Genomic DNA, 115343 nt, shown 5'->3' with positions numbered 1-115343 from the left:
CCTGGCCACGATAACCAAATACACCGGCCTTGATCCCGAAGTGAATTTTTATGACAACGACAATACCAAGCAAGGTATTGATTACGGCAGCTACCCCGCCGTGCGCACATTTCTGCTGGGTTTAAATGTCACCTTTTAAAGCATCACCATGAAACAGAACATACCACATATCACATTAATTATTGCCGGCGCTGCATTGCTGTTTGCATCGTGCAATAAACTGACGGAAACCCCAAGTTCGGTGATCGTTGCCGATCAGTTTTATAAAACACAGTCGGACGCTGTATCTGCCGTAAATGCAGCCTACAGCAGTTTGAACAGCGATCCTGCAGGAGACTTTCCGCTGTATGGTCGTCAGTTAAATTTGTTGACAGAGAACGGCAGCGATAACCAGATCTACAGTCCCAGCAACACCAATCCTGATGTAAGGGCTTTAGGTACCGAAACCTATATATCAGCCAATAGCCGCGTACAAAAAGTATGGCAACAGCTTTATTACGGTATCAACCGTGCAAACATCGCTATAGATAAAATACCGGCCATACAGGCCGATACTGTAGTACTGAACAGGCTGGTGCGCGAGGCTAAATTCCTGCGCGGCTTGCTTTACTTTAACCTGGTAAGGCTGTATGGCGCGGTGCCGCTCATCCTGCATGATCCTACATCTATCCAACTGAAAGACCTGCAACAACCACGCACACCTGTAGATAGTGTTTACCTGCAAATAGTAGCCGACCTTAAAGATGCGACGTCTCTGCCAAAAACCTATAGCGGGTCTGACAAGGGCAGGGCAACATCGGGTGCGGCACATGCGCTACTTGCAAAAGTTTACGTAACCCGTCAGCAATGGCCGGCGGCATTAACCGAGCTTAATCAGGTGATAAACGGTGGTTATGGTTATTCGTTATTCACCAACTACCGCGATGTGTTTCAAAAGCCGACAAAGAATGGTGTGGAGCATATTTTCTCAGCACAGTTTGAGAGTAATCTTGGTGCCGCCAACAGTGTGCAGAACCTGAGCCAGAGTTTTAGTTCGTTTAACCCCGGTACGCTGCCGATAGATATTCCGGCAGATCAGAACCTGGTTAAGCTTTTCAGCACAAATGATACCCGCCGTGCAGTTACTTTCTACAGCGAGGTGTACAACGCTGCAACCGGCAAAACGGTGGTGTACAGCAACGCTTACACACCTTATTTTAACAAGTTTGTTGATTACAGTCTTACGCCGTTAACCACGCAAAGCCAAAGCGGTATCAACTATCCCATAATACGCTATGCCGATATTCTGCTGCTTTATGCCGAAGTACGCAATGAGATAGATGGAGCACCATTAACAGATGCTTACAATGCTATTGACCAGGTACGAAATCGTGCGCAGATTGGCGGTTTAACCAAAGGCCTAAGCCAATCGGCTTTCCGCGATTCGGTTTTTCTGGAGCGCCGCAAAGAGTTTATACAGGAAGGCCACCGCTGGTTTGATCTGGTGAGGCGCGGCGGTACCTACTTGGTTGATGCTTTGCACACACTCCCTGCAAAATCGGCAGCGAGCGATAAAAATAAACTGTATCCTATACCGCTGATAGAGCTGCAGCAAAATCCAAAGCTTACTCAAAACCCCGGATATTAATTCATCACCATAAAAACTAACGCTATGACATTATCAGATGTAAACATTTTAGTAAAGAAGATATTGGTGGGCATCATTGTTACCATAGTGCCCTTCGCCATTATTTTCACCGGATTGTGGTTTACGCCCAAACTCCTCAGCAGCCACAAACCCAAACAACCCGATACCATTATTAAACAGATACCAAAGCCATAAACTATGAAAATGGAGAAAGCCACCAAAGACCGCATTGTGCGCAATGTGTTCTTAAGCCTGTTTATTTTCCTGCTGCCCATCGCGGCAATGTTCACCACGTTTTATTTTACCGGCGAGCGCCCATGGGAAACAAAGAAACAGCAACACAAAACTGAAACTGACACCTCAATAAACACCAAAAACAATAAACAAGATGGAAGCAACGATTGAGTTTTTTAAAAAATTGATAGATAACCTGAATGGTTTCGGGTTTCCGTTCCTGGTATTTTTTATAGGCGTGGCGGAATTTTCTTTCGGCCTTTACCGCGGTAAATGGCCAAAGAACGAACGTTGGGTCGATATTGCCTGCTTTACTCTGCCACGACTGATCATCAGGCCGGCAGTAGCGTATTTTGGTCTGGAACTGTTACCAAAAGTATTGCCAGGATTGAAGAACGAATTTAGCTGGGTGCCATTTTGGTGGGGAGCCGCCATTATAGCAGTAGCGGACGACCTTACCCAATACTGGTATCACCGGTTGCACCACGAAGTGCCATGGTTGTGGCGTTTTCACCGCACGCACCACTCGGCATCGTACATGGGTATGGCTATGGCCAGCAGGCAAAATGCTATTTATACGCTGTTCTTTTCGCAAACCTATTTAACCACCGCACTGGTTTACATGGGTCTGGGCGTACCGGCGCTGGTGGTACGCGGCATCAAAGGCACTATCACCACGCTGGCCCACTCCAGCATCCCATGGGACAAGCCATTCTATAAATATAAAGTGCTGCATCCAATAGCTTGGGTGTTAGAAAGGGTGATATCAACCCCGGCCACGCACCATGCGCACCATGCTGCCACAACAGATGATGGCGTGGGTTACTACAAAGGCAACTTCGGTAATATGTTCTTTATCTGGGATATCATTTTCGGCACGGCACTTATTTCGCGCCAATATCCAAAAGCTTACGGTATCTCCCATTACGAGGGCGACCAATGGTATGCACAATTGCTTTGGCCTATATTTAAATCAAAAGTGGAAGGCAGTGAACTGGCTAAGGACGGTCCGGTGGTAAGATTGGATGATTTTGAAAGTACGCCTGCAGGCGATAAATCATTTCAAGACACTAAAACCGCTGATGAATATGATTCTGGTCCGGTACTGGCCGGGCGTTAGATTATCAAAATCCCCATGCGCAGGACGTATGGGGGTTAACTTGTTCAGTAGTTAGAAAATAATGAATTTACCAATATTATTCGATTGCGGGGTGTGACTAGGTTGTCTTGGGTAAAGATATCAGGCCCGACCGACACAGAGATCAATTCGATATGGGATAAAAATGGTTTATGCATTTCCGAAGTCAATAAAGGGCGAGAGCTCACGGCGATACAGGCCTACCAGAACTGAAGTGCCTGATCGCTTTGACCTGCTCAGACTAGTGCCGTCACACTCACAACGCGGGCATGATGACCTGTATTTTTCAGAGATTTATTATCTACTTGTTCTATATAATTAAAAATTGATCAGGTAGTAAAAACACTTAATTAATTACGTTTAGTGGTAAAAACAGGTCAGCGGAGACAATACCGGCCTTTCAGCGCTTTAAAAAGAGTCGTACTTCTTGTCGAAGAATATCGATAATTACCTATGATGTGTTCTTACGTTGTATTACCTTTATTAAAAAATATAGTCCATTTGGTAAGCAACGCATCTACTGGTATTTTAAGTTCGGAAATATTAAACATCTTAAGGCATTCGCAAGATGCAACGTTGGTATACACCAGCCGTGAATTGCATGTAGGTTACATTAACGCTGCCATGCTTCGCATTCTCAACAAACCAGAAAGCGTTGAAGGCCAACGTTTAGAAGATTTTGCTCCTGAACTGGAACCTTATTTTTCAATACTCAAAGCTTTATGGGATAAGGGAGAGAATCTTGTCCTTAAAGAATCGCCTGCAGATATTGACTTTAACGGCAATCTGGTAACTAATTACTTTGACATAGAATATCATCCGGTTAAGAACAAAAACAGCAGCACGATAGCTATCATTTGTACTGCCAGGAATGTAAACGATAGACTATTTGCAAAGCAAGTATTGACAGAGAAGGAAGTAAAAGAATTTGAGCTTATAAAAGACCTGGAAAAATCAAATGATGAATTGATTGATACACAGCACCGCCTTCAGTCGATCAACATTGAATTACGCAACAAGATAGAGCAACTTTCGCGCAATGAGCAATTTTTGAACAGGTTCATTATGGAGGCCCCGGCAGGTCTTGCGTTGATGCGTGGACCTGAATACATTTACACCATTCACAATGCAACTTATCAGGCAATCCTTCCAGGGAGAAAGCTGACAGGCAGGGGTTTTTTCGATGCGGTAGCTGCACTTAAAGGTACGCCGCTTGAACAGGTGCTGCACAATGTTTACCACAAAGGCATGCCTTATAGCTTCTCAGAATCTTTGGTCGCGCTTGCCGATTACGAAGGCGGACCGACAGTAGACCGTTACTTTACTTTTAATTATTTACCCTGGGTAGATGACAATGGCAAAGTGGATGGTATCTTGAATATGGCAGTTGAAGTTACAGAAGCTGTTAAGGCAAAGCAGCTTATTTCTAATTTAAATGATGCTTTGCGAAATGTTAACAGACAATTGGAAACTGCCACTACTGCAGCAAAAATAGGAACCTGGCAGATTGAACCTTCGTCTAAAGATCTGAAATATAACAATGTTCTTGCGAAGATATTTGGTTATGAGGGTTCAGAATCCATGACTTACGAGCAGGCGATAGGGCAGGTGCTTCCTGGTTTTAAGGACAAACTTCTGGAACAAATAAATATCGCAATTGAGAATGGAGGATATTATAACGCACTTTATCAACAAAAACGGTTTAATGATGGTAAGGTGATATGGCTGCGCTCTACCGGTCAAGTATCTAAAGACCGGCTTTCGGGCGAAATTTCGTTTTCCGGGGTCGTGCAGGATGTAACGCAACAGCAGGAAGAAGAGCAGCGTAAAAATAGCTTTATTGGTATGGTAAGTCATGAGCTCAAAACACCACTCACATCCTTAAATAGTATTGTTCAGGTGGCAGCGTTGAAACTTAAAAAGTCTGAAGATCCCTGGTTGGCGGGCGCCATGGATAAGGCAACATCACAAACGAAAAAAATGGCCAGGCTAATTAACGGATTTTTGAATATTTAAAGACTTGAGTCCGGTCAGCTGCAAATCGACAAGCAGCCGTTTATTTTCGGCGATCTGCTTCGAGAATCAATAGAAGAAGCCAGACTTACAGATTTGACCTACAACATCACATTAAACGCATGTGATAAAGTGGTTGTCCGTGCAGATAAAGATAAAATAGCCTCTGTGATTACAAACTTACTGGGAAATGCCATTAAATATTCCCCTAAGGGTACAGATATAAATGTAAACTGCATTTTGCAGCAAGACGACATACTGGTTACTATCGAAGATACCGGGATTGGAATTCGTTCCGAGGATGTAGAAAAACTATTTGACAGGTATTACCGGGTTCAGGATTCAGCTGTAAAAACAGTTTCTGGGTTTGGGATAGGGCTTTATCTAAGCGCAGAGATCATTAAACGCCATGGGGGTAAAATAGGGGTTGAAAGCATTCCAGGGCTTGGTAGTAAATTTTATTTTACTGTACCCATCAGTTAAAAACCTGAAAGTCTTCTATCAAAATCATTTCAACTTTTCGGGGTATTCCGTAACCATTTTGGTAAAGCATCAGTACATCGCTTTACTAAAGAAGTGATTGAAAAAGGGAAACATAGACAGCTTTAACGGACTTATAAATCAAGCGTTCATGAATCACCCGGTTCCGGTCGGTATGGGCAGCGGCCCGCAAGGCGTGATCTCGTTCTGTAACGATGTTTTTACGTCCGGCCATCCCGGAATCATCTTAACCATTCATGAACAGGTGTTAGAAGGCTATATGGTCACTACTGGTACGTAAAAGAATGATATTCACCTATAAAAGGCATAGCATCTGAATTACTAATGTTATAGTATCTTTACTGAAATTTTCTCTATGGGACATGATCAAACCTTATATGTTTCTCAGGAACATCTTGACATTGCATTGAACCACACTAAACTTGGCTTTTGGGAATTGGAACTGGAGAACCCGAGAATGATTTGCACTCCTCAGTGTAAGATCAATATAGGTGCAGGTGAAAAGCCAACAGTAAGTTACGAAGACTTGATCAATGCCATCATTCCTGAGGATAGGGAAAAAATGCAAGCTGATGTGGCACTTGCATTATTGCCGGGCGGAGGAACCTACAACTCTCAATATAGGGTCATACATCCTGACGGAAGCCTGCACTGGATCGAAGCAAATGGGAAGGTGCTTTACCAGAATGAAAAACCATACCGAATGGTTGGCACTACCCTCGACATTACAGCTAAAAAGGACATGGAAATGCTCAAGGATGAGTTGCTTAGTTTTACTACACATGAATTGAAGACCCCGGTGACGGTCATCAGAGGCTATCTTCAAATACTTTATACATTCATAGAAAAGACTGGTAACACCAGGTTCGCTGATATTTCAAAAAAAAGCTTGGATGCAACTGAAAGGATGACCAGGCTTTTAAAGGAGATTGCAGACCCAGAATACAGAAAGGAGATCAGATTATTTTGCAAAAACAGCAGTTTAACGTTTGTACGCTTTTAGCAGATACCATTGCCAGTATTAATATGGTCAGCCCTCAAACGCAATTTAGGCTGCATGCTTCAAGTTCTGCCTTAGTTATGGCAGATCGAGACCGGATCGGACAGGTTCTCATCAATCTATTAAATAATGCAATTAAGTTCGCACCAGATTCTTCGGAAATCGTCATGGTGGTCGATCAGCTTGAAGATCAGATAAAGATTAGCATACGTGACCGGGGAATCGGTTTATCAGAAAACGAGTATGCCAAAATATTTCAGAAATATTACCGGTCTGATCAAATAAAGAGTAAAGTGGAAGGCTCTGGCACAGGACTATATCTTTCCAGTGAGATCATTACCCGGCATGGAGGGCGGATCTGGGTGGAACAACCTGAAGACAAAATCGGCAGCAAATTTATATTTACCTTACCAAAAGTATAACTTGTTACAATAACGCTATTGGCGGTTGTTAGGTGTTTACAAGCGACTTTGCTGATATTATTAAAGGGGGATGTTCGATGGTTATTTATACGTGCGGAAGCTCGATAGTGAAAGTTGTACCTTGATGGAGTTGTGAATATACCGCTATGTCTCCCTGATGCAATTCGATGATCTTTTGAGTTAGCGAAAGGCCTATGCCATTACCTTCAGTAAATTTTTTGTTTTGCCCACGGTAAAACGCTGTGAAGATTTTACCCAGCTCCTCTTCACCTATGCCTATCCCATGATCCTGAAAACGAAGAATCGTTTTGTCGGGCAGATAACTGATCGCAACGGACAATTCATGTTTTTCAGAAAATTTACAACCGTTTTCGATCAAATTCATGAAAGCTACTCTAAGCAGGTATTCATTGCCTTTTACCGAAATAAAATCATCATCCTCTATTTCCTGTTCAAAAACGATATTGATCTTATAGCCCGGATGATTGTGCAGCACGTCATTACGTGCATCCAACAACACTTCATCCAATCTGATCTCTTTAAATGAGATTTCAGTATGGTCATAATTGGCCTTAGCAAGATCAAGTAAACTATTGGAAAGCCTAACCAGTTTCTGCGCATCCGTAATAGCATGGTTGATTGAATCTTTGTAGAATTGATTATCTCTTCCCTTTTCAACTGTTACCTGCAATTCGGTAAGCATTGCCGTAAGTGGCGTACGTAATTCGTGCGAGATATTGGAAACAAACTCCTTTTGTGCGTCAAAAGATCTTTCCAGCCGATTAAGCATGGCGTTGAACGTGATCGCAAGTTCGGCGATCTCGTCTTTACCATTTCCTTCGCCAACACGTAGGTCAAGATTAGTTGCCGTGATCTCTTCTACTTCTTTGACCAGGTCCGATACTGGTTGGAGCACCTTGCTGGCCAAAAACTCGCCCGCCATATAAACGAAACCAATAGCTGCAAAAAAAGCAAAAATGAGGGTTAATTTTAGATTGTTTAGTTTGCTGTAACCTGATGCATCATTTGCTGCGGCCGTGATCACATAATCTTTTTGTTTATGATGATATAAAAACCCGACCACTTGCAAACTGCCCTGGTAAAAGCGGATCTGTTTTTTGTTCACGATTTCATCGATCATTTCTTTCGTTTCCTTTACTTTATCTATATCAACCGCATCATGGTAAAGCAAATGGAAAGAAGTATCATAAATGGCAACTTCTTCCTGAAATAACGAATTCTCGGCATTTCTATAAATGAGCTGTAAAACATCGGGTTTTACTTTGGCATCTAATAGCAGGTTCGCTTTTGTAGTTGCAGTATGATGCAACAAGCTGTAGTATTCCTCTTCACGGTTTTGAGAAAAGGAAAAGTAAATGACCAGTGCAAACGCCAGAAGCAGCAGCGCTATGATAGAAGTGAATAAGAGCGAAAGGCGTTTACGGATGGTCATGATTCTGCTTTAAATATAAATCCCATACCCGGTTTAGTGTGAATAAGCTTGACCGCGTGATCCCGGTCTACCTTCTTGCGGAGATAGTTCATATAGACATCAATGAAGTTTGTGCCGGTGTCAAATATGGTTTCCCACACGTTTTCACTGATCTCAGACCTTGACAGTACACGCTCACTGTTTCGCATCAGGTATTCGAGCAGCTTAAATTCTTTGGGTGTCAGATTTATTTCTAAACCGTTACGGCGCACGGTTTTGGTTTTTGTATTCATTTCCAGATCGCCTGTTTGCAGGATAATGGCCGTTTCCGATCTCAAAGCGATGTTATTTCTTTTAGCTAACACGCGGACACGAACTTCCAGTTCCCGAAAATCAAAAGGTTTAACCAGGTAGTCATCTGCTCCTGCGTCAAAACCTTCTACTTTATCGTCGGTGGTGCCTAAGGCTGTCAACATGATCACCGGAACCTGCGGGCATTCTTTTTTGATCATCTTGCAAAGCTCCAGGCCGTTGATCTGAGGTAGAATTATATCCATGATGACCACATCATAATCTTCCTGAACAGCCAGTTTAAGCCCCATCTTACCATCATAGGCCACGCTTACATGATGGCCTGCTTCCAGAAGGCCACGGCGGATCACTGTGGCAACACGTTCATCGTCCTCTATGATCAATAACTTAAGCATCCCCAAAATTAGCCATGTTCTGGGAAAGATCATTCGCTCTAATGGATTTATAATAAAATTATAACGGAGCTCTAACAGTGATTGAAAACTGAGGCAAATACCTTTGCAGCGCAAATCAGAAAATTTGCAATTAACATCAATTAAATGGATACAGGTCCGAGTTATACAAAAATCAATACAAACACCTCCCGGTAAACCCGGACCGCTCTTTCGACGCAGTCCCGGTTTACCGGGACAAAACGAATGTTATGCGCAAAAATGAGAAAAGAACCAAAGCACTTCTTGTTAGGTTTAAATCAAAAAAGTCTAAAACCGCCAATTCTACTTTATTACCTGACCGCCGTTTTCCTCCCACCTTCTGCTTTCGGGATAGTGTCAGCTTTGCCCTGCAAATACCGGATCATCTCATCAGTGAAGTTTTTAAAGAAAGGTAATCAGCTTCGTTTTCCAATTTAATTTATTCATCCATTACCAACGTTCAACATCATGACCATTAAAAATATCACCCCTAAAATAAACGGCAGACCCGCCAGTGAGATGGATAAAATGGCTGTCAATAAATTACAGCATGTTTCGGCAAGTGAGGCCGATAATATCATGGCTATGCTGGATAGTAGGGAAAAAGGCCTTTCCGCAGCCAACATTACAGAAAAAAGAAAACAATTCGGGCTGAATGAGATCCAACATGAAAAAGCACCAGCCTGGTACGTGCAGCTCTTCCAGGCATTTCTAAATCCATTCATAGCCGTATTGATCATTTTGGCTATCGTTTCCTTCATTACCGATGTAATGATCGCTGCCCCGGCAGACAAAAGCTATAAAACCGTTATCGTCGTCGGCGTGATGATCAGCCTGAGTTCATTACTTCGCTTCTGGCAGGAATTTACCAGCAATAAGGCGGCGGAAGAACTTAAAAGTATGGTTAAAACCACTGCAACCGTGCTGCGTAATGAGGGGGAAATAAAAGAAATCGACATCAGGCAACTTGTTCCTGGAGATATTGTTCATTTAAGTGCCGGTGATATGATTCCGGCAGATTGTCGGGTTATCCAATCTAAGGACCTTTTTGTTAGCCAGGCGATGTTGACCGGCGAATCGTTACCACTTGAGAAACGTGAGCATCCTATAGGAGATGCAAATGATAGATCGCCTCTTGACCTGGAGAACATTTGTTTTATGGGTACTAATGTTGTGAGCGGCACGGCCAGCGCCATCGTTGTAAATACGAGCAACGCCACTTATTTTGGTAGTATCGGTAAAGCCATTACTGGGAAACGTACTGAAACCAGTTTTGATAAAGGCGTAAATAAAGTAAGCTGGTTGCTTATTCGTTTTATGCTGGTAATGGTTCCGTTGGTATTCTTGGTTAACGGATTCACCAAAGGTAACTGGTTTGAAGCCCTGTTATTCGGTATCTCAGTAACGGTTGGCCTTACGCCCGAAATGCTGCCAATGATTGTTACCGCTAACCTGGCTAAAGGGGCCAAAAATATGAGTAAGCGCAAAGTGATCGTGAAACGCCTTAACGCCATCCAGAATATAGGCGCGATGGATATTCTTTGCACTGATAAGACCGGGACAATCACCATGGACAAAATCGTGCTGGAAAGGCACCTGAATGTTTTTGGCGATGAGGATGATGAAGTGATGAAATGGGCGTACCTGAACAGTTTTCATCAAACCGGCTTGAAAAACTTGTTAGATGTTGCTGTGCTGGAACACGCCGAAATCCATAGTTGTGTAAATGCAGATGAACACTTCAAAAAGATAGATGAGATCCCTTTTGATTTTCAGCGCAGGCGAATGAGCGTCATCCTGGAAGAAAAAAATGGTAAGCATTTATTGATCTGCAAAGGCGCAGTTGAGGAAATGCTGGAACTGTGCTCGCACGCTTTTGATCCGGGTGAAGACAAACAGCTGCACATCGAAAACGATAAGATCGTGCTGATGGATGCAGCTATGCGGAAGATCATCTTAGATACCTCCCGCAAATTGAATGAAGAGGGTTTGCGTGTACTGCTTATCGCGATCAAAGAGGATGACAAACGTCCGTTAACCTATTCGGTTGCCGATGAAAGCAATATGGTATTGACCGGGTTCATCGGATTTTTAGACCCTGCTAAACCATCCGCCAAGCCAGCCATTGAAGGTTTGCATAAACTGGGTGTAGAAATTAAGGTGCTTACCGGGGATAACGAAATTGTCACCCGCAAGATCTGTAAAGATGTAGGTATCCCCGTACAAAGTATCCTTTTAGGTAAGGATATTGAATTCTTGAGTGATGGTGAACTCACTGAACAACTGGATAAGACGAGCATATTAGCCAAGCTGAGCCCGATCCAAAAATCACGAATAGTAAAACTGCTGCAGGCCAAAGGCCATACCGTAGGTTTTATGGGCGATGGTATTAATGATGCTGCTGCATTGCGTGATGCAGATGTAGGCATTTCGGTAGATACAGCGGTGGATATTGCTAAAGAAAGCGCTGACATTATCCTGCTGGAGAAAGACCTGATGGTTTTACGTAAGGGTGTGATCTACGGCCGCCGAACTTTTGGCAATATCATTAAATATATAAAGATGACTGCCAGCAGCAATTACGGCAACATGTTCAGCATGCTGGGCGCGAGCGCATTCTTACCTTTCTTGCCTATGCTGCCCATCCAGTTACTGGTACAGAACCTTTTATACGATCTGTCGCAGACATCAATTCCATGGGATAGTATGGATGAGGATTTTATTGAGAAGCCGCAAAAATGGGACGCCCGGGGTATCAGCAAATTCATGTTGTATATCGGCCCAATAAGCTCAATTTTTGATTATGCCACGTTCTTTGTAATGTTTTTCTTTTTCAAAGCCAATTCACCGTCGCATCAAAGTTTGTTTCAAAGCGGTTGGTTTATCGAAGGTTTATTGTCGCAAACATTGATCGTGCACATGATCCGGACACGCAAGATCCCCTTTGTTCAAAGCTGGGCCGCAGCCCCGGTAGTGGCTTTAACAAGCCTGATCATGATTATTGGAATTGCGCTGCCATTTTCACCTCTGGCGCCGGCTTTAAAATTACAGGCCTTGCCACTGAGTTATTTCCCTTGGCTCATCGGTATTTTACTAAGCTATTGTGTACTTACTCAAGTTATTAAAAACTGGTTTATTAGCAAATTTAACCAATGGCTGTAAAGAAAAAGTCGAAGTGGCGCTGGTGGTTGTTAGCCATGATCATCCTGGTGATCCTTAATGTTTTGGTAGACCATTTCTTTTTGCAGCGTCAGCATTAATTAACAGATCATTTAACCTGTAAAGCAAGTTCTTAAATAAGAATGATGGATCTGCTTTGCCCAAATTTTTAAAGAATGAAAAGATTATTATCACTTCTAACAATATTGTTTTTTTCAGTTACTGCAGTATCAGCTCAGCAGACAGATACCTTGAAAAAGCGCATCAATTTTCATTTCCAGCTGACGGCGATAAACCAAAGTCATCCTGCTTTTCACGCGCCATACAGCGGCCGAAACAGTTTGCAACCTGGTGCTGAGGAGGCATTATCGTTAACATCAACCATGTTTATCGGAGCAAGGTTGTGGAAGGGAGCATCGATATATTTCAACCCGGAAATTTCTGGTGGCAGGGGATTCAGCAGCGCGGTCGGGGTAGCGGGTTTTCCAAACGGAGAAACCTTTCGTATCGGCAGTTCAGCACCGGCACTTTATCTTGCGCGTCTTTTTTACAGGCAACATATTGCGTTGAGTAAAGAAGTGGATACTGCCTGCGATGATGCTAATCAGATAACAGAATTGGTTCCACTAAAGCGGATAACGGTCACCGCCGGAAAGTTCGCTATAGCAGATATGTTTGATAACAACAGTTTTAGCCATGATCCACGCACGCAGTTCATGAACTGGTCATTAATGAGTGCCGGTGCCTGGGATTATCCCGCAAACACCAGAGGTTATACCGATGGTATCGTGATCGAATACATTACGCCGGCTTGGGCGGTACGGATTGGCACTGTGTTAGTTCCCACCTATGCAAACGGGCCTGATCTTGATTACCATTATGGCAGGGCACATGGCCATGTGGTAGAGGTACAAAAGAATATGGTTTTTGGAAAAAGGAAAGGGAGTCTGCGTGTTTTAGCGTTCCGGAATGTTTCCAAAGCTGCTAATTATAAAGAAGTTATTGATGGTTACATCAACCATAGTGATTCACTTAATGTTATCAACGGTCAAAAATACGGCGGGGTTAAATATGGGTTTGCTATCAATTGCGATCAGGAACTGACTAATGACCTGGGATTTTTCTTTCGTGGTAGCTGGAATGATGGTCAAACTGCCACCTGGGCTTTTACGGAGATCGATCGAAGCGGCAGTTTAGGCATCAACTTGTCCGGCCGTTCCTGGCATCGTCCAAATGACACATTTGGCATTGCAGCTGTTGTTAATGGTATTTCTTCTTCGCACAGAGCATATTTGGCTGCGGGTGGTTACGGGTTCATAATAGGTGATGGGAAACTAACCGATTTCAAAACTGAAAACGTCCTGGAAACATATTACAGCGCCCTGATCAATACATCATTAAAGATATCCCTCGGTTATCAGTTCATTCAAAACCCTGCCTATAACGCTGATCGTGGCCCTGTGAACGTTTTCTCCGTCAGAGCGCATATTATAATTTAAATTAATAATTAAGTAAGGTCTGATTTAAGGACGCTATCAGGCAATTCAATGATGGCGAGAGATTCTCCCTGCGGTAGCCGAAATATTTGACTCCAGAGATCCATGGATGATATGAAAAAGATGAGTGTATGAATGCCCGCACTGGTATAGCCAAAGGTTGTGGATCACTAATTCGACAAATAGTAAGCAGGCTTTATTTTCGTATAACTAAGGTTAAATTCATGAATTTGATCAATCAGTCTGTCGCCGCTGGTAGATAACCCAGATTCACTTGAAGTAGCAGAAAGTGTTTTAAAATACAAAACTAAGATGTTAAAAATGCGGACAATTACACCCGGTTTCATGCAACTTGCAGAACAGTATTTACCTCATCTTATGATCCTGGATTATCGGTTAGGAGATGGCAACGGCGGAGAACTGTACAGAGAGATCAAGACAAATGCTCAACTTAATAATATACCGATCATGCTTTTTTCAGCAGATAGTAAAGCGCTGTTAGAACTTTAGATTACGACTGTGATGCGGTCATATCCAAACCGTTTGATCTTATTCACTTTTTGACAACGGTGAAGAGACTGACCGAGAATGCTTGAAATTAATCGAAAAGCGATAAATATAAAGTATTATAACTTGAAACGTATTTTTTAAGTTAGACCGAAACAACTTTTGTTATCAGAAAATGGTTGATTTAAATGGTATGCTTTTGAGATCGACATTGTTTGATATGGCTGAACAATGTGAGTCAATATACAAGCTTGATGTACTATTATCCTTCTATTATCAGGGGAAGTTTATTTTGATTAATCCATTTTCACCCCGAGTGTAAAATTCATGACTGCAAATATCACTTTAGGTTAGAAATCAACTGGAATGATAGTCGACCTTCAATCATAAAAAATTCCAATTAGCAAACTCTATACATTCCTTTAAGTTGTAATAGTAACGTCTTGAGTATTGGGTAATATACTGCTACATAACGCAGACCCCTCTCCGCATTCGGAATACCATTAACAGGTGGTTGATCAACGTTTAATTATGAATGAACACTTTTTTTTAAAAGGTCAGGGTGTGATCACGCCAGATGGCAAGGGTGAAGTTGTCGATGCGACAGGCGACTCGATCACGATAAAAATGGATGACGGGACAAGCCTTCTTTTCCCATCGACGGAGCTGACGGATGATAGCAATGCCGGCTGAAACGCTTAATTAAGGATAAAGAATATAACGATGACAACAACTTTGAATCGGGTCAAAATGATCCATACTGATTTCAAACAAAGTATCTGGCTGGACTTTATAGACGGGGCGATCATGCGTACAGGCAAGCTCAAAAACCTCATTGATGAAGATGGCATCCGGGGGGTCACGTCCAATCCTGCAATCTTTGAGCAGGCGATCAGTGCGAATTCTGATTACGATGAAGATATTGAAGAATTCGCAAAATCTGACGCTGATCCAGAGAATATTTTCTATCAACTAGCCATCAAAGACATACAAGCGGCGGCTGACCTTTTTCTGCCGGTGTACAACGAGGAAGTTGATGGAGCAGACGGATACGTCAGTCTTGAGGTATCACCATTGCTTGCGTTGGATGAAAAAAATACGATTGCCCAGGCCAGGGAATTATGGCAGGCTGTTGACCGCAAGAACGTGATGATCAAAATTCCTGGTACGCTGCCTTGTCTCCCTGCTATCAAAAAAGCAATTAGTGAGGGGATTAATATAAATGTCACTCTCATTTTTGGCCTGGAACGGTATGAAGAAATCGCCTTATGCTTATATCGAGGGATTGGAACTTGGACTTGCTGCCGGACAGAAGATCAACAGGATTGCTTCTGTGGCCAGCTTTTTCCTAAGCCGCATCGATCTTTTTGTCGACCCTTTGCTTGAAGAAAAAGGCTTGGTTGAATTCACAGGCAAAGCTGCTATAGCTTCGGCTAAAACAGCATATGGCCTTTATCGAACAATCTTCAGCGGCGAACGCTGGGAGAAACTAGCGGCAGCCGGAGCAAAACCGCAGCGGCTGCTTTGGGCAAGTACTGGCAACAAAAATCCAGAGACTAAAGACACAGTTTATGTCGAAGAACTAATTGGCCCAGACACCGTCAATACGGTCCCGTTGTCGACAATAGACGCCTTTAAGGATCATGGTCTGCCTGCAAACAGGCTTGAACAGCAACCTGAACATGCCCTGGCTATTTTGGAGAAGCGCAGGCTGGAATTGATATGGAAGAAGTGTCTTTGCAATTGGAAACGGAGGGGATAATAAAATTTGAAACCCCATACAAACAGCTTCTTTTATCCATCACTGAAAAAGTGAACAAAAGATGATTTGATATTGATGACAATTACACTTTGACGAATTGGACTCATCATATTACATAATCTATCACATAAGACAATATCGATAGCTACCTAAAGTGATTTATTTCTACCTCAAGAAATGGAAAATTTAGCGTTGTACAAGTGTAAGTAAGTAAAAAGGCCTTTTCATGACGAAAACTCGCAGTTACATTTCACAAATCATGACATAGCTTTTGTTATTTAAGCTATTTTCATAAGATATAATCAGGAAAAAAATAAATGTAATAAAAATTACTACGCAATGTACAGCCGTAAATTTGAATTTGCGCACCAATTATAGCTTCTATTAGATATTAGATGTGGTAAGCTTACTGCAGAAAAAATCAGGTTTATAGCATCCCGTTAAGAAAAAATTACCATTCCTTTGCTGTCGGCAGTGTAAATTGGTTGAAAATATAAATTATTGGTTAGTAGCTAATAATTAATTAATCGAGGTGCAGTACGTCGGTGATTAAATAATCTTAATGCACAAAACTGTTTGCATATACCTCATCGGCTCTCTCCGGTTATAAGAATAATAGACCGTCACGATCATTACCGCACGGCGTTTTCAAGCGCATTTACCGCACAGATGAAAGATGAATGGACAAAGGTCTGCGGGAAGTTACCGAGCATGATTTTGTTTTCGGTGTCATACTCCTCACTGAAATAACCGAGGTCATTTGCGCAGTTTTGTACCGCGGAAAGTATGGCATTCGCTTTATCAAGGTTGCCTGCCAGTACATAGTGGTGGGCCATCCAGCAGCTTGCTGCAAGAAATACACCTTCCTGACTTGAGTCAAACTCCTGTAAATGGCGGCGGTACAAATTGCCATCGCTGTAACGTTCTTCAATAGCGTCAATCGTTGCTTTTAAATATTTGTCGTCTGCTTTAGCAAAGCCAAAAGGAGCCAGTAAGGCACAAGCAATATCTACGTCCTCCGAACCTGCATGAACCGCAAGTGCGCCATAGCTCGTGAGGCAATTTTCGTTAATGAATTTTCTGATCAGACCTGCGTTGTATCGCCAACGTTCTGCGGTTTCCTGGTTATTTTGATAGGGAGCCATCACTTCAAGTGCCCGTGCTGCAAGCGCTTTGCTTGATGTATAATGCTGCACTTGTTCTTCTTCCCAAATCCCGTTGTCCTTGCGTTCCCAGTTTCTGCAAATGTAATCCGCAATAGATTCGACAATTTCCCATTCAGGCCTTTCATCCGTTTTTGCATAGATGGCTCCGCACGCGAGCAGGATACTCGCCTCCGCATCGAGCTGGAACTGATCTGCTGCCGTGTTGCCGGTCATTAAAGGTCGACTGTCCTGATAACCCGCCAAAGAAAGATATTTGAAGTTTTTTCGGACAGTTTGATCTATCCCATAAAAACAGGAAACATGCGATTGGCCATTTTTGCGCATTGCACCGGATACGAATGACATAAAGGACCTTTCAACCTTCCCATCTGTTTGCAATCCCACCAAGGATGAAGTGATCAGGGCTGCGTCTCTCATCCAGACAAAACGGTAATCATAATTTCTTCTACCACCAATTACTTCAGGGAGACCGGTGGTAGGGGCAGCGATGATACCACCTGTAGGTTCGTAAACCATTTGCTGCAGTGCCCGGAGCGAATTTTGTACCTCGCGCTCAAAAGGACCTTCGTAATTTATGTGTGCTTCAATATTTATCCACGCTTCACGCGTTAGCTGCAACGCTTCATCAATGTCTGGCTCGGTCAGTTGCTCGCAGTCCGTAAGCGCAGCCCATGAGCTTTCCCCCGCTGTAACGTGGTAATGAATGACATCATTTTCTAAAGTGATAGGGTGCGAGCTATGCAGCCAAAGATTTTTCGACGGAAAATGTATCACTTCCGCTTGGGTTTGTAACGCATCCGTAGCCTGTAAGCCATAGTCAGATCTCAGGGAAAGTTCTCCGGAAAACGCCACGGGTGATCTGGAAATCTTTCTGCAGATGCCTTTAAATGATGAATTCATCGGCATAAAGTCGATAAATTTAACTTGTTGGCTATTCACCTGAAGATAGGTGTACAAAATACTGCTTCTTTGCTCAAATGCCCTGTTGAGGAAGATACCATCAGAAAAGTTGATCTGCCAGTAACCCCCCTTGTCTTGATCGATAAGGCTTGAAAAAACAGCGTCGTGGTCAAACGCACCCGGGCAATACCAGCTGATCGTCCCTTCACGGTCAAGTAATGCACACGCGTTTCGATCACTGATCACTGCCAGTGAAGAGATAGGGGGTTGTTTCATACAATGTTATCGGCTAAAAGTACCGGGCCGGATTCCGGCCCGGTTAAATGCTGTCTATTTCTTGATTACGGATGGCCGTTACCACCTGCTGCTCCATAAACCTGGCCTGTGGCAAAGCTTGCTTCAGCGTCAGCCAGCTGAACAAAAATAGAAGCCAATTCGGCGGGCTGGCCGGGACGACCCAAAGGCGTAACTGCTCCAAACTTTTCTATAGCATCCTGAGGTTGGCCACCGCTAACTTGTAATGGTGTCCACACCGGACCAGGAGCTACCCCATTCACGCGGATACCCTTAGGGCCTAATTGCTTAGCCAGCGACTTAACATAGGCTACATTGGCAGCTTTTGTTTGTGCATAGTCGAAAAGGTTTTCTGATGGATCATATGCCTGAACAGAGGTGGTAACGATGATCGCCGATCCCTCTGGCAAGTGCGGTAAAGCTGCCTTAGTGATCCAGAACGGGGCATAAATATTGGTTTTTATGGTAGCATCAAACCCTTCTTCAGTAATGTCCAGAATAGAATCTTTTGCCTGTTGCCTGCCTGCATTGTTAACCAGTATGTCCAGCCCGCCTAATTCAGCAACCGCTGTGGATACCAATATTTTACAAAATTCAGGATCGGTTATATTTCCAGGAATCGCGACACCAATGCGCCCTGCCGCTTTGATCAGAGCAATCACCTCGTCGGCATCGCTTTGTTCTTCAGGCAAGTAGTTGATGGCTACGTCGGCACCTTCGCGGGCGTAAGCTATTGCTGCGGCACGGCCAATGCCTGAGTCGCCGCCGGTGATCAGCGCTTTGCGACCCTCAAGTCTGCCGGATCCTTTATAACTTTTTTCGCCATGATCCGGCAACGGTTTCATTTTAGAAGCGAGGCCAGGTACTTCCTGAGGTTGTCTATCAAACGGAGGGGCAGGATACTTGCCGGCCGGGTTTTCCAGTTTTTTCATTTTTGCTGCGATGAATTTCTAAATAGGTAAATTTTATTACCATAACGAAACGCTTTTAAATGTGGATTTGTTAGGAGAAATTTTGAGATTGTTTGTCAAATGCCAAGATTGGCCATTTCTCGAGGGTTTTGAAAAAATGCTATCCGTTACCGTATCGAGCTTGTAGTGGATGTTACTCAATTTTTAAAGTGTCAGATAGGGTGGATGACAGCTTTGAGTTTAATGTAAGTTATAGAATGGCATTAAATTAAAAATAGAGACACTTTCAATGGCAATACGCTTGGTGCACATTATCGGATATATATTTTGATACGCTTACCAAGAAGGCGCTGGAGTGGTAATGATATAGCAGGATGCACATTACAGTCAGTGAGCTGTACTCACTGACTATGATTTTAAAGCAAAAAGTGATGAATTTACCAACTGCTTAGCGATATACAGGTATCAGCAATTAGTCAACTTTCCAGGAATATTTAAGACAACGCATGCATCTGTACCTTTTTAGTGGCAACCAAAACAGCAAAAACCGCATTATAAAATTTCTTTTTACTCTGACGACATCTGCCTTGGCTGCGCCGCAACGGCATGCCTGAACGCTATAGGGGTTAGTTTTCATTTGATTAATAATGCCACCAATATAGGGTATTGATTATTGTCTTTTCTACAATTAATGTCACTAAAATATTAACCTGTTATATAATTTTATTGTATATGCAAAATGACTAATGTCGTGACAATGGTGTTCATTTGTTTTAGGTTTACCCGATTCCGAGTCAAGTAAATACTATCAACGGGCTTTCCTAATAACTGATTAAGAGAATTCAGGATAAGAAGCGCCTTGCCAGCGAACTCATGTCAACTCATACGCAGTGGTGAATGACGCCTAATAATCTTATTTCGAAATCTTGTGAAGATTATATGGATAACAATTTGGGACCACATCGCGGAGATGATTTTTGCGTAACTTATTCCAACAAGGCATTGATTTTCACCGAATATATTCCGCGGCCAAATGCTGATTTGATGAAACGACCTAAATCTTTAATCGCCTACAATTATCAATCTGCGAAATGAGATGACAGCTCTGCTTCTAACAATATAGTACGAGATTCAGCTGTGATATCAACGACCCATTAAAACGCTTAATTAATAATAAGTATGATTTTAATTAATTAAATATTACAACTCGAGAGATAGGTTGTCCCTGACATCTGTCAACAGATCTCTGATCACTTTTACTCCACTATTCCAGCGTTTCATAAGATTGACAAATTTAATTTCTCCGCGTTCTTTGATGCTTTGGTCAGCCAGGTAATAATCCGGCATCAAAATTTTCATCGCATCGTGTACTTCCTTCAAGCTTCCGCTCGCCAACAGATAGGGATCGGCAAGCGACAGATCAGCCAAGGCTTCGGTCATGCTCGTGACATAATAGGGGCAATCCCAATCGTGTCTATACGGCATATCACTTTTGACATTCACTTTCTGTAAAGGGTGTGAAAGGTCTTCTATAACTTCACCAATTGCATCCCCAAAAACATTGGAGTACTCGGTTATGAAATGGTTCCACCATCGGGGGTGATGGGGCAGATCCTTAAGCAAAGTGTCACAAACATATACGCGTATCGGGAAATGAGGGTTTACCGGGTCCATGATGAGCAACGAAGCACCGAAGTGACCCTCTTTAGGCGAATGGCGGCTACAGATCACAAAATACTGGCAGGTATCGACACCCGTGTGATTTATCTCTACCATCCACTGTTTCACTTCATGCAGGCGTTCTTCCAGGTAACCCTTTTCAAAAACGACGTGCACATTACCGGCAGACTTGACAACGCATTTTTTACTGTTCTCTTCGAATACGTTGTTATTAGCCGGACGGCTTGCAAAGTGGTTGCCGCTATTATATCGTAAGCGGTCTGATTCAGGCGGATAGGTGGAAATATCTGCAATGTCCCCGGCCTCGGTCTGCTTTGCAGGTTGTACGGAACGGAACGGCACGTGCATGTTTTCACTGTCTATCCGGTGAGCAAGGTTGTAGATCCGCTGTTCGGCCGTCGCAAATAGTGGATCCCCACTCACCGGATCAAAATGGACATGGTCTATACCTCTAACCAAATGACGTGCTATACATCCCTCTTGCAATAATTGCTTTAGTGGATGAGCTGAATGTAAGAAAAAATCTCGCAAAGCATTATTTGACAAGTACTCCTCCAGCGACTGATCGAACCGGAGCGGCATTTCAGTTTGATAACGAATAACCCATTTCCGAAGGAAGCTTTGCACTTCGAGATTGAAATTACAATTGGCAGCTTCTGCCGTTTCGCGCGTACACGTTACTTGCTGTATGTAATTTTGATAATTGAGTGTGTTGATAGCCTTTATTATTTGAATATTAAACAATTTCTCAACTGATCGATGGTTAAGGTAATATCCAAACCGATCAATACAATGAGCACGCTGATAATTCGGCCTGGCAAAACATAATTACGGTTACGACCTGATCAATCATATATAAATATTATAAGAGGAAAATGGTGACTTGGACAAAGGATTTCTGACACATCTAAAATAAATTAAAACTTTAATATTTTTACAATTTGTAAAAATTAATTGCTTGAAAGGACTCCTTATACAAAAGCTAAAATATAGGCATTGCTGTTTGACAACTGCTGGTCGTTCACAATGGGTGTTCATAAATCCTTTGCATGAGAATCGGTCTCAAATGCAGATTTTAGAAATCATTTAATTAGGTTTGGAATTTAACCGGATTCATATGCTTTGGTACGAAGATGAAATTCAACTTTTAGAAATGCAGCGCGCATCATTGAATTACCAGCCTGAAACTGTGTTTTATGGAAGTTCTTCTATAAGGCAGTGGACAGAACTGGCTGAAGATTTCAAGGATATGAACCCTGTTAATCTTGGTTTCGGTGGTAGCACGCTGGCTGCCTGTGCTTGGTTTTTTGAACGTATTCTCACTGATTACACGCCGAATAGAATTGTTGTCTACGCAGGTGATAATGATCTCGCTGATGGACGTCACCCGCAAGAGATCGCCATATCTTTTGAATATTTAACAAAAAGGGTAGCGGAAAAATATGGTTCCATACCTTGTTATTTTATTTCCCTGAAGCCAAGTCTCGCAAGATGGGGACTGATTGAACAGTTTAAATATGCCAACGAATTGATATCTGCAGTTATAGAGAGCAAGCATGTCAACTGGCATTGGGTAGATATATTCACACCTATGCTGGCCGACGGTGATCGACCGGATCCGGAATATTTTGTTGCCGACGGTCTTCATCTTAGCCGTAAAGGCTATCAACTCTGGACCAGCGTCTTAAAAAATGACATTGGTCTTGCGGAAGGCAATATTCACCGGTAATTACACCGCCATTGTAACATACATAGCGATCATTTACAGCACAATGTGTTGGATACAAGCTGGAACACTGTAAACAACTGAACGACCATACCTAATCCGGAGGATTGTCAGACACTAGCCTACCATGGAGATGATACGAATTCAACAATAAGTTTATATCTATATATCTCAAAAAACATAACCGTTATAATTTTGAAGTTTGTCGGCCTTACAATAAGTAATCAAAAAAAGGGTCGCAGTTCCACGACCCTTTTACGTCAAGTCAATCGTTGTATAATATGCGTTTAGATTTCCGCTAAAGCACCCTTGGTATTTCGCAAAGCCTGATAAGAATTCAAAGCATTCTTTAAGAAAAATATTGATCATTAAATTTCTCAACTGGTTAAACTATTTAAGGCTATCCTATATCTAAAAAATTTAGTAAGCATTAACCATTACCATCAATTATGAAGTTATCACATTCCATTATTGTATCAATCCTGACCCTGTGCCTTTCGGCTCGTTCCATGTATTCCCCAACTTACTTCGGATCTAAGTATCCCGCAACAAAGAATGTTCAATCTTTTTATTCTGCCTCCGACGTCAAACAGTCGTATGAAGTCATTGGTCATATGAACATTGCCACCGGTAGTTCAGCGTCTAGTCAAAATAAAACCAGGGAATCAGCAATCGAAAAGACAAAGGAAGTAGGAGGGGACGGTGTCATCTTTGCGGAGATCAACCGACAGGTAAATCAACACACTACGGATGATTATACCATCAAAGTGGATGTAATCAAATTCAAATAGCGCGCTTACCTTACGTTAGTTCGCTGTTAATGCAGTTAGCCATATTCGTTTCTCTGAAGCTTACCAGCTATAATATTTGTCAAAGGGATATACTCAAAAGTTATTATAGTTCGAACGTCGGATTTTTCTAAAAGCGTGTTAGCAAGCTTGCTGACCCGATTAAAACTATCCAAGAAAATTAAAGCATATTTTAGCTGAAATGGGAAAACACGGACTAACGAATCGATATGGATCGGTGATTTTTGCCGATGAGAAAATGATCAAGAACATATTTAAATAGTTCAGTTTACTTGTTGCCACATAAAAACGGTACCGTCTTTACGGCCTGGCAGTGTGCCTGGCCAATCCGCGGAATATACTTCGCCCGTGTTAGGGTCAAGGCCAACAAAGCGGTTTGTTTTTAACGATAGCAGCATACATTGGCCTCGCAGCATATCCTGCCAAACAAATAAACTGGCCTCAGATTCTTGCGGTAGCAAGCGCACATCAGCAGCTAAGCCAAGTCCGGTTACGGTAACAAAGCAGTTTCCTTTAACGGCCTGTAAAGCAACTTTTCCGTTCCCACGGTCAAGCACTTTAAACGAGCAGGCTTCAATTTTTTTTCCGGGTTTGTAGGTTTGCCCCGGGCAAAGCATCCCATGCGGATTGGCCCAAACCATGCGGTTATTAGCACGGTTGGTAAGCATAATGGTTTTACCGATAGGCAGGTTATTGGTTCTGCCAGCCATGGGCTCGGTAACGGTAAAGCGGCTAAAGGCTGCGTAACCACCATCTTGCCCCTTGGTGTTGTATGCAAAAAGTGCGAACCTGGTTCCCTGGAAGGTCTTTAGCTGATAGGGCAGGCGGATGCTATCACCAATGTTCTCGAAATCGTTGCCATCTGCACTGTAACTTAACTGTGCTATATCATCGTCAAAATTCCCGAATGCACGGAAATGCACAAGAGGGGAGTTTAAAGGCTTATCAATTGTTTGTTGTTTATACTGATCAAACATGCGCAACATGTATCGATTTCCGTCGCGTAACACGCCTACCCATGCGAATGGGATGTTCATTAAACCAAGGCCGGCAACGTCGCCGTCTTTGAGGTTTTTGGCATTTAGTTGAACTGTTGCGTATGATTCCGGGCCAATACCTCTTTGCGTAAGCGTGTTGCGGGCCCAAAGAAAATCTTTAGCCGGCATGGTATTTAATTGTAGCGAACCTGCCTTTAGCTGCCATTTACTGTCGACAGGGTTATGGTTCCATTGCCATGCCGAAGCCAATTTACCCGATTTGAAATCATCGCTTCGCTGGTAGGGTGGGTGAGGCTTCTCAGGTATGCTTACTTTAGGCTTAAACCATGTACGTGGCGATCGGCCCAGGTTTCCCTCAATGCCAAAGAAAGGCCAGCCATTTTTCCAGGTAACCGGCGATAGAAACGTTGTTCTGCCTACCGACCGAAAATCCATCATGGAGAATCCCCACCAATCGCCGTTTGGCAAGTCTACTATACCGCCCTGGTGCATGGGCACCGAACCGAATACCCTGTCGTTCTGTTTAACAATGGTTAGCTTATCTGTGTCGGAAGGCAAGGGGGTATCAAGCCAAACATCTTTTGTAAACCAGCCTAAAGCGGTGCCCATGGTTTCTTTAGCGCTTATTACCGTGGTTTCATAAGGGCCGTAGATATTTGTAGCGCGTGCGCACTGTAAGCGGCCTGCATCTGCATTGGTTATATAATATTTGCCGTTTATTTTGTAAAAATGGTTACCCTCGCCCAAGGCGTTACCTTCAGGGATGACTACCTTTTCGCTGTTAACTATAAAACCGCTTAGGTCGGGTTTCATCTCTATCATTTTTATCTCGCCAACGCCAAAAACGATGTAAGGCTTATTGTTCTCAAACAAAACGGAAAGGTCGTAAATATTGCGGCCAAGGTTATGCTGTTTCCATGGGCCGGCAGCATTTGTTGCTGTAAAAACCTGCAGCCCATGTTTGTTTATGTTAGAAAAAACGTAAAAAGTACCCTTATGGTACCGGATACAAGGTGCCCATATGCCTTGCCCGTAAGCTTCTCTACCATCAGTCAGATCAAACTCTTTCCCCAGGTTAAAACGTGTAAGCGCGTAGCTAACCACTTGCCAGTTCACCAAGTCCTTTGAGTGTAGCACGGGCAAACCCGGAACGCTATGCATGGTGGTACCCGTCATGTAAAAGTCGTTACCTACACGGATGATGTCCGGATCAGAAAATTCATCGTAAAAAAGCGGATTGGTGTAGGTTCCGTTCCCGTTATCGGCACTCCATGATTGCGCATTAAGGGTAGGGATAGCTAATATGCAGCCTATTATAAGTGTAAACAATCGTTTCATCAACAGGGCAATGGGCTTTTACTTAATTGGTATATTTATAGTGGAAAAAGTCAACATCTATGTAACCGCCATCAGCTTTGGTGTTGTAGCAGTAAATAGCTAAGCGGTCGCCGCGGTATGAGGCCCATCTTAGCTGGTAGCTTTCACCAAAGGTTTTAAAATCTTTGCCGTCGGTGCTGTAGCTATATGTGCTTAAGCCATCTAAGCCCCAGACAGAACGTAGCAACAGATATTCGCCGTTAATTACAGGGCCTTCTGTGGTTTTATCTTTGGTGCTAAAGGTCAGTTTCTTTTCTGTACCGGTGCATATCACACCTAAGGTTGAATAATATGGCGCGCCAAAATGAGATAAGCCTGCTTTTTGCCCATCAGCCATTCCGCTGATATCTATTTTTACGGTTACTTCATTGCTGGTTGTGCGGTATGTACGCTGGGTTAGCGTGTTGCCTGCATAAAGCAGATCATCTTTTAGCGGCGTAAAAGCATGTAACCTTAACCAGCCTTTTCGCTCTGTTAACGACCACTTATCTTGCTTCGGCTGATAATTCCACTCCCATTGCGGTTTAATTGAAGCGCCTGCAAACTCATCACTGCTTTGCGGAGTTACCCTTGGTTGGCCCGCTACTGGTTTTTTGGCTTCCCAAACCATTTCACCAATAGCTGCCTGGTTGGGTTGGCCTATCACCGGCCAGCCATCAAGCCAGGTTACCGGTAGTAAACTCAAGATACGGCCAGACCAATCTCCGGATCCATGGTGCGTTAAAAAATACCAGTGCCCTGATCGGGTTTCTACCAAACCACCCTGGTTAGGTTCATTATATTGCGGTTGGCCTTCACTAAGTTGCCTTGGGCCTTCGTAAGGTCCCCATATGTTTTTAGCACGCTCCATCATTAGCACGCGTACATTATTCCTAACCTCGCTGAACAAATGATAATAGTAGCCTTTTATCTTGTAAAGTTTATTAGCCTCGCTGCCATCTGATTGGTAAATAACTTTATCAGAACCCTTTATAAGCGATTTGCCATCAGCACTCATTTTAAACAATTGTATCTTGTATCCATCTGCAAAATGCGTCCCGATGAGGTATGCCTGGCCGTCTTCGTCCCAGAAAGGGCAGCAATCATCCCAACCTTTTTCTGCCAATACGCGTGTCAAAGGCGCCCAGGGTCCTTCGGCTTTTTCGGCGGATGTCATGAAATAACCCTCATCAGGGTCGCCAAAATATACCCAAAAACGATTGTTATGATATCGTATAGCTCCGGCCCAGATACCTTTGCCGTATCGGTCCATTTGTTCACAGGTCATGGCCGGAGATATGGATGCGATATCGTTAACCGCATGGCCCAGGATCTTCCAGTTTACCAGGTCCTTTGAATTTAGAATAACAAAACCCGGAGAATATTGAAAGGTAGATGAAACAGCGTAATATTCAGTACCTACGCGTATGCAGTCCACGTCGCTGTAATCGCCAGGTAAAACAGGGTTGCGGTAGGTGCCGTTCCCCTGGTCGCCCCATTTGGTCCAGTTACCCCAAACCTGGCTGGTAGTTGTGGGTTGGCCGAAACAATTGTTTAGAAAAAAGCACGCATACAACGCGCAAATAGCCATAACTCTACAGTACATCATTCCTCAATTTAGGTGCTTTATAAATAGCAGTTACCGTTACAGATACGGATGAACTAAAATTAGTAGATGTAAAAATTGAGGTATTAGCAATTTAGGACTTTTTTTTATACAAAACCGACCATCAACAAGTGAAAAAAGTCAAAATGCATGGAAGATAATTTAAAATTTTATTTCTATCGAAATGATTTATGGCTTCAAACTAATTTACAATAGCTAATTCCACGCCATTTCGCGATAATAATGAATTAGCTTTTTGACCCAGCGCCTACTGTTTTCGAAATCATAACTTTCAAATTCCCCTAAACATAATGGAAGTAAATGAGGTTTAATACATCATTGGTCAGTTATATATAATAGACAACGATACACAATCTTACACCTCTATTGTGCCAATTCAACTGGAAATTACACTGGCAATCTTTGATTTACAATTCATTTTAAGTGGTTGCCTATATTCCATATAAATGATTCCGAACAATATCAAATAATTAAACCATAGGCCATTTATATGTGGACCTAAAGTTCAGTAAAGGACAGCGGTTATTCTCAGAAGCAGTTGATTGTCTTGCGATAACAACTGAACGTCTGCAACTAACATTCGTCTCTTCCGACCCTTACATTTGTATCAACAAAACACATTATTATGCAAAAGATGATTAAAAGTTAGAAAGCGTTAGTACGTCGCTTTAATAAGTACAATTTATAAACATCGAAATAGCAGTTGTAACGTAGATGAATTTAATGATAACCTTGGCTTAAATTCGATTGAAACTTTATTAACAAGAATGTCAATGCCTGTTTTATTCAATATACACAGGCTTCGAGAAATGCACATTTAAGTTTATTGAATCTGCACATATTTTGTATATTAGGCGATGAACGGTGCATAGATAGGTGCATTAAAACAGTGTAACATTCGTGGTTGCAGATTTTTTCGGTGTTTATAAATAATTGATTTATAGTTTATTGCGAGAGGCGGTTCGAATCCTTCCCTCACCGCTGAGAAACATGCTACAAATAAAAAGCCGCTAACTCGTATGATTTAGCGGCTTTTTTGTTTTCTATATTAAATCAGTTCGTTCTCGTGCACCAGTTTATGTTTCAGTGCAAATATGATAAGCCCACCTAAATTTTTAACTTTTACTTTTTCAAAAATCTTAATTCTACAACCCTCAACTGTTCGTTTGCTTAAATATACAGTATCGGCTATTTCCTGTGCGGTTCGCTGGCAACAGATCATTTGTATAATGGTTCTTTCTCGTTCGCTTAGTTCAATGATAGGATCTGAGGTTGTTGATTTAAATTTACTGCGCACGATCATGCCTGCAAGGGCGCTTGACGTTTTGGCACAGTAATAATTTTTACCTTCGTAAACACTTGTTACTGCTTCAGCTATTTCGTTTTTGTGTGCGTTTTTTAGCAGATAGCCTTTTGCGCCTGCTTCAAGCATTTCTACGATCAGGTTCTCTTCGTCAAACATAGATAGTGCTATCACCTTAAGATCAGGCCATGTTTGTAACATCTGTCTGGTGCTTGCTATACCATCTAAAACCGGCATTTTAATATCTGTTAAAACAACATCTGGTTTTGCCTTATTTACTATGTCTAATAATTGCGCTCCATTACTTGCACGGCCAACTACTTTGAAACCATGCTGGCGGGATAACATTAAAGATAGCCCATCCAAAAAAATTTCATGATCATCTGCTATTACAATATCAATGTTGTGATGCATGATTTTTTCTATTTACTTAAAGCGTATCTTTAAATTAAGCTAAAATTAAAAAATTTAAAAGATAAAAACCTAAGAAAGAGGTACTTTTATTACATAATTGCAGCCCTGATCTATGGCTGATGTGATTGTTAGACTGGCATTCAAGATCTCGCATCTGCTCCTGATACTGCTTAAGCCTAATCCTCTTGCCATCTTTCCCATTTCGTTAGGGTTAAAGCCAATGCCGTTGTCAATTGACATTACGGTAACTTGATTGCCCACAACAGCTATAATTAACCGTAAACTTGTGGCTTGCGCATGTTTCATGGTATTATTAACTACTTCCTGGATGATACGAAACAAGTGGATCTCGATATTTTCGGGTAATTTGATGTCTTTTTTAGCATCAAAATCAATCTCTATAACCTTCGAACTATTTATCCTGAAAAGATATTCTTCAATTGCTTTGACCAAACCGTTCCTGCTTAGGCTTTCGGGCGAGAGATTATAAGAGATCTGCCTTAACCCGGTAATTGTTTCATCGATATGCGAGTTTGCTATATTGAGCAATGCCCTGTTGTCGGCACTGATGTTCTCAATACTTTGCATGTATAACTTAACCGATGAAAGCAATGGGCCAAGGCTATCGTGCAAGTCGTTTGCAATGCGTTTACGTTCCAGTTCCTGCATGGTTATTTCCGCGCGTATCATATCTTTTTGCAAGCGTATGTAACGCCTGTGATATCTGATAACCGATATCACAAAGAACATAATGATAAGCGCAATGATAACCGAAGTACTAACAACGGTATAAAATAATTTATCCTCCATTAATAACTGCGAAAGTTATATTTCTTGTTACGGCAAGCAATGTAATTATACCTGGCAATAAGCCCTATTGTGCAGGCATACATTATGTTAGTAATAGCATTTACATATGCAAATAAAACAATTATCTTATTGGCAACCATGGATTTATCTGATCCTATGAAAAAAGATGCCTCATAAATTATTTGATAAATAAAGAAAATGATAAATGATAGGGATAGCACAAAAACAGGATTTTTTAATAAGCTGTTCCGCTGATCTACCATGGAACGGTTTATCAAATTTATGCTTAGTAAAACAATCAGGAAAGCGTAGAATACTCTAAAATATGGACTGAAATTATTGAGATTTTTAAAAGCTATATTTTCGGTGAGCCAAAATGCGGTACACAAAGCCATCAGCCCAAAGAAAATAACAGGCGAGCGCCTGTTATTTAAGATATAGAGTTGGTAGATTATTAAACAGCATTCACACAAACTGTAGGTGTTAATTACAACAGCATTGCTGGTCCTTAAATATTCAATGTCGTAATAACTAAGCAACTCTGCCGCAAATGACAGCAGTAGCACACAAAAAAATGGCAGCCAGCAATCCTTTATCTTTTTTATTGCAAGTAACCCCACTATAATAGGCAGCAAAATAGACTCGCTTAAAAGAAAGGTAAATACAGTTTTCATGCTAAGCAAGCTTATTATTTCCGGCTTAGGGTACTGCATAATGTAGGGCATCGCTGGCCCACTTCCAATATTATAGGCGAGGAACCTGAAGATGCAGCGGAGTATGCGGCTGTTGCTGCCAAAGTATCGCGTTTACCTAATATATCTTCGCCCTTTGCGTCAACGCCTACTAATACAAAGCGGATAAGGCCTTTATCATCCTGCCCCACATAAATACGCATACCTTTTGCTCCTTTTTGGTTTAGCAGTAATGCAATCGCGTCGCGGTTAAACATCTCCGCGTCGGGCATGCTAAAGCTTTTGTCAAGATAATCGGGGCTTCTGAGTTGCCTCATTAACTCATTTTTCCCTTGTCTGTAACGTGTAGTTAATTCTTCTGCTTTGCTAACAGATATAACATGCCGTTGCGCGTTCCTCTGGTCATAAGGTATTTTTCCGTTACCGTGGTTTTTTTCCTGGCAGGCGGTGAACAAAGTAGCAGTTAAAACTCCCTGCACCAGCAGGTTAATAGAAGATTTAAAAGTGATCATATGATTAGCTTATGTGGGTTACGGGTTTATTTGTACGATTTATCTATAGTTAATTATACCAAACAAAAATAGATAAAGAATCAGCAGCGCCATTGCGTAGTTATACGCAAAATATCTCCGTAGTTATACGCATAACTTTCAGTATACGTACTGTTTACCTCCAATTGAATTTGCCTCAACTTTGGATTGTTCGCTTATGAGAATGATAAGCGATAATGAAAATAATTAACTAAAGATAAATACTTTTTACTATGTCTGCAATTGATGAAAAATACGATGATCTGTTCTCGCAGGGAGTGGATCTTGGAGCGGCAACAACCGATGAAATACTATTAGCTGATGGCGTTGGCTCCAGCCGGTCTTATGATGTTGGTACCATTTACTACCACCCTGATTACGGCGCTTTTGAGGTAAACGGCGACATACTGGCGCGTTACATTGACCTTGGTGCAGAGCAAAGTTCTTTGGGCTACCCGTTGAGCGATGAGCAGGATGACACAACCGACAATGCAACCATCGGCCGTAAAAGTGAATTTGTAAATGGTGTAATAACCTGGACAACTATTGACGGTGCTATAGAAGCTTATTACGATAATAGCTCTAATACACCAGAAGAAGGAAATAACACTACTGAAGAGGAAAATAAATCCGAAGAGGAAAATAACACCACTGAAGAGGAGAATACGACAGCGGAAGAAAGCAATAATACTGAAGAAGAGACGCCGACTGAACCATCTGAAATTGATACCTGGTTAAGTAACGATTATCCAACCCGCAAAATTACTGTTGGGCAGGCATTACAAATAGTCGATCATTTAATAAACGAACCAGATGCACAGTTGCAGATAAATGGCGGGGCTGTTAATCAAACCAACGTTACTACCGTGATAAGCGGCAATGGCGAAACAAAAGCGGTTGTGCGTGCTTATCGCATTAAGCCTGATGTGGTAAACGGCATTCAGTTTAAATACTTAACCGGCACTACCGCCAAGGTGATAGGGTTTATGGACAACATCGATCCACGTATGATAGTGTTCCTTTACAAAATGACCGCCTGGTTCAGGGATTTTTGGGGGCCAAATAACAACTGTACCGTCACCGAAGTGCATCACATTGGCATTGGCCATGGTAATCCAAACCATCTTTTTGATTGCCATAATACCGGCAGGGCAATTGATTTCGGTGGTCTTGCAGGCACTTTGTCAGACGGTTCAACATTTACGCTTAATATCCTGAACGATTGGGGCAAAAAGCCCGAGGTTACCAGCGGCGGCAAAACCTGTTTCAGGTTACAGGAAAGCGACGGGCTTATTTATAACCTGGCCCGCGACTATTATGGCTACGCCATGCAGCACTGCCAGGATAAATCACAAAACCAGGACGACCTGCTGAGCGACAGCGAACAAGCCGACAGGATGCTTGAATACAATCGACCTACGGTCTCGTCCTTTATTTGCCACCCGGACCACCCCGATGCATCGCTTAGAAAAGCACATGCTAACCACTATCATGTGCAAATAGGGGCAACCAACTATGAGGCAAACCCGCCGCTGTAGGCTCATACTTATCGCACAAACATTCAATCAAAAAATTAATAACCACTAATCTTTTTTACCATGTATGTAGAATTTAATGGCTCGGCAAAAGGCCCTCTTTGGGGCGTAAATACCGTTCAGGTAACTTACTCAGATGCAGGCGAAACCTATACTTTACAAATCTTCCCCGATATCTGTAATGATGATTTAAAAAACTCAGGTAAACCTATGCATTTCTATATTATGCCAAACTCCGTACGGATGGCCAGGAATGATGATGGCAAATACCAGTTTCACTTTACAAAGTTTTCAGGTGTGTTAACTGAAGACAGCAACATTGGCACCAAAGGTCAGGAAGAGGTAGCAGGCGGTATGGTATCGTTTACCTCAACGTTGGAATTACCGCCGGGTGTTATAGACAGCCTTAAAGACCAAATTGCCCAACAAATAAAAAAGAATGCCAGCCTAAATAGCAACCCGCTGTTTATGTTTAAAAACCCTGATGCGCCTGCGTTTGAATTAGGCTTTGTACCGGTAGAAGAGAACATAGTGGCCATATCAACCGCTACGCTTGGTGAAATTAATGACCCTGCTACGCCGCAGGATAATACTGATAAATGGCTTTGGGAAATGCAGGGCGACGGAAGAGGTTCACTTGATCCTAACGGCAAAAATGCATGTACTGCAATGATGGGTCAGTTCCCTGCTGCCTTGGTTGAAGCCGGCTTTAAAGGAGATAGCGGGCCGTTATTCGTGCAGAATGCACTTAAACTCCGCTTTTATATCCCGTCTGTAGAGATCAAGGTTGTTGCCGATTATTCGAAGATCCATAACGCTTATACCGAAAATACCAAGTATAAAGACAACTGGACCCAAAGCAACATTCACAGCATGTTTGAGGAAAATAACCTTTCGGGGTTTTGCAAAACTACTATTACTTATGGCGATGCGGAACTGACCGACAAGGACAAAGAGCTTTATAACGATATGGCCAACCAGGCTAAAGCGCTGATAATGGAAAATGTTAAAAAGTTCATTTTCGATCGCCAGCCGGTTCAATTGGCTCCTGCCGAGGCTGCCGATACCAAATCAAAGCAGTTGGAGATACAGTCGCACAGGTCGTCATCATGGTTTGGCTTGGTAAGATCAAGCAGCACCACCTATAGCTGGAAAGACAGCGACAACGGTTACAGCTATGCGCTTAACAAAAACTTTTCTGCCGATACCGCCCACATGGAAGACAGCACTACTATACAGGGCCCTTATTTTAAAACTACTGTAGTAAGCGGCAATATGCGCGGATTTTTCCAGGAGCTAAGCAAAGACCCCAAGGCAAAAGACGAGTATTTCAGCTTTGTGAACATGGGCGATGCCTTTAAAAAGATCCACGTTATAGCAACCTCCAGGGCTAACTGGCCAACTGAAACCAGCGAGCAGCCTTTAGATAAGCTGTTGCTATCAGTAGGATACCCCGATTCAAACGGCGTTGTGCAGTACCGTAACTCGGGCAGATATTATGATACCCTGGCTGGCAAACTTTCTGAAGATTTTGCTCCGGCTATCTGGACGAAAGATAACAAAGACAGGGTATACGTATTTGATTTTGCAGTAGATGATAATGTACCTGCCGATAAACGTAACCAGATCTCGGTTAAACGTACCATCACTTATAAAGAAGATGAGCGCGTTAAAATAGACGCCGACAACACTGTTGAAATACCCGAAGAAACAACCACCAACACACAGGTAGAGATCAAAGCAGACCTGGTAGGGCACCTGAAGGTAGCACCTATTTACCTGGCGGCAGATCTGAATAAACACATGCAGGTTGAGGTTACTTTCAATAAAGACGGCTTTTCGCCTTTAACCATAATGTTCACTACCGACAATGCAACAGAGAAACCTTCTTTTGAGGTTTGGACAGCCGATGCCGGCCAGGTAATGAAATGGTCATACAAAGTGAAGGTGACTTACAAAAGCTATGGCCCGCTTGATGCCATCATTTACGAAGGCGATGAAGTGCCTATGTCTGGCAGTTACCCTAACGGTATCTCTATTAACCTGCCCAAGATGCCGGATGATCTGCTTGACCGTTTAACGGAATACAAACAAAAATCTAAACAGCTGGACGAGCTTGATGCCTAACCTTTCATAAAATAAACCTGCACGGGTAGAGCGTGCAGGTTATCAAACAAAAATACTTACCCATAAAATATAAAGATCATGGCTTACGAATTTACAGGAACGCCAATTGGACCTTACTATGGCGCAAACAGAATGCTGGTAGTAAAAAACGACGAAGATGGAAATACCTATCAGCTTAACATTTTTCCCGATCTGTTTAACGAGCAGCTGCGGGCAGCGGGCAGGCCGCTGCAGTTCTGGTACCTGCCAGATTCTCCCCGAATGGCCCGCTTTGAAAATGGCGATTACATGTTCCATTTTACAAAATTTGCAGGTGTTTTAACTGCCGACGATAATATCGCGGTGGCTTCGCCCGGGCAGCTTGAAGTAGCAGGTGGTGTATTGGCGTTTACCTCAACATTAAAAATACCTGATAGCGTTATTACTAACACGATTGCCGAGCTTAAAAAGAACATTACCGATAACCCAAGGTACAGCGCCGATAGGTTATTTAAAGCAGGCAGCGATACCCAATTGGTTGATCTCGGTGTTGTGCCAATTATCGATAACGACGTTTTTATTTCATCGCTATCACCTGAAAATGTTGCCGACCCTAATACAGAAAGACCTGATAACCCATGGTTATGGAAAATGCAGGGCGAAGGTAAGGGCACCATTAACCCGGTGGGTAACAACGCTTACACCGCTATGGTGGGCCAGTACCCTGCGCAATTGTTAGAAGCGGGTTTCCATGGCGCATCAAGCCCCATTTTTGTGCACAACACATTAAAGCATAAATTTTATACAGGCTCTTTCAACGCATCTATCCACGGCGATTGGAGCGCAATTTATAACCACTTTTCTGCAGATGTGAAGGCCTCTTACCTGTTTGTAAAAGGAGAGATCCAGGCTGCGTTTAACAGCGCTGTGCAAAAAGGTATCATCAAGAAATCGATCACGATCGATAACGAGGTACTGACACCCGAACGCGAGAAATTGTACGAAGCCCAGGTTGATAAAACCTTCGATAAGTTTATGGAAGTTGCCCAAAAGGTGATCTTTGACCCGCAACCGCCAAAGGTAGAGAACGCAAAAGCTGCTGATACGGGCGCAATAGGTGTAAGTTTTGCACTGAAATTTGAGCACAATGAGACCCATCTGCAACTGGATTTTCAGGAAGAGATCAATGAAACGTACATAAAAGATAACACCATATCTGCCCACCTGATGGGCTTTTACGAGACCTTAAAAGACGATCCGGCAAACGAGGCAAAATATTTTGATACTGTACACCTGGCCGAAGGCTTCCGCAAGATACATGTTATTGCATCTGCCCGTGCTTTCTGGCCGGACGAGAATGGTAACGGGGGAGACCCGATAGATCAGCTATTACTACAGGTAGGTTATCCTGATAGTACAGGGGGCATCGTATACAAAAACTCCGGTTTGTTTATGGATAGTGTGGGCGCAGAAAAATCCACAACGCTGGCACCCGCCGTGTGGACGCGCAAGTTTAAAGACCGCATTATCATATTTGATTTCGAGCGCCAGGACAACCTGCCTGCCGATCAGCAAAGCGTAGTCTACATTAAACGCGAGATCCGTTTTCTGGAAAAACCAAATGTAGAAGTGCCGGATCATACGCTCAAGATCAGCGAAGAGAAAACTACCGAACACAGCATTGAAGTAAAAGCCGAGGTGCTGGGTACTTTACGTGTTGGACCCATTGAACTGGATACCACGCTTGATGACCGCACCAAAATGATGATCACCTTTAGAAGGCCAGATCGCGACCCGGTAACATTAAGGTTCACTGCCGACACACTTGCCAACCCGCAATTTTTTGAAGCCTGGACGGCAGACCCTAAAGATGCTGTAAAATGGAGTTACCAGGTAACTATGATCATAGAAAGCCGTGTAGCTGGCATCCCATCGGTTACCTACACCGGCGACGAGATCGAATTGGCTGGCAGCGTACCGCTTATTGCAAAAACACCGTTCCCTCCAGCTGATTTAAAAGAGCAAATAGAAAAGCTCAAAAAAGCAGCAGAGAACCTCATAGACTTTTAATACCCAAGCAATGCCACAGATAAAAACAATAGAAGAGGCTAACAAGCAACACCTGGAATGGCCATCCATTCCGGGTGTTATAGCCCGGCTTGACCTTAGGCTAAAGCAAAGCGGTGATGTTTTTGGCAAAATATCATTTACCGCATCGGTATATATAAAGCAGGATAGTAGTGCTGTTCTTGACGGGACACTGATTGACAAAATAGTCATGCAAACTGGTTACCCCGATATTAGTAACTATATAACTTTTAAAAACTCGGGCACCTTACTCAATAGCGATAAGCAAACCCTGCAACCTATGATATGGGTGGCAGGTAATAGCGGCAGCATATTAAAAACAGTTTTTGCCAGTAACAGTAACGATACCGTGTTGGTGAAATATGAGATACAGCTTGATCTGCAAAAAGCAAAGGCACTGGGCCTGTCTGATTCTTTTTCGTCGGCGATAGAAATTAAAGTAAGTAAGGATGACACTACCAGTCACCTGGTAACCATCTTAATCAATTGAGGGATAGCAAAATGACAAATATTAAGTTCAACAAAATTAACCCGGCGCTTTTTACCCGGGTACAACCTATAGCAATGACACCGCCGGATACTGCTACGGTTACCGCTGCAATATCAAGGCTAAATACCCGCATGCGGTTTCAGGAATTTGCTGATGTGCCGCTGGTAAATTACATTATGCCGGCAGAGGTAGCTGTTACAGGGCCTATCATTGATGATGGTTCTACAACGGTGTTTCAGGATGTACATGGCAACAGTCAGTGGTTGCTCCCTACTTTCACTAAAAAAGCCCCGTTACAAGGTGGCTTTAGTTTTGCGTGTACAAAAAATGGCAAAACAAGCGATAGCACCGGCAATATCATTGATAACTACACTGGGACCATTACTATTAACCTGGATACCAATCTGCCGGCCCCCGATCAGGATGTTACTATAGCAGGGGACAAAGTATTGCCCTTAAACAACATAACGGCAGTTTTAAATTTTAAACTGGCTAATGGCCAGGTGCTTACTTACCAGCCGGTTGTTGCCATGGCAGGCACCGTTTGTACCTTAACTTTTAATGCAGATGATCTTGGCGTTTTAACTAACCTCTACAAGATCCTGTCAGACCCTACATCACTACCTTTTTGTTCACTTGTTATCCAGGGTACTTACTGGGGTTTCAGAAAAAAACAAGAACCGCAGAAACTGATCAAGTTTCGCAATTTTGTTAAGCTAAACCAAGCTGTGGCTTTTAGCCAACGTTTAAAACCGCTTGAGGTTCAGCCCGCCTTTTCCGTAAATCGCCGCATTTTCAGAACCCTTGGGGTTGACGAGGTGTCTGAGAATACTGATCTTCCAGATCCCTACGTCGCGCCGGAAAATCCTCCCGAAGAACCCCCACCGGTTGAAGACCCACAGATCACTGAGGTGCCTGAAACTGCACCGGAAGAAGTACCACAAGATGATGCGCCAAAGTACGAGCAAGTAGATAATGTACCTTACATTACAATTATACCTGTGAGTTTCGATTGCGCAACTTATCCCAATAATTATGTTGTTGTAGATGGCGATAGCCAGACAGTTTTTGGATGTAACCCACCCTTTGACACCAGTATAACAAGTAAACATGCGTATGCGCAATTTTCTATCTTAACGGGCTCGTTGTCAGACGAACATTATGGTATAAACGCCATCTACCGCAATCAGCTCAATAACAACTACCTTATTGTGCCCGAGCAATACCTTATTGTTTTAGAAGATCCATCCGATACCAAACAGCTTGTACCATCGGCATATCTGAATACAACTATAGATCTCAATGATGCGGATGGCGTTGGCAAATCAACCGCCAACTTTAAGTTCAATGTTGCGCCCAATTTATCGGCGTGGCAGGTTCGTAAAATAAAGGAGCTGATAGTAAAAAACCTGCCCCAAAACCTGGGTAAAACCGTCAATGATATCTACATAGAATATCCGCAGGTTTTAGATGCTGCGCAGAGCCAGCAATTATTTAACGGGCACAACATCCCGGTGGCCGAGGCAGTATACCTGGGTGCAACTACCAGCAAGGCCAATAGCTTAAACTTATTCCATATTGAATTTAAACAAGTGCCTATCCATGATGGTACAGCTGCAACTTTAGCAGGATTGTTAAAATCAACAGCCGGCGGCATTGTAGACAAATTTGTGTGGAAAGTTGATACCCCTGCAGATATTGTTGTGCAATCGGCAGTTAAACTCTCGCTGTTTGCTGTTACAGGCGATGCTTTGAGTTACAGCGTAAATGTGGCGGATGATACTAAATATCTATCGAACAATAGTTTATATGATGTTGCCATAAACAGCTACAGCAATAGTGGGGCAACTACAGATGTTACCCCTCCCGCGCTCATACGCGGTAACAATACAGTAGCCACTTCATCATTAGATTTTGGCGCGGCTATCAGCAATGTTAGCGATCTTAACTATGCCTATAAAGCTGATGAAGGCTATGTAAAGCAGGTGCTTAAAGAGCTCCGTTTTAACGCCGACGAGGTTGATGACAGCATTATTGTAACAAACAATACCGGCTTATTTGCCAAGCACAACATTAAGCAGATAGATTTTTACATAAGCATTACCAGATCCGGCGATACAGATCCAGCCAACGTGCTTACGTCAGCAACAAAGAGCATCACCGAAGACGGGGTTATCAATCATATCTCTTTTATTCTACCTGTAGCTAATTATCTAAGCAACTGGTCGGCCATTTACTACACGGTAATAACATTTGCTGATGGTACAGCTCAGTTAGCAACAGACCCGGTGCTGATTGATGATATCAACAGAATAGGCAAGGTGATTAACCTTACGGCAACATCATTAGGATTTAACTAAACAAACACTAAATACAAACCATGAAAAAGCAATTATTTTACAGAAGCCCCGATATAAACGGAAACGGGGGTGGTGACGATGAACAACCTGTTAATGAGACATCAACAGACTCAGGCGAAGAAACCAGCAGCGAAGAAGGCGCAACCGATGGAGATGCAACCTTAGGCGAAGAAACCACATCTGAAGACGGCGCAACTGACGAGGACGTTACCTCAGACGAAGAAACCGGTTCTGAAGATGGCGCAACTGATGAGCATAACACAGAGTTAGCTGACGAGAACACCAGCGAAGACGGCGCAACCGACGGAAACAATACCGAAGAGGGAGAAACATCAACCAACGAAGAAGAAACTCCTGAAGATGGTAATACTGAAGAGGGAGAAACATCAACCAACGAAGAGGAAACTCCTGACGATGGTAATACTGAAGATGGAGAAACATCAACCAACGAAGAGGAAACGCCTGAAGAAGGTAATGCCGAGGAAGGAGAAACATCAACCAACGAAGAAGAAACGCCAGAAGAAGGTAATACTGAAGAGGGCGAAACATCAACCAACGAAGAGGAAACGCCTGAAGAAGGTAATGCCGAGGAAGAACAAACACCCAGCAGTGAAGAGCAACCTGAAGAGAGTAATAACGAAGAAAAAGAACCCCTTGTTGAAGACGAGTTTCCCAAAAACAACAATGGCGGCGGCCAGCAGTCATCTAATGAGGCAGAAGCGCCAAAAGAGAACAATTTGGTGTCTGCCCCGCCGGTTGCTGTAGCATGGCCCGGCAATTTAAGCCAGTCGCATGTTAGTTCTCCGGGTGATGAGCTGGCGGCTTTTATAACAGCCATAAAAGCTAACCGGGCCAACGTACCCGAGCATCTTACCGATAAAAATAAGGTGAAGAATGGGTATATGTATGATCCATTCTCAGGCAAATCACAGCCACAGCCCGCATCTATACAGCCCAACACTGTAGATGCCTGGATATGGGAAGAGCTACGGAGCGAGGGCAGTTACACCTCAATTAACACTTATGATAATATGGTGGTTACCTGGGGAAGGGGGGTAGCAGGTGCCAATATTGCCAAAGTGCTTAAAAGTGTATTCAGTGCTCATAGTGATATACAAACAGAGTTTAATAACGTTGGTATAGCCTTAAACACCAACGGCATACTGCAGGTGGTTGATACAACCCAGAATTGTGTTAAAGAGGCAAGTTTTGCACTGCAAACAATTAAAGCCGATAAAAAGCTTCTTGATTTCCTTGTCGACATCTCGTTAAATGATAAGTACAAGGAAGTTTTCTTAGATGCACAATGGAGCTTTGTTAAAACTTTTAACTCAACTTTATTTGCCCATGTAAATGCAAGTAGTTGGAGTAAAGATGCCGTACAACTGATGTTTCATTTTAACTGGTGGTTGCCGGCCTATGCCTGGAATGGCCATCCGCAAAATTACAAGGATACCGGTGGCGACGTAAACAAGATCATCTACATTTTTGCCGGTAATCTTAATAAAAATGCCGTGTTGGTAGGTTATCTAAAGAAATTTGCAGGCAATGCCTTTAGCAAATACGTAGCAAAACAGGAATACGAAACGCAACCATCAGGCGAGCACATAGTGTTTGAGGATGCGGGGAAAACCTATTATTTCCCTAAACTTTAGGTATAAGATTCAATAATATTCCACCAACTGATTTAAGGGGAAGTAAATAATTACTTCTCCTTTTTTATTGTGTTGAGTTACTGTGGCAGCTTCGAGATTTTGACAAGTTTACTTTATCGCTGACGTATTGCATGGCGTTTGCTATCAATACCCCCATCAAGTCAGCTACAGGGGTGTTTCTTTTGAAGTCAGTTTTAATTAGCCGGGGTTTGATCAATTGGGTGAATGGCATCAGGTTGATGTATGGTTTGGCCAAATTTTAAAAGAGTCTTCGTGCATCAGCTGACGGCTACCTCAAACCAAAAATAATTCAATTACAAATGTCTCAAGAATAAAGTAATAATCTTCTAACGTTTATTAACTTAGCAGATTATAAGCCAATTAACCCGTGCCTGGTTACGAAAAATTAGATGAAGAACAATTGCTCCTTAATTTAAAACGAGGGGACGATGCCGCATTCACGGAAATTTATAATAGGCACTGGGAAGAAATGCTGAACATCGCTTATCGTCGTCTCGGATCCCGTGAGGATGCAGAAGAGGTGGTTCAGGAGGTATTTGTAAGTCTATTCTTACGAAAGCAGGAAATTTCACTTCGAACTTCGCTTACAATTTACCTCAGGGCAGCCTTAAAGTATAAGGTGATCGATGCTTACCGCTCGCAACAAATGCATATAAGGCACATCAGCAATATCCTTTCTGAAACGTCTACTAATTATGACGCCCCCGATCAGAAAATGTCTTTGAAAGAAATGCAACGTGATGTTATGGAAATAGTTGAAAAGTTGCCGGTTAAGTGCAGGGAAGTTTTTGTGAAAAGTCGTTTCGAACACCTTTCGCATCAGCTGATTGCCGAAAGCATGGGTATATCTGTAAGCACAGTTAAAAAGCATATCTGCAAAGCAACCGCATTAATTCGCAAGGAAATGAACAAGAACGAAGCAGATTTGCTGTTTTTGCTGCTGATTTTCTTGTCAACCAAGGGATAATTATTGCAATGAAATAATTTACTGTATATCAGTTATTTATATTTTTTTTACTCTTTTTTTATTTCTTGAGTAGAACCTCAGTGCTTTTTGTTCGAGTATACTTATATGAACAAAAAGCAAGGTAACCACGATGAGCATATACTGACGCTGATTGCCAAATATCAGGAGGGGATAGCCACCGAAGATGAAATAAGGCAAATAGATTTTTGGTACGATAATCCGCCGTCATCAGAAAAATATGCGGACGGTATGTCAGATTTTACCAAGGCTAAAAAGAGAAGCAGGTTACTTGAAAATATCTATGATGAGATTGGCAAGCGCACTGCTAAGCAACCACAACTCAATTCCAAAAAGATTATCCGCGCTGTTGTTGCTATTGCAGCAATTGTATTGGTTGCTCTCGGAGCGGGATTTATATTACTCCAAACTTACCTTAAACATGATTCGGTTCAGCCTTTGACTTCTGCCGCTTTGATCAAACCTGCCCCTTCAAAGGCATTATTAACCTTGAGTGATGGTCGGCAGATAGTCTTGAATGACGCGAAAGCGGGCGTGTTGGCAAATCAGGGTGACGCAACAATCACGAAAAATAGTAATAATAACATCGTTTATAACACCGGGACATCACTGAGCAGTAAGGTGGAATATAACACGATGGCTACTTTGCGCGGTGGCGAATATCACCTGGTCTTAGCTGATGGAACAAACGTATGGTTAAATGCAGCATCATCCATCAGGTACCCAACTTCGTTCCCTGGAAAGGAAAGAATTGTAGAGGTATCAGGGGAAGCTTATTTTGAAGTTGCACATGATATTGCTAAACCTTTCAAAGTTGTCTCTAAAGGGCAAACGATTGAAGTATTGGGAACGCATTTCAATGTAAATGCTTACGCCAATGAGCCGGACATTAAAACAACCTTGCTCCAAGGTTCGGTAAAGGTAACGGCTTATGGCATTAAAAATATTCTAAAACCTGGTCAGCAAGCTGCTGCCAGTGTGGTCGGGACGACTGTTTCAGAAGTCGATACAAAGGAAGTAGTTGCCTGGAAAGAAGGTTATTTCGAGTTTACCGATGCAGATATACAAACGGTAATGCGGGAATTATCCAGGTGGTATGACGTGGAAGTTGTTTTTGAAGGAAAAATACCTTCAGAAACTTTTACGGGCAGGGTATCTAAATTTCTGGATCTGAATCAGGTTTTGACACTTGTAAAATCACCCAAGATTCACATTGTTACGACGGGAAGGAGGATTATGATCAAAGAATAATTACGCTCTACATGGTCGTAATCACAAAAAAAGCTATTAGTGCTCGAACACTAATAGCCAAGGCTGGATTACGTTAACAATTTCCTATTCCTATTAACTTTTAAACCAGTTATACAAATGTATAAAAATTATACGCCTAAGTGTGCTTTGCCCAATCGGTGCGTAAACAAAGTGCTGCAAATTATGAGATTGACCACCTTGATGCTAATTGCATCTTTTATCCATGTCAGTGCAGCTTCACTGGCGCAAAAAATAAGCCTTACCGAGAAGGGATCATCACTAAAAAAAGTTTGCAAAAACATCAGTTTGCAAACTGGCTATTCCTTTATTATCAGCGGAAGTGTTTACAAACAATCCAAACCTGTAACCATAATGGTTAAGAACACTGAATTGCCTGAAGTGCTGGATATGATATTTAAAGATCAGCCTGTCAGATACCAGTTGCAGGATAAGACAATTGTGCTGAGTGTTGGACAAACAGACAATTCTGCAGCTGAGTCACCGAAGACACAGTTAAGACAGCAAAAAATCACAGGTAAAATCACAGATGAAAAGGGCTTGCCCCTTGTAGGTGTTACCATAAAGGTAAAGAACACAACGAAAGGTGCTGTAAGTGATGTAAATGGTCATTTTATAATAGATGCTACAATCGGTGACGTGCTTGTGGTATCTTATGTTGGCTTCGTAGCAACGGAGTATACTATTAAAGACCAGAGCCCTGTAAATATCGTACTCCAGGAAGCTAAAAATGAACTCAACGCAGTTGTGGTTACCGCCTTGGGTATTAAAAGGTCAGCAAAAGCTCTTACATACAATGTTCAGGAACTTAAGGGTAACGACATCAACGCACAGAATGACGGTAACTTTGTTAATAACTTGATTGGTAAGGTCGCAGGTGCGACTATTAATACCAGTGCTACCGGAATTGGTGGTTCAGCAAGAGTTGTTTTAAGAGGTACAAAGTCGCTGAACGACAGCAAAAATAACGCACTTTATGTTGTTGATGGAGTGCCACTTTTCAATTTCAATGGTGCCGGTACTGGTGTTCCCGGTGTATTTGATGGTGCAAATGCAAGTTCCGATGGTATTTCGCAGCTAAATCCTGACGACATCGAATCATTATCTGTTTTGACAGGCCCCGCAGCAGCCGCGTTGTACGGGAGCAACGCCTCAGGCGGTGTTATCCTGATCACGACCAAAAAAGGCATAGCTAACAAAACCAATGTCAGCCTTTCAAGTAGTACCAGCTTTTTTAGTCCCTTCGTGTTACCAAGATTTCAAAATACGTACGGCGCTTCAAGTCCTGGCGCATTTGATAGCTGGGGCGCTAAATTGTCTACACCCTCTACGTACAACCCGAAAGACTTTTTTCAAACCGGTATGTACCTGGATAATAGTGTGAGCTTATCAACCGGTACTGAGAAAAACCAAACTTATATTTCGGCTGCAAAAACAAATGGTAGCGGAATTATCCCTAATAATAAGTTAGACCGCCTGAACCTAACCTTGCGCAATACCGCAAATTTTTTCAACGATAAGTTGCAGATGGACCTCGGGGTGATGTATGTAAAGCAGAACGATCAAAATCTGATTACACAGGGTTTATACAACAATCCGCTGGTAAGCGCATATCTATTGCCCAGAGATGAGGACATAGCGAAATATCAGCTTTATGAGCGTTATGATGCCACCCGGAATTTCAAAACGCAGTTCTGGCCTTATGGTAGTCAGGGTTATGCCATGCAAAATCCCTATTGGATAGTGAACAGAGATATTTATACTAACCAAACCAGCCGCTATCTACTTAATGCAACAGCTAAATATACGATCAACAATTGGCTAAATGTCGTATCGCGCGCTAAGTATGATAATACACAATTGGTCAATGAAACTAAAAATAGTGCTTCCACTACCACAGAATTAGCAGGCGTTAATGGGCTATACGCGATAAATAATACCAGTCAATATCAAACTTATGTTGATGTTCTTTTAAATGCTACTCACAAAATAAAAGATTTTAGCGTTAATGCATTTTTAGGTGCCAGTTATGACAATAGGCAGAGAACTTCAAATTATTTCGGTGGCGACTTAGCCACAATTCCAAATTTCTTTATCACATCAAATGTCGATCTTGGTAGCCCCAGAACTAAAATAATTCCCGGCTTTAACCGTACGCAAAACCAGGCTGTATATGGTACTACTCAATTTGCTTACAAAAACAGTTTGTTTTTAGATGTAACCGGGCGTAACGACTGGAATTCAGGGCTATCGCGTTCAACAAATGTGTCGCTTTTTTATCCGTCAGTTGGCTTATCTGGTGTCATAACAGATTTGTTTAACATAAGTTCAAAAACCTTACCGTATTTAAAGGTACGCGGCTCTTACAGTGAGGTAGGTACTCCGCCAGATGCTTATCTTACTAATCCTAATTATCTTTTTAGCAATTACACAGTTAGTACTGAAGGCATCCGTGTTATCAACACATTACAGCCAGAACGGACGAAGTCTTATGAGGCTGGTGTGAATGCCCGTTTATTTAATGGTATAATTACCCTTGATGTAACAGTTTACAAATCCTCGACATATAATCAAATATTTGATTACCAGGATGATGTGGCTGGTGGAAATAATTCTGGCAAGGTACGTGTTAACGCAGGCCGGGTAGATAATAAGGGCATGGAAGTTAACTTGGGAGCAAATACCACAGTTGGCCCGGTGAAGTGGACATCCAACGTTGTTTTTTCGCTTAACAGGAACAAGATACGTGAGTTATACAGCAAACCCGGCGCTAACGGGAAACTTATACCTCAAGATTCTGTGATAGCTGCAACACTTGGCAATTATCAGCAAAGGCCAACCGTTGGTGGTACTACAGGTGATATTTATGTTAACACTTTAAAGACGGATGAATATGGTTATATCGTAGTTGATCCGCGTACCAGACAGGTTTTTGCAGATAACAACAATTACATCTATGCCGGCACCGCCGATCCGCGTTATAACATCGCTATGCGTAACAACTTTACCTACAAAGGGGTTTCCCTGGGATTCTTAGTCGATGCACGAATAGGTGGAGTAGGTGTATCTGCTACCCAGGCCCTTATGGATAGGTATGGTGTTTCCGAGGCTTCTGCCGAGGCGCGCGAAGCCGGTGGCGTTTCTATCAACGGGGGGCTCGTTCCTGCGAAAGATTATTATGCTGTTGCCGGCGGTGGCGCAACAGGTATCGGCGCGCCTTACGTTTACAGTGCAACAAACGTGCGCCTGAGGGAGGCAACGTTGAGTTACCATTTTCCGGCTTCTTTTTTCAGCAATAAATTGAAAGGAGCAACCCTTGGTCTGACCGGGAAAAACCTGTTTATGTTCTACAATAAAGCACCGTTTGATCCTGAGTCAACCGCCTCTACCGGAACTTTTTATCAGGGTATCGATATGTTCAGACAGCCGAGTTACCGCAGTATAGGTTTTAACGTATCGGTTCAATTTTAATAACATCAATTCATACGCAAATGATCAAAAATATTTATCGCTGCTTACGCATCAAAAGAGCGATGCTGGCGTATAGCCTAATTGCCATCAGTGTCCTCGTCTCATGTACGAAGAATTTTGATGCCATTAACACCGACCCTACGCAGGTTACACCGGAAATGCTCAAGGCAGATAACCGTTACATCGGGGTATTTATCGTGCAAATGGAGAAAAATGTCTTCCCGATCTCCAACCAGGGTACCGGGCCGAACAACTTCGGGGACGAAATGTATCAGATCACGCAAAATCTGACTGGGGATATATTTTCAGGACAACAAGGGGCAACAGGTACGTGGTTTGGTGGTTCAAATAATACAACTTACAATCTGATACCCAGCTGGACCGGTGCCTATTTTGACCGCGCCTATATCGGGGTTTTTGCCGCATATAAAACCATACAGCAAACGGTTAAAACCCAGGCGCCTGATGTTTACGCCTTAGCACAAATTTTGAAAGTTGCGGCCTTCCAGCGTGCTACAGATATGTACGGCCCTATGCCTTACACACGTGCAGGTAGTTCAGATGCGACAATTAACTACGATAGTCAGCAGGTGATCTACCAGAGTTTCTTTAAAGAGTTAGACTCCGCAAGAACTGTACTTAAGGATTACCTCGTGAAAAACCCTTCAGGAAAGCCACTGGTAAATTACGACGCGGTTTATGCGGGTGACTATGCCAAATGGATAAGATTTGCTAATTCCCTCAGGCTGCGGATGGCTATGCGTATTGTTTACGCTGATGCTGCTTTGGCCAAAACAAACGCAGAAGATGCAGTCAATGATTCTTATGGTGTATTTACGGCAAATGCAGACAACGCTGCTTTGGGCACCTATATGAATTACAACTATCACAACCCACTGGAAGTGATAACCAACAGTTTTGGGGATGTAAGGATGGGTGCCACGATGGAGTGCTACCTGAAAGGCTATAATGACCCTCGTATCTCCTCGTATTTTAAGGCGTCTGATTTTGGGGGCTATCATGGTGTTCGTACCGGAATTAATGTTGATCGTAGCGGTTACATCAAGTGTTCGGCAATAAATGTGAATCAAACCACATCAACACCCTGGATGAGTTACCCTGAGGTGCTTTTTCTGCGTGCCGAAGGCGCATTACGAGGCTGGAACATGGGAGGGGGCAGTGCAGGCATTCTTTACGCCCAGGGTGTAAGTGCATCGTTTGCGCAGAACAACGCAGGTGATGCATCGGGTTATCTAAGTGACGCTACCAGCACGCCAACAAGTTACACAGATCCAGTGAATAGCAGCAATAGCTTCAACAGCAACCCCAGCAACATTACAATCAAATGGGATGACAACGCTTCGTTTGAGCAAAGCCTGGAACGAATCATAACGCAGAAATGGATCGCTGTTTTTCCTGACGGACAGGAGGCTTGGAGTGAATTCAGAAGAACCGGGTATCCAAAAATTCTGCCGGTGCTGGTCAACAACAGTTCTGGTACTATCAACACCACTACACAAATACGGAGGCTACCCTTCACCCAAAACCAATATAGCACCAATCCTGCAGGTGTTGCCTCGGGCGTTGCATTGCTTGGCGGTCCGGATAATGGCGGGACAAAGCTTTGGTGGGATAAAAAATAACGTTTAGGCATTTACTAATAGATTATGAAAATGAAATTTAAAAGATGCATTCAACTGGGCTTTTTGCTTGTATGTGCATGTTCGATTGCTGCGTGCAAAAAACAAAATATACCGGCACCGCTGGACCTGCAAAAACCTACCGTTTACAGCGACGATTATTACATAAAATTACGTGCCTATAAAAATTCGGACCACGCCAGATTCTTTCTTTGGCTGGCAGATTATAATGTAAAAGGCGCCACTACCGCATCACTTGGGGAACGTTTTGCCGGTGTCCCCGACAGCGTTGATATTATCAGTCTTTGGGGTGGGATACCGGACTCTGTGAACAATCCGAACGATTACAAGGAAATGAGATTTTCGCAGCGGGTTAAAGGGACAAAGATGCTCAATGTAACACTGATAACGCAAGACCGCTTAACCAGATATACACAGGATGATAAAGGCATCAGGGATTTTGCAGATGCACTTGTTAAAGATACCTATGACAACGATTTGGATGGACTGGATGTGGACTACGAACCTAACGGCGGATTTTATCAGAATCAGGATAATTTTATCAAATTAATATTGAGGCTTTCTCAATTTCTTGGGCCAAAATCCGGAACCGGAAAAATCCTTGATATCGATTATTATGGTGATACCCCGCCCAATGTATTAGCACCCTATGTTGACTTTGTTGTGCAACAAGCTTACGGTAATGGATCTGCAGCAGGGCTACAGAGCGCTTACAATAGCATAAGCGGCGGTTACAAACCAGGTCAATATTATCCTGCCGAAACTTTCGGCGACTATTACTCGACAGGGGGCGTTCAGTTCAAAGACGTAAATGGTAACACGGTGACATCTTTGTTGGGTTTCGGTCAATGGAACCCTACGCAAGGCCGCAAGGGGGGCTTTGGGGTATTCTATGGACAGCGTGATTATTATAATCCTGCTCCTTATGGTTACATCAGGCAAGCCATACAGGCTTGTAATCCTGCAAAAAAATAAATCATGAAAAATCAAAAAATCATACGTACAAAATATTTCAGCCTTTCAGTATTCTTTTTGGGTTTGATCGCGCTGGTTGCCGGTGTCGCAGTTGTAGGTTGCAAAAAAGAACCCGCTTATCAGGATAAGGTGCTCGTTACAGGCACTGATGTGAACAACATCGTGAATTTTACTGTTGACGGTGCAGGATCGAGTACTGCTATCACGGCTACAGCCAGTGGCATTGTTAACCAGGATGTAAACGTAACGTTCAAAATAGACACTATCTTACTGGCAGCCTATAACCAAAAAAACGGAACGAATTTCCGCGTTCCACCAGCGGGTAGCTTCACATTAATAGGAAATGAAGGTACTATCAAAGCAGGTACAAATGTGTCTGGTGCCGTGTCATTGAAGATAGTAAACACGGACAATTTTGTTGACGGACGTAACTACATGATCCCGGTATCTATAAGTGTTCCGAAACAGAACTTGGAGGTTTTGGAAACCTCAAAAACCGCTTTTGTGAAATTGAATAAAGTGGTAGTAACAAGCGTTTTTAATACCACAAACGGCAGAAGTTTTGTGAGAACTTTCCCCAAGGTTTTAAGTCTACCAAATTTTACGTTTGAGTTTCGAATAAATGTCTCCCAATTCGGTTCCGGCTTTCATATCAGCAGGTTAGGGGTTTTTCAGGACACTTTAGCTGATAATAGCAGGCATTCCTTTAATCTTTTCAGGTTTGGTGAATTATCTGACGATATAAATCAATTGCAGTGGATAAACACTGCCGGTAAAATATCCTCAAAAACACGATTTGCCACCAATACATGGTATACGGTTTCATGTGTGTTTGATGGCAACACTTGCACCATGTATGTAAATGGTGTGGCAGATGGATCATTCCCAGCCGCCGGGGCCAAATTTAATTTTAATGAATTAGACTTGCTGTTTGACGGTCAACCGCTACCCGGATATGTGAGTGAAGTTCGACTTTGGTCGAAGGCGTTAACGACAGGTGAAATGCAAAATGGCTTTTGTGGAGTAGACCCCTCGTCACCGGGTTTGGTTGCCTACTGGAGATTCAACGAAGGAAAAGGAAAAATTATAAATGACTATTCAGGCCATGGTTATACCTTTTCATTAGATGCTGACGCTAATTGGGCGGCAGGTATCAGATGTCCTAACTAACTATTCAATTATAAGTAACATGAAAAAATACAATGCGTTTATAATAGCGGCAGGTTTAACAGCTTTCTGCATGATAATGCTTTTTGCCTGTAAAAAGGATAATGGCGATATCAAATATAGTCAAAGGCCTGCCTCAAATAATCTGTTCCTGTCAATTTCCGGAACCGGGAACTTGAATCGTACGCAAAATTTTACAACGCTGAGTACCACAGGTGGTACTGCTGCAGTTGGTTTAAACCTGACCAAGGCGGCTGGGGCAGATATTACGGCATCCATCGGTGTAGATACTAATAAAGTTGCAAACTATAATGCGGTCAATGGGACGCAGTTTCGCTTATTGCCCGCTACTTACTATGATTTGCAGGCACCTGGAAATGGTGTAACCATTAAGGCTGGAAATTTATTTTCTACCGATTCTGTGAAAGTGAATTTTAAGAATTTGAAAGGCCTGAGAGCAAGCAATTATTTGTTACCGGTGACCATTTTAAGTGTCTCAGGTGATAAATCGGCAATTTTAAGCGACTCGGTAAGAACGGTATATATCAATCTTACCCTTAGTGACGTAAAACAACCGGTTGCTACGCTTACCACAACTTCCGGTAATCTGGTATCCCTTACCTATCCTGTGGGTGCTAAAGGTGCTGCAGCAGTTACACCGATCACGATTAATGTGAGCCCGACATCACCTAATAATTTAACCATCGGCGTTGCTACGGACAATACAAAGATTGCAAGTTATGGTAGTGGGTTTACTGCCTTTCCTGATGGTTCATATTCGCTTTCTGCGACAACTTTAAACTTAGGTTCCGGTCAATCAGCTTCTTTCAACGTGAACATTCCTGATCTGTCAAAATTTGATGGAACAAAATCTTACCTGCTCCCTCTGATGATCACAAAGATTAATGGCGATGAATACGTGTTAAATGCCAATAAGATTGTTTACGTCCAGCTGTCATTCAATAACCTGAATAACACTAATAATACCAGTGCTGCGGGTTCTAAATTATTAAACAGGCAAGGCTGGTTGGCTAATGCGACAGCCTCATTCGATGGCTCGTTTTACGGCGGATCCAATTATGTGCCAGCTAATGCAATCGATGGAGACAACAGCACAGACTGGGTATCCAATTACCAAACCGGCACCGAATCGATCACGATTGATATGGGCGCTTCTCATCAGGTGAAAACAATCGCTTACAGTAACGCATTCAATAGCATCCTTTCTCAATTTAGTATTGAGGATTACCCGTCATCCGTAAAGGTATACACAAGTACCAATGGCACAGACTGGACGTCACAAGGTACATATCAACCCGTAGCTAACACCGGAGGTTCAGCGGCTGCGCCGGTCAATAACTACATTAATTTCTTTAATCCGATAAACGCCAGATATGTCCGGTTACAGGTGGGATATTACAAATCATTTACAGAGATAAATGTGTACGAATAATTAAGTTTTGTTAATGTTTAGTTGATTTAATGTTACGCACGAAGTTCTTATTTCCGTCCAAAAATCGTTAAAAAAGTGTCGCAAGTGCGGGCGACACTTTTTTGTTAAATGTTACTAATGATATATAAGCTTTTGGAACATATGATATTCTTGATGATTTATTGGGTGATACCTATTCTTTTGATATTCATTGTTTTATTAAGGTTTATTACTTTTAAAGACCGCTAACATGATATAGCTAAGTGCATTCTTAAAATGATTTTTACTGAACATAACTGATTACAAAATGAGATTTTCAACCCTGATTATCACCTCATTCTTATTTATCCCTGTAATTTTATTTGCCCAATCTGCTCCGAAGCCTTATGGCCCCTTGCCCAGCGAACGGCAATTACACTGGCAGGAAACAGAAATGTATAGCATAATTCATTTTAGCATGGCAACGTTCAGTGACAAAGAGTGGGGATATGGTGATGAACCGCTTTCATCGTTCGCTCCCTCGCATTTTGATGCCTCAAAAATCCTTGCTACCGTTAAAGCGGCAGGTATCAAGGGTATTGTTGTTGTTGCCAAACATCACGACGGATTTTGTTTATGGCCTACCAAAACAACCAGCCATAATATTAGCAATACCCCTTACAAAAACGGGAAAGGCGATATCGTTAAAGAATACCAATTGGCTTGTAAAAAATTGAGCTTAAAAATGGGTATCTATTGTTCTCCATGGGACCGAAATAATCAACTGTATGGTGATCGTAAATACGTAACGGAAGTTTACCGGAAACAGTTGACAGAACTGTATCTAAACTATGGTGATCTTTTTATGTCATGGCATGATGGTGCGAATGGGGGTGATGGCTTTTACGGAGGTGCCAGATCACAACGTAAGATCGATAAATCCAATTATTACGGTTGGGACAGCACGTTTAGGATAACAAGGAAATTGCAATCGGGCGCCGCAATATTCGGAGACGCGGGGCCAGATGTGAGATGGATAGGTAATGAGGAGGGTGTTGCCGGCGAACCTTGCTGGGAGACCTTTACGCCTCATGCCGTTGAGGGAGACATCCCCACCAATGGAAACGTTAAATACTGGGAAAGCGTGAACGGAACCCGTGATGGCAAGTATTGGATACCTGCGGAGTGCGATGTGCCGTTGCGACCCGGGTGGTTCTATCACCATTCGGAAGATGGGCAGTCCAAGACACCATATCAATTGGTTAAGCTTTATTATGAAAGTGTAGGTAGAGGAGCATGCCTGGATTTGGGCCTTTCACCTGATAAAAGCGGATTGTTAACAATGGAAGACACCAAAAACCTGAAAGACTTTGGTGCGATCATCCGGTCAACATTTGCCGTGAACCTTGCCAAACAAGCTAAATTTACAGCCTCAGATGTTCGTGGAAAAAATGCAGGATTATTTGGACCACAGCATTTAACTGATCCTGACCGATATAGCTACTGGGCAACAAATGACAACGTCGCCCATCCACAATTAATGATCGATCTCAAAAGACCGGAAGTCTTTAATGTGATAAGACTCCGGGAAAACATCAAGCTCGGGCAGCGTATTGATTCCGTTAGGATAGATGCTTTTATTAATAACAACTGGGTGAAAATAGCCGGTGTGACCTCTATTGGAGCAAACCGGCTTATTCGGCTTAAAACAAATATTTTGGCTAAAAAGATCAGGTTAAGTATTTTCGCTCCGGTTTGTATAGCCTTGAGTGATTTTGGCCTTTTCAGGGAACCAGACCATCTGAGCCCACCGGTCATCCGTAAAACCAAAGACGGTAAAATTGAAATAACTACTGATGCGCCGGTAAGGGCATTACGCTATACTGTTGACGGCAAGTCACCAAGTATTCTCTCAAAAGTCTATAATGGCCCATTTTCCCTGGTAGACGGAGGTACGGTCAAAGCTTTGAGTTTTTCTAATTCCCAAAAACAAAGTGCAGTAGCAGTAACCACTTTTGATCAGGATAAAAACGGTTGGAGCGTTTCGTCCTCTTTACCATCTATTCCGGAGGCTTTAAATCGTGCTATTGACGACAATGAGCAAACTTTTTGGTTCGACGAAAAAAATGAGCAAGAGTCTGATATGCGCGAGATCATTGTTGATATGGGTAAACCCAAATTGATCACCGCATTCACTTATCTCCCAAGGCAAGACAAGAAGCCTGACGGCATCATCAGCAGTTATGAATTTTATACCAGTGATGACGGTAAAACATGGTCTGCCAATTCAATTGGAGAATTTGCCAATATCATTTCAAATCCTATAAAGCAAATTGTATCACTTCGTAAACCAATTACTGCAAGATACTTTAAACTTGCTGCTAAACGAACAATCAATAACCGCAACTCTGCAATTGCAGAGATCGGGGTCTGGTAATATCAGGTTTATCTGCAATGTTGTTTTCCATGATAACAAGTGCGCAACAAAAGCATGTTTTAAGCTTTATGACACGCGATTTCGCCAATGACTAAAAGCCGTTTCAACTTATTAGGGTAAAATGGATCCGGCACCAATAAGACAGATCTATTGGCGCAGCCGGATACAAATAGCTAAAGCGATGGGTTGCGACAGCATAACCGTAATGTCTTTATTGCAATAAGCCCTTGTTTTTTCTTTTTATATCTGCATCAACATATAAAAATATTGCACCAAAAAGGAATACGACGCCACCCATAAACGCAGGAATCTTAACTGACCAATTGCCATTTAAAGTGGTTATTGAAGCGGAACCTCCGCTATCATCCGGGTTTTGATGATGTTTGTAAAATACATTACCGCAGATGATCAAGAGCAGCCCTGCTGCGATCATAAAAATACTTAACTTTTTCATAATAATTTTAGTTAAATGTACGCCTGCTGGGAAAGCGACGGGTTGACCGTTTGGGAACGAATCGCTAAGAGAGAGGTTATATATAATACAGCATTGCACGACATAATGTTTTTATTTAAAAAGTTAACATTATACTGCAATGGATTACTGGTACCGGCATTTGTTATATCTGACCAACGCACTGGTGCGACAGTATAAATCATCACCTGAAGTCGTTGTATATTAATACAATCAATGTTGTGCTGAAAATTTCGATTATCCTTTTTATAGGGCTAATGCACCCTGAGCTCATACTACGAGCTTTCACCTTACCGAACTTGATTTTGAGTAATAATTCAAATATTTAAATATTAAATAAAAAAGCAGAACAATTATCTAAGCTGATGGTTTAATCAGAACTACTCATTGCCGTGCCGCATCATCTTATTGTTTTTGCAGTTCAGACCAGCATACGCAATCTAACAAATCATCTACTCGTAGCATATTTATGAAAAAAGAATCAGGAGAACCGAAATTCAGCACTAAAACATCGCCCGCAGATCAGCCGGCCTTGCTGGGGTTATTTGTAGACGGCATTAAAGACATTTATTGGGCAGAGAACCATTTGGTTAAAAACCTGCCAAAAATGATCGAATCGGCAACATCAAAATCGCTTGCGAATGGTATAACAGATCACCTGGAAGAAACAAAAAATCACGTATATCGCCTGGAGCAAGTGTTCGAACTACTGGGTGAAAAAGTGCAGGCGCAAAAATGCGATGCAATGGAGGGCCTGACCAAGGAAGGCGAAAGCATCATAGAAAGCACCGAGTCAGGAACGGCGACACGGGATGTGGGAATTATTTTAGCCTCACAAAAGGTTGAACATTACGAGATCGCCACTTACGGCGGATTGCATCAACTGGCCATTACGCTTGGCTTGGATAACATCGCAGCATTGCTTGCAGAAACTTTGGCGGAAGAGAAAGCAGCAGATGAGAAATTAACACAGGTAGCAGAGAACGATATAAACTACACAGCAGCAAACGAAGCATAACATGGCAAAGACACCATCACCAAAAATGGGTACCGAGGCGGCTATTGACAAACAACTGGCACCTCAACCCGAAAACGCGAAGACCCAAAGTCTTGCTCAGCACACTGCTGACGCTGCAGGCGAGCAGATGAATACCAACACCGGACTACCGATAAATGATGACCAAAACTCATTAAAGGCAGGAGATCGTGGCCCCTCATTGCTTGAAGATTTTCTTTTTAGGGAAAAGATGACTCATTTTGATCACGAGCGTATCCCAGAAAGAGTGGTACATGCCCGTGGGTCTGGCGCGCATGGTGTGTTTAAATTATATAAACCGTTAGGTGAATATACCAAAGCTGCCTTTCTGAATGACACTGAGACCGAAACACCGGTGTTTGTACGCTTTTCCACAGTTGCGGGTTCAAGAGGGTCTTCAGACCTTGCACGTGATGTGCGCGGTTTCGCAACCAAATTTTATACGACAGAAGGAAACTTTGACCTCGTAGGAAATAATATGCCGGTTTTCTTTATTCAGGACGCCATTAAATTCCCCGACCTGATTCACGCTGTTAAGCCCGAGCCTGACAATGAAATTCCGCAGGCTGCTTCAGCGCACGATACCTTTTGGGATTTTATATCGCTGATGCCTGAATCGGCGCATATGGTTATGTGGGCAATGAGTGACCGTGCTCTCCCTCGTAGTTTAAGAATGATGGAAGGTTTTGGCGTTCACACCTTTCGTCTCATCAACGCTGAAGGTAAATCAAGTTTTGTAAAATTCCATTGGAAACCATTATTGGGAGTCCATTCAGTTGCCTGGGATGAAGCGCAGAACATCTCTGGTAAAGACCCTGACTTTCATCGCCGGGATCTGTGGGACGCCATCGAAAGCGGTAATTTTCCTGAATACGAATTGGGCTTACAGATCATACCGGAAGAAGACGAATTTAAATATGACTTCGATCTCCTAGATTCGACTAAACTTGTACCGGAAGAATTGGTGCCCGTACAGCGTGTTGGTAAATTGACACTGAACCGCAACCCCGACAACTTTTTCGCGGAGACAGAACAGGTCGCCTATCACATTGGGCATGTAGTGCCGGGTATAGATTTTACAAATGACCCGCTGTTACAAGGACGTTTGTTCTCGTACACCGATACACAGTTGACCCGTTTAGGCGGGCCCAATTTCCAGGAAATTCCTATTAACCGTCCAATTGTTCCGGTACACAATAACCAGCGCGATGGCTTTATGCGCCAAACTATCAACCGTGGTAAAGTGAGCTATAATCCTAATTTGATAGGCAATAACGATCCTCAGCAGGTCAAAGAATCGGCAGGTGGATTTGTAAGTTACCGCGAGCGCATTGAGGCCCGTAAGGAGCGCCTGCGTAATAGAAGCTTCTTTGATCATTTTAGCCAGGCCAGGTTGTTTCTTAATAGCCAGTCAGACCCGGAGAGAAATCACATCGTTGACGCACTCACCTTTGAGTTGGGTAAAGTTAAAACTATAGCTATCCGTGAGCGGATGCTGGGCATTTTGCTGCAGATTGACAAGGGGTTAGCTACCCAGGTGGCCTACGGGCTTAGGTTACACCTACCCGAAAGTCCATCTACTAATCAAAGTATCCCGGCGGATGGAGATCCGGCCGATTACCAGTCTGTGCAGGCGGAAGGCACATTAGCAAAATCAGAGGCACTTAGTATGGCTAACACGGTAAAGGACACCATTAAAAGCCGAAAAATTGCCTTGCTGACAGCTGATGGTGCAGACGCCGCCTCGATTAAAGTTGTTAAGGATGCTCTGGTTGCCGAGGGAGCTACCGTTGAACTGATCGCACCGCGACAGAGCTATATAACTGCAGCGGATGACACACAGATCATTGTAGACCAAAGCTTTCTCACCGCTGCATCTGTACTATTCGATGCCGTTTATGTTGCCGGCGGCACCAACGCAGTAGCTACACTGGAAGCAGAAGCTAATGCCGTTCACTTTTTAAACGAAGCATTTAAGCATTGCAAACCTATCGCTGTTGCCGACGATGCTTTACAAGTGATCGGTGCTACTTATTTCAGTAAAAAGATACCTTCTGATTTTTCTGAAGCATCAGTGTTACGCGAAGGTATATTGGTTGGGAAAGCCGACAAGAACTTTACCAACCTGCTGATCAAAATGATTGGGCAACACCGTTTTTGGGAGCGTGAAAAACCAAGACTGATACCTGCTTAATTTAAATTGTATCTATGAACAACGATATTCAACCTATTATCAACGCCGCCCGAATGGGCGACGTTGATACCTTAAAAGGCCTGATTACTGCCGACATTGACCTAAACGCGACTGACGAAAAAGGTTATACACCACTCATTATAGCCTGTTACAATAACCGCCTGGATGCAGCCAGGTACCTATTGCAAGCCGGTGCAGACCCCGATGCTGCCGACCTTGGTGGTAATACTGCCTTAATGGGTGCCTGCTTTAAAGGGTATCCGGAGATCGCTGAACTACTTATAGAAAATGGTGCAGACCTTAACCGCCAGCATGGAAATGGTGGAACGGCGCTTATGTTTGCTGCAATGTTTGGTCGAAATCAATTGATTGAATTATTGCTGGAACATAATGCTGATATAACCTTGGTGGATAATCGTGGCATGTCGGTGTTTGACCTTGCAGCGCAGCAAGGCAATGAAGACGGAATTGTGATACTGGAAAAGTATCAATCAGCTTAATGAATTTAATTTGCCATCTACGCCACCTGCAGGCGTTGTTGGTATAGATGATATTATCATGCTTATGGATTACAGTTTAGCCCGGCTCTAAGGTTACTTCAAAAATCATAGAGAATCATTAGTTTTGGCTATGGACGAAACTATTCATTCGCGTTTAGAATCATCAAGGAAAGAACTCCTTGATCTGGGGCTTCGTAATCCGTTACTTAATTATAAAATCACTAAGGGTAAAGGCTTGCACATAGCCGACGAGCGCTCTTCCGCAGTATATGATATCCTGGTACGCCAGCAAAAGTCCATGACCTTTCTGGCTTTAAAAGAAGGTGGTTTATTTCCTGAAGGTGAAGAAAAATATCACGATACTAAGCTACAAACAGAAGAAGATGAATTAAAACTACAGTCCAGGTTACTCAATACTTACTATTTTGCACGGACAAGTATCGAAGAACAGGGCGTTAACCTGCTTTACCTTGCCTTGGGTATGCTGTGCTGGCATGATAGCGCCGATGCCGATACGCAACGCTCAGCACCATTGATTTTGATACCGGTTAGTCTGGAACGCTCAAGTGCCCAGGAACGTTTTCGTCTGCGCTACACAGGGAGCGAAATAGGTGCCAACCTGTCTCTACAGGCAAAAATGAAAACCGACTTCAATATCAATATTCCTGATATTCCCGAAGCCGAAGAGTTCGATCTTGAAGCATATATGGCCACTGTTCGTCTGCATATCAAGATGCAAACGGGCTGGACAGTGGATGACAACGCAATAGAGCTTGGCTTTTTTTCTTTCGGTAAATTCCTGATATATAATGATCTCGATACATCGAAGTGGCCGGACCCTATTAAGCCTGAAGCACACCCTAACGTTAAGGCATTATTGGCAACGGGTTTTCATGAAGACAGTTTGGACGAAGAAGAGGATCTGGATACGGATACCAAAGCAAATGAGCTATTTAGGGTAGTAGATGCTGATAGTTCACAATTATTAGCTATGCTGGCTGTACAAGACGGCAGCAACCTGGTTATACAAGGCCCGCCCGGCACAGGCAAATCTCAGACGATCACTAATATTATCGCTAATGCTGTTGGCCACGGAAAAAAAGTGCTTTTTGTAGCTGAGAAAATGGCGGCGCTTGATGTGGTTAAACGTAGGCTTGATCAAATTGAATTAGGTGTGGCCTGCCTGGAACTTCATAGCCATAAGACCAATAAGAGAGAGGTACTGCAGGAGATCAAAAGGGTGATGGATCTCGGTAAACCTCATACCGCAAAGCTGGAATTAGAGATACAAATGTTGGAAGTTTACAGAGCAGAGCTTAATGCATACTGCCGTGCTGTAAATCACCAGCTTTCGGGAAGCGGATTGAGTGCGCAGCAGGTCATTGGATATTTATTGCAGATTGATGAGCTGACAGATGGTAAAAACCTGATGAAGCTAAATATTCCCGATATTGAGCAATGGGATATCGGTAAGATCAGGCTGGCAGAAGAAACCGCTGATCGAATTCAGGCGCGTTTGAAAGATGTCGGAACACCGTCCGGGTTGTTGTTCTACGGCAGCGGTTTGCTCTTCCTTTTACAACATGATAAGGCTACCCTTCTCCAGCGGCTGCAAACCGCTCAACACTCCTTAGCGGAATTATTTACCCTACTAATCGCCATAAGCGAAACCACGGGCTTTACAATGCCGGAACAGGCGTTGGACTTGCCTTTACTTAAAGATTTTTTGGCACAAGCTGCAGCCGCGCCAGATCTGACTGGTTTAAACTTAGCTGACACTGCCTGGTCAACCAAAGCGGAAGATATCAAAGAATTAATTGAGGCCGGAGCAGAACTCGCTGTACTGTACCGGGATCATAAGGATACCTTTGTGGTTGAGGCATGGACCCAGGATATCCTGGAAATTCGCCGGAACATCGTTACCTATGGTGATAAATGGTATCGTAACCTCAACAGTAGCTACCGTAAAAGTAAGCAGCAACTGGCGGCTTTGTTAAAAATTACGTTACCATCAGAAGCCAACGAAAAATTAAAACTGATCGATGTGCTCTCTGAAGCCAGGCGGTTAGAAGGGCTGCTTATCCAGTATGATCAGTTTGCTTCTAATTTGTTTGGTACACGCTGGCAAAAACAACGCTCTGATTGGGCGTCGCTTAGCGCGGCGGCGGTTTATTTAGCCGGTGTTAGCGATTCAACCTTGTTTGCCTATTTGGCAATGCATAAACCGGCCGGGACTGCCGGCAGTTACCTGAATGCGTTAGACCAACTTATTAATTTAGTCGACCGGGAAAAACAGCAGGCGCTCAACGCGTTACAGATAGGTGTTTTTCCGGAAATGTTCAAAGAACAAACGGCCCAATGGGCAACCTGGATAAATAATTTTGATGACCTTCAAATAGTTATCGACTGGAATCAACTGGCATCACAAGCTGAAAAGAACGGTTTTGGCTATCTTGTGCAAGCAGCAACTGACTGGGAGGGCGCAAGTGAATTATTGAAGATAAGTCTCCAAAAGACTTGGTATGAATATTTAATTACAAAAGCTTTCCAGCTTAGCCCGGAACTGTCCAAATTCGAGCGTGCCAGCCATGAAGAGGCAATAGCTAAGTTTCGCAGACTGGATCAGGTAAACTTGTACTACAACCGGGCACGGGTTGCACTTAAACATTGGGAGGATCTGCCTAAAGCAAATGCAGGCGGGCAGGTAAATATTTTAAAGACCGAATTCAATAAAAAAGCCCGTCATCTACCCATCCGCAAACTGGTAGAAGAGGCGGGGCAAGCCATGCAGGCTGTGAAACCTGTATGGATGATGAGCCCTATGTCTATTGCTAACTTTCTACCTGCAGGAGCGATAGATTTTGACCTTGTTATTTTCGATGAGGCGAGCCAGGTGCGACCGGTTGACGCTATTGGTGCAATTGCCAGAGGCAAGCAATTAGTGGTTGTAGGCGACACCCGTCAATTGCCACCAACAAGTTTCTTTGATAAGTTAAATACGGATATCGAAGAAGAAGATAACGTAACCGCAGATATGCAAAGCATTTTAGGTATGTGTGATGGGCAAGGTGCACCTACGCGTATGCTGCAGTGGCATTACCGCAGCCAGCACGAGTCCCTTATCACTTTGTCAAATCATGAGTTTTATGAAGATAAACTGGTTATCTTCCCAAGTCCGGGCTCGAGGCAAGATCTGGGCCTGCGCTTTCGTTATCTACCAAATGCGGTTTATGACCGCGGTAAAACCCGGACGAACCCGATTGAGGCAGTCACCGTTGCTAAAGCGGTGATAGAGCATGCCGCTAAGTATCCATCCCGAAGCCTCGGCGTTGTTGCCTTTAGTACGGCACAAGCGCAAGCCATCCAGGCCGCCCTGGAGATAGAACGCAAAGCCAATCCAGCTACCGAGCCGTTTTTTTATAGCCGTGCAGATGAACCGTTCTTTATCAAAAACCTGGAGAACGTACAGGGAGACGAACGTGATGTGATACTTATAAGTATAGGGTACGGCCGGACAGAAGATGGAAAGATTCCAATGAATTTTGGGCCACTCAATAATGAAGGCGGCGAGCGCCGTTTAAATGTATTGATAACACGAGCCAAAATGCGGTGCGAAGTGTTTACAAATATTACCTCAGAAGATATCAAAGTAGGAGAGTCCGCCCGGTTTGGTCTGCGGACGCTGAAGAGCTTTCTATACTTTGCACAACATGCTAAGTTCGATCAATCTGAACCTGTCATTTCGAATGATGTTCGGCCATTTGAAGAGGAAGTAGCCGCGCAACTGGAAAAAGCAGGTCACACCGTTCGCAGCAAGGTGGGTTCACCTGGATTTTACATCGATCTGGCAGTCGTCGATCCGGAAAATCCTGGTCGTTATCTATTGGGTATAGAATGCGATGGTAATGCCTATGCCAGCGCCACCTCAGCTACAGACCGCGATCGGCTCCGAAACCAGGTACTGGAATTGTTTGGCTGGAATTTATATCGCGTATGGAGCACCGACTGGTATCGTAATCCATCCAGAGAATTACAGCGCTTACTCAAGGCGGTTGAACAAGCAAAGAATCTTGTTGTCGAAAATGATCGTGATCATGAAATCCACGAGCTGGAATTGACGCGCGAAGAAAACAATCAAAGTGTTGCAGAGATCAATGAATATCGTCTTGCCGAAATACATATTGAAGATATCCGCCCTGAATTCCATCTATACACTTTTGAGGAATTAGGCAATTGGATAACTGAAGTAGTTGCAATTGAAGGACCTGTACATTTTGATGAGGTGGCCAAAAGGATCACCGAAGCGGCGGGGATCTCAAAGGTGGGCTCAAGAATTCGGTATACGCTCTCGCAAGCGTTAGAACAGGCCATCCAGGCAGGCAAAGTAGTTATACAGGAAAACTTTTTGTTGCTGCCCGGGCAGGCTGTTGAAGTCCGTGACCGGAATAAGCTGCCGCCTGCATACAAGAAACTTTCTTTAATATCACCACAAGAGTTACAGCGCGCAATACAGCAAGTCGTTAACAACTCAATTCGTATTACAGAGCAGGAGGCGCTCCCTTTAATCGTTAAGTCATTAGGATTTGCCAGGATCACTGAGGAAATGAAACAACAGTTAACCGAGGCTGTGGGCAAGGCAATTCAGGAAGGTGTCATAAGTTTTGAAGGGCTGCAACTTAAAATGCCTGAATGAAGATCTAAGATACAAAAGCGGTAAGTTTAACTGATTCGAATTCAATCATGCCAGATCATTTTTTACACAAAAAAGGTGCGCGAATATCGACGCCTCGTTAATGAAGGTGATGAGGTCAAGCACGATCCATGGAATTACCAGGCGTAAAAGTTTGCGGTTTTAAGCAGTTACAAATAGGTTTACACTGACATTACAGGTGTTGTTAGAATTTTACAAAAAAGCCGCCATTAACAGGCGGCCTTTTCAACTAAACAAATAAACCTTACGGAGTATTAATCTTTCGCAGGTGTGGTTTTTACTTCACTATCATCTCTTATTTCTTCGCTGGCCACTTTCACAATTTGCTGGCCGGGGTTAAGCTGGCCAAATACCTCGATCTTATCATCAGCCTGGCGACCGGCAGTTACCGGTACCCATTTAGCTTTGCCATTCTCAATGGCAATTAAATAAACACCAAGGGTGGAGTTAAGCACCGCTTTGGCTGGTACTACAAAAGCACCGCCGTCACCTGCAACCGGTATATGAACCTCTGCCACCATGCCCGGCAGTAATTTTTTACCGGTATTTGTTACGTCCATCTCAATACGTTGTGCACGCAATTTAGAATCTAATGCACCCGCCAAACGATTCACTTTAGCATTAAAGGTTTCTCCGGGGAATGCCTTTACCGTGAAACTTACTTCGCTTCTATTGCTCAAGGCACCGGTATAGTTTTCCGGTACGCTTACGGCAAGGCGCAATTTCTTTTGCTCTTGCAATGTAAATACAGGCATTTCAGAGCCTTTACCTGATGGGCCTACATACGCGCCCGCGCTTACATTACGTGCTGTGATGATACCATCAAATGGTGCACGAATGGTAAGGTAATCGCGGTTTGCACCGCTCTCTTTGTAAGCAGCACGTGCAGCTTGTAGCTGAGCCAGGTCTGAGTTTTGTTTGGCTAAAGCAAGATCTAATTCGTTTGGCGATACCGTGCCAGGGGTTTTGCTGGTTTCTAACAAACGTTTGTAAGTGGCTTTGCTGGCCTGGTACAACGCTTCTTGTGATTGCAACCTTGATTGTGCTCCTGATAGCTGTGAGTTTACTTCCGGAGCTTCCATAGTGGCCAATAGCTGACCTGCCTTAACCTGCGTACCTATATCGGCATATAGCTTTTTAATAAAGCTATTCACCTTGGCGTAAAGATCAACCTGTTGGTAGGCTATTAGCTCGCCGGGAACGTTGAATGATGTGCTGATTGAACCTTTTTGCACGCTTACTACTTCAATTGCAGGAGCTTCGGTAGGTTCTGTTTTTTTATCTTTTGACTCAGACGAACCGCAGGCCTGCAAGGCCAGCGCCACGGCAGATACCTTTAATAAATTTATGATGGATGACTTGTTCATATTAGTGAGTGACAGGATTATTTGTGTTGATATAAAATTTACTTTCTTTGTCTTCAGGATCAAGGGATACGCTTTGAGTAGTCGCCTTTTCCTGACCCCATGCAAATGCCAGCGGCAAAATAAATAACGCTGCAAAGGTAGAAGCTACCAAGCCACCCACAACAGCGCGGCCAAGTGGTGATGATTGGTCGCCGGCTTCACCTAAACCGCTTGCCATCGGTATCATACCCACAACCATTGCCAGGGCGGTCATTACAATAGGGCGCATACGCAGGGCAGCAGCCTCTTTTGCCGATTGCAAAGCGTTACCATTGTGTTTACGTAACTGCTCGGCATTGGTAATTAATAATACGGCATTGGAGATGGATACACCCACAGACATGATCATACCCATGTACGATTGCAGGTTAAGTGTAGAGCCGCATATAATGAGCAACAATAGTGAACCCAATATAACTGCCGGCACGGTGACCAAAACCACACCCGATACTTTAAACGATTGGAAGTTAGCCGCAAGCATCAGAAATATCACTACGATGGCCACGATCAAACCGTTCTCCAAACTGCTCATGGTATCGCCAAGGGTTTGGGTTAAGCCTATCATCTCCACATTTAAACCGCGTGGCAGTTCGCCAAGGGAATTAATTGCTTTTTGTACAACTTTTGATGCCGAACCCAGATCGTGGTTGTTCAGGTTGGCTGTTACAGATAGCACGGGCATGGCACCTAAGTTGTCATTTTCGCCGTAGGTTGTGCCTGGCGTTAAAGTTGCAACATCGCTTAATACCGGGCGATCTGAATTGCGAAGGATAGGGGTTTCGCCGATATCGTTTATGCTGCTCATTTTCGCTTCAGGCACTTGTATCTGCACACTGTAGCTGTAACCTGATTTTTCATCTATCCAAATGTTTTTCTCCGTGTAGCGGGATGATGAAGTTGATGCGATCAAAGAGCGGGATATATCGTTCATATCTACGCCTAATTGCGCAGCCCTTTGGCGATCGACCTCTACTTTGATAGCCGGGTACTTGGTAGACTGGCCTAATTGTACATCGCGCAGGTAATCTATCTTTTGTAACTGAGTTATCAGTTTATTGGCATATTCTTCATTCAGTTGTTTGTTACGACCCGAGATCCTTACCTCAACCGGAGTAGGGGAACCCTGACTCAATATCTTGTCGGTTAATTCTATCGGCTCAAAAGAAAGTTTAATATCAGGTATCTCTTTAGCCACTTTGGCGCGGATCTGTTCTTTCAGTTCATCCAAATTGGCGTGGTAATCTTCTTTTAAAGCCACTTGTATAATAGCTTCATGCGGTTGAGCCATCCAAAGGAAAATAGGGCTTATAGAGAACAATGCCGGATGCGTACCTACGTAGGCAGAACTAATGGCCACATTCTCCGGGCCGGTGATGCTGCCGATCGCTTTGATGGTTTCTAAAGTTTTCTTTTCTGTGCTTTCGATACGGGTACCTTCAGCAGCACGAATACGCAATTGAAACTGCCCGCCGTTTACCTTTGGTAGCACATCGCGGCCAATAGTGCTCATCATAAAACCTGCAGCTATCACAGTTACCAGTAAATAGCCTATAACAATAGGCTTGCGAAAGGGCACCATCTTATCAATAAAACGCATATAGCTCATGCGGATGCGTTCAAAACGACTGATTTTACCATCATGGTTGCTGTCGGTACGTTCAACCAATTGGCCTTTTTGCGCCCAGGTATCGTGCTCCCCTTCATCCGCTAATCCAGCTGCTGCAAATTCTTCGGCATCGGTCATTTCTTGGCCATTTGGTTTGTGGTGATGTTTGATCTTCATCAACCAATTTGCCATTACCGGCACAAACGTCTGCGCCAGGAAATAAGATACGATCATGCTGAAACCAATGGCCAATGCCAGCGGCAGGAACAGCGAACCTGGTATACCACCCATGCTAAAGGCCGGCGCAAATACCGCCAGTATACAAAACAGGATCAATAATTTAGGGAAAGCTATCTCCTTACAGGCATCCCAAATTGCCAGTGCCTTTGGTTTGCCCATGTCAAAGTGCTGGTGAATATTCTCAATAGTTACTGTACTTTCATCTACCAATATCCCGATGGCCAACGCAAGTCCACTTAAGGTCATGATGTTGATGGTCTGTCCAAATAGGCTTAAGAATAGCACTGCCGAAATGATAGCGATGGGTATGGTTAAGATTACAATACAAGCACCACGTACATCGCCAAGAAACAGGAGTACCATTAACCCGGTTAGTAGTGCACCAATGCCCCCCTCAGTTAATAAGCTTTTTACGGAGTTGATCACATACGTAGATTGGTCAAACTCATAGCTCAGTTTCACATCCTCAGGCAATTGGGCTTGCATTTTCGGCAGGGACGCTTTTAATTTCTGTACCACTTCCCAGGTTGAGGCGTCGGCACTTTTGGCAATATTAAGGTAAACCGAACGGCGGCCGTTAACCAATGCATAGCCGGATGTTACATCGGCACCATCTTCAACTGTAGCTACATCTTTTAGGTAAAGGTTCTGTACGCCACCTTTAAACAGCGGAATGTCTTCGAAATCTTTAATATTATGCTCGGTAGTGTTTGTTGGGGTGATATAGTTTTTGTCGCCCACACGTACGTTACCTGAAGGTGCAGTTAAGTTGTTTACACGCAGAGCTTCAACTAACTGGTCGGGCGTTAAATTGTGTGACCTTAATTGCTGCGGATCAACCTTAATAACCACGGTACGAACGTTACCACCGGAAGGCGGCGGGCCCACCAAACCCGGTATTTGTGTGAATGATGCACGCACGTAAACGTTAGCCAGATCGGCCAATTCATTGTTGCTGCGCTTGTTGCTGCTTAATACTATCTGGCCTACAGGCAGGGTTGAAGCATCAAACCTGATGATGAACGGCGGATTTGAGCCGGGAGGGAAGATAGCCTGTGCACGGTTAGAGAATGCACTTACCTCGGCAGCCGCCTGCGCCATATTGGTTCCGGGATAAAAGCTGATCTTCATCAGCGTTAATCCCTGTATGTTTTTTGTTTCGATACTTTTTACACCGTTCACAAACAGCAGCACGTTAACGTACTGCTTACCAAACATGGCTTCCATTTGTGATGGCGTGTAGCCCGAGAATGGGTGTGAAAGATAAATAACGGGCAGATCCAGCTTGGGGAAGATATCAACTTTTATGGTAGTGGCCGCTTTTATGCCAAAGAAGAGCATACCTGCAACCAGCACCATAATGGTGATAGGTTTACGCAACGCAAAACGAATTAAATTCATCAGTATATATTATAGTTCATTTACAAAAAGGTTCAGGTCACCGGTGGCAGCAGCTTTAAGCAGCAGGGCCTGCCATACATTATTGTATGCAATATCGCGGTCGGTTTCAGCGCGGATTAGCGCGTAACGCGCCTGTGTTACATCAACCAGATTGGTTAATCCGTTTTTATATAATACCGATTTCTGGATCCAGGCATCGCCGGCGGCCTTGATCTGCACGGGCACTTCACGGTAACTGGTAAGGGCATTCAGGATTTTCTTATCAGATAAGCTTACCTGAGCGGTAAGTTCCTGGCGGGCGAGGTTGTATTCGTCTGTTAACCCTGCGCTGATCAGGCGTTGTGCTTTTACCTGTTTAGCCACCCGGAAAGGCTGTGTGAAATTCCAGCTAACACCAACACCTATTAGGTAGTTTGAACGGGTAGGATTAACGCCGTCCCAGTAATTGCCGCTGTAAGCAGTTTGGTCTGCTATATAGTTACTGCTAAACCCTGAGCCCCTTGATTGGAATACACCTTGTAAGGAGAAGGTAGGGTAGCTGAATGTGCGGTAGTAATCGGCCTGTTTGTCACTAACCGTGATGCGGCTCTTATAGTAATCCAATACAGGATGTTTTGCTGAGATGCTGTCCACTGACGACGCTGCGGCGACATCTGCAGGTATCCTGGAAGTAAATATGGTATCTAAAACAAAATCGGCGTTTGGCGAGCCTATCAGCACCGCTAAATTTTTTGCCTGTTCCTGCTCGGCGTTCAGCGCCTGTATCAATAATATTTTTGCCCCGGAGATCTCCGCATTAGCTTGAGACGAATCCACGCCGGCTATTAAACCGCCTTTAGCCCGTGCAATTACTACTAAGCGTGAAGTATCGGCACGTAAAAGATTTTTACGGTATGATGTGGTGATGCGCTGGGCGGCTACCAGATTAAGATAAGCTGCTGCTACTTTGATCTTTTGCTGAAATGTTTCTTGTCGATAATCGTTGTTATCGCGTTGGGCAACGGCCACAGCAGCACGTACCCGGTCACGTGCCCGGCCAAAGGCAAAGAAATCCCAATTCATATTTGCCAAATAAAGTGCACCAAATGCAGCGTTCCAGTTTTGCTTGCCCAAAGCCGGGCCCGACGAAGCAACAGCTCCGCCAAACGCATACAGCGGTCCGTTTGTTCCGTTAATGGTACCGTAGGCCTGCTCTACACCCAAATTTAGATTTGGTAAGTACTCCCGCTTTGCTTGGTCAACACTTGCTTTGGATGCGTTGGCGTAGTTTGCCTTGGCTTTAACAGTACCATAATTGTCTGCGGCCAATTGCAGCGCCTCTTTTAAACTGAGATGTTGTTGTGCTTTTGAACTGTTTGCAAGTAATAAAGCGGAGGATAAAACTATAATGGAAAGTCGTTTCATTTACTTCAAAAAAGCGCTGTTAATCGATTGATTAACGCATGGCAAGACTACCGCTACATTTTGAAGCAATTTTGAAGTAATGTTATAAAATTGATTTTGTGATTAGGTTTATGACAAAATTATTACGCTATAGCTGGCTTTTTAGTAAGAAATGTCTCTCCTGCAACTACAGTTTGCTCCTGCGGAACAGTTTCACAATTGAAGTCGACGCGAATGATATGTTCACTGTTTTTGTAACTATAGTTAACTTCAAAATTGTTCACAGCACATATTTGCTGAACAATGGATAAACCAAGGCCAACGCTATCTTCACACTGATTAGATTTTTTGAACCGCTGAAATAAACTTGCCGGATCAACCTCCGGTGCTAATCCCGGGTTTTTTATAGTGAGGTGGTGTTGAGTGAGGATAATATCAATATAACCATTCGGGTTGTTATAGCGGATAGCATTACCCAATAAGTTATTCAACAGTATTTCGGCCAGTACCGGGTGTATCTGTAACGGAATATTGCTGCCAATATGATTACGCAATTCAATGCCCTTTACTTCAATGTGCGGCTCCAACGCTCTAACCATATCTTTAGCAATACGGCAGAATTTCACCTTTTCTGTAGTTTGATATTCTGAATTATTAAGCTTTGTTAGCAGCAGCAGCGAGCGGTTTATTTTGACAAGCTTCTCGATCGAATATTGCATATCACCTATCAATTGAGCTTGTTCAGCATTTATTTCGGTTTCCGATAAAAGTTCAAGCTTGGTACGCATAACAGCAAGTGGTGTTTGCACTTCGTGCGATGCATTTTCGCTAAATTCTTTTACAGCGTTATATTCTTTTAAAGCTCTGTCTGTCATGTTTTGCAGAAAGCTGTTCAATTCTTTAAATTCAGCAGTAGAGGTAGCCGGTAAAACCAGTTTTTCTTTATTGCCGAGTGTGAATTGTTCTATGCTCTTCAAAGTTTGTTTGAAGGATGATAGGATATACTTTGATACCAGCCTGCCGCTGATGAGTACACTTAGGGTGATCAAACCAATCTTCCAGGCCAGGGCGTAAACCATCCCCATAATGATCTGCTTGCCTTGGGTAACGTAATTGTAGGTTGATACCGCGTACACCTTATTATTGATCTTGTAGTACGAAGTAACATCCATACGGCACTCATCCCGCTTTAATTCAGCATTGTAAAAACTATAGTTTTTAGTCTGCATTTTAACAGGAGGCATGGTAGCAACTTCTTTAACAGTTATTGGTCTGTCTAAAATGTACTGATGCGGTGGTTGGCCTGCTTTTAATTGTTCGGCAACTTTATCAGTAACGTCTCTAAGCCGTGTGATCTCTGCTTTGTTGATATTGCTTTTTATGCTGCGATACGAAATGATCATGGTGAACGGCGTTACCAAGAACACAACGCCCATTATCCAATAAGTAAGCTTATTAATTAATTTCATACCCCTGCCTCTTTAAAACGATAACCCAACCCATAAACAGTATCAATATAGTCGGTGCCGTTTAATTGGGATATTTTGCGCCTTAGATTTTTAACGTGCTGATAAACAAAGTCTAAGTTATCCAAATTGTCGGTATAGTCGCCCCAAAGATGGGTGGCAATAGCTTGTTTTGACAATACCCTGTTTTTATTGACTATAAAATACATCAGCAGGTCAAATTCCTTACGGGTTATATCAAGCAACTCACCATTGATAAAAGCTTGTAAGGTATCGGTATTCAGGTTTATTTCATTAAAGCTAACAACGTTGGCATTTGTTGCCATTGGGTTTTTACGACGGTAGATGGCACGCAGACGGGCATGCAGTTCGCTAAGATGAAAGGGTTTGGTAATGTAATCATCAGCGCCGCCCTCAAGGCCTCTGATCTTATCGTCAAGAGCTTCCTTTGCAGATATAATGAGTACAGCGCTTTGGATGTTCTCCTGCTTAATAAGTTTCAGCAGATCAAGGCCGTTCCCATCGGGTAACATGATGTCAAGCAGTACGCAATCGTAATCAACTGACAGCAGTTTGTCACGCGCTCTAAGATAGGTATCGACCACATCACAAATGTAGCCTTCTCGCACCAGGAAATCCTCGATGCTGGCTCCAAGTCGTTGATTGTCTTCAAGCACAAGTACTGTCATAACCACAAATATATGTTGCAATTTTGAAGTAAATTTGAAATGCGCTTATATAAATAAGTTTGCTGAAGGCGGATACAGGTCAAAAAACGCAACAACATATCCATGAAAAACTGATCGGGAAAGCCAGGGAATGGCTTTCCACGACCAGTCTCTCGGTAAGTGAGATCGTTTCCGCGCTTGGTTTTGAATACGCACAATCTTTTAGCACGATTTAAGAAGAAGACCAACTTTTCACCGCTGGCATTCAGGGCGAAATTCGATCAAACCGATACTGACCGCCTTTTATCCTTATAAAATGTCAAGGTCTCGTGCAACATAGTAGCTTGGCACCAGTGGTCGAAAACTCGTATGGCTACGTAGTTTTGAAACATCCTGAATACCTTTAAAAGGATCGTTAAGCGGTCCTTCGTTTTCGTCGAAGGTTCCATCTAACTGGCCAACCGACTCTGCCAATTCATAAAGTGTAATCGGTGCATCATCGGCCAAATTAAATATCTCACCGCCCAATCCTTCGGTGGTCAATAAAACCATTAAGGCCTGCGCTACATCAAGGTGATGCACCATGTGCATGCGCGCCCCCGATTGCATCTGCAGCTTCTTGATGTACGGAATGATCTCAGCAATGTGTGGGTCTTTGTCGCCGTACACAAAGCCTAGTCTCAGTACCCTTACATCGAAACCGTGTTCTCGTTGCAAATTGAGCAGCTCCTGTTCGGCCGCTATCTTGCTGGAAGAATAAGCTCTCGGATCATTAATATCTACTTGCTCATCTTCCCTGGCAGGTCGGCCATATCCCGAACTATATACGTTGCTGGTGCTTGTAAATACAAATCGCTTTACACCGGCATCCATAGCTGCTTGCGCAAGGGCAATGCTGCCTTCGCGGTTGGTTTTAATAATACCTTCGTTGTCTGTAAAGGTGCGGAATAACGCAGCGAGGTGAATCACTGCATCCATACCTGCCACTGCAGGCGGCAAAGTTGCGGGGTCATAAAGGTCGCCAATAATAGGTTTTGCACCAATTGTAATTAGTTCGGCGGCTCTATCAGCATCCCTTACCAATATGGTTACATCATGTCCTTTAGCGATTAGTCTTGGCACAAATCTGCTTCCTACTTTTCCGGTTGCCCCGGTTACAAGAATCTTCATAGTTCATAAATTTAATGTCCCACAAAGCTCCGTTATGGCGGGATAATCTGCCAATCACTACCAAACCAATAATTATAATTATCAAACCTTCCTAAAACCGTTAGGCGTGGTGCCGGTAGCACGTTTAAAATAATTATTGAAGTATGCGGGGTACTCAAAACCCAGCGCGTATGCTATCTCGGCAACGCTCCAATCGCTGTGATGCAAAAGGGCTTTGGCTTCAGCTATAATGCGTTTGGCGATATGAGCCGAAGTCGGGTGGCCGGTTACCTCCTTTACGGCCCGGTTCAAATAATTTACATGCAGCGATAATTGTTCGGCATAATCATGGGGCGTACGTAAACTAAGCGGTTCGCTACTCCGTTCTATGGGGAATTGCTTTTCAAGCAGATCCATAAATAACCGAGCAACACGAGTTGCGCCATTTCTGGAATGTGAAAGATTTTTTGGTGGTTGGATGCGCAGAGCTTCGTGTATAATTAGGGAGATGCAGTTTTTGATCAAGTCACTTTTATGCGGATAATCTCCGTCATACACGGATAAGATTTTTTTGAAAATGCCAGTCATGAAAGCTGTTTGAGCCTCATCGAGCTTAATAACCGGATTTTCGCCAATCCTGAAAAGGGGAGAATCTTTTAGTTCACGGGCACTGATGAAATTTTCAGTAAAAATACAAGCATAGCCGCTGGTGCGGTGTACGCGCCGGACGAGTGTATGCGCTACTTTAGGATTGATGAAGAACAATACTGTTCCTTTGATCTCCAATAATTCCCCGCCATAATTGATGGTCATGTCACCGTTCACAAGGCCCATTTTATAAAAGTCGCGGCGGCCGGCGCTAACCGGTACAGCTTCCGAATGCGACAGCGCATGCACCTTAAACCCTGTCAGTTTTAACTCCGTTAAGTCCAACCCAGGGATGCCGGTAGTTTCTTCGTTTGACATGTGCCAAAATTAATAAAATCAAACCTTAATTGTAGGTCACTCAAAGTTCATATCGTTAATTCGGTTTGCTCATCTTCGGCATTATTTTAGCTCGTATATCAGATATGAGCTGGACTTGCCCAAGTTGCGATCGTGAACTGCCCTAGAAGGATTACCGGCACTATTGCCAACGGGTTAGTCTTGATACCCTGTTCGAAGGTCGATGACCTGATTTAGTGCTGGCGTTTGATAAGATACTTGCGGAGGTGGCCGACTGGGAAAAAGTGCTGGTAGGTGTAACGCCAAACTGTATCGTTTTTACGCGAAGGGTGGGCTTTTTAATTATCCGGCCAATGAAAAAATGGTTGGATATTAAATTTTATTCTGCTGGGCCGCATCCCGAAAAGCCTGTCATCAAAAGCAAAGCGGTTGGAAACAAATTTGAAAATCATATCCGTGTAGATACAGCCGATGATATCAGACCCGGTTTGTTCGTTTACATCAGACAGTCTTACGAGTTGATGCGAAGGAAGCGGTCGAACTCGGATATCGTTCATCTTAATGAAGCTGAGCGATCCGGAGAGGATCAATCGTCATAAAAAGCTTTTATACTCCAATATTTTAAGGTAATAAAAGATCAGCGAGCGAATTAAAATTAAGTTATTAAAAGAAGCCGTCATCGCTTTAAACTCTTCAACTACCTGAACTTTTTTTCGGCAAACGCCTGCGACCTTTGTGGCATGGTAGAGATCAAATTTCCCGATATCAAACAAGGTCAAGGACCTGTAGTAATGCTGAACCTGATAAAGTTTAAAGACAAAAAGGTTTATTTTGATGAGTATATCCCGGCTTTTGAGCAGGTGGTAAAGCAACTGGCTATTGAAGGTGTTAAGGTAAGGTTTGTAAGCGAAGTGGTGGCAAACATAGTTGCCGATGAAAACGAACAATGGGACGAGGTTGTACTTGTAGAGTACCCAAGTGCTGAAGCCTTTATCACCATTGCGCAAAGCGAGATTTATCAGACAATAGCTAACCGGCTCCGCATAGCCGGGACTGCGGAACTTAAACTGATCATGACCCGGCAAATTGATTTTTAAAGGTTATACTTGCCTAATGTCTCAACTTATTTTGCGCAATTTTGCTTTACATGTGGTACTTGCTCCTGATGAAAAGGAGCAGGTACTTACATTAATGCATCGTAAAAGCTTTAAGAAGCGGGAGTTGTTGGTGACACCTGGTGAAACAGAGAGGCATATCTACTTTGTTGAAGAAGGCTGTTTGCGGATGTATCATACTGATACGGATGGCCAGGAGCATAATCTTTGCTTTTATCCTGAAAATTGGTGGGCTTGTGATAATGTTAGTTTTTTTAAGAAAAAGCCTGCAACTCATACTATACAAGCGCTTGAAGATTCTGAGCTGTGTTATTTCACCCTGACGGATCTGGAAAATCTTTTTAATCGTGTTCCAAAACTGGAGCGGTTCTTCCGAATCCTGATCCAGAACGGATTTGACATGTACCAACGAAGGGTTACCTCAAACCTTTCCTTAACTGCCGAACAACGATATCTGGAGTTTCGGGGGCATTATCCCGGTCTTGAGCAGCGTATCAATCAAAAACACATTGCCAGCTATTTGGGCATCACAGCGGCCTTCCTTAGTATGATGCGGAAGGAAAAAGACCTTTAGATAATGTATAGCCCACTGTAAAGAAATAACTAATTATGAAGGCGAGTTAGTCTAACCATTCATTTATGCAGTAAAAGATCTTAGTTTCGTTGGCTGGTAACTGCAGTTATGGAGCAAGCCCAATTACCGATAATTTGATGGCAGTGTTTAGATATGTAAAGGATTGATTACAGGATAAAATTATATAGGCAAATATCTCACATCTTCCGTTGCGCCTTTTCCCAAACAGAACTTTGCTTTTTTGTGAAATAACGGATAATGCCTGCTAATACAGCGTAATTCATTACGCAGAAATAGTAGGGGATGAACAAGGCTTTTATCCTGATCTGTCGCTTCTCCATTACAAAACCTAAAAATGCAAGGCAGTAAAATAATACCTGTGCTGCAAACAGGGCTGTGTAAAACCAAGTTGTGCCATTAATAACCAAGGCCATGTTAATTACAAATGCCAGTATCAAAAAGAAAGGTGTAACGGTCCAGCGTAAAACGCGATGACTTACATACTGAAACGACAGGATAGGGTATTTAAATGAAAACAAAAGGCTCTTTAAACGCAGGATAGATTGTATGCCGCCTGCTGCTATACGTATTTTGCGTTTTAATTCTTCAGCAACGTTTTCTGATGCCGTTTCTACGGCGTAAGCATCAGGCTCGTAAATGATATGATAGCCTTGTTCAGCTATAAACATCGAGATCATAAAATCGTCCAACACGGTATCAGCCGGCACATCCTGGTAAAGGTCGCGTCGTACGCTGAATAATTCGCCTGCGGCACCAACAACAGAGTACAATTCAGAATCCCATTTCTTTAATGTTGATTCGTATTTCCAGTAGAAACCCTCACCAGCGGCACTTGCATCTGCATTAGTATCAATATGCACGCGTTTTTCACCTGCAACCGCACCAACCGTGCGGTCGCTGTAATGGCGGCAAATCCGCACTATGGCCTCTGGGTTCAAAAAGGTATTGGCGTCGGTGAAAACTACGGTTTCCGTATCTACATATTCCATTGCACGGTGTACCGCCGCAATTTTACCGGCGCGCTCCGGTCTGTGCAATAAAGTTATCTCCGGAAATTGAGCAATGATCTCCGGCGTATTGTCTGATGAGCCATCGGTAACAAAAACATATTTAAGCTTGCCTGCCGGGTATTGCAGCGCCAGGCTGTTTTTGATCTTCTCCGCAATGAAATGAGATTCGTTATAGGCAGCAACAACAAGCGTGCAGGTTGGTAACTCATCATCGGCAACAACAGGCAAGATAGGTTTACCTTTAGCCGCCCGTTTGGCTTTGATTATAAAGTAAAGCAGAAATCCGTAGCCCACAAAAGTATAGGCAACTATAAAAAGACTGATCCACAGTACCGCAATCATGATACCTTGTTAACCGTAAAACCAAGTTTAGTACTGTCTTTACTATTGGCAACATTCCACCACAAAGCCCTGAAAAGGATACTGATGAAGTTGTATTTTTTCTCCTTTGTGTAGTTGATGATATTACGGGGAACAACCAATAAAACGAAGTAGACATAAAATACCAGCGCTTTAAAGGCAGGCGCATTTCTCCTGATAAAGAGTATGCGATTGCGGTTCATAAAGTACTCTTTAAAGGCACTTTTTTTACCTACTGTCATCGATTCTTTGTGGTATATGGTAGCGTCGCCACGCACCCAGGCCTGGTAGCCAGATTTATTGATACGTTCGCCCCAATCAACCTCTTCATAATAGATGAAGAAATTATCGGCCATTAAGCCTGCTTTTTCGCAGGTTTCTTTCTTTACCATCATAGCACCACCATGGCAGTAACCGGTTTGGCCAAGCAGGTTATCGTACTGCCCAAGGTCTTTTTCGCCTTTGCCTACCGCGCGGTTGCGACAGGTGTAGTAATCAACCAGGGTAAACCCAACATACTGAATAATGCTTCTGTCAAAATCGTAAACCAGTTTTGGAGAGATGATGCCTACTTGAGGGTGAGTGTCTAATATCTCTACCAGTTTTTGCACGAGTCCTGGCGTAAACTCGGTATCGTTATTCACCAGAAAATAATAGTCGCCGGTTGCCTGTGCAATACCGATGTTGTTACCGCCTGAGAAGCCCTCATTGGTTTCAGACCGGATAAACTTTACATCCGGAAACTTAGTGGTCCACAGCGGTACCGGGTTTACGGTGCTGCCATTGTCCACTACGATCACTTCCAGTTCGGGGTAGGTATTGGTTTCGGCAATAGATACTAAAAGCTCTTCGGTTATTTTATCCTGATTAAAATTAATGGTAACAACTGATACCTTTTTCATGCGTATATAATATGGCCTAATATTACTAAAAAACATTCTCATCTACGTTCAAAGGCTGACACAAGTTTTACAAAAGAAATTTTCGTTGAAAATATTTTAAATGCAACTTTGATGCAATAAAAATTATTGAGTATGGTTGATGTAATTATAATAGGTGGAAGTTTTGCAGGCTTATCGGCAGCGATGGGGTTAGGCAGATCGTTAAAGAACGTGATGGTTATAGACAATAACGACCCATGTAATAAAAAGGTAGCGCATTCGCATAACTTTATTGCACATGACGGGGCCTCACCTGCACAAATAGCTCTTTCGGCGCGGCAACAGGTGTTAAAATATCCGTCGGTAAGTATATTGAATGATACGGTTCTTGAAGCAAGACCCAACAACACCCATTTTGATGTGAGGACTGCATCCGGTAATTTATTTACTGCCCGAACATTGATAATTGCAAGCGGCGTTAATGATATTTTGCCAAATATAGAAGGATTTGCTGCTTGCTGGCCAACATCCATCATTCATTGCCCTTATTGCCATGGTTATGAAGAGCGGGGCAAAATGCTGGCGGTTATTGCCAACGGCGATGAGGGTTTTGAGTACGCCCGGCTTATCCATAACTGGAGTAAATATTTAACGGTATTTACCAACGGGCCAGCCACGTTTACCCAGTTACAGCGGGCTAAGTTAGAGAATAATAACATTGCAATTATTGAATCGCCCATTGCTTCATTGATACATCATAATGGGCAGGTTAGTCACGTTACTTTGACAAACGGCGGTGCACTACCTGTTGATTTTATATTTTACAAGCCTGCTTTTGGTCAAAAAAGTGACGTACCAATGCAACTTGGTTGCGATTTAACTAAAGCCGGACATATCCAGGTCAATATGTTTGGTGAAACTTCAGTTCCCGGTGTTTTTGCAATAGGGGATTGTGCGTCGCCCATGCGCAGCGTTGCCAACGCTGTGGCCGCAGGAAACTTTACAAGTGCATACGTTAATAAGCTTTTGATAGAAGAAGATTTTTAATAACAGAATATTGAGCAAGCCACAGGTGCTTTTTGTAGATTAGCTTTTCGGCTAAGCATTTCTGAATCCTAAGTCGGATACGAACAATCTAAATTAAAGACGATGGCTGTACCTTTAATAGTTTATCAACGTGAGTTAACGCTCAGTTCTGAAGAGTTTGTTGATGTATTAAAACGTAGCACGCTTGCAGAGCGCAGGCCGGTTGATGACGCCGAACGCATTGAAGCGATGTTGCAAAATGCAAACCTTATGATCACCGCCCGCCACAATGGTAAGTTGATAGGCGTATCACGTTCGCTAACGGATTTCGCCTTCTGTACCTATCTATCAGATCTGGCTGTTGACGAAAGTTATCAGAAGCAGGGTATAGGTGCCAGGCTCATCTACGAAACAAAAAAACACTCTGTAAAGGCAAAATTGATCTTATTAGCTGCACCCAAAGCAGTCAACTATTATCCAAAAACCGGAATGACAAGCTTTAGTCACTGTTTTCTGCTCGATGATATCAATGATCTGAAGGTTAAGTAATGCTACCAATTTTGGCCTGTTTAAGCCTAAGATGCAATTGAGCTTTAAAACAAATTAATTTGAGCTTTAAAACAAAATCATTCTTCCTCGCCCAGCCTACCTTTGCTTTATCAAAACAAGATAATTATGGCAAAGATTTGGTTTATAACAGGCGCGTCTCGAGGTTTAGGACGTAGTCTTACAGAAGCAGTTTTAGCATCCGGTGATAGAGTGGCTGCAACTGCGCGCGATAGTAAAAATTTAGAGCACTTTGTTGAACAATACGGAGACTCAATATTACCCTTGCAGTTGGATGTGAATAATAAAGAGGAAGTGCACAGCGCGATTGCAAGCACTATCGAAAAATTTGGCGGTATAGATGTGTTGGTTAACAATGCCGGGTTCGGGATCACCGGCGCTGTAGAAGCTTACAGCGATGAGCAGGTCCGCAGCCAGTTGCAAACTAATTTATATGCACCTATAGAAATAACGCGTGCCGTTCTTCCGCACATGCGCAAAAAAAGATCAGGGCATATTTTGCAAATCAGTTCAATTGGTGGGCGCGTTGGTAGCGGCGGCGTATCTGTTTATCAGGCAGCTAAATTTGGTTTAAGTGGCTTTAGTGAAGGCTTAGCAATTGAAGTTGCTGACGTTGGCATTAAAGTTACTTGCATAGAACCTGGTGGATTCCGTACAGATTGGGCCGGCGACTCAATGACGTATGCTCCCGAAATTGAAGGCTATGATACGGTCAATAAAAGATCAGCTCAATTTAAAAGCGGAAATTTTAAGCCCACAGGCGATCCGGATAAGGCAGCAGAGGTTATCATCAACATTGTTAACGAAACGGAGCCCCCTTTACACTTGCTGTTAGGTAGTGATGCGGTAGGGATTGCAAAACATTCTGAAGCCGCTAAATTGAGAGAGTTGGAAAAGTGGGAGCAGGTGAGTATGTCTACAGATGCTGATGATGCAGAAAACTTTTTTGAGTCAGAAGTTGGAAAGCGTTTTCTAAGCTTGAAAAAATAAAATTATCGTGGCAAGGCTGTTAAGGCCTTGCCTTTTTGTTATTTTGATTTATGTCACAAATTGAAAAACCTATGATCTCTTATTCCTGCTACTTTACACGAAATCGCGAAGGGGAGCAGTTTGTGCCAGAACATACCTTTAGTTATCAAATATCAGGTACGCTTACGATAACTGATGCAACAGCTACAAGTGTTTTTAACGAGGGTGACTTTAGGCTTATTAAAAGAAATAGCCTTGTAAAATATATAAAACAGCCGCCTGCAACGGGGGGCGAATTTAAGTCTGTTTCCATTTACCTTACCCAGGAAGCATTGCGGAACTTTTGTATTGCTAATGGCTATACATCAACCCATCAGTTGGGTACGCCATCGATCATAACCCTTCAGTCTAATAACCTGTATAAAAGTTTTATGGATTCTCTAAGTCCGTACAGGGATGCCGGGACTGAAGTACTTCCGCAACTTCAGAAGCTTAAAGTTAATGAGGCCATATTGATCCTGCTGCAAACCAAACCTGAACTGGCCGATATCCTCTTCGATTTTAACGAGCCCGGAAAGATAGATCTGGAAAGTTTTATGGAAAAGAACTTCCATTTTAATGTGCAGATGAAGCGTTTTGCCTATTTGACAGGACGAAGTTTGGCAACCTTTAAGCGCGATTTTGAAAAAAAATTTAATACTACTCCAGGTAAATGGCTATTAAACAGGCGACTTAAGGAAGCATATTTTCAAATAAAAGAAAAAGGTCGTCCTGTTTCTGAGGTTTATCTCGACGTTGGTTTCGAAGATCTCTCACACTTTTCTTTTGCGTTCAAGAATAAGTTTGGTAAGCCGCCTTCTAAGATTGCTTAAAAAATCAACAATTGATCGCATTAAATAAACGTTAATTTATCGTAGCTTTAATGTTATCCAATTGTTAAGCCAATGCGTGCATTTGTTAGATATGCCTTGATTGCCAGCCTTATGTTGTTGGCGGATGTATTGCACGCGCAAGGCAATATCATACGTGTTGATTTCTACAAAGATCCATTTGTGATTAACGTCGGTCAGTCTTTAAATGTCGACTTACCTGATAATCCAACGGCCAAAAACCTGCAGGCCGCACAACAGCAATTACAGATAACTAACACCAAGCCCCTGATAGACGCACTGCTTGCGTACAAGAACGAGCATAAATTGAACGATTGGATGTATTATCAACTGATCAGAAGGGTTGCGCAGCAGATAGCTCCTAAAGACATAAATTATGCAAAATACACTTTCTATAAGTGGTTTATATTAAATGGCTCCGGGTACGATGCACGGTTGGCGCTCTCTCACAACAAGGTTATCTTTTACGTTTATAATAAAGAAGAGATAAGGGATATCCCATATTTTATGGTGGATGACAAGCAGTTCGTTTGTTTAAATATCCACGATTATGCAAATGCTAATTTGAATGACGATCCGCCGAAACCAGTGCCGCTACCTGTGCCCGGTGATGCAAGATCCTTTTCTTACAAGGTAAACCTGATGCCCGATTTTCGGCCGAATATGGAAGTGGAGAAGGACCTTTCATTTCAGTATGCGCATAAAACCTACCACTTTAAAGTAAAGGTAAATGCCGATCAGCAGAATGCCTTTATCAATTATCCAGGCGTTGATTTTGAGACTTATTTCAATATACCCTTGAGTAAGGAAACCTACAGCTCGCTAATCCCGATACTTAAGAAAAACGTCATCGGGATGGATGAGAAAACAGGTGTTGACTACCTGATGCGTTTTACCCGTTACGCGTTCTTATATGAGAACGATGAACAGAACTACGGTAAGGAAAAACGATTGTCGCCCGGCGAAACGCTTGCATCAAACTATAGCGACTGTGACGACAGGGCAGCCCTGTTTTTCTATCTAGTGAAAGAGATCTATAATCTGCCCATGATAGCTATGCTTTACCCTACGCACATTACCATGGCGGTAGGGTTTAACAAGCCTGTAGGTGAGCCCATTATTTATAAGGGTAAAGCATACTCTGTGTGCGAGCCAACACCACAGGCAGAGGATCTAAGTATTGGCCAGCTATCTGCTAAACTAAAGAGTGTTCCGTTTAAGATAGTTTACGCTTATGAGCCGAGGTAACTATCCCAAAAAATTATCGCTTTCACGATAAGCTTGTATAACACGTTGCTCGCCCTCTTTACCGGGCCGGGAGTTGCCATGCTCCATTCCCAAAACACCTTTGTAGCCTTTCTCGTGCAAAAATTTAAAGATGTTCTTGTAGTTTACTTCACCTGTAGTGGGTTCGTTACGGCCCGGATTATCGCCTATCTGGAAGTAACCTATCTCGTCCCACGTTAGCTTAATATTGTTTATAAGGTTACCCTCATTTTTAGCCATGTGGTACATATCATATAAAATTTTGCATGATGGGCTATTAACCCCTTTACATATCATATAAGTTTGCGCAGATGTTCGCAAATAAAGGTCAGGTGTATCGCTTAAAGGCTCTAATACCATTATAATTCCGTGTGGCTCCAGTATTTCAGCACCTTTGCGCAGGGCGGTAATTACGTTTGCACTCTGGATATCTAACGGCAGGTTGCGCTGAAAATCTCCGGGTACTACCGTCGCTAATTTGCCACCGCAGCGTTTTGAAACCTCAACAGCCTGCCGGCATCCTTTTAAAAATATATCGATATTTTCCTGCTTGCCTGTTGCTAATGTATTTGCACCATTGCCGCCTTTATCAACCACAAAAACGCCCATCTGCATACCTAATTTTGAAAGCAGGCTTCCTATTTTTTCCTGTTCGGCAGGCGAGCGGCCTGCCATGCCATTATCTTCAATTGAACGGAAACCCTGATCATACATGAATTTGATCTGATCAAGGAAATCAGCACCGGCAGAGTTTTTAAACATGCCATCGTGCGGGGCATAATTAAGGTTAAATGTTTTACCTGTGGTAGCTGTGGCTGTAGCATTATCACTATTACAGCTTGCCGCTGTACTGCCCAAAACGGCGTTACCTGTTAGTACTGCACCTGCTGCGAGCGCGCTGTTCTTTAAAAAACTGCCTCTGTTCATGTCGGTTTAAAATAGGTTAATAAGCGGCTGTAATATCATATTTTTTATGATGATTACCATAAGCCGCGGTAATTTATTCTGATGATGCTTTGTTAGTTTGCTGTTTTACAGCACTGTTCCGGATGAAAAGCAAAGCCATTAATGCACCGGTAAAAGCAAGCAAAGCCGAGATGCGCATTACCTTACCATAGGCCGAAATAAAGCTTTGCTGATATGCTTGCTCTATGGTTTGTTTTTCGCTTTGCTGGATGTCTTTTGGCGGTTTGGCATTACCGAGGTTATTGCTTTGCTGCAAAACTTCTTGTTTTGTATTACCGGATAGCTTTACGTTTTTTAATTCTGTTTGCAATGCACCCGAGAAAAATACTACTGCCAGCGCACCCAAAATAGCATTAGCGAAAACATTGGCTACACGGGTAACTGCGTTGTTAACACCAGATGCCACGCCAGAAAAATGCTCACTTACTGAACCCATCACTGCGGCAGTTAAAGGCGATACTGTGAATGACATGCCCAAGCCAAACAGGATGATGCCGGGTAAGAAGGTTGTCCAGTAATCAGAAGGGCCCGCGGTTTGTTTTACAAATGATAACACCAGCAAGCCTATACCGGCAAGGGTAGGGCCGCCTATCAAAAATGATCTTGGGCCGTGTTTGTCGGCTAACGCCCCGGCAAAACGGGCAATGCTAATCATCAGCAAGGTGAAAGGCAAGAAGGTTAGGCCTGATTGAAGTTGACTATAACCCTGTATTTGTACCATGTTTAAACCCAGGAACAACATGCCCGCACCTAAGCCTGCGTACAGGAACAGCGTAAGCAGGTTGGCCCCGCTAAAGGTCATGTTTTTAAAAAGCTGTAAAGGCATCATAGGATAAGAGATTTTCTTTTCTATCATTACGAAAGTGAAAAGCAAAATCACGCCGGCTGAGAGCGAACCGTATACCTGCCAATGCTGAAAGCCCAAGGCTGGCATCCGCAGAAAGCCGAATGTTAAAGTGGCCAATCCCAAAGCTATAGAAACAGCCCCCCAAATATCTATTGCAGGGTCTTCATCCGCTTCGCGGCTTTCGGCAACCTGCTTCCACAAAATGATCAACGCCGCTATGCCAATCGGAATATTAATGAAAAAGATGTAACGCCATAAACCGGCATCTGCGAAAGCACCACCCAAAATTGGGCCACCCATGGTAACCACGGTAGTAAAAGCCGACCATGTGCCGATGGCCTTGCCGCGTTCTTTGTCATCGATAGAAGAGGATATAAGCGATAAACTGCCGGGTATCATAAATGCGCCGCCCAACCCTTGCAAAACCCTGAATACAATGAGCCAGGTAACATCTGCAGCAAAACCGCAGGCCGCCGAACCACAAATGAATACAAATATACCGGCCATAAAAACCTTTTTGCGCCCCAGCTTATCGCCCAGCGAACCGCCGATGAGAATAAGCGCAGCAAGTACCAATAGATAGGCGTTCAGCAACCAGAAGAGATCGGTAGCGCCGGCGTTAAGGCTTTTCTGCAGGGCAGGCAGCACTACGTTTAACGCAGTGCCATCAATAAACGCCATGGCCGATGCCATTATGCACGATACCATTACCCATTTACCGGCCTTACTACTTAACGCTACCGTTGCCATAGTTTGATATTTATTGTTTGTAGGGTTTTACAAACAGAGTAAAGCTATCTATAAAATCTCAAACGAATTACACTAAGGTGTTTTAAATATCGAATAAACTTTGTAATTATGCCGTACCAATTTTAATCAACAGACACCCTTCATTTTTTGTTATGCACCCACTGAAGGAATATCAGATGTGGCCCGACGCAGACCTGCTTATGATGCTTCGGGATAACGACCGTATGGCGTTTGAGGTACTTTATAATAAGTATTCCTCAAAGGTATATGCTGTGGCGTATAACCTGTTCAGAGATAAGGATGTATGTGAAGATCTTGTACAAGAGCTATTTATAGATCTTTGGGCGAAACGGTCAACGCTCAGGATATCGTCGTTAGAGTGGTACTTAAAAGTTGCCATCAAAAACAGGGTGCTGATGTACATTCGCTCAAAAAAAGCCACTTTAGACTTATCAGCGATCGCCATGCTTACTGAAAAGTGCAGCACAGATAGTAAAGTGATTCAAAATGACATCGCTGCCATTTTAGACGAAAACGTAGGCCGCCTTCCTGATCGTTGTAGGGAAATTTTTACACTTAGCCGTAAAGAGTACCTCTCAAACAAGGAGATAGCGCTGCGATTAAACATCTCGGTTAAAACAGTAGAGAATCAAATGACCATCGCTCTTCGCCATTTACGCACCGGCCTTACAGATTACCTGCCTGCGGTAATAGCTGCACTTCTTTTGCAGTTGTTTTAAACCGCTTACTTGCCAAATCAAATTGTTTTTATTTTTCTAAAAATATTTTATGCCTGCTTAGGGGATAGCCTTTGGCGTGGCATCTTACATCTATAAACCGAATGAGAAAGTTCACTTTTCTGAGAAAAAAAATCGAAGCCAAAGACCGCGCTTTGCAGGAAAACCTCGTGCAAAAATATTTTGACGAGCTTGACCTAAGCAAGCAAACGGATGCTGCCGGCTTTGATAACGATGCTGTTTATAACCGCATAACGCAACAAATTGATGCTATGCCGGCAGTTAAAGTGAATAGCAAGAAACAGTGGATAGCAGCAGCATCTGTTATTGCAGTATTAGCTACTGCAGGTGCGTTGTACCAAAACATGGACCAGGTAATGGATGTGGTATCGCCCATTGCGCAAAAGCAACAGGTTACAGCAGGCAGCCAGGTGGCAAACTTGACGTTGTCTGACGGTACAAAGGTATGGCTTAACGGCGGTAGTAAACTAAGCTATCCCGAAACCTTCAGAGGAGATAAACGGGAAATAAGAATTACCGGCGAGGCATTTTTGGAAGTGGCTCACAACGACAAAATTCCTTTCATCGTCCGTAGCGGAAGCGTGCGTACGCAGGTGTTAGGCACAAGCTTTAACGTTAAGGCTTATCCTAACGAAAACTTTGTAAAGGTTGACGTAGCAACAGGTAAAGTAGGTGTTATGGCACCTAAACAACAAACTGTGTTCTTGACACCTCAGCAGGAAGTAATACTTGATAACAAAACAGGTAAAGTAACCACCACCAGAAATGTTGATGTAAATGCATTAACCGGCTGGAGGGATGGCAGCTTTATTATAAAAAATATGCCGCTTGCCGAAGTTTTGAATGTGATACAGCGCCGTTTTGGTGTACAAATCAAAGCTGATAACAACCTTTCGCAATGTTCAATAACCGCCAATTTTACCAATGTGTCTTTACAAAATGTAATGAAGATCATCTCTAAACTGGTGAAGGGGAAGGCGATACAAGGCGCGGATGGCAACAGTTACCAATTAAAGGGCAAAGGCTGCTAAAAATTTAAACAGAAAACCAATTGTAATTAATAGATAAAAATCCATTAACACCTAAATTAATACTGAATGAGAAGATAAATACATAAAAAAACCCTGTCAAATGGGCATTTGAACAGGGCGATTAAAATGCCGGGTTATTATTAAGTGTACGTAACAGAGGGTCGAATTCTTAACGTAGCACTTGAATTTCAAACACTTTAATTTATTCAAATCTATGAATATATCTCTATTATCAAATGGAGTAGTTCGTTATGCATTAATATTAATGAAATATACCTCGCTTGCCTGCTTTGTAGTTTGTTTGATGTGTTTAACTGCCATTGCAGATACATCTTACGGACAGAGATTTTTAGAGCAAAACGTAACGTTGCAGGTTAAGAACCAAAAGCTTACGGATGTGCTTGATAAGATCGCATCTAAAAATCAAGTTAAATTTGCTTACGCAGATAACTTGTTAAAGCAGTCGTACAGGGTAAATATCAACGTAAACAACAAGAGCGTTAAAGAAGTGCTCAACCAGGTTTTAACTCCGTTTAACCTGGCCTACAAAGTAATTGACGATGTAATAGTTATATCAGACAGGAGCGAGGTACAAACCACAACAGGGTCGGCAATTGGTGCACCTAACGCGGTACGCGTACAGGGCACCGTTGTAGATGATACCGGCCTTGCTTTACCAGGTGTAAGCGTAAAAGTAAAAGGCACCGGTACAGGTACCGTGACCGATGTGAACGGCAGGTTCGCCTTAGACGCACCGGGCCCTGATGCAGTATTGGTTTTCAGCTTTATTGGTTTTGATAGCCAGGAAATTCCTGTGGGTAATCGAACTAATTTTAAAGTTCAGCTTAAAGCATCGCAAAATTCTTTAAACGAAGTAGTAGTTGTGGGTTACGGCACACAAAAACGCGTAAACGTTATCGGCGCTGTTGACCAGGTAACTGCAAAAGCTATAGAAGGTAAACCTGCAGTGAATTTAACGCAGGCCCTGCAAGGAACTTCCCCAAACCTTATCATACAACAAACAAGCAATGAGCCGGGTGCTTACCAAACTATTAACATTCGTGGTGTTAGTACGTTTGGTAATAACAACCCGCTCATTGTAATTGACGGCATCACCGGCGGCGACCTTAACCTCCTTAACCCTAATGATATCGAAAGCGTTTCGGTGTTAAAGGATGCAGGTAGTGCTGCTATTTACGGTTCACGGTCATCAAACGGTGTAATTTTAGTTACTACTAAAAAAGGTAGTAAAAACACTGCAGCATCGCTTACCTACAATGGTCAGGCGGGTATACAGGTTCCTCGCGTAGGTTACAAACCGGTACACGCCTGGGAAAACGCTGTATTACGTAACCAGGCAGTTGTAAATGCGGGTTTAACACCTATTTACTCGCCAGAGCAGATCCGCCAGTTTCAGCAAACAGGCGATCAGAAATGGTTCCTGGATGAGATACTACAGAATGCACCGCAACAAAGCCATAACTTGAGCCTGTCTGGCGGTAATGCAAATTCATCGTACCTGATATCTGCTGGCGTGTTAGACCAACGTAACAATCTTGTTGGGCCGGGTTACGGTCTGCGCAGGTACAACTACCGCATGAACCTGACTTCTGAATTTGGGAAATTGAAGGTAACCGGTATCTTATCATATTCTCGTACCGAAATTAAAGAGCACTCTTTTAATACCGGTACTTTGATCGTTGATGCAGGCCGTACGCCAACCTACTATCCAATCAAAGATGCCAACGGAAACTATTTAACTAACGATGTATTAGCCGAATTTAATCCGCTGGGTATCCTTGAAAAAGGTGGTTACCGCAAACGCGATAACGATAATGTGTTTGGTAATTTAACAGCTGAATTAAACGTTACCAAAGATTTTAAATTGAAAGGCGTGTTTGGTGGTACGTTGCTGTCAAACCATTTGTTTACGAGGGTAATGCAGGTGAACTTTCTACCAAAAGGTAGCTACGGTGCAGACAGGAACACAAATGATGATAACAACAAAAACTTGTTCACCAACGCACAGTTTTTGGCGCAGTACACCAAAACCATTGCGAAAGATCATAACGTAGATGTTTTGTTAGGTGTGGCTAATGAGTCGACTACAGACCGGTCAAACTACATCCGCCTTAAATTTACCGACCCAGAATTAGGTACGCCAATAACAGGTACAACGGTTGAGGCTTCACCATCTAACCTTAACACGAGCGAAACAAGTTTAAATTCGTTGTTTGGTCGTGCGTCTTACTCATACAAAAACAAGTATTATGCGGAGTTCGACTTTAGGGTTGATGCATCTTCAAAGTTTGCATCAAAATATCGTAATGCTTTCTTTCCGTCAGTAACTGCGGGTTACCGTTTAACCGAAGAAGACTTTATGCAGGATTACCGCAGCAATGTAGGTGACCTTAAACTGAGAGGCTCTTACGGTATCCTGGGTAATCAAAACGTAAATAACTATCAATATCTAAGCACCATTGGGCCTATCAGAAATGGTGATGGTACTATCAACAATTCCGTGTATGGCTTTAACGGTACACCGGTAGGTGGTGCAGGTATTTCCTTTGCCAACCCGGATATCCGTTGGGAACGTGCAGCAACATTTGACTTAGGCGTTGATGCAACCTTCTTCAATAGCGCCTTGACTGTTTCTGCCGATTACTTTAACAAAAGGACAAAAGACATATTGCTGCCGCCGGTAGTACCGGGCGTATTCGGTGCAGGCTTACCTGATTATAATGCAGGCGAAGTACAAAACCGCGGTTGGGAGTTAAATATCAACTATCGCGTTAAAACAGGTGCGTTTAACCACAGCTTTGCCTTTAACGTAGGCGACACCAAGAACAAGATATTAAAACTTGAAGGTGGCGACCAACTGCGCAGCTACGATGAGATGCAATTGCTCAACAAAGTAGGCTTGCCAATAGGTTCATACGTTGCCTTAAAACGCGATGGTTATTTCCAAAACATCGATGAGGTAAATGCAGGCCCAAAACCGGCTGGTTTAACGCTTTCTCCCGGCGATAACCGCTATGTAGATGTTAACAAAGACGGTGTTATCGATGATAATGACAAGTTTGTTTTCGGTAACGGTTTCCCTCGTTTAACGTTTGGTTTTACATACAACCTTGCTGTTAAAAACTTCGATTTTAACCTGTTCTTACAAGGTGTTGGTAAGCGTAACATGTTCATCAGAGGTGAGCAGGTTGAGCCTTTCCACGTAAACTACTCGCAGGTAATTTACCAGCACCAATTAGATTACTGGACACCTCAAAACCCCGATGCACGTTTCCCGCGCCTTGCAGCAAGCGGAAGCCAGTCTAACGAGAACAACTTCCGCCGTGGTTCTGATATGTACATTTTTGACGGTAAGTATTTACGCGTTAAGAACGTACAAATTGGTTATACACTGCCGGTTGGCGTCGCCAAGCACATTGGTATGAGAAAAGTGAGGGCTTACTTAACAGGCCAAAACCTGCTTACATTCTCACCGGTAAAATTCATCGACCCGGAAATAACAGAGTTGGGCGGTAACATTACTGCTAATGGTGCAAACAGTGCGCGCTCATATCCGCTGCCGGTTTACTACGGTTTTGGTTTGGATATCACACTTTAATCAACATTAACATGAAGAGATATAATATCAATAAAATAGGGTTAGTGCTGGTGCTGGTTACGGTATTATCAGCATGTAAAAAATTGGACCTGTTGCCGCAAGACAGGTTTACTGACGCCAACTACTGGACAACTGCAGACAAGGCCAACAACGTCCTTAACACTGCATACTCGCAGATAATGAGCAGCGGCGATTTCTTCTTTAACGAAGCGATGTCTGATAACGCGTTCAACGGAAGGGGAGATAATAACGGTGTTGCTTCGATCGCGGCAGGAACTTATGATCCGTCGTTAGGCCGTTTCAAAGGGGACTGGGGAGCTCATTATGGCGCTATCAAAACCTCAAACATTTTCCTGGAGAATGTAGACAGGGTTCCGAATATGGATGCTACCCTTAAAGCAAGGATGAAAGCCGAAGCACGTTTTTTACGGGCATGGCATTACTTTATGTTGGAGACCTGGTGGGGAGATGTTCCGCTGATCCAGAAAGACATTACTATAGATGAATCTAAAACCGTTGCCCGTACACCTAAAGCGGATGTAGTGTCATTTATTCTTAAAGAACTGGATGATGCCGCTGCAGCTCTGCCTGCAAATACCACATACGCGCAGACAGATCGTGGCCGGGTTACCAAAGGCGCTGCTATTGCACTTAAGGCGAGGGTATTATTGTACGAAAGCCGCTGGGCCGATGTAGTTACAGAGTGCGAAAAACTGATAGGCAAAACTGATAATGGTACCTACGCCTTGTTCTCTACTTACGGTGGCATTTTTGCGCCGCAGAACGAGTACAATAGTGAAGTGATATTTGACCTGGAATACATGCCGACAACAGTAAGCGGCAACAACAGGTATTATACCGATCTGAGGGATATGGTGCCAATTTCCGTAGGCGGTCGTTTAAATGCGCTTGCCCCAACTCAGGAGCTTGTTGACAGCTACCTGATGACTAACGGTAAAAAACCAGGCGACGCGGGTTCAGGTTACAACGAAAACAACCCTTATGTAAACCGCGACCCTCGTTTAACCTATACCATTGTTTACCACAACTACCAATGGGACTTACGTGACGGAACTTTAAAGACCATTTACATTAAACCTGGAACTGATCCAAACCAACCAGGTTTAGACGAGTATGTACCAGGTTCAACGGTGTCACCAACGGGTTATTATGTGCACAAATACTATGACCGTACTTCAAAGGTTGATGATTTCGGTTCGGGTATAAACCTTATCCTGATTCGCTATGCAGATGTGCTGATGATGTATGCTGAAGCAAAAACAGAGCTTGGCCAGATGAACGCTTCAATATGGTCTCAAACTGTAGGGGCGCTGCGTTCGCGCGCTGGCTTTACCGATGCAAATGCATTAAGTTATCCGGCAGTAGGCCAAAGCGATATGCGCGAGATCGTTCGTAACGAACGTCGTGTTGAATTCGCCCTCGAAGGCTTAAGGGTATTTGATATCCGCCGCTGGAAAATTGCTGAAAATGTATTGAACGGTTGGGCACACGGCGCTAAGTATGGTGCTGCTGGCATAGATAACGGTTATATCCGTGCTAACCTCCGCACGTTTGATAAGAATAAAAATTACCTGTGGCCAATACCGCGCGATGAGAGGGCTATTAATCCTAACCTCACTCAAAACCCGGGCTGGTAATCAAAAATCATCATTAGAAAAATTTTATAATCAAATAAGATCATGAAAAATATTTTTTACTGCATTGTTGCAGGTTTCGCAGTACTGCTGGTTATGGCAGGCTGCAAAAAAGAAGATAAATCATTAGATAAAGCCACTGTTACACCTGTTAACACTTTGTTCGCACCGGAAGATGCAAAGGCTGTGAAAATTCCTTCCGGGGCATCGGGGTCTGTATCTTTTGAGTGGGAGCAATCACGCGCATCAGACAACGGTTTGGTTCAATACGAAGTTGCATTTGATAAAGAAGGTGGCGATTTTTCAAAACCACTTTATTCTATTCCATCAGATGGCAACGGTTTGTACAACAAGCTTACCGTATCATATAGCGACTTAAACAAAATAGCCTCATTGGCAGGCGCAAAACCTGAAGAGATCGCAAAATTGATATGGACTGTGCGTTCATCAAGAGGTATCAATCTTTCAGCGGCATCAGCTAAACGTACCATTTCGGTACAGCGCCCTGTTGGGTTCGAAAGTCCGGATGCGGTTTACCTAACCGGTTCGGCAACTGAAGGTGGTGCAGAGATTGCCAACGCCATTAAAATGAAAAAAGTGGGCGAAGGTAAATTTGAAGCTTACACTTCTTTAAAAGCCGGTAGCTACCAATTTGTAGATGCTAAAACAGGTATTATCAACAAATACTCATACAACGGTACCAGGTTGGTTGAACAAGGCGAAACTGCCGTAACAGGCGCTACCAAGATCTACAAGATAGAAGTAAGCTTTAACGATGCGTTGTTTAAAGCAACCGAACTAACCAGGTTAGGCTTGTGGTTCTCTGCCGATAGCAAAATCTGGTTCGATCTTGATTACACAGGCAATGGAACCTGGGAAGCTAAGAACAAGTCTATCGTATTCCACCAGGAAAGCTGGGGCCGCGATGAGCGTTATAAGTTCAGGTTCACCTATAAGAATGCTGATAATACAACAACAGATCAATACTTTGGTAGCTCTAACAGGGATAACAGCGCTGCAACAGCCGCAACTGCACCATCTTATTTCTACATGGTGCCGGTTGATAATTCGGTTTACGATTACACCTTCAAATTTAATCATGACCTGGATAACAAGACAGGCGATTTTAAGGTGATCTTTAATGCAGATGTAGCGGCTTACACGCACACCGTTACAGCATCTAAATAAGTTTAACCGTACGGCAGGCATAACCTGCCGTACATTATAAACCCAATTTAATATGATAATCGATATCAAAAATATAAAGCGGTTTGCACTGATGTGTACAGCAACGCTGGTACTCACATCCTGCTTAAAAGACAAACCTTTTCCGCTTTACGGCGATAAGGCAGTGTCTCAAAAATTTGATTTTACCTACAGCAAAACAGCAGATACGCTGCAGGATAAAACATATTCAACGTTCCTTTCTGCAAACGGTAATTACTTTGTTGCCAACAACCAAGGCAATACAACTTACAATTACTGGCCACAGGCACATACGCTTGATGCCTTTACCGATGCCTACCTGCGTACCAAAAGCGATGTTTACAAACAACGCATGAAATCGTTATTAACGGGCACTTACAAAGCTAATGGTAACCGTTATGAGAACGATTACTATGACGATATGGAGTGGCTGGCTTTAGCGAGTTTGCGCGCTTATCAGGCTACTAATGACGCTGATTACCTAACCGCAGCCAAAACACTTTGGACTGACATAAAAAAAGGTAAGAACGATCAGCAGGGTGGCGGCATAGCCTGGCGAAAATCGCAGTTAGGTTATAAAAATACACCTGCTAACGCACCGGCGATAATTTTTGCCGCACGTTTATATCAATTAGAGAAAAATCAGGCCGATCTTGACCTGGCTAAAGAACTTTACTCTTGGTTAAAGGGTAAGCTATTTAATGCAAGTGGTATAGTTTGGGATGGCGTAAACTCTAAAGGCGACGGCGCTATCGACAAAAATAAATTCACCTACAACCAGGGTGTGTTTATGGGAGCTGCCCTTGAGCTTTACAACGCAACCGGCGATGCAAGCTACCTGAATGATGCAGCCACTAACGCCACTGCAACTACCAAAGACCTTGATATTGCACCCGGCGGCTTGCTAAGGAACGAAGGCCAGGGCGATGGCGGTTTGTTCAAAGGCATACTGGTACGTTACCTAACCCTGGTAGCGCTTAAGCAGGATGTGCCATCGGCAAGCAGGGATGCATACGTTGCATTTTTAAAATACAATGCGGAAACCCTTTTTGCTAAAGGGATAAGCAGGCCGGACTTTATGGTGAGTCCTGACTGGAAAACAAAACCATCAGGGGCGACAGATCTAACCACCCAAATAAGTGGTGTTACTACGATAGAGGCTGCTGCAGTACTGAAGGCTGCGGGAAAACTTTAAACAATTGAGAACGATCTTCCGGCTGCAAAGCAGGAAGATTTTTTATTTTTACTTCAAAAAATTTTCACTACCAAAATAGAATAATGAAGAGAAGGCAATTTATAGGCAGTACCACCTTACTTGGTGCAGGCGTTTTAATGAATAAGTTTTCGTTGGCAGCTTCTTCGGCTGCTTTTCCGGTTGTAAGAGTACCTGCGGCTAAACGCCACTTTAAAAGTACCTCTGTTGAGAAAGCGATAAGTGAGTTTAAATCAAAGGTGAAAAACCCTGAACTGGGCTGGCTTTTTGAAAACTGTTTCCCAAATACGCTTGATACTACCGTTACCTATAAACTGGTTGATGGCAAACCTGACACCTATGTAATTACAGGAGATATTGATGCCATGTGGCTGCGTGATAGCAGTGCACAGGTTTGGCCGTACCTTGCTTTCATTAATAAAGATAAAGAATTGAAGAACCTGGTTGCGGGTGTTATCAACCGTCAGGTTACCAATATACTGCGCGACCCCTATGCGAACGCTTTCTATGACGACCCTAACAAAGTAGGCGAGTGGAAGGATGATGTAACCGATATGAAACCGGGCTTGCATGAGCGTAAATGGGAGATCGATTCGTTATGTTATCCCATCCGTTTGGGTTACAAATACTGGAAATTAACCGGAGATACTTCGCCATTTGATGCCCGCTGGAAATCTGCCATACAAAGCGTATTGAAAACCTTTAAAGAGCAACAGCGTAAGGAAAACGACGGCCCATACTCTTTCCAGCGTAAAACAGCATGGGCTACAGATGGTGTGCCGATGAATGGTTTTGGCTACCCTGTAAAGCCTGTTGGCTTGATCTGTTCATCATTCCGCCCAAGCGATGATGCTACTATCTATTCGTTTCTTATCCCTTCAAATTTCTTTGCAGTAGTGAGCTTAAACCAAGCTGCGGAGATGGTAAGCACGATCTCAAAAGATACAGCCCTTGCCGGCCAGTTAACGGCTTTGGCAAACGAGGTAAATGCAGCCCTGCAGAAACACGCCGTGATCGATCACCCGGATTATGGAAAGATATATGCTTACGAGGTGAATGGCTTCGGAAGCTTCAACCTAATGGATGATGCCAACGTACCGAGTTTACTGGGCTTACCTTATCTTGATGCGATCAAAAATACTGATCCGGTATATCTCAACACCCGCAAAATGCTTCTATCACTGAACAACCCGTTCTTTTTTAAAGGCACGGCAGGCGAGGGAATAGGCGGCCCGCACATTGGCAAGGATATGGTTTGGCCTATCAGTATCATCATTCGTGCGCTTACCAGTAACAATGATACAGAGATAAAAGAATGTATTGAGATGTTACGCAAAACACATGGCGGTACAGGTTTTATGCACGAGTCGTTCCATAAAAATGATCCAACTAAGTTTACCCGTAGCTGGTTTGCATGGGCAAATACCTTATTTGGCGAGTTGCTTTGGGAAACTTATACAACTAAGCCACAATTATTAGGCTAAACCGATTAATTGACTATCTTAGCGATATCAATTAATAACTGTTAAACATACATCTATTTATGAAAAGCACTTTCAAGTACGCCTTAACGGCGGCTGCGCTATTCGCATGCAAATTTGCGGGGGCGCAGGCAACCAAAGCGCCCGCCTATCCATTGATAACCCATACCCCGTATTTTAGCGTATGGTCTTTTACGGATGAGTTGAATGAATCTACCACTAATCATTGGACAGGTAAACATCAGTCACTTTTAGGTTTGATCAAAGTTGATGGCGAAACTTATCGTTTTATGGGTAAACAACCCGTAAGCTATCGCACTTTGGTACCTGCCGGTGAAGAACAACCTCACTCAGTTAAGTACACGGAAACCGACCCGGGCAAAGGCTGGGAGGAAACCGGCTTTAATGATAAAAACTGGAAAACCGGCATGGCGCCATTTGGTGATGATGCTAAACAGGTAAAAACTGTTTGGAACGGGCACGACCTATGGATACGACGTACCTTCACATTCACTAAAACGGATATCAACAAGTTGATACTTCGCCTTCGCCATGATGATGAGGCGGATGTTTACCTTAACGGTGAAAAAATAAATCATAGCGATGGCGCCAACGGCGATCTGCAAGCGATTGAGTTAGGCAAAAGTGCTATAAACAAATTGCGCGATGGTGAGAACGTTCTTGCTATGCATTGTGTGAATACCGGCGGCGGTGCCTGGCTTGATGCCGGTTTTGCCGAAGAATCAGAACCTGCAGAATATGAAGGTCTTAAAGACGCAAAGCAAACCTCGGTAGTAATTACTGCTACCCGTACCATCTACAAATTTAAAGCTGGTAAAACCGATCTGGAGCTAACTTTTACTTCGCCATTGCTAATGGACAACCTAAGCCTGATGGCGAGGCCTGTTAGCTATATAACTTACAATGTGAAAGCCAATGACGGTAAAACGCATAATGTGCAGGTTTATTTAGGTGCGTCTGCCGATCTGGCCCGTAACAAACCTACGCAGGAAGTAACGGCTTCAGAAACCATTAGCAACGGTTTAAGCATCTTAAAAACTGGTACTAAAGAACAACCTATCCTTAAGAAACGCGGAGATGATGTGCGTATTGATTGGGGTTACTTCTACGTAGCTGCACCGGTTACAGAAAAAGCATCGCAGTACATCACCAATGATAACCAGGCAGTTGGTTCATTTGCCGGCAATGTTAAAACCGGCCCGATAGCAGAAGGTACAAGCGTTTTTCTTAATACGGTTATTCCGTTTGGTAAGGTAGGTGCGGCACCGGTGGAAAAATTTGTTGAATTGGGATACGATGATATTTATTCCATCCAATACTTCGGTAAAAACCTGCGCCCATGGTGGAACCAAAACGGTAACCAAACCATTGTTGGCCAGTTAAAACAAGCTGCTGCAGACTATAAAGCTACAGTGGCTAAATGCAAGGCCTTTGATGCTAAGATCTACAACGAAGCGGCTGCTGCCGGTGGTGCTGAGTATGCTAAGCTTTGTGCTATTGCATACCGCCAAACCATTGCTGCACACGCTTTGGTACGTAGTCCGCAGGGCGAATTGTTGTTCCTTTCTAAAGAAAACTTCAGTAATGGTTCTATCAATACGGTGGATATTACCTATCCATCGGCGCCGCTGTTCCTGGTTTATAATCCCGATCTGCTTAAGGGCATGATGAATGGTATATTCTACTACAGCGAGAGCGGCAAATTTTCCAAGCCATGGGCAGCCCATGACCTGGGCACTTACCCGCAAGCCAACGGCCAAACCTACGGCGAGGATATGCCGGTTGAAGAATCAGGTAATATGGTTTTATCTGCCGCCGCAATTGCAAAGGCGGAGGGTAATGCTGCTTATGCAAAAAAACATTGGAAAACACTAACTACCTGGGTTAACTTCCTGGTAAAGGATGGTTTAGATCCCGCAAACCAATTATGTACCGATGACTTTGCCGGTCACCTGGCGCGTAACGCAAACTTGTCTTTAAAGGCTATCAATGGTATAGGTGCCTATGCTATGATGGCCGACATGCTTGGCGACAAAGCAACTGCCACAAAATACCGCGCTATTGCAAAAGATTACGTTGGCCGCTGGATGAAAATGGCTGATGCTGGCGACCATTACTCACTGGTATTTGAAAAACCTGATACCTGGAGCCAGAAGTATAACTTAGTTTGGGATAAAATGCTTAAGCTAAATCTGTTCCCGCAGAGTGTATATGATCGTGAGATAAAATATTACCTTACTAAACAGAACGAGTTTGGTTTACCGCTTGATAGCCGTAAAACTTATACTAAATCAGACTGGATCATGTGGACAGGCTCTTTAACAAGTGATGCCAATGATTTTAAGGCGTTGGTAGGTCCTATCTATAAATACGCTACAGAAACGCCAACCCGCGTACCGCTAAGCGACTGGCACGAAACTACCAACGGCAAACAGGTAGGTTTCCAGGCGCGCAGCGTAGTAGGTGGTTACTGGATGAAAGTGCTTGAAAAGAAATGGGATAAAAAGAAATAGTTTTTAATTATGACTTGGAAAGGCGGTAGGTAACTATCGCCTTTTTTGTTTTCTAAAATTTTTCACAACAACACTGTTACTAACAATTTTAGTTACATTATAAACTTTGGCCGAATGCTTGTGTTAAAATCATAACCAATTAAAACTAAGTTAACGTAATGAGTTCTAAATATTTCCAGGTAGGGCAGGGTGTGTGGGGCATGCGCTTGTTATTCGTAAACATTTACATGATCGCAAATCGCCGTGGTGTAGGCAAAGGCTGGGTTCTTGTTGATACAGGCGTTAAGGGTTCGGAAGATAAGATTATTGAAATGGCGGAGAGTCTGTTTGGTTTGGGTACTAAGCCTACCGCTATAGTGCTAACTCATGGCCATGCAGATCATTCGGGTTCGCTAAAGGCACTGCTCAAACATTGGAATGTTCCGGTTTACGTTCATCCGCTTGAAGTTCCATATTTAACAGGCCGTTCATCATACCCGCCGGCTGATACCAGTGTAGGCGGCGGCTTCATGACGCTTATCTCGTGGATGTGGCGCACAACGCCCATCAATGTTAGCCGCAACCTGCGCGAAATTGATCCGTATGATGGTATCCCCGAACTGCCCGAATGGAAGGTTATACACACACCGGGCCACACGCCTGGCCATATATCACTGTTTTTTCCGCTGAATACAACACTGATAGCTGGCGATGCGTTTACAACAACGCGTACAGAATCTGCAATTTATGCACTCAGTTACATAAAAAAAATCAGCGGCCCGCCAAAATATTTGACTACAGATTGGTACGCTGCGGCGCGCTCTGTGCGTAAGCTGGCAGCGCTGCAACCACGTATTGTAGCCACCGGCCACGGGCCGGTAATGCGTGGCCGCGAATTGCTTACTTCACTAAGTTTTCTGGCCAACCGGTTTGAGGCATTGGCCGTACCAAAAGAGGGCCGTTATGTGCGCAGCAGCGCCATAGCCGATGAAAACGGGGTGCGTTATATCCCCCCGCAAACAACTAATAGAAAACAAACAGTCGGTTTGGCATTAGCGGCTTCGGTGGCGGCATTTTGGTTAGTTAAACAGCTTTGGTAAGCTATATTGTGTTACTTTTACAGCGTGGAGAACGTTACGCCAAACCCGCAGATACTGATTGATATTGTAAACACCCGTATGCCTTACGGCAAGTACCAAAACCAGTTGCTTTGCGATATACCGGTACACTACCTGGAATGGATGCAAAGTCGTGGTGGTTTCCCGCCCGGCAAACTGGGCATGATGCTGAGCACAGTTTTCGAGATTAAAACAAATGGCGTTGATAAGATACTCCGGGAGATAAAAGCGAGATACAGCCGCATATAATATTCTGAATTATTAATTCTAAACTAAAAAATTAAACCAGTCGATAAATCCAAGCCTTAATCTGCTTCGTAAGTCTGTTTAGTACACAGATTTAAACTATGAAGTCGGAGTTTGATAAAAAGATTGAAGATATCGTTTTTAATATAAGGTTGATCCGCGAAAAACGGAATTACACCCAGGAGTATATGGCGGCAAAGATGCAATGCTCGCAAAATGCATACTCAAAGTTAGAGTTGGGTTACTCAAAATTAACTGTTGAAAAATTGCTGCAGGTTGCAGAGGTTTTAGATGTAACCGTGGCAGAGCTGGTTAACCCGCAGCGGGCTCTTGCGCATGGGTTTCCAAATCGTTATTAATTTATAAAGGCAGTGCCTCAACGGCTCGTTTAAGGTCATTGAGGCGTTGCTTAACATTGTTCTGCAAAATTCTCTTTATTTGACTTTTAAAGAGATTGAAAGGAAAACGTAATTGGAAAGAGTACATGAACAAAACTTCAGTTTCGTTAGCTTCCAGCTCCTTAAAATTCCATGATCCAGAGAAAGATCTGAACCAGTAAGGCCCTTTGGTCATTTTAATGGCGGTAACCTTTGGGCGGTTGTAAGATACATATTCAGTCTCCATGCCCAAGCCATTATGTGCAACACACCATGCCCGTACACCTTTGCCCGCTTCGGTAGCACCATTGATAAGTCTTGCTTCCTTAAGGAAGGTATCCCATTTTAACCTGCTATTATAATCCTGAGTGTAGTCGAAAATTAGAGATGGTGCTTGGTTGATGATGATCTTTTCTGCAAACTTCAGGGATTCCATAGATCTATAACTTATTGAACCAACCCTTCCTCCAAAATACAAATAGTTGTACTACAGCAAGGGCAAGCATCCCGATAAGGGTATAAACGTAACCATGGTGAGCATACAGTTCTGGCATGTTATCGGGTATAAGACGGCCGTGAGCATCTTCCCTGCTAAAATTCATCCCGTAGATACCGGCAATAAAGGTAAGTGGTATAAATATAACCGAAATGATGGTTAGCACCTTCATGATCTCGTTCATGCGGTTACTTACCATGCTCAGATAAAGATCAATGATACTGCTGGTAACCTCCTTGTAGCTTTCCACCATATCCATGGCTTGTATACAGTGGTCGTAAGCATCGCGAAGGTAAATTTTGGTATCTTTATTTATCTCCGGGTTTTCACTACGGATCATGTCGTTGATCTTATCACGCTCGGGCCAGCACGCACGGCGGATCACGATAAGCGTGCGTTTCAATTGCTGCGCATCAAACATAATGCGCTTGTCAGGGTGGTCATATAGCAGATCCTCAGTTTCATCAATACGGTCGCCGAGTTGCGCAAGTAGCACAAAGTAGTTATCCAGTATGGTATCGGTTAGCGAGTAGAGGATAAAACCTGGTCCGCCGGTGCGAATTAGTCCTTTGCCGGCTTTAAGGCGGGTTTTAACAGCCGCAAAGTAATCGCTGTAATCTTCCTCAAAGCTTATGAATATATTATCCTTAACAATCCCACTGAACTGACAATTGGTTAGCTCGTTATTCTTGTCGAGGTATAAAATTCGACTGGTAGCAAATACATAACCCTCATACTCGTCAAACTTAGGTCGCTGGTGTGTATTTACAATATCCTCTAACACCAAATGGTTGATGCCTAAAAAAGTGCCAATGTCTTCCATCAACTGCACATCGCCCAGGCCGTTTATTTTTATCCAGTGGGTATGGTCTTTACATTTGGCCATCTGCTTGGTGATGGTTTCCATGTTAGTGCCCTTGCTGGTTTGCAGGTCTTTATCGTTAAATGAATAAACCTCAATTTTAGGTTTTTTAGCATCCTCAGGTATGTCAATAGTGCCGGGTTGCGAACCAACCTCGTACTTGCGCCGTTTATGCTTATAATGTACCCTGCCTGAGTATGACTTCATGTTTTTACTGTGATGCTTACAAGTAGTTTGCAGCCTGCGGGCCCTGGTTAAACAGCAGGTCTACAATGCTGAGGTTGGGCAAAAAGCCGTTCCGCTCTTCAAAAACCTGAAAGTATTGCTTTTGTTCTGTGGCGAGGGTTGCTTTTGCGTTAAAAGCATTTCGCAGATCCGTCAGGCCGGGGTATTCGGTCTCGTACGTATCGGTAAAACTGACCTCCAGTTTATTCTTGGTGAGGCGAAGCAGCAGCTCAAACAGTTCGCGGTTATAATCTAAAAGGTAATCGTAACGTTTTTCGTAGAAAGGAGCAAAATCGGCCTCGTAATATTCAAAGTAAGCCGAGCGGCGGTAGCATGCCTGTAGGCTCATCCAGTGTAAACGCTGCCATCTAAAATCGTAGCTTATCTTAACATCTTTAGTTTTGGTGTGGTTTTTTGATCCCTTTACTACGGGCACTACCAGGCTTAACAAACCATCCGGCGAATAGATGTTGGCCCTGTTACGATAGGTTTGTTTTGGAAAATGTTCTTCCACATCAAAAACCACATCAGGCTTAAAGGTATTCAGCTTTGTAAAATACTCAACCGGGGGCAGGTAAAACATCGGTAAAACAGCACCGTTGGCAATCATATATATTTTTTATGTTTGTGGCAAAATTGGTAAAAATGTTAAGAAAAGCGGCTTCGGGTGCGGGTATATTTTTTTTATACCTTATCTCGCTATTGCCCTTTTGGCTGCTTTATGCCATTGCCGATGTTATTTACCTTGTTTTGTATAGCCTGGTAAAGTATCGTGTGCCCGTAGTACGCGAGAACCTGAAGAACGCGTTCCCAGAGAGGAGTGAGGCTGAACGCAGAAAAATTGAAAAGCAGTACTACCACTACCTTGCCGACCTGATGGTTGAAACCGTTAAGATGATAACGGTTAGCGAGATCCAATTGCGCAAGCGTATGAAGCCTACTAACCCGGAGATGGTAGAACATTACTTTAGCCGGGGCCGAAGCATTATAGCAGCAGCCGGGCATTACTGCAATTGGGAGATGGCCGCACTTGCATTTGGTTTGCTTACCAAAGAGAAGAGGGTGATAGTTTATAAGCCGCTTAAAAATCCGCAGTTCGACGACCTGTTTAACAAAGTGCGCGCACGCTTCGGTGCCATTTTGGTTTCTATGAAACAAACGTTGCGGACGATGATCGCCATTAAGAATGAGCTGAGTTTTAGCGTTCTGGTGAGCGACCAAACGCCTAATATGCATGAGATAAATTATTTCACTACCTTTTTGAACCAGCCAACTGCGGTTTTTTTAGGGATCGAGAAATTAGCTAAACTGCTTGATGCGGTTGTATTATTTTACCGCATAGATAGGGTTAAACGAGGCTATTATACCTACACCCTGGTGCCTTTGATTGAAGAGCCTAAGAAAACTGAAGGACACGAAATTACCGAAGCGCACGTACAATACTTAGATAAATTAATACAGGAAAAACCGCAATACTGGCTGTGGAGCCATCGCCGGTGGAAATACAAGCCGGAGGACCTGAACTTATGATGAACACCCCTAAAGTTGCCGTGGTGATATTGAACTGGAACGGCATAAAATTCCTCCGCGATTTTTTGCCCTATGTGCTTGCATCTACCTGGCCTAACCTGGATATCGTTGTTGGCGATAACGCCTCAACCGATGGGTCTGTAGCATTTTTGCAGGGTATGTACCCGCAGATACGCATCATTGAGAATAAAGAGAACTATGGCTTTACAGGTGGCTATAACCGGGTATTGGCGCAGGTTGAGGCTGACTATTACATTTTGCTGAACTCCGACGTAGAGGTACAGCCCGGATGGATAGAACCGGTTATAGCCTTAATGGAAAGTGATGATGCTATTGCTGCTGCTGCGCCGAAGATATTGGCATATCATCAAAAAACGCATTTTGAGCATGCCGGTGCCGCTGGTGGCTTTATAGATAAATTTGGTTATCCGTTTTGTAGAGGCCGAATTTTTTATGAGATAGAAGAAGATAAAGGGCAATACGATAATACTTGCGAGGTTTTTTGGGCTACAGGTGCGGCCATGTTTGTAAAGAAAAAGTATTGGGACGAAGCCGGTGGTTTCGACGAAAGCTTTTTTGCGCATATGGAAGAGATAGACCTTTGCTGGCGCTTAAAAAACATGGGATATAAGGTGATGTACTGCGCCGAATCAACCGTATACCATGTAGGTGGCGGCACGCTTAATTCCGAAAACCCGTTTAAAACTTACCTTAATTTCCGTAATAACCTGTTGCTGTTAAAGAATAATCTGCCTGCATGGCGTGCCTTTTGGGTGATCAATCTGCGTTTTTGGATGGACCTCCTTGCCCTGGTGCGTTTTATGATGGAAGGTAAACGCAAAGATGCCTGGGCGGTAAGTCGGGCGCATCAAAACTTTGTCAGGCAGTTGTTTAAGTCAAATGTTAAAAGTCAAAAGTCAAAAGTTGCATGGGGTAAGAGCCAGACCGGCATGTATTACCGAAGCATTGTTTGGGATTTCTTTTTCGGTAAAAAGCACCGGTTTACCGAGCTGGAAGTGGAGAAAGTCAAAAGTTAAAAACTTGGCGCTATTAACCTGCCACCAGGTGTTCACGAGCGTTCACGTATGTTCACGGTGTTCACGTGCGTGAACGTGAACACCTCAGCGGATTAATATTTAAGTAGCAAACTTTCTATTCCCAACCTGTACGAGTGCATACCAAAACCGGCAATAATACCTTTGCAACTTGCGGCAAGCATAGAATGGTGACGAAACTCTTCGCGTTTGTAAACGTTTGATATGTGTACTTCAATCACGGGTGTATTAATTGCTGCAATGGCATCAGCTATAGCTATGGATGTATGGGTGTAAGCACCGGCGTTAAGTACTACACCATCATAATTAAAGCCAACTTCATGTAGTTTATTTATAATTTCGCCCTCAACGTTGCTTTGAAAGTAGCTGATATTAACATCCGGAAAATTTGCTTTTAATTCGGCTAAGTAGCTTTCAAAATCGGCGCTGCCGTAAATGGATTTCTCGCGTACGCCAAGCAGGTTTAAATTTGGCCCGTTGATAATTTGTATATTCATTTGTTTTCAAACTTAGCTATAAAGCATCAAAACTAAAATAATTTGGATTGGGCATCGGCAATAAAAGGATTTAAGACCTATCTAAAGCTGGAGAGGTCGCTTGCAGGCAACTCCATCGAGGCCTACACACGCGATATCGAGAAACTGCATCAGTTTGCTGACGCCGAATTGACTGGTCTGCAACCTGATAAATTTGCGCTTCAAAACCTGCGAGATTTTATCAATTGGATAAGTGAATTAGGAATGACCGCTACGTCGCAGGCGCGCATCCTATCAGGCATTAAATCTTTTTATAAATTTCTGTTGCTTGATGATGTTATTCAAAGCAACCCATCAGAGCTTTTGGAGATGCCGCGCGTAGCACGCAAATTGCCGGATACGCTGAGTTACGATGATATCCAGAACATGATAGCAGCCATCGATCTATCCAAACCCGAAGGCGGCCGTAATAAAGCCATGCTGGAAGTTTTATATGCCTGTGGTTTGCGGGTATCAGAGTTGACGGAACTGCGTTTATCTAATCTCTCCCTGCATGCGGATGATGAGTATATAAAAGTGAAAGGTAAAGGCAGCAAAGAGCGGTTGGTGCCTATTGCAAGGCAAGCCATAAAAGCGTTGCAAATATGGATAGAACAGATACGTGTGCACACCCCGGTACAGAAAGGAGAGGAGGATATTGTTTTCCTAAATAGAAGGGGCAAAAGGCTTACGCGAGTTTATGTGTTTCTACTTATCAAAGAACTGGCAGAGAAAATAGGGTTAAAGAAAACTATAAGTCCGCACACCTTCAGGCATTCGTTTGCCACGCACTTGGTTGAAGGCGGCGCTGACCTGCGTGCAGTGCAGGAGATGCTGGGCCACGAAAGCATCACAACCACCGAGATCTACGCCCACCTGGACAGGCAGTATCTTAAAAGCGTTATTACTGAATATCATCCAAGAAGTTAAATAGAAAAGGCCTGCCGAAGCAAGCCTTTTTATATTCTGATAATTCTAAAATCCTGTAAATTCTGATCTTTATTTCAAAAGATCAGCTTTTACAGTATCTAATATTTTAAATGATTCGGCAGTAGTTGGTGCCTCGGCGTAAACACGTAATACAGGCTCGGTACCAGATGGGCGTACCATTACCCAGCTTTCATTCTCAAAGAAGAATTTGAAGCCATCCAGGTCTTCAGTACGATCAACTTTAAGGTTACCAAAGGATTGGTATTTACCGCTTTTGCAATTGCTAATGATCTCTTGTTTCTTTTCTTCGGTAACGTGAAGGTCATAACGCTCAACAGCAAATTTGCCAACAACATCATAGATCTCCTGAACAAGTTCTTTAAGCGAACGGCCGCTTTTTGCCATAAACTCCCATATCATCAAACCTATCCAAACGCCGTCGCGTTCCGGGATGTGGCCATTAACAGCAATACCACCAGACTCTTCACCACCAACCATAAATTGTTTGCCTGAGTTTACGATAAGGTCGCAGATGTATTTGAAACCGATTTTGGTAACGGTATTGTTAAGGCCGTAAGCATCACACAGTTTCTGTATTTTACTGGTACAAGAAAAGGTTGAGTAAACTTCGCCGCGTTCGCCCTTCACTTTGTACATGTAGTGAATTAGTAACAAAAGAATGTGGTGCGAATCTACAAAGTTGCCATCAGCATCATACAAACCTATACGATCTGCATCACCATCAGTAACCAAACCCGATGCAATTTCGCCTTCAGACAATTTGATCAGTTGCTCAAACTCCTGCAGGTTACGTTGGATAGGCTCTGGTGCCTGGCCATCAAATCCTGGATTGTAATCTGCATGCAGGAAGGTAATATCCGGGAACAAGCGGCGCATTACATTTTGGCCTGCACCATACATGGCATCATAAGCCCATTGTAATCCGCTATCGCGAATTGCAGCTATATCAAAGCTTTTTTCTGCATGTTCAACATACATATCCTCAAGGTTGATATATTCAACAAGCCCTTCAGTAACATAATCTGCAACGGTTTTTAATTGCAGGTCGATGGTATCAGGTATCTGGCTTTCTACTTTTTCAATATCATCAGGTGTAGCAGGGCCGCCGTAAAACGCTTTAATTTTATAACCGTTGTAAGCAGGCGGGTTATGGCTGGCAGTAATGATTATACCCGCCGATGAGCCAGTACGTACCGTACCCAAAGAGATCATCGGAGTTGAAACAAACAGGTTTTCGGCACGATGTACTTTTATACCTTGTGATGCCAGTACACAAGTAGTTGCATCGGCAAACATAGGGCCCGCAAAGCGGGGATCGCAGCCAACCAAAGCCGATGGATTTTCAAAATTGTCTTTAAGCCACAGCGCAGTAGCATAGGCTACGCGTTTAACGTTTTCCAAGGTAAAGTCGTCGGCAATGATAGCTCTCCAGCCATCCGTTCCGAATTTTATTTTAATCATTTTAAGAAGATAAGTGGTTTAAAATCCTATTTTTAGCGCCTCAAATATTGATACAAGAATATCAATCATTTGTGGTAAACGGAAATAAACAATGAAAGTTTTAAAATTTGGCGGAACATCGGTCGGTAGTGCCGCCCGTATGCAAAAACTGCTGGATATTATAAACCCGAATGAACGGCGAATTGTAGTGCTATCGGCCATGTCTGGCACTACTAATAGCCTGGTTGAGATAGGGCAGGCATACCTCACCTCTGACAAGGCCAAAGCAGCTTCGCTGATATCTTCTTTAAAACAGCAATATGAAGCTGTAGTAAAACAACTTTTCAGTAACCCGGAGTATCAGGCGCAAGCGAAGGAGGTTATCGATCATCACTTTGGTTTGTTAAGCGGCTTTGCTAATGATCTGTTTACATCTATTGAAGATAAAATTATCCTGGCGCAGGGCGAACTGCTATCTACCACGCTGTACCATATCTACCTTAAAGAAATTGGTGTGCCATCAGTGCTGTTACCGGCACTTGATTTTATGCGTATAGATGAGGATAATGAGCCGATTGTTGACCATATCACCACGCACTTACAGCCTATACTGGATAAGCATGCGGATGTAAACCTATTTATCACGCAGGGCTTTATTTGCCGTAATGCATTTGGCGAAATAGATAACCTTCGCCGCGGCGGCAGCGATTATACCGCTTCACTGATCGGTGCAGGTATCCATGCAGAGGAAGTGCAGATATGGACGGACATCGACGGTATGCATAACAATGATCCGCGGATAGTTAACAATACAAAACCTATTGCGCAGCTTTCATTTGATGAGGCTGCCGAGCTTGCTTACTTTGGTGCCAAGATATTGCACCCTCAAAGCGTTTTTCCGGCGCAGAAATACAAGATTCCCGTTCGTCTACTTAATACTATGGATCCGCAGGCTGCCGGCACATTGATAACCAATACCAGCGAAAAGGACAAAATAAAATCCATAGCGGCGAAAGATGGTATTACGGCTATTAAGATACAAAGTAGCAGAATGCTGCTGGCGCACGGTTTCTTACGCCGGGTATTTGAGGTGTTTGAGCGTTATCGTACTTCTATAGATATGATCACCACATCAGAAGTGGCAGTATCATTAACAATAGATGACACTACTTATTTGGATGAGATTAATAAAGAGCTTGGCAAATTCGGTACTGTTGACGTAGATATAAACCACACCATAATTTGTGTGGTAGGGGATTTTGCTGCCGAAAAGAACGGGTACGCAGCGAGGGTACTTGATGCCATAAAGCATGTTCCTGTGCGGATGATATCATACGGCGGCAGCGATCATAACTTATCATTGCTGGTTAAAACAGAACAAAAAACAGAGGTTTTAAGAAGTCTGCACAGCAGATTGTTTTAAGCACTCATTACGGGAAGTCATTTATATTTTTGGCTTGTTAATTTTGACTTACAATCATGTTCAACAATAACATCATACAACGTTTCAACAATATTGAAACACCCTTTTACTACTATGATCTTGGCGTGTTAAAAAATACGCTTGATGCTTGTCTCGATGCTTCAGCGAAATACAATTTCCATGTGCACTACGCCATGAAGGCAAATTTTAACAGTAAGGTAGTTGGTATGGTGCAATCATATGGATTTGGTGCCGATTGCGTGAGCGGCAACGAAGTTAAAGCTGCCATTGAACATGGTTTTAATAAAGGCAAAGTGGTATTTGCAGGTGTTGGCAAATCTGATAAAGAGATCAATTACGCTTTAGAGGCCGATATTTTTTGTTTTAATGTAGAGTCCGTTCAGGAGTTAGAGATCATCAATGAACTTGCACAGACCAAAGGAAAAGTTGCAAGCGTTGCTATCCGCATTAACCCCAATGTTGATGCGCATACGCATCATTTTATAACTACAGGTCTTGACGAAAATAAGTTCGGTATCAATACCTGGCAATTAAACGATGTTGCCGAAGCATTACGCAACCTTAAGAACATCAAATTCTTAGGCATACACTTCCATGTCGGGTCACAAATAACGGATATGGAGGTCTTCAGAAATCTTTGCACACGTATCAACGAAATAGCCGAGTGGTTTGAAGACCGAGGTTTCCCGATAAAGGTTTTGAACGCGGGCGGCGGTTTAGGGGTCGACTATTATAATCCTGATACAAACATACCGGACTTTGCAAGCTATTTCGAGGTATTCAGTAAGTTCCTGAATGTTAAACCTGGTCAGGAAGTGCATTTTGAATTGGGTCGTGCATTAGTGGCACAGTCTTCGTCGCTGATCTCCAGAGTGCTTTATGTGAAGAACGGCCAAAAGAAAAACTTTCTTATCCTTGATGCCGGTATGACGGAGCTGATGCGCCCTATGCTATACCAGGCTTATCATGAGATAGAAAATTTGAGTAGAGGTACCGAAGCGAGGAGCGAAGGAGCCGGAGATATTTCTGGTAATGCTGCACACTCTGCACCGACAAAATACGACGTTGTTGGCCCTATTTGCGAGAGCACGGATTGTTTCAGAAAAGATGTAGATCTGGCGCAATCTTTCCGTGGCGATCTGATCGCTATACGTACGGCAGGTGCTTATGGCGAAGTGATGGCTTCAAATTATAATCTGCGCGATAAAGTGGAAAGCGTTTACTCTGAATAATTTTTGCACTTCAGTTTTTATTGTTTCAACGTTTTTAGATGATTATCACTAAAAAGTTACATTACTCTGATTTTTACGGTCAAGCAATATATTGACCGTCTAAAACATAATATTCCTTTAGGTTGTCGTTTTTGTTAAAAAAATTTCGAAAATCTTAGGCTTGAAGCCAACGTTAGCTAAATTTTTTACGTATAAAGTTGTATGAATGTGTTGCACCACAAATTGGTATAACAAACATTTAAAGGCATTTAATGTATAATAGGTGCAATTTGCACTATGTAAACAGCAATACCTAACTGCATGAATTATACGGAGGAAGAAAGGCTTACAGCTGTTGAAAGATTTAAACAGCTCGACGCTAATATAACTACCGACCTGAACGAACTTGTAAACCTTGTGGCCGTAATATGTGACGCGCCGGTTGCCCTCGTGACCCTGCTTGATGAAGACACCCAATGGTTTAAAGCCTTTGTAGGAACCGATCTTACTTGTACAGACAGGCAGGTGGCATTCTGTAACGATACTATTAAACATACCGGACTTAACGTTATAGCTGACACTCATTTAAGCGAACATTTTAAAAGTAACCCACTTGTTACAGGCGCCCCCTTCGTGCGCTTTTATGCCGGTGCACCATTAATCACTAAAGACGGATTTGCGGTGGGCAGCCTTTGTATAATTGATACCAAGCCGCGTGTACTAACCGAGCACCAAAAAACTACGTTACTGGTAATGGCAAAACAGGTAGTACACCTGATGGAACTGAACTGGAGTTTAAAAACTCTTGAACATAAACATGAGATAGAGCAGGCCCAAATACTTGCTATAAGCGAATCTGAGATAAAACTGAAGGCTATATTTGACAGTTCTACCGATATGCACCTGTTGGTTGACAGCAACTTTGAGGTCATCGCTTTCAATAAATCAGCCGAAAATTTTGTTAAACAGAATTATAAGCACACCCTGGCTTATCGGGATAACATATTAGATTATACCGATACTGATATATTGAGCCAGTTTAAAAAATGCTTTAAAATGGCTTTATCGGGGCGTGCGATAAAACGCGAGTGGATGATGATGGCAGGAACTATCAACGCATGCTGGAAGATAACCACTTTTATCCCTGTGAAAAATAATAATGGTGATATTATAGGTGTTGCACTAAGTTCAGCAGATATAACACGTCATAAAAGGCAGGAGGCTTACATAAACGTCCAAAACGAAGCGTTAAGAAGAATAGCCCTTATCCAATCACACGAACTGCGTCGTCCTGTTGCTTCTTTATTGGGTATTATGGACCTTATCAAGATGGAAAAGATCAATTTTGATTATTTCGACCTGATGGAAGTGACCATTAATGAGCTCGACGAGAAGATCAAAACCATTGTTAAAGATTCTGAAAACACCTTAGGAGGCAGGCAACTATCTGTAGTAGCTTAAAGTACACTGTTATGCAGCTGATAAGCTATTACATGAAATAGTTGTAATCCCGATTATTATGCATACCTTGCGCACTTTAATAAATATTATAATGCAAAAACAAGGAACAGTTAAATTTTTCAACGAAACAAAAGGTTTTGGTTTTATCGTACCACAAGATGGTGGCCAAGAGATTTTTGTTCATTCAACAGGCCTTATCGACGAAATTCGTGAAAACGATAAAGTTGAATACGACGTTGAAAATGGTCGCAAAGGCTTAAATGCCGTTAACGTAAAAGTAGTTTAATTATATCATCATATAACTAAGATTACCAAAAGAACATCCGCTCCAAAAGGGCGGATGTTCTTGTTTTATATCAGTTGTTACCGCTTATCCAAAATGCTACTGATGATATAGCAATCAGTGCAAAAACAAGTGGAATTAACACGTCAAGTGTACGCCTTAGTATACGATGTGCAAGGTTCTCGCGCCGATCAAAATGACGTAAAAAGCGGTATTTTAATAAAAGCAAAATACCCGCTGCTATAAACACTACCAGGAAGAAGACCTTTCTAAAATGAAGGTCCTGCATATCCGCTATAAAATTGCTCCAATTCATTGCTTAAGGCAACAACCATTCTATTGATTTTGTGTGGACAGCAGTAAATGCAGACTTTATACAAGCGTTATTTTTGTAATTATTTAAACACAGCGGTATGGTATTTGTTAATTAAGTATAAAATCGTCTACAACAAAACGTAACAATTATGAAAGATCAAGCAAAAGTAATAGCAGCATTATTAGTTGGTGCTGCAGCGGGCGCCGCTTTAGGTTTATTATTGGCTCCAGAAAAAGGTGAGGATTTACGCGGCGACATTGCTGATTACGTAAACGACCTTGTAAATAAAGCTAAAGACAAAGCGCAACACACTGCCGAAAACGTTAAAGATTACAGCAGCAATGTTGTTGATAACGTTAAAAAAAAATTTAACGGTGTAGTGGGCGATGCAAAAGATGCCTATGAAGATGCTAAAGATAAAGCACAAAGCTATGCCGAAAACGGTTACGATGATGCAAAATCTAAAGTAAAAAGTACAGCGAATGATTGGAATAATTCAATCCAAAACGCCTGAAGATTTAATTAAATAAAATAGAGAAGCCCGGAATACCGGGCTTCTCTATTTTAGAGGGCTATGCTTTAATAGCTTTGATCATCCTGTCTCGGCCGCTCATATCTTGCCGAAGTTCAATCTTATCAAAACCTTTCGCAATTAACATCTCGCTGGTTTCTTTTCCGAAGGCTTCATTGATCTCAAAGAACAGCAGGCCATCTTTATCCAGTTGTGTATTAGCAAAATCGGCTATAGCGATATAAAATTTTAGAGGGTCTTCTTCCGGTACAAACAAGGCCGTGTGAGGTTCGAAATCAGTAACATTTGCATGCATCCTTAATTTGTCTGCCGGCGTAACGTACGGAGGATTGCTGACAATAATATCATAGCTGTTATTAATTGCCTGATAACTGTTTTTGTCCAAAATATCCACGTTATGGAAATCAACTTTTGCCTCGTTGATAATGGCGTTCCTTTCTGCTGTCCTTAAGGCCTCCGGCGAAATATCAATCGCGCTCACATAGGCGTTAGTAGTATTTTTACTCAAAGTAATAGCGATACAACCGGTGCCTGTGCCGATGTCCAAAATTCGCAAAGGTCTTTGATCTTGCACTTTTAACTTTTGACTTTCCAATATCCACGCAACCAATTCTTCCGTTTCCGGTCGGGGAATTAGCGTTGCAGCATTTACCAAAAATGGGAGTCCATAAAATTCAGTACTTCCCAAAATGTACTGAACAGGTCTGCCGGTTGAGAGCTCCTGCAATATTTGCGGTAATTTATCTGCTGTTTCCGACGGCAGTTCATCATCCTCAAATGCCTTTATTTTAGCACGAGACATGCCAGTGAGCTCCTGTAGTACCAGCATAACAATCGCCTCTGCTTCTTGAGGGCCGTAGAGATCATTCAGTTGTTTTTTGAAGGATAATACGGCATCCTTAATAGTTTTCATGCAACAAAGTAACATAAAAGCTACTTTTGCACAATGGCATCAGCAGAAATATACATGCAGCGTTGTTTAGAGCTGGCGGCATTAGGAGCAGGTTGCGTAAGCCCGAACCCGATGGTTGGCGCTGTGATCGTTCATAACGGCAGGATAATAGGTGAGGGCTGTCACCGTAAATACGGCGAAGCCCATGCCGAGGTAAACGCCATTAAGATGGTGACTGATCGTTATACCGATGCTGCGCAATTACTAAAAGAGGCCACGATTTATGTGTCACTTGAGCCCTGTGCACATTACGGTAAAACCCCGCCTTGTGCTGATCTGATCATTAAACATCAGATACCACGCGTGGTTGTTGGGTGCCGCGATCCTTTTTCGCAGGTAGATGGCAAGGGCATTGAAAAATTACTGGCTGCCGGTGTGGATGTAACTACCGGGGTTTTGGAACACGAATGCCGTTGGTTAAACCGGAGATTTTTTACACGGGTGCAAAAGCACCGCCCTTACATCATTCTTAAATGGGCGCAAACAGCCAACGGCTTTTTTGCCCCGGCGGATGGTTCACAATTTTGGATAACAGGCGCCGAAAGCCGTAAACTGGTTCATCAGTGGCGCGCGGAAGAAGATGCGATTTTAGTGGGCAAGAACACTGTTTTAGCGGATAACCCGCAATTGAATGTACGCTATGCTGAAGGCCGCTCGCCCAGGCGGGTGGTTATTGACCGGCAATTGCAACTTGATAAGACTTTTAATGTCTTTGATAAAACAGTAGAAACGCTTGTTTTCAATGCAGAAAAGTTTGATGTTGATGATAATATCAAATACATTCAGCTGGAAGATTTTGACAATTACGTACCACAATACATCATGTACCAGCTATATCTGCAGGATATACAGTCGGTTATTATAGAGGGTGGTGCAAAAACATCACAGCATTTTATCGATGCCGGGTTGTGGGATGAAGCAAGGATCTTCACCGGCCAGGCCACTTTACGTGCAGGGATACCAGCGCCACGTTTAAGCGGTAAAAATGAAGGTAGCCAAACAATTGGCAGTGATATTTTACAGATATTTACCAATCAACCTTAAAAGCTTATTTAATGTTATACGTTTTCCTAAGCGTTTGCTGCAGTGTAATTGTATCGGTGCTATTAAAAGTTGCACGGCGCTACAGCATTGACGTTTTTCAGGCCATAACCTGGAACTACGGGATGGCTATCCTGCTTACCTGGTTTTTCTTTAAACCTAATTTCGGCACTTTTGAAATAAAGCAAGCACCGGTTAGCGTATATATTGCCGTTGGCATTTTATTGCCGCTGATATTCTGGATAATGGCCAAATCAGTACGACTTGCCGGCATTGTTCGTACCGATGTTGCGCAACGGCTTTCGTTATTTATATCACTGTTTGCAGCTTTCCTGCTATTTGGTGATCAGTTTAACCTTGCAAGATTAGCTTGTTTTTCAGTAGGTTTTGCAGCAATATTGTGCTCTATTCCATGGCAAAAGCAAACGGCTAACCGCAAAGTTTTAAGTAATGCATGGATATACCTGATATGCGTTTTCATTGGCTTCGGTGCCATTGATATCCTGTTCAAGAAGGTAGCAGCTTCTACC

General features: G+C 43.1%; 93 protein-coding genes and 1 pseudogene (2 of these 94 running past the window's edge). 65 read left to right on the top strand and 29 right to left on the bottom strand.

Features of this window, described 5'->3' with window-relative positions; genetic code table 11:
• The 10 genes from FPZ42_RS06700 to FPZ42_RS06660 all read left to right on the top strand — a co-directional run.
• Positions 1-139, top strand: the end of a protein-coding gene (locus tag FPZ42_RS06700; RefSeq protein WP_146269725.1) for a SusC/RagA family TonB-linked outer membrane protein. 2993 nt of this gene lie to the left of the window's left edge; only the last 139 of its 3132 coding nucleotides appear in the window; its start codon lies beyond the left edge, outside the window; it ends in the stop codon at positions 137-139.
• A 9-nt stretch (positions 140-148) separates the two neighbouring features.
• Entirely contained in the window at positions 149-1627 is a 1479-nt protein-coding gene (locus FPZ42_RS06695; RefSeq protein WP_146269724.1) for a RagB/SusD family nutrient uptake outer membrane protein, read from the top strand.
• Positions 1628-1651: 24 nt separating this feature from the next.
• Positions 1652-1822: a hypothetical protein gene (locus FPZ42_RS19145; protein ID WP_186458703.1), complete on the top strand. Its 171-nt coding sequence runs from the start codon at positions 1652-1654 to the stop codon at positions 1820-1822.
• Positions 1823-1825: 3 nt separating this feature from the next.
• The gene (locus FPZ42_RS06690; RefSeq protein ID WP_146269723.1) at positions 1826-2032 is read left to right on the top strand and encodes a hypothetical protein; all 207 of its coding nucleotides are present in this window, start codon (positions 1826-1828) and stop codon (positions 2030-2032) included.
• The gene (locus FPZ42_RS06685; protein ID WP_146269722.1) at positions 2016-2981 is read left to right on the top strand and encodes a sterol desaturase family protein; all 966 of its coding nucleotides are present in this window, start codon (positions 2016-2018) and stop codon (positions 2979-2981) included. Before FPZ42_RS06690 ends, FPZ42_RS06685 begins: the two co-directional genes overlap by 17 nt.
• Before the next feature lie 471 nt (positions 2982-3452).
• Positions 3453-5015 (top strand): PAS domain-containing protein, encoded by a 1563-nt coding sequence (locus FPZ42_RS06680; RefSeq protein WP_146269721.1) that lies wholly within the window; start codon positions 3453-3455, stop codon positions 5013-5015.
• 93 nt (positions 5016-5108) lie between these two features.
• Complete coding sequence (locus FPZ42_RS06675) at positions 5109-5495, top strand: sensor histidine kinase (RefSeq protein ID WP_186458702.1); 387 nt, start codon at positions 5109-5111, stop codon at positions 5493-5495.
• 97 nt (positions 5496-5592) lie between these two features.
• On the top strand, positions 5593-5793 hold the full coding sequence (locus FPZ42_RS06670; protein ID WP_146269719.1) for a hypothetical protein: 201 nt from the start codon (positions 5593-5595) through the stop codon (positions 5791-5793).
• A 75-nt stretch (positions 5794-5868) separates the two neighbouring features.
• A complete protein-coding gene (locus FPZ42_RS06665; protein ID WP_146269718.1) occupies positions 5869-6516 on the top strand; it encodes a PAS domain-containing protein in 648 nt (215 codons plus the stop codon).
• On the top strand, positions 6480-6935 hold the full coding sequence (locus FPZ42_RS06660) for a sensor histidine kinase (RefSeq protein ID WP_146269717.1): 456 nt from the start codon (positions 6480-6482) through the stop codon (positions 6933-6935). The genes FPZ42_RS06665 and FPZ42_RS06660 overlap by 37 nt, the downstream gene beginning before the upstream one ends.
• Positions 6936-7020: 85 nt before the next feature.
• Here the strand turns inward: FPZ42_RS06660 and FPZ42_RS06655 are convergent, their stop codons facing one another.
• Positions 7021-8388, bottom strand: a complete 1368-nt coding sequence (locus FPZ42_RS06655) for a HAMP domain-containing sensor histidine kinase (protein WP_146269716.1) — start codon at positions 8386-8388, stop codon at positions 7021-7023.
• Positions 8385-9107, bottom strand: a complete 723-nt coding sequence (locus FPZ42_RS06650; RefSeq protein WP_261382242.1) for a response regulator transcription factor — start codon at positions 9105-9107, stop codon at positions 8385-8387. Before FPZ42_RS06650 ends, FPZ42_RS06655 begins: the two co-directional genes overlap by 4 nt.
• 453 nt (positions 9108-9560) lie before the next feature.
• Between FPZ42_RS06650 and mgtA the strand changes: the two genes are divergently transcribed.
• The 5 genes from mgtA (at position 9561) to FPZ42_RS19330 (ending at position 16016) form a co-directional block, all read left to right on the top strand.
• Positions 9561-12254 carry a magnesium-translocating P-type ATPase gene (gene mgtA / locus FPZ42_RS06645; RefSeq protein ID WP_146269714.1) on the top strand — a complete coding sequence of 898 codons (2694 nt, stop codon included), beginning with the start codon at positions 9561-9563 and terminating at the stop codon, positions 12252-12254.
• A 173-nt stretch (positions 12255-12427) separates the two neighbouring features.
• Entirely contained in the window at positions 12428-13750 is a 1323-nt protein-coding gene (locus tag FPZ42_RS06640; RefSeq protein WP_146269713.1) for a carbohydrate porin, read from the top strand.
• A gap of 1035 nt (positions 13751-14785) precedes the next feature.
• Positions 14786-14947 (top strand): hypothetical protein, encoded by a 162-nt coding sequence (locus FPZ42_RS19140; protein WP_186458701.1) that lies wholly within the window; start codon positions 14786-14788, stop codon positions 14945-14947.
• Between the two features lie 30 nt (positions 14948-14977).
• Positions 14978-15640, top strand: coding sequence for a transaldolase family protein (locus FPZ42_RS19335; RefSeq protein WP_261382241.1), 663 nt, complete (start codon positions 14978-14980; stop codon positions 15638-15640).
• The gene (locus tag FPZ42_RS19330; RefSeq protein WP_261382240.1) at positions 15633-16016 is read left to right on the top strand and encodes a transaldolase family protein; all 384 of its coding nucleotides are present in this window, start codon (positions 15633-15635) and stop codon (positions 16014-16016) included. The genes FPZ42_RS19335 and FPZ42_RS19330 overlap by 8 nt, the downstream gene beginning before the upstream one ends.
• 632 nt (positions 16017-16648) lie before the next feature.
• Here the strand turns inward: FPZ42_RS19330 and FPZ42_RS06625 are convergent.
• The 3 genes from FPZ42_RS06625 to FPZ42_RS06615 all read right to left on the bottom strand — a co-directional run bounded on the left by FPZ42_RS06625 (position 16649) and on the right by FPZ42_RS06615 (position 21315).
• Positions 16649-18358, bottom strand: a complete 1710-nt coding sequence (locus FPZ42_RS06625; RefSeq protein ID WP_146269712.1) for a glycoside hydrolase family 15 protein — start codon at positions 18356-18358, stop codon at positions 16649-16651.
• A 65-nt stretch (positions 18359-18423) separates the two neighbouring features.
• Positions 18424-19308 carry an SDR family oxidoreductase gene (locus FPZ42_RS06620; protein ID WP_146269711.1) on the bottom strand — a complete coding sequence of 295 codons (885 nt, stop codon included), beginning with the start codon at positions 19306-19308 and terminating at the stop codon, positions 18424-18426.
• 1179 nt (positions 19309-20487) lie between these two features.
• On the bottom strand, positions 20488-21315 hold the full coding sequence (locus FPZ42_RS06615) for a hypothetical protein (RefSeq protein ID WP_261382239.1): 828 nt from the start codon (positions 21313-21315) through the stop codon (positions 20488-20490).
• Between the two features lie 769 nt (positions 21316-22084).
• On the opposite strand from FPZ42_RS06615, the gene FPZ42_RS06610 reads away from it, so the two are divergent.
• On the top strand, positions 22085-22696 hold the full coding sequence (locus FPZ42_RS06610; protein ID WP_146269710.1) for a GDSL-type esterase/lipase family protein: 612 nt from the start codon (positions 22085-22087) through the stop codon (positions 22694-22696).
• Positions 22697-23142: 446 nt separating this feature from the next.
• Positions 23143-23484 (top strand): hypothetical protein, encoded by a 342-nt coding sequence (locus FPZ42_RS06605; RefSeq protein ID WP_146269709.1) that lies wholly within the window; start codon positions 23143-23145, stop codon positions 23482-23484.
• Between the two features lie 281 nt (positions 23485-23765).
• On the opposite strand, the gene FPZ42_RS06600 is transcribed toward FPZ42_RS06605, so the two are convergent.
• From FPZ42_RS06600 to FPZ42_RS06580, 5 genes are all read right to left on the bottom strand, one after another.
• Positions 23766-25838: a glycoside hydrolase family 43 protein gene (locus tag FPZ42_RS06600; RefSeq protein WP_146269708.1), complete on the bottom strand. Its 2073-nt coding sequence runs from the start codon at positions 25836-25838 to the stop codon at positions 23766-23768.
• A gap of 22 nt (positions 25839-25860) precedes the next feature.
• A complete protein-coding gene (locus FPZ42_RS06595; protein WP_222431547.1) occupies positions 25861-27465 on the bottom strand; it encodes a glycoside hydrolase family 43 protein in 1605 nt (534 codons plus the stop codon).
• 1066 nt (positions 27466-28531) lie between these two features.
• The gene (locus FPZ42_RS06590; protein ID WP_146269707.1) at positions 28532-29200 is read right to left on the bottom strand and encodes a response regulator transcription factor; all 669 of its coding nucleotides are present in this window, start codon (positions 29198-29200) and stop codon (positions 28532-28534) included.
• A gap of 69 nt (positions 29201-29269) precedes the next feature.
• Entirely contained in the window at positions 29270-30010 is a 741-nt protein-coding gene (locus tag FPZ42_RS06585; RefSeq protein ID WP_146269706.1) for a sensor histidine kinase, read from the bottom strand.
• A 688-nt stretch (positions 30011-30698) separates the two neighbouring features.
• Positions 30699-31214, bottom strand: a complete 516-nt coding sequence (locus tag FPZ42_RS06580) for a hypothetical protein (protein ID WP_146269705.1) — start codon at positions 31212-31214, stop codon at positions 30699-30701.
• Between the two features lie 251 nt (positions 31215-31465).
• Between FPZ42_RS06580 and FPZ42_RS06575 the strand changes: the two genes are divergently transcribed.
• From FPZ42_RS06575 to FPZ42_RS06510, 14 genes are all read left to right on the top strand, one after another.
• Complete coding sequence (locus FPZ42_RS06575; protein ID WP_146269704.1) at positions 31466-32770, top strand: LGFP repeat-containing protein; 1305 nt, start codon at positions 31466-31468, stop codon at positions 32768-32770.
• 60 nt (positions 32771-32830) lie between these two features.
• On the top strand, positions 32831-34894 hold the full coding sequence (locus tag FPZ42_RS06570; RefSeq protein WP_146269703.1) for a hypothetical protein: 2064 nt from the start codon (positions 32831-32833) through the stop codon (positions 34892-34894).
• A 78-nt stretch (positions 34895-34972) separates the two neighbouring features.
• Positions 34973-36943: a hypothetical protein gene (locus tag FPZ42_RS06565; RefSeq protein ID WP_146269702.1), complete on the top strand. Its 1971-nt coding sequence runs from the start codon at positions 34973-34975 to the stop codon at positions 36941-36943.
• 10 nt (positions 36944-36953) lie between these two features.
• Complete coding sequence (locus tag FPZ42_RS06560) at positions 36954-37451, top strand: hypothetical protein (RefSeq protein WP_146269701.1); 498 nt, start codon at positions 36954-36956, stop codon at positions 37449-37451.
• An 11-nt stretch (positions 37452-37462) separates the two neighbouring features.
• The gene (locus FPZ42_RS06555; protein WP_146269700.1) at positions 37463-39811 is read left to right on the top strand and encodes a hypothetical protein; all 2349 of its coding nucleotides are present in this window, start codon (positions 37463-37465) and stop codon (positions 39809-39811) included.
• Between the two features lie 20 nt (positions 39812-39831).
• Positions 39832-41466, top strand: a complete 1635-nt coding sequence (locus tag FPZ42_RS06550; RefSeq protein WP_146269699.1) for a hypothetical protein — start codon at positions 39832-39834, stop codon at positions 41464-41466.
• A 388-nt stretch (positions 41467-41854) separates the two neighbouring features.
• Positions 41855-42454 carry an RNA polymerase sigma factor gene (locus FPZ42_RS06545; RefSeq protein ID WP_146269698.1) on the top strand — a complete coding sequence of 200 codons (600 nt, stop codon included), beginning with the start codon at positions 41855-41857 and terminating at the stop codon, positions 42452-42454.
• 105 nt (positions 42455-42559) lie between these two features.
• A complete protein-coding gene (locus tag FPZ42_RS06540; protein WP_146269697.1) occupies positions 42560-43723 on the top strand; it encodes a FecR family protein in 1164 nt (387 codons plus the stop codon).
• Between the two features lie 183 nt (positions 43724-43906).
• Positions 43907-47212, top strand: a complete 3306-nt coding sequence (locus FPZ42_RS06535) for a SusC/RagA family TonB-linked outer membrane protein (RefSeq protein ID WP_186458700.1) — start codon at positions 43907-43909, stop codon at positions 47210-47212.
• Between the two features lie 20 nt (positions 47213-47232).
• Positions 47233-48855, top strand: coding sequence for a RagB/SusD family nutrient uptake outer membrane protein (locus FPZ42_RS06530; protein WP_146269695.1), 1623 nt, complete (start codon positions 47233-47235; stop codon positions 48853-48855).
• Between the two features lie 30 nt (positions 48856-48885).
• Entirely contained in the window at positions 48886-49848 is a 963-nt protein-coding gene (locus FPZ42_RS06525; RefSeq protein ID WP_186458699.1) for a glycoside hydrolase family 18, read from the top strand.
• 3 nt (positions 49849-49851) lie between these two features.
• Positions 49852-51018, top strand: a complete 1167-nt coding sequence (locus FPZ42_RS06520) for a DUF1735 and LamG domain-containing protein (protein ID WP_146269693.1) — start codon at positions 49852-49854, stop codon at positions 51016-51018.
• A 19-nt stretch (positions 51019-51037) separates the two neighbouring features.
• Positions 51038-52468 (top strand): BT_3987 domain-containing protein, encoded by a 1431-nt coding sequence (locus tag FPZ42_RS06515; RefSeq protein ID WP_186458698.1) that lies wholly within the window; start codon positions 51038-51040, stop codon positions 52466-52468.
• Between the two features lie 286 nt (positions 52469-52754).
• On the top strand, positions 52755-54863 hold the full coding sequence (locus FPZ42_RS06510; protein WP_146269691.1) for an alpha-L-fucosidase: 2109 nt from the start codon (positions 52755-52757) through the stop codon (positions 54861-54863).
• A gap of 211 nt (positions 54864-55074) precedes the next feature.
• Here the strand turns inward: FPZ42_RS06510 and FPZ42_RS06505 are convergent, their stop codons facing one another.
• A complete protein-coding gene (locus tag FPZ42_RS06505) occupies positions 55075-55317 on the bottom strand; it encodes a hypothetical protein (protein ID WP_146269690.1) in 243 nt (80 codons plus the stop codon).
• 487 nt (positions 55318-55804) lie between these two features.
• Between FPZ42_RS06505 and FPZ42_RS06500 the strand changes: the two genes are divergently transcribed.
• From FPZ42_RS06500 to FPZ42_RS06485, 4 genes are all read left to right on the top strand, one after another.
• Positions 55805-56353, top strand: a complete 549-nt coding sequence (locus tag FPZ42_RS06500; RefSeq protein ID WP_146269689.1) for a YciE/YciF ferroxidase family protein — start codon at positions 55805-55807, stop codon at positions 56351-56353.
• Position 56354: 1 nt separating this feature from the next.
• Positions 56355-58565: a catalase gene (locus tag FPZ42_RS06495; protein WP_146269688.1), complete on the top strand. Its 2211-nt coding sequence runs from the start codon at positions 56355-56357 to the stop codon at positions 58563-58565.
• Positions 58566-58579: 14 nt separating this feature from the next.
• Positions 58580-59065, top strand: coding sequence for an ankyrin repeat domain-containing protein (locus FPZ42_RS06490; protein WP_146269687.1), 486 nt, complete (start codon positions 58580-58582; stop codon positions 59063-59065).
• Positions 59066-59195: 130 nt separating this feature from the next.
• Positions 59196-63758 (top strand): DUF3320 domain-containing protein, encoded by a 4563-nt coding sequence (locus FPZ42_RS06485; protein ID WP_146269686.1) that lies wholly within the window; start codon positions 59196-59198, stop codon positions 63756-63758.
• 272 nt (positions 63759-64030) lie between these two features.
• Here the strand turns inward: FPZ42_RS06485 and FPZ42_RS06480 are convergent, their stop codons facing one another.
• From FPZ42_RS06480 to FPZ42_RS06460, 5 genes are all read right to left on the bottom strand, one after another.
• Positions 64031-65143, bottom strand: a complete 1113-nt coding sequence (locus FPZ42_RS06480; protein WP_146269685.1) for an efflux RND transporter periplasmic adaptor subunit — start codon at positions 65141-65143, stop codon at positions 64031-64033.
• Between the two features lies 1 nt (position 65144).
• Positions 65145-68429 carry an efflux RND transporter permease subunit gene (locus FPZ42_RS06475; protein ID WP_146269684.1) on the bottom strand — a complete coding sequence of 1095 codons (3285 nt, stop codon included), beginning with the start codon at positions 68427-68429 and terminating at the stop codon, positions 65145-65147.
• Positions 68430-68438: 9 nt separating this feature from the next.
• Positions 68439-69833, bottom strand: coding sequence for a TolC family protein (locus FPZ42_RS06470; RefSeq protein ID WP_146269683.1), 1395 nt, complete (start codon positions 69831-69833; stop codon positions 68439-68441).
• A 122-nt stretch (positions 69834-69955) separates the two neighbouring features.
• Positions 69956-71281, bottom strand: a complete 1326-nt coding sequence (locus FPZ42_RS06465) for a sensor histidine kinase (protein ID WP_146269682.1) — start codon at positions 71279-71281, stop codon at positions 69956-69958.
• Entirely contained in the window at positions 71278-71967 is a 690-nt protein-coding gene (locus FPZ42_RS06460) for a response regulator transcription factor (protein WP_146269681.1), read from the bottom strand. Before FPZ42_RS06460 ends, FPZ42_RS06465 begins: the two co-directional genes overlap by 4 nt.
• Before the next feature lie 59 nt (positions 71968-72026).
• Between FPZ42_RS06460 and FPZ42_RS19325 the strand changes: the two are divergent.
• Positions 72027-72261, top strand: a pseudogene (locus tag FPZ42_RS19325) (helix-turn-helix domain-containing protein); the annotation flags it as partial.
• On the opposite strand, the gene FPZ42_RS06450 reads toward FPZ42_RS19325, so the two are convergent.
• Together FPZ42_RS06450 and FPZ42_RS06445 are read right to left on the bottom strand one after the other, a co-directional pair.
• Positions 72256-73116: an NAD-dependent epimerase/dehydratase family protein gene (locus tag FPZ42_RS06450; protein ID WP_146269680.1), complete on the bottom strand. Its 861-nt coding sequence runs from the start codon at positions 73114-73116 to the stop codon at positions 72256-72258. The pseudogene FPZ42_RS19325 and the gene FPZ42_RS06450 overlap by 6 nt on opposite strands.
• Before the next feature lie 81 nt (positions 73117-73197).
• Positions 73198-74061 (bottom strand): helix-turn-helix domain-containing protein, encoded by an 864-nt coding sequence (locus FPZ42_RS06445; RefSeq protein ID WP_219125149.1) that lies wholly within the window; start codon positions 74059-74061, stop codon positions 73198-73200.
• A 215-nt stretch (positions 74062-74276) separates the two neighbouring features.
• Here FPZ42_RS06445 and FPZ42_RS06440 point away from each other — a divergent pair, with 215 nt between their 5' ends.
• The 3 genes from FPZ42_RS06440 to FPZ42_RS06430 all read left to right on the top strand — a co-directional run bounded on the left by FPZ42_RS06440 (position 74277) and on the right by FPZ42_RS06430 (position 75729).
• A complete protein-coding gene (locus tag FPZ42_RS06440; protein WP_146269679.1) occupies positions 74277-74639 on the top strand; it encodes a DUF5655 domain-containing protein in 363 nt (120 codons plus the stop codon).
• A 141-nt stretch (positions 74640-74780) separates the two neighbouring features.
• Complete coding sequence (locus FPZ42_RS06435) at positions 74781-75137, top strand: DUF1330 domain-containing protein (RefSeq protein WP_146269678.1); 357 nt, start codon at positions 74781-74783, stop codon at positions 75135-75137.
• A 16-nt stretch (positions 75138-75153) separates the two neighbouring features.
• Positions 75154-75729: a Crp/Fnr family transcriptional regulator gene (locus FPZ42_RS06430; protein WP_146269677.1), complete on the top strand. Its 576-nt coding sequence runs from the start codon at positions 75154-75156 to the stop codon at positions 75727-75729.
• 197 nt (positions 75730-75926) lie between these two features.
• Here the strand turns inward: FPZ42_RS06430 and FPZ42_RS06425 are convergent, their stop codons facing one another.
• The gene (locus FPZ42_RS06425) at positions 75927-77102 is read right to left on the bottom strand and encodes a glycosyltransferase family 2 protein (RefSeq protein WP_146269676.1); all 1176 of its coding nucleotides are present in this window, start codon (positions 77100-77102) and stop codon (positions 75927-75929) included.
• Entirely contained in the window at positions 77099-78022 is a 924-nt protein-coding gene (locus FPZ42_RS06420; RefSeq protein WP_146269675.1) for a glycosyltransferase family 2 protein, read from the bottom strand. The genes FPZ42_RS06425 and FPZ42_RS06420 overlap by 4 nt, the downstream gene beginning before the upstream one ends.
• A 132-nt stretch (positions 78023-78154) precedes the next feature.
• Between FPZ42_RS06420 and FPZ42_RS06415 the strand changes: the two genes are divergently transcribed.
• The 5 genes from FPZ42_RS06415 (at position 78155) to FPZ42_RS06395 (ending at position 82701) form a co-directional block, all read left to right on the top strand.
• Positions 78155-79048, top strand: a complete 894-nt coding sequence (locus FPZ42_RS06415) for an NAD(P)/FAD-dependent oxidoreductase (RefSeq protein WP_146269674.1) — start codon at positions 78155-78157, stop codon at positions 79046-79048.
• 102 nt (positions 79049-79150) lie between these two features.
• Positions 79151-79576, top strand: a complete 426-nt coding sequence (locus tag FPZ42_RS06410; RefSeq protein WP_146269673.1) for a GNAT family N-acetyltransferase — start codon at positions 79151-79153, stop codon at positions 79574-79576.
• Positions 79577-79702: 126 nt separating this feature from the next.
• Positions 79703-80584: an oxidoreductase gene (locus tag FPZ42_RS06405; RefSeq protein ID WP_146269672.1), complete on the top strand. Its 882-nt coding sequence runs from the start codon at positions 79703-79705 to the stop codon at positions 80582-80584.
• Positions 80585-80634: 50 nt separating this feature from the next.
• Positions 80635-81435 (top strand): helix-turn-helix domain-containing protein, encoded by an 801-nt coding sequence (locus FPZ42_RS06400; protein WP_146269671.1) that lies wholly within the window; start codon positions 80635-80637, stop codon positions 81433-81435.
• Between the two features lie 72 nt (positions 81436-81507).
• On the top strand, positions 81508-82701 hold the full coding sequence (locus tag FPZ42_RS06395) for a hypothetical protein (RefSeq protein ID WP_261382238.1): 1194 nt from the start codon (positions 81508-81510) through the stop codon (positions 82699-82701).
• Here the strand turns inward: FPZ42_RS06395 and FPZ42_RS06390 are convergent, their stop codons facing one another.
• Positions 82702-83646, bottom strand: coding sequence for a hydroxypyruvate isomerase family protein (locus tag FPZ42_RS06390; RefSeq protein ID WP_146269670.1), 945 nt, complete (start codon positions 83644-83646; stop codon positions 82702-82704).
• A gap of 73 nt (positions 83647-83719) precedes the next feature.
• On the bottom strand, positions 83720-85282 hold the full coding sequence (locus tag FPZ42_RS06385) for an MFS transporter (protein ID WP_146269669.1): 1563 nt from the start codon (positions 85280-85282) through the stop codon (positions 83720-83722).
• Positions 85283-85434: 152 nt separating this feature from the next.
• Between FPZ42_RS06385 and FPZ42_RS06380 the strand changes: the two genes are divergently transcribed.
• The 11 genes from FPZ42_RS06380 (at position 85435) to FPZ42_RS06330 (ending at position 100481) form a co-directional block, all read left to right on the top strand.
• A complete protein-coding gene (locus FPZ42_RS06380; protein ID WP_146269668.1) occupies positions 85435-86022 on the top strand; it encodes an RNA polymerase sigma-70 factor in 588 nt (195 codons plus the stop codon).
• A 101-nt stretch (positions 86023-86123) separates the two neighbouring features.
• Positions 86124-87071, top strand: coding sequence for a FecR family protein (locus tag FPZ42_RS06375; protein ID WP_146269667.1), 948 nt, complete (start codon positions 86124-86126; stop codon positions 87069-87071).
• A gap of 265 nt (positions 87072-87336) precedes the next feature.
• Complete coding sequence (locus FPZ42_RS06370; RefSeq protein WP_186458697.1) at positions 87337-90690, top strand: TonB-dependent receptor; 3354 nt, start codon at positions 87337-87339, stop codon at positions 90688-90690.
• Positions 90691-90701: 11 nt separating this feature from the next.
• Positions 90702-92348 (top strand): RagB/SusD family nutrient uptake outer membrane protein, encoded by a 1647-nt coding sequence (locus FPZ42_RS06365; protein WP_146269665.1) that lies wholly within the window; start codon positions 90702-90704, stop codon positions 92346-92348.
• A 42-nt stretch (positions 92349-92390) separates the two neighbouring features.
• The gene (locus tag FPZ42_RS06360; RefSeq protein WP_146269664.1) at positions 92391-93533 is read left to right on the top strand and encodes a SusE domain-containing protein; all 1143 of its coding nucleotides are present in this window, start codon (positions 92391-92393) and stop codon (positions 93531-93533) included.
• Between the two features lie 52 nt (positions 93534-93585).
• Positions 93586-94746, top strand: a complete 1161-nt coding sequence (locus FPZ42_RS06355; protein WP_146269663.1) for a glycoside hydrolase family 76 protein — start codon at positions 93586-93588, stop codon at positions 94744-94746.
• Between the two features lie 83 nt (positions 94747-94829).
• Entirely contained in the window at positions 94830-96248 is a 1419-nt protein-coding gene (locus tag FPZ42_RS06350) for a glycoside hydrolase family 125 protein (RefSeq protein WP_146269662.1), read from the top strand.
• Positions 96249-96307: 59 nt separating this feature from the next.
• Complete coding sequence (locus FPZ42_RS06345; protein WP_146269661.1) at positions 96308-98779, top strand: glutaminase family protein; 2472 nt, start codon at positions 96308-96310, stop codon at positions 98777-98779.
• A 158-nt stretch (positions 98780-98937) separates the two neighbouring features.
• On the top strand, positions 98938-99858 hold the full coding sequence (locus FPZ42_RS06340; RefSeq protein WP_146269660.1) for an MBL fold metallo-hydrolase: 921 nt from the start codon (positions 98938-98940) through the stop codon (positions 99856-99858).
• A gap of 24 nt (positions 99859-99882) precedes the next feature.
• Entirely contained in the window at positions 99883-100125 is a 243-nt protein-coding gene (locus FPZ42_RS06335; protein WP_146269659.1) for a DUF3820 family protein, read from the top strand.
• A gap of 98 nt (positions 100126-100223) precedes the next feature.
• The gene (locus FPZ42_RS06330) at positions 100224-100481 is read left to right on the top strand and encodes a helix-turn-helix domain-containing protein (RefSeq protein ID WP_146269658.1); all 258 of its coding nucleotides are present in this window, start codon (positions 100224-100226) and stop codon (positions 100479-100481) included.
• Between the two features lies 1 nt (position 100482).
• Here the strand turns inward: FPZ42_RS06330 and FPZ42_RS06325 are convergent, their stop codons facing one another.
• Genes FPZ42_RS06325 through FPZ42_RS06315 form a run of 3 tightly spaced genes read right to left on the bottom strand, consistent with a single transcriptional unit; the run spans position 100483 to position 102692 of the window.
• Positions 100483-100935: a type II toxin-antitoxin system RatA family toxin gene (locus tag FPZ42_RS06325; protein WP_146269657.1), complete on the bottom strand. Its 453-nt coding sequence runs from the start codon at positions 100933-100935 to the stop codon at positions 100483-100485.
• A 4-nt stretch (positions 100936-100939) separates the two neighbouring features.
• The gene (gene corA, locus FPZ42_RS06320) at positions 100940-102064 is read right to left on the bottom strand and encodes a magnesium/cobalt transporter CorA (RefSeq protein WP_146269656.1); all 1125 of its coding nucleotides are present in this window, start codon (positions 102062-102064) and stop codon (positions 100940-100942) included.
• A 16-nt stretch (positions 102065-102080) separates the two neighbouring features.
• On the bottom strand, positions 102081-102692 hold the full coding sequence (locus FPZ42_RS06315) for a WbqC family protein (protein WP_146269655.1): 612 nt from the start codon (positions 102690-102692) through the stop codon (positions 102081-102083).
• A gap of 35 nt (positions 102693-102727) precedes the next feature.
• Between FPZ42_RS06315 and FPZ42_RS06310 the strand changes: the two genes are divergently transcribed.
• Both FPZ42_RS06310 and FPZ42_RS06305 read left to right on the top strand, forming a co-directional pair.
• The gene (locus tag FPZ42_RS06310; RefSeq protein WP_146269654.1) at positions 102728-103612 is read left to right on the top strand and encodes a lysophospholipid acyltransferase family protein; all 885 of its coding nucleotides are present in this window, start codon (positions 102728-102730) and stop codon (positions 103610-103612) included.
• The gene (locus FPZ42_RS06305) at positions 103609-104649 is read left to right on the top strand and encodes a glycosyltransferase family 2 protein (protein WP_391561003.1); all 1041 of its coding nucleotides are present in this window, start codon (positions 103609-103611) and stop codon (positions 104647-104649) included. The genes FPZ42_RS06310 and FPZ42_RS06305 overlap by 4 nt, the downstream gene beginning before the upstream one ends.
• 92 nt (positions 104650-104741) lie before the next feature.
• Here the strand turns inward: FPZ42_RS06305 and aroQ are convergent, their stop codons facing one another.
• On the bottom strand, positions 104742-105164 hold the full coding sequence (gene aroQ / locus FPZ42_RS06300) for a type II 3-dehydroquinate dehydratase (RefSeq protein ID WP_146269653.1): 423 nt from the start codon (positions 105162-105164) through the stop codon (positions 104742-104744).
• Positions 105165-105206: 42 nt separating this feature from the next.
• Between aroQ and xerD the strand changes: the two genes are divergently transcribed.
• Positions 105207-106112: a site-specific tyrosine recombinase XerD gene (gene xerD / locus FPZ42_RS06295; RefSeq protein ID WP_146269652.1), complete on the top strand. Its 906-nt coding sequence runs from the start codon at positions 105207-105209 to the stop codon at positions 106110-106112.
• A 69-nt stretch (positions 106113-106181) separates the two neighbouring features.
• Here the strand turns inward: xerD and FPZ42_RS06290 are convergent, their stop codons facing one another.
• Entirely contained in the window at positions 106182-107594 is a 1413-nt protein-coding gene (locus tag FPZ42_RS06290; protein ID WP_146269651.1) for a phosphoglucomutase/phosphomannomutase family protein, read from the bottom strand.
• Positions 107595-107685: 91 nt separating this feature from the next.
• Here FPZ42_RS06290 and FPZ42_RS06285 point away from each other — a divergent pair, with 91 nt between their 5' ends.
• The 4 genes from FPZ42_RS06285 to FPZ42_RS06270 all read left to right on the top strand — a co-directional run bounded on the left by FPZ42_RS06285 (position 107686) and on the right by FPZ42_RS06270 (position 111975).
• Complete coding sequence (locus tag FPZ42_RS06285; protein WP_146269650.1) at positions 107686-108996, top strand: aspartate kinase; 1311 nt, start codon at positions 107686-107688, stop codon at positions 108994-108996.
• Between the two features lie 56 nt (positions 108997-109052).
• Positions 109053-110249 carry a diaminopimelate decarboxylase gene (lysA, locus tag FPZ42_RS06280; RefSeq protein WP_146269649.1) on the top strand — a complete coding sequence of 399 codons (1197 nt, stop codon included), beginning with the start codon at positions 109053-109055 and terminating at the stop codon, positions 110247-110249.
• 300 nt (positions 110250-110549) lie between these two features.
• Positions 110550-111689 carry a GAF domain-containing protein gene (locus FPZ42_RS06275; RefSeq protein WP_146269648.1) on the top strand — a complete coding sequence of 380 codons (1140 nt, stop codon included), beginning with the start codon at positions 110550-110552 and terminating at the stop codon, positions 111687-111689.
• Between the two features lie 91 nt (positions 111690-111780).
• Positions 111781-111975: a cold-shock protein gene (locus tag FPZ42_RS06270; protein ID WP_146269647.1), complete on the top strand. Its 195-nt coding sequence runs from the start codon at positions 111781-111783 to the stop codon at positions 111973-111975.
• 70 nt (positions 111976-112045) lie between these two features.
• Here the strand turns inward: FPZ42_RS06270 and FPZ42_RS06265 are convergent, their stop codons facing one another.
• On the bottom strand, positions 112046-112288 hold the full coding sequence (locus tag FPZ42_RS06265; RefSeq protein ID WP_146269646.1) for a hypothetical protein: 243 nt from the start codon (positions 112286-112288) through the stop codon (positions 112046-112048).
• A gap of 148 nt (positions 112289-112436) precedes the next feature.
• On the opposite strand from FPZ42_RS06265, the gene FPZ42_RS06260 reads away from it, so the two are divergent.
• Positions 112437-112802 (top strand): YtxH domain-containing protein, encoded by a 366-nt coding sequence (locus FPZ42_RS06260; RefSeq protein WP_146269645.1) that lies wholly within the window; start codon positions 112437-112439, stop codon positions 112800-112802.
• Positions 112803-112860: 58 nt separating this feature from the next.
• Here FPZ42_RS06260 and prmC read toward each other — a convergent pair whose 3' ends face one another.
• On the bottom strand, positions 112861-113733 hold the full coding sequence (gene prmC / locus FPZ42_RS06255; protein WP_186458696.1) for a peptide chain release factor N(5)-glutamine methyltransferase: 873 nt from the start codon (positions 113731-113733) through the stop codon (positions 112861-112863).
• A 33-nt stretch (positions 113734-113766) separates the two neighbouring features.
• On the opposite strand from prmC, the gene ribD reads away from it, so the two are divergent.
• Positions 113767-114816, top strand: coding sequence for a bifunctional diaminohydroxyphosphoribosylaminopyrimidine deaminase/5-amino-6-(5-phosphoribosylamino)uracil reductase RibD (ribD, locus tag FPZ42_RS06250; RefSeq protein ID WP_146269643.1), 1050 nt, complete (start codon positions 113767-113769; stop codon positions 114814-114816).
• Positions 114817-114827: 11 nt separating this feature from the next.
• Positions 114828-115343: the 5' portion of a DMT family transporter gene (locus FPZ42_RS06245; RefSeq protein ID WP_146269642.1), read on the top strand. The gene runs 363 nt beyond the window's last position; the window shows 516 of its 879 coding nt (coding positions 1-516); its start codon is at positions 114828-114830; its stop codon lies off the right edge, out of view.

Origin of the sequence: Mucilaginibacter achroorhodeus (genome assembly GCF_007846095.1) — a bacterium.
Lineage (GTDB): Bacteria > Bacteroidota > Bacteroidia > Sphingobacteriales > Sphingobacteriaceae > Mucilaginibacter > Mucilaginibacter achroorhodeus.
The sequence above is the reverse complement of the archived record's forward strand: the minus strand, read 5'-3'. Positions and strand labels throughout refer to the sequence as shown.

Coding starts and splice junctions, on each gene's coding strand:
- FPZ42_RS06695 (WP_146269724.1), top strand. CDS start 149: ATGAAACAGAACATACCACATATCACATTAATTATTGCCGGCGCTGCA.
- FPZ42_RS19145 (WP_186458703.1), top strand. CDS start 1,652: ATGACATTATCAGATGTAAACATTTTAGTAAAGAAGATATTGGTGGGC.
- FPZ42_RS06690 (WP_146269723.1), top strand. CDS start 1,826: ATGAAAATGGAGAAAGCCACCAAAGACCGCATTGTGCGCAATGTGTTC.
- FPZ42_RS06685 (WP_146269722.1), top strand. CDS start 2,016: ATGGAAGCAACGATTGAGTTTTTTAAAAAATTGATAGATAACCTGAAT.
- FPZ42_RS06680 (WP_146269721.1), top strand. CDS start 3,453: ATGATGTGTTCTTACGTTGTATTACCTTTATTAAAAAATATAGTCCAT.
- FPZ42_RS06665 (WP_146269718.1), top strand. CDS start 5,869: ATGGGACATGATCAAACCTTATATGTTTCTCAGGAACATCTTGACATT.
- FPZ42_RS06655 (WP_146269716.1), bottom strand. CDS start 8,388: ATGACCATCCGTAAACGCCTTTCGCTCTTATTCACTTCTATCATAGCG.
- FPZ42_RS06650 (WP_261382242.1), bottom strand. CDS start 9,107: ATGATCTTTCCCAGAACATGGCTAATTTTGGGGATGCTTAAGTTATTG.
- mgtA (WP_146269714.1), top strand. CDS start 9,561: ATGACCATTAAAAATATCACCCCTAAAATAAACGGCAGACCCGCCAGT.
- FPZ42_RS06640 (WP_146269713.1), top strand. CDS start 12,428: ATGAAAAGATTATTATCACTTCTAACAATATTGTTTTTTTCAGTTACT.
- FPZ42_RS19140 (WP_186458701.1), top strand. CDS start 14,786: ATGAATGAACACTTTTTTTTAAAAGGTCAGGGTGTGATCACGCCAGAT.
- FPZ42_RS19335 (WP_261382241.1), top strand. CDS start 14,978: ATGACAACAACTTTGAATCGGGTCAAAATGATCCATACTGATTTCAAA.
- FPZ42_RS06625 (WP_146269712.1), bottom strand. CDS start 18,358: ATGAAACAACCCCCTATCTCTTCACTGGCAGTGATCAGTGATCGAAAC.
- FPZ42_RS06620 (WP_146269711.1), bottom strand. CDS start 19,308: ATGAAAAAACTGGAAAACCCGGCCGGCAAGTATCCTGCCCCTCCGTTT.
- FPZ42_RS06615 (WP_261382239.1), bottom strand. CDS start 21,315: ATGCACGTGCCGTTCCGTTCCGTACAACCTGCAAAGCAGACCGAGGCC.
- FPZ42_RS06610 (WP_146269710.1), top strand. CDS start 22,085: ATGCTTTGGTACGAAGATGAAATTCAACTTTTAGAAATGCAGCGCGCA.
- FPZ42_RS06605 (WP_146269709.1), top strand. CDS start 23,143: ATGAAGTTATCACATTCCATTATTGTATCAATCCTGACCCTGTGCCTT.
- FPZ42_RS06600 (WP_146269708.1), bottom strand. CDS start 25,838: ATGAAACGATTGTTTACACTTATAATAGGCTGCATATTAGCTATCCCT.
- FPZ42_RS06595 (WP_222431547.1), bottom strand. CDS start 27,465: ATGATGTACTGTAGAGTTATGGCTATTTGCGCGTTGTATGCGTGCTTT.
- FPZ42_RS06590 (WP_146269707.1), bottom strand. CDS start 29,200: ATGCATCACAACATTGATATTGTAATAGCAGATGATCATGAAATTTTT.
- FPZ42_RS06585 (WP_146269706.1), bottom strand. CDS start 30,010: ATGGAGGATAAATTATTTTATACCGTTGTTAGTACTTCGGTTATCATT.
- FPZ42_RS06580 (WP_146269705.1), bottom strand. CDS start 31,214: ATGATCACTTTTAAATCTTCTATTAACCTGCTGGTGCAGGGAGTTTTA.
- FPZ42_RS06575 (WP_146269704.1), top strand. CDS start 31,466: ATGTCTGCAATTGATGAAAAATACGATGATCTGTTCTCGCAGGGAGTG.
- FPZ42_RS06570 (WP_146269703.1), top strand. CDS start 32,831: ATGTATGTAGAATTTAATGGCTCGGCAAAAGGCCCTCTTTGGGGCGTA.
- FPZ42_RS06565 (WP_146269702.1), top strand. CDS start 34,973: ATGGCTTACGAATTTACAGGAACGCCAATTGGACCTTACTATGGCGCA.
- FPZ42_RS06560 (WP_146269701.1), top strand. CDS start 36,954: ATGCCACAGATAAAAACAATAGAAGAGGCTAACAAGCAACACCTGGAA.
- FPZ42_RS06555 (WP_146269700.1), top strand. CDS start 37,463: ATGACAAATATTAAGTTCAACAAAATTAACCCGGCGCTTTTTACCCGG.
- FPZ42_RS06550 (WP_146269699.1), top strand. CDS start 39,832: ATGAAAAAGCAATTATTTTACAGAAGCCCCGATATAAACGGAAACGGG.
- FPZ42_RS06540 (WP_146269697.1), top strand. CDS start 42,560: ATGAACAAAAAGCAAGGTAACCACGATGAGCATATACTGACGCTGATT.
- FPZ42_RS06535 (WP_186458700.1), top strand. CDS start 43,907: ATGAGATTGACCACCTTGATGCTAATTGCATCTTTTATCCATGTCAGT.
- FPZ42_RS06530 (WP_146269695.1), top strand. CDS start 47,233: ATGATCAAAAATATTTATCGCTGCTTACGCATCAAAAGAGCGATGCTG.
- FPZ42_RS06525 (WP_186458699.1), top strand. CDS start 48,886: ATGAAATTTAAAAGATGCATTCAACTGGGCTTTTTGCTTGTATGTGCA.
- FPZ42_RS06520 (WP_146269693.1), top strand. CDS start 49,852: ATGAAAAATCAAAAAATCATACGTACAAAATATTTCAGCCTTTCAGTA.
- FPZ42_RS06515 (WP_186458698.1), top strand. CDS start 51,038: ATGAAAAAATACAATGCGTTTATAATAGCGGCAGGTTTAACAGCTTTC.
- FPZ42_RS06510 (WP_146269691.1), top strand. CDS start 52,755: ATGAGATTTTCAACCCTGATTATCACCTCATTCTTATTTATCCCTGTA.
- FPZ42_RS06505 (WP_146269690.1), bottom strand. CDS start 55,317: ATGAAAAAGTTAAGTATTTTTATGATCGCAGCAGGGCTGCTCTTGATC.
- FPZ42_RS06500 (WP_146269689.1), top strand. CDS start 55,805: ATGAAAAAAGAATCAGGAGAACCGAAATTCAGCACTAAAACATCGCCC.
- FPZ42_RS06495 (WP_146269688.1), top strand. CDS start 56,355: ATGGCAAAGACACCATCACCAAAAATGGGTACCGAGGCGGCTATTGAC.
- FPZ42_RS06490 (WP_146269687.1), top strand. CDS start 58,580: ATGAACAACGATATTCAACCTATTATCAACGCCGCCCGAATGGGCGAC.
- FPZ42_RS06485 (WP_146269686.1), top strand. CDS start 59,196: ATGGACGAAACTATTCATTCGCGTTTAGAATCATCAAGGAAAGAACTC.
- FPZ42_RS06480 (WP_146269685.1), bottom strand. CDS start 65,143: ATGAACAAGTCATCCATCATAAATTTATTAAAGGTATCTGCCGTGGCG.
- FPZ42_RS06475 (WP_146269684.1), bottom strand. CDS start 68,429: ATGAATTTAATTCGTTTTGCGTTGCGTAAACCTATCACCATTATGGTG.
- FPZ42_RS06470 (WP_146269683.1), bottom strand. CDS start 69,833: ATGAAACGACTTTCCATTATAGTTTTATCCTCCGCTTTATTACTTGCA.
- FPZ42_RS06465 (WP_146269682.1), bottom strand. CDS start 71,281: ATGAAATTAATTAATAAGCTTACTTATTGGATAATGGGCGTTGTGTTC.
- FPZ42_RS06460 (WP_146269681.1), bottom strand. CDS start 71,967: ATGACAGTACTTGTGCTTGAAGACAATCAACGACTTGGAGCCAGCATC.
- FPZ42_RS06450 (WP_146269680.1), bottom strand. CDS start 73,116: ATGAAGATTCTTGTAACCGGGGCAACCGGAAAAGTAGGAAGCAGATTT.
- FPZ42_RS06445 (WP_219125149.1), bottom strand. CDS start 74,061: ATGTCAAACGAAGAAACTACCGGCATCCCTGGGTTGGACTTAACGGAG.
- FPZ42_RS06435 (WP_146269678.1), top strand. CDS start 74,781: ATGGTAGAGATCAAATTTCCCGATATCAAACAAGGTCAAGGACCTGTA.
- FPZ42_RS06430 (WP_146269677.1), top strand. CDS start 75,154: ATGTCTCAACTTATTTTGCGCAATTTTGCTTTACATGTGGTACTTGCT.
- FPZ42_RS06425 (WP_146269676.1), bottom strand. CDS start 77,102: ATGATTGCGGTACTGTGGATCAGTCTTTTTATAGTTGCCTATACTTTT.
- FPZ42_RS06420 (WP_146269675.1), bottom strand. CDS start 78,022: ATGAAAAAGGTATCAGTTGTTACCATTAATTTTAATCAGGATAAAATA.
- FPZ42_RS06415 (WP_146269674.1), top strand. CDS start 78,155: ATGGTTGATGTAATTATAATAGGTGGAAGTTTTGCAGGCTTATCGGCA.
- FPZ42_RS06410 (WP_146269673.1), top strand. CDS start 79,151: ATGGCTGTACCTTTAATAGTTTATCAACGTGAGTTAACGCTCAGTTCT.
- FPZ42_RS06405 (WP_146269672.1), top strand. CDS start 79,703: ATGGCAAAGATTTGGTTTATAACAGGCGCGTCTCGAGGTTTAGGACGT.
- FPZ42_RS06400 (WP_146269671.1), top strand. CDS start 80,635: ATGTCACAAATTGAAAAACCTATGATCTCTTATTCCTGCTACTTTACA.
- FPZ42_RS06395 (WP_261382238.1), top strand. CDS start 81,508: ATGCGTGCATTTGTTAGATATGCCTTGATTGCCAGCCTTATGTTGTTG.
- FPZ42_RS06390 (WP_146269670.1), bottom strand. CDS start 83,646: ATGAACAGAGGCAGTTTTTTAAAGAACAGCGCGCTCGCAGCAGGTGCA.
- FPZ42_RS06385 (WP_146269669.1), bottom strand. CDS start 85,282: ATGGCAACGGTAGCGTTAAGTAGTAAGGCCGGTAAATGGGTAATGGTA.
- FPZ42_RS06380 (WP_146269668.1), top strand. CDS start 85,435: ATGCACCCACTGAAGGAATATCAGATGTGGCCCGACGCAGACCTGCTT.
- FPZ42_RS06375 (WP_146269667.1), top strand. CDS start 86,124: ATGAGAAAGTTCACTTTTCTGAGAAAAAAAATCGAAGCCAAAGACCGC.
- FPZ42_RS06370 (WP_186458697.1), top strand. CDS start 87,337: ATGAAATATACCTCGCTTGCCTGCTTTGTAGTTTGTTTGATGTGTTTA.
- FPZ42_RS06365 (WP_146269665.1), top strand. CDS start 90,702: ATGAAGAGATATAATATCAATAAAATAGGGTTAGTGCTGGTGCTGGTT.
- FPZ42_RS06360 (WP_146269664.1), top strand. CDS start 92,391: ATGAAAAATATTTTTTACTGCATTGTTGCAGGTTTCGCAGTACTGCTG.
- FPZ42_RS06355 (WP_146269663.1), top strand. CDS start 93,586: ATGATAATCGATATCAAAAATATAAAGCGGTTTGCACTGATGTGTACA.
- FPZ42_RS06350 (WP_146269662.1), top strand. CDS start 94,830: ATGAAGAGAAGGCAATTTATAGGCAGTACCACCTTACTTGGTGCAGGC.
- FPZ42_RS06345 (WP_146269661.1), top strand. CDS start 96,308: ATGAAAAGCACTTTCAAGTACGCCTTAACGGCGGCTGCGCTATTCGCA.
- FPZ42_RS06340 (WP_146269660.1), top strand. CDS start 98,938: ATGAGTTCTAAATATTTCCAGGTAGGGCAGGGTGTGTGGGGCATGCGC.
- FPZ42_RS06330 (WP_146269658.1), top strand. CDS start 100,224: ATGAAGTCGGAGTTTGATAAAAAGATTGAAGATATCGTTTTTAATATA.
- FPZ42_RS06325 (WP_146269657.1), bottom strand. CDS start 100,935: ATGGAATCCCTGAAGTTTGCAGAAAAGATCATCATCAACCAAGCACCA.
- corA (WP_146269656.1), bottom strand. CDS start 102,064: ATGAAGTCATACTCAGGCAGGGTACATTATAAGCATAAACGGCGCAAG.
- FPZ42_RS06315 (WP_146269655.1), bottom strand. CDS start 102,692: ATGATTGCCAACGGTGCTGTTTTACCGATGTTTTACCTGCCCCCGGTT.
- FPZ42_RS06310 (WP_146269654.1), top strand. CDS start 102,728: ATGTTAAGAAAAGCGGCTTCGGGTGCGGGTATATTTTTTTTATACCTT.
- FPZ42_RS06305 (WP_391561003.1), top strand. CDS start 103,609: ATGATGAACACCCCTAAAGTTGCCGTGGTGATATTGAACTGGAACGGC.
- aroQ (WP_146269653.1), bottom strand. CDS start 105,164: ATGAATATACAAATTATCAACGGGCCAAATTTAAACCTGCTTGGCGTA.
- FPZ42_RS06290 (WP_146269651.1), bottom strand. CDS start 107,594: ATGATTAAAATAAAATTCGGAACGGATGGCTGGAGAGCTATCATTGCC.
- FPZ42_RS06285 (WP_146269650.1), top strand. CDS start 107,686: ATGAAAGTTTTAAAATTTGGCGGAACATCGGTCGGTAGTGCCGCCCGT.
- lysA (WP_146269649.1), top strand. CDS start 109,053: ATGTTCAACAATAACATCATACAACGTTTCAACAATATTGAAACACCC.
- FPZ42_RS06275 (WP_146269648.1), top strand. CDS start 110,550: ATGAATTATACGGAGGAAGAAAGGCTTACAGCTGTTGAAAGATTTAAA.
- FPZ42_RS06270 (WP_146269647.1), top strand. CDS start 111,781: ATGCAAAAACAAGGAACAGTTAAATTTTTCAACGAAACAAAAGGTTTT.
- FPZ42_RS06265 (WP_146269646.1), bottom strand. CDS start 112,288: ATGAATTGGAGCAATTTTATAGCGGATATGCAGGACCTTCATTTTAGA.
- FPZ42_RS06260 (WP_146269645.1), top strand. CDS start 112,437: ATGAAAGATCAAGCAAAAGTAATAGCAGCATTATTAGTTGGTGCTGCA.
- prmC (WP_186458696.1), bottom strand. CDS start 113,733: ATGAAAACTATTAAGGATGCCGTATTATCCTTCAAAAAACAACTGAAT.
- ribD (WP_146269643.1), top strand. CDS start 113,767: ATGGCATCAGCAGAAATATACATGCAGCGTTGTTTAGAGCTGGCGGCA.